Annotated in this window: 111 protein-coding genes and 16 pseudogenes (1 of these 127 running past the window's edge); 84 read left to right on the top strand and 43 right to left on the bottom strand. The window is 35.0% G+C overall.

Annotated features, from left to right (window positions below; translation table 11 throughout):
- A protein-coding gene (locus tag LC087_RS03760; protein WP_226539658.1) for a universal stress protein crosses the window boundary here: on the bottom strand, positions 1 to 255 show its 5' portion. Its footprint begins 171 nt before the window's first position; the window shows 255 of its 426 coding nt (coding positions 1-255); it begins with the start codon at positions 253 to 255; its stop codon lies off the left edge, out of view.
- Between the two features lie 105 nt (positions 256 to 360).
- On the bottom strand, positions 361 to 543 hold the full coding sequence (locus LC087_RS03765; protein WP_226539657.1) for a hypothetical protein: 183 nt from the start codon (positions 541 to 543) through the stop codon (positions 361 to 363).
- 202 nt (positions 544 to 745) lie between these two features.
- Here LC087_RS03765 and LC087_RS03770 point away from each other — a divergent pair, with 202 nt between their 5' ends.
- The 13 genes and pseudogenes from LC087_RS03770 to LC087_RS03830 all read left to right on the top strand — a co-directional run bounded on the left by LC087_RS03770 (position 746) and on the right by LC087_RS03830 (position 12678).
- Positions 746 to 883, top strand: a complete 138-nt coding sequence (locus tag LC087_RS03770) for a YjcZ family sporulation protein (RefSeq protein ID WP_226539655.1) — start codon at positions 746 to 748, stop codon at positions 881 to 883.
- Positions 884 to 1049: 166 nt separating this feature from the next.
- Complete coding sequence (locus tag LC087_RS03775; protein ID WP_371932649.1) at positions 1050 to 2408, top strand: aspartate aminotransferase family protein; 1359 nt, start codon at positions 1050 to 1052, stop codon at positions 2406 to 2408.
- 10 nt (positions 2409 to 2418) lie between these two features.
- Positions 2419 to 3105: a CoA transferase subunit A gene (locus LC087_RS03780; RefSeq protein ID WP_226539651.1), complete on the top strand. Its 687-nt coding sequence runs from the start codon at positions 2419 to 2421 to the stop codon at positions 3103 to 3105.
- A complete protein-coding gene (locus tag LC087_RS03785; protein WP_226539649.1) occupies positions 3090 to 3755 on the top strand; it encodes a 3-oxoacid CoA-transferase subunit B in 666 nt (221 codons plus the stop codon). The genes LC087_RS03780 and LC087_RS03785 overlap by 16 nt, the downstream gene beginning before the upstream one ends.
- A gap of 17 nt (positions 3756 to 3772) precedes the next feature.
- On the top strand, positions 3773 to 5050 hold the full coding sequence (locus LC087_RS03790) for a peptidase (protein ID WP_306020054.1): 1278 nt from the start codon (positions 3773 to 3775) through the stop codon (positions 5048 to 5050).
- Positions 5051 to 5071: 21 nt separating this feature from the next.
- Positions 5072 to 6496, top strand: a complete 1425-nt coding sequence (locus tag LC087_RS03795) for an aldehyde dehydrogenase family protein (RefSeq protein WP_226539645.1) — start codon at positions 5072 to 5074, stop codon at positions 6494 to 6496.
- A 35-nt stretch (positions 6497 to 6531) separates the two neighbouring features.
- Entirely contained in the window at positions 6532 to 7389 is an 858-nt protein-coding gene (gene ablB, locus LC087_RS03800) for a putative beta-lysine N-acetyltransferase (RefSeq protein ID WP_226539643.1), read from the top strand.
- 163 nt (positions 7390 to 7552) lie between these two features.
- Positions 7553 to 8980, top strand: a pseudogene (locus tag LC087_RS03805) (sigma-54 interaction domain-containing protein).
- A 60-nt stretch (positions 8981 to 9040) separates the two neighbouring features.
- Positions 9041 to 10441 (top strand): lysine 2,3-aminomutase, encoded by a 1401-nt coding sequence (gene ablA, locus LC087_RS03810; RefSeq protein ID WP_226539639.1) that lies wholly within the window; start codon positions 9041 to 9043, stop codon positions 10439 to 10441.
- Positions 10438 to 10719 (top strand): YokU family protein, encoded by a 282-nt coding sequence (locus LC087_RS03815; RefSeq protein WP_226539637.1) that lies wholly within the window; start codon positions 10438 to 10440, stop codon positions 10717 to 10719. Before ablA ends, LC087_RS03815 begins: the two co-directional genes overlap by 4 nt.
- A gap of 463 nt (positions 10720 to 11182) precedes the next feature.
- Positions 11183 to 11398 (top strand): YozE family protein, encoded by a 216-nt coding sequence (locus LC087_RS03820; protein ID WP_226539635.1) that lies wholly within the window; start codon positions 11183 to 11185, stop codon positions 11396 to 11398.
- Between the two features lie 182 nt (positions 11399 to 11580).
- Positions 11581 to 12267: a hypothetical protein gene (locus tag LC087_RS03825; RefSeq protein WP_226539633.1), complete on the top strand. Its 687-nt coding sequence runs from the start codon at positions 11581 to 11583 to the stop codon at positions 12265 to 12267.
- Positions 12268 to 12513: 246 nt separating this feature from the next.
- Positions 12514 to 12678 (top strand): YozD family protein, encoded by a 165-nt coding sequence (locus LC087_RS03830; protein ID WP_226539631.1) that lies wholly within the window; start codon positions 12514 to 12516, stop codon positions 12676 to 12678.
- 18 nt (positions 12679 to 12696) lie between these two features.
- On the opposite strand, the gene LC087_RS03835 is transcribed toward LC087_RS03830, so the two are convergent.
- Positions 12697 to 13332 carry a DUF2515 family protein gene (locus LC087_RS03835; RefSeq protein ID WP_371932676.1) on the bottom strand — a complete coding sequence of 212 codons (636 nt, stop codon included), beginning with the start codon at positions 13330 to 13332 and terminating at the stop codon, positions 12697 to 12699.
- A complete protein-coding gene (locus LC087_RS03840; RefSeq protein ID WP_306020060.1) occupies positions 13271 to 13762 on the bottom strand; it encodes a DUF2515 family protein in 492 nt (163 codons plus the stop codon). Before LC087_RS03840 ends, LC087_RS03835 begins: the two co-directional genes overlap by 62 nt.
- A 128-nt stretch (positions 13763 to 13890) precedes the next feature.
- Between LC087_RS03840 and LC087_RS03845 the strand changes: the two genes are divergently transcribed.
- From LC087_RS03845 to LC087_RS03860, 4 genes are all read left to right on the top strand, one after another.
- Positions 13891 to 14070: a hypothetical protein gene (locus tag LC087_RS03845; RefSeq protein ID WP_226539627.1), complete on the top strand. Its 180-nt coding sequence runs from the start codon at positions 13891 to 13893 to the stop codon at positions 14068 to 14070.
- Positions 14071 to 14096: 26 nt separating this feature from the next.
- Positions 14097 to 14876: a serine/threonine protein kinase gene (locus tag LC087_RS03850; RefSeq protein ID WP_226539624.1), complete on the top strand. Its 780-nt coding sequence runs from the start codon at positions 14097 to 14099 to the stop codon at positions 14874 to 14876.
- Positions 14863 to 15633 (top strand): sporulation protein, encoded by a 771-nt coding sequence (locus LC087_RS03855; protein WP_226539623.1) that lies wholly within the window; start codon positions 14863 to 14865, stop codon positions 15631 to 15633. The genes LC087_RS03850 and LC087_RS03855 overlap by 14 nt, the downstream gene beginning before the upstream one ends.
- A gap of 167 nt (positions 15634 to 15800) precedes the next feature.
- A complete protein-coding gene (locus LC087_RS03860; RefSeq protein ID WP_226539799.1) occupies positions 15801 to 16106 on the top strand; it encodes a YodL domain-containing protein in 306 nt (101 codons plus the stop codon).
- Position 16107: 1 nt separating this feature from the next.
- Here the strand turns inward: LC087_RS03860 and LC087_RS03865 are convergent, their stop codons facing one another.
- Positions 16108 to 16260: a hypothetical protein gene (locus LC087_RS03865; protein WP_226539622.1), complete on the bottom strand. Its 153-nt coding sequence runs from the start codon at positions 16258 to 16260 to the stop codon at positions 16108 to 16110.
- A 166-nt stretch (positions 16261 to 16426) separates the two neighbouring features.
- On the opposite strand from LC087_RS03865, the pseudogene LC087_RS03870 reads away from it, so the two are divergent.
- Positions 16427 to 17237, top strand: a pseudogene (locus LC087_RS03870) (M15 family metallopeptidase).
- Positions 17238 to 17538: 301 nt separating this feature from the next.
- Here the strand turns inward: LC087_RS03870 and LC087_RS03875 are convergent.
- The 3 genes from LC087_RS03875 to LC087_RS03885 all read right to left on the bottom strand — a co-directional run bounded on the left by LC087_RS03875 (position 17539) and on the right by LC087_RS03885 (position 19020).
- The gene (locus LC087_RS03875) at positions 17539 to 17814 is read right to left on the bottom strand and encodes a hypothetical protein (protein WP_226539620.1); all 276 of its coding nucleotides are present in this window, start codon (positions 17812 to 17814) and stop codon (positions 17539 to 17541) included.
- Between the two features lie 167 nt (positions 17815 to 17981).
- Positions 17982 to 18227 carry a hypothetical protein gene (locus LC087_RS03880; protein WP_226539619.1) on the bottom strand — a complete coding sequence of 82 codons (246 nt, stop codon included), beginning with the start codon at positions 18225 to 18227 and terminating at the stop codon, positions 17982 to 17984.
- Positions 18228 to 18315: 88 nt separating this feature from the next.
- A complete protein-coding gene (locus LC087_RS03885; protein WP_226539618.1) occupies positions 18316 to 19020 on the bottom strand; it encodes a class I SAM-dependent methyltransferase in 705 nt (234 codons plus the stop codon).
- Positions 19021 to 19449: 429 nt separating this feature from the next.
- Between LC087_RS03885 and LC087_RS03895 the strand changes: the two are divergent.
- Positions 19450 to 20815 (top strand): annotated as a pseudogene (locus tag LC087_RS03895) (S41 family peptidase).
- 96 nt (positions 20816 to 20911) lie between these two features.
- On the opposite strand, the gene LC087_RS03900 reads toward LC087_RS03895, so the two are convergent.
- Positions 20912 to 21532 (bottom strand): nitroreductase family protein, encoded by a 621-nt coding sequence (locus tag LC087_RS03900; protein WP_226539615.1) that lies wholly within the window; start codon positions 21530 to 21532, stop codon positions 20912 to 20914.
- Between the two features lie 129 nt (positions 21533 to 21661).
- Between LC087_RS03900 and LC087_RS03905 the strand changes: the two genes are divergently transcribed.
- The gene (locus tag LC087_RS03905) at positions 21662 to 22000 is read left to right on the top strand and encodes a winged helix-turn-helix transcriptional regulator (protein WP_264189850.1); all 339 of its coding nucleotides are present in this window, start codon (positions 21662 to 21664) and stop codon (positions 21998 to 22000) included.
- A gap of 573 nt (positions 22001 to 22573) precedes the next feature.
- Here the strand turns inward: LC087_RS03905 and LC087_RS03915 are convergent.
- Complete coding sequence (locus tag LC087_RS03915; protein ID WP_226539612.1) at positions 22574 to 23050, bottom strand: spore gernimation protein GerT; 477 nt, start codon at positions 23048 to 23050, stop codon at positions 22574 to 22576.
- A 201-nt stretch (positions 23051 to 23251) separates the two neighbouring features.
- Here LC087_RS03915 and rarD point away from each other — a divergent pair, with 201 nt between their 5' ends.
- The 13 genes and pseudogenes from rarD to LC087_RS03980 all read left to right on the top strand — a co-directional run bounded on the left by rarD (position 23252) and on the right by LC087_RS03980 (position 38729).
- Positions 23252 to 24166 (top strand): EamA family transporter RarD, encoded by a 915-nt coding sequence (rarD, locus tag LC087_RS03920; protein WP_226539611.1) that lies wholly within the window; start codon positions 23252 to 23254, stop codon positions 24164 to 24166.
- Positions 24167 to 24264: 98 nt separating this feature from the next.
- Positions 24265 to 24387, top strand: coding sequence for a hypothetical protein (locus LC087_RS03925; RefSeq protein WP_306020071.1), 123 nt, complete (start codon positions 24265 to 24267; stop codon positions 24385 to 24387).
- A 195-nt stretch (positions 24388 to 24582) separates the two neighbouring features.
- On the top strand, positions 24583 to 24927 hold the full coding sequence (locus LC087_RS03930; protein WP_226539609.1) for a YojF family protein: 345 nt from the start codon (positions 24583 to 24585) through the stop codon (positions 24925 to 24927).
- A 17-nt stretch (positions 24928 to 24944) separates the two neighbouring features.
- Positions 24945 to 25601: a bacillithiol biosynthesis deacetylase BshB2 gene (gene bshB2 / locus LC087_RS03935; protein WP_226539608.1), complete on the top strand. Its 657-nt coding sequence runs from the start codon at positions 24945 to 24947 to the stop codon at positions 25599 to 25601.
- Between the two features lie 668 nt (positions 25602 to 26269).
- Complete coding sequence (locus LC087_RS03940) at positions 26270 to 27490, top strand: C40 family peptidase (RefSeq protein ID WP_226539607.1); 1221 nt, start codon at positions 26270 to 26272, stop codon at positions 27488 to 27490.
- A gap of 89 nt (positions 27491 to 27579) precedes the next feature.
- On the top strand, positions 27580 to 28137 hold the full coding sequence (locus LC087_RS03945; RefSeq protein WP_226539606.1) for a superoxide dismutase family protein: 558 nt from the start codon (positions 27580 to 27582) through the stop codon (positions 28135 to 28137).
- 137 nt (positions 28138 to 28274) lie between these two features.
- Positions 28275 to 29159: an AAA family ATPase gene (locus LC087_RS03950; protein ID WP_226539605.1), complete on the top strand. Its 885-nt coding sequence runs from the start codon at positions 28275 to 28277 to the stop codon at positions 29157 to 29159.
- Positions 29160 to 29167: 8 nt separating this feature from the next.
- Positions 29168 to 31072: a vWA domain-containing protein gene (locus tag LC087_RS03955; RefSeq protein WP_226539604.1), complete on the top strand. Its 1905-nt coding sequence runs from the start codon at positions 29168 to 29170 to the stop codon at positions 31070 to 31072.
- Positions 31073 to 31484: 412 nt separating this feature from the next.
- Positions 31485 to 34314, top strand: a pseudogene (gene sucA / locus LC087_RS03960) (2-oxoglutarate dehydrogenase E1 component).
- Positions 34315 to 34332: 18 nt separating this feature from the next.
- Complete coding sequence (odhB, locus tag LC087_RS03965) at positions 34333 to 35580, top strand: 2-oxoglutarate dehydrogenase complex dihydrolipoyllysine-residue succinyltransferase (protein ID WP_226539600.1); 1248 nt, start codon at positions 34333 to 34335, stop codon at positions 35578 to 35580.
- Between the two features lie 72 nt (positions 35581 to 35652).
- Entirely contained in the window at positions 35653 to 35865 is a 213-nt protein-coding gene (locus LC087_RS03970) for a DUF6501 family protein (protein WP_226539598.1), read from the top strand.
- Between the two features lie 33 nt (positions 35866 to 35898).
- Positions 35899 to 37332, top strand: a complete 1434-nt coding sequence (locus LC087_RS03975) for an NAD(P)H-hydrate dehydratase (RefSeq protein ID WP_226539596.1) — start codon at positions 35899 to 35901, stop codon at positions 37330 to 37332.
- Positions 37333 to 37367: 35 nt separating this feature from the next.
- Positions 37368 to 38729: a sodium-dependent transporter gene (locus LC087_RS03980; protein ID WP_226539595.1), complete on the top strand. Its 1362-nt coding sequence runs from the start codon at positions 37368 to 37370 to the stop codon at positions 38727 to 38729.
- 47 nt (positions 38730 to 38776) lie between these two features.
- Here the strand turns inward: LC087_RS03980 and LC087_RS03985 are convergent.
- Together LC087_RS03985 and LC087_RS03990 are read right to left on the bottom strand one after the other, a co-directional pair.
- Positions 38777 to 39413 (bottom strand): annotated as a pseudogene (locus LC087_RS03985) (superoxide dismutase); the annotation flags it as partial.
- Between the two features lie 342 nt (positions 39414 to 39755).
- Positions 39756 to 40619 carry a glycerophosphodiester phosphodiesterase gene (locus LC087_RS03990; protein ID WP_226539593.1) on the bottom strand — a complete coding sequence of 288 codons (864 nt, stop codon included), beginning with the start codon at positions 40617 to 40619 and terminating at the stop codon, positions 39756 to 39758.
- A 188-nt stretch (positions 40620 to 40807) separates the two neighbouring features.
- Here LC087_RS03990 and LC087_RS03995 point away from each other — a divergent pair, with 188 nt between their 5' ends.
- The 4 genes from LC087_RS03995 to LC087_RS04010 all read left to right on the top strand — a co-directional run bounded on the left by LC087_RS03995 (position 40808) and on the right by LC087_RS04010 (position 42534).
- The gene (locus LC087_RS03995) at positions 40808 to 41050 is read left to right on the top strand and encodes a spore coat associated protein CotJA (RefSeq protein ID WP_226539592.1); all 243 of its coding nucleotides are present in this window, start codon (positions 40808 to 40810) and stop codon (positions 41048 to 41050) included.
- Between the two features lie 9 nt (positions 41051 to 41059).
- On the top strand, positions 41060 to 41320 hold the full coding sequence (locus LC087_RS04000; protein WP_226539795.1) for a spore coat protein CotJB: 261 nt from the start codon (positions 41060 to 41062) through the stop codon (positions 41318 to 41320).
- 45 nt (positions 41321 to 41365) lie between these two features.
- On the top strand, positions 41366 to 41935 hold the full coding sequence (locus LC087_RS04005; RefSeq protein WP_226539591.1) for a manganese catalase family protein: 570 nt from the start codon (positions 41366 to 41368) through the stop codon (positions 41933 to 41935).
- 233 nt (positions 41936 to 42168) lie between these two features.
- Positions 42169 to 42534: a replication termination protein gene (locus LC087_RS04010; protein WP_226539590.1), complete on the top strand. Its 366-nt coding sequence runs from the start codon at positions 42169 to 42171 to the stop codon at positions 42532 to 42534.
- A 547-nt stretch (positions 42535 to 43081) separates the two neighbouring features.
- Here LC087_RS04010 and LC087_RS04015 read toward each other — a convergent pair.
- Entirely contained in the window at positions 43082 to 43312 is a 231-nt protein-coding gene (locus LC087_RS04015; RefSeq protein WP_226539589.1) for a hypothetical protein, read from the bottom strand.
- Between the two features lie 26 nt (positions 43313 to 43338).
- Entirely contained in the window at positions 43339 to 43569 is a 231-nt protein-coding gene (locus tag LC087_RS04020; protein WP_226539588.1) for a hypothetical protein, read from the bottom strand.
- A gap of 71 nt (positions 43570 to 43640) precedes the next feature.
- Here LC087_RS04020 and LC087_RS04025 point away from each other — a divergent pair, with 71 nt between their 5' ends.
- Both LC087_RS04025 and LC087_RS04030 read left to right on the top strand, forming a co-directional pair.
- Entirely contained in the window at positions 43641 to 44093 is a 453-nt protein-coding gene (locus LC087_RS04025; protein WP_226539587.1) for an Hsp20/alpha crystallin family protein, read from the top strand.
- Positions 44094 to 44111: 18 nt separating this feature from the next.
- A complete protein-coding gene (locus LC087_RS04030; protein ID WP_226539586.1) occupies positions 44112 to 44477 on the top strand; it encodes an exonuclease/endonuclease/phosphatase family protein in 366 nt (121 codons plus the stop codon).
- Here the strand turns inward: LC087_RS04030 and LC087_RS04035 are convergent.
- From LC087_RS04035 to LC087_RS04055, 5 genes and pseudogenes are all read right to left on the bottom strand, one after another.
- Positions 44449 to 44691 (bottom strand): hypothetical protein, encoded by a 243-nt coding sequence (locus LC087_RS04035; RefSeq protein ID WP_226539585.1) that lies wholly within the window; start codon positions 44689 to 44691, stop codon positions 44449 to 44451. The two genes, LC087_RS04030 and LC087_RS04035, sit on opposite strands and share 29 nt — an antisense overlap.
- Positions 44692 to 44808: 117 nt before the next feature.
- On the bottom strand, positions 44809 to 44940 hold the full coding sequence (locus LC087_RS04040; RefSeq protein WP_226539584.1) for a YjcZ family sporulation protein: 132 nt from the start codon (positions 44938 to 44940) through the stop codon (positions 44809 to 44811).
- A gap of 141 nt (positions 44941 to 45081) precedes the next feature.
- Positions 45082 to 45186: a YjcZ family sporulation protein gene (locus tag LC087_RS04045; protein WP_226539583.1), complete on the bottom strand. Its 105-nt coding sequence runs from the start codon at positions 45184 to 45186 to the stop codon at positions 45082 to 45084.
- 197 nt (positions 45187 to 45383) lie between these two features.
- A pseudogene (adhP, locus tag LC087_RS04050) lies at positions 45384 to 46398 on the bottom strand (alcohol dehydrogenase AdhP).
- Positions 46399 to 46718: 320 nt separating this feature from the next.
- Positions 46719 to 48335, bottom strand: coding sequence for an ABC-F family ATP-binding cassette domain-containing protein (locus LC087_RS04055; RefSeq protein WP_226539580.1), 1617 nt, complete (start codon positions 48333 to 48335; stop codon positions 46719 to 46721).
- 188 nt (positions 48336 to 48523) lie between these two features.
- Here LC087_RS04055 and LC087_RS04060 point away from each other — a divergent pair, with 188 nt between their 5' ends.
- Positions 48524 to 49387, top strand: coding sequence for a CvfB family protein (locus tag LC087_RS04060; RefSeq protein ID WP_226539579.1), 864 nt, complete (start codon positions 48524 to 48526; stop codon positions 49385 to 49387).
- 52 nt (positions 49388 to 49439) lie between these two features.
- On the opposite strand, the gene msrA is transcribed toward LC087_RS04060, so the two are convergent.
- Entirely contained in the window at positions 49440 to 49958 is a 519-nt protein-coding gene (msrA, locus tag LC087_RS04065; protein WP_226539578.1) for a peptide-methionine (S)-S-oxide reductase MsrA, read from the bottom strand.
- Positions 49959 to 50242: 284 nt separating this feature from the next.
- On the opposite strand from msrA, the gene LC087_RS04070 reads away from it, so the two are divergent.
- From LC087_RS04070 to LC087_RS04080, 3 genes and pseudogenes are all read left to right on the top strand, one after another.
- Positions 50243 to 50440 (top strand): cold-shock protein, encoded by a 198-nt coding sequence (locus LC087_RS04070; protein WP_226539577.1) that lies wholly within the window; start codon positions 50243 to 50245, stop codon positions 50438 to 50440.
- A gap of 296 nt (positions 50441 to 50736) precedes the next feature.
- Positions 50737 to 52077, top strand: a complete 1341-nt coding sequence (locus LC087_RS04075) for an aspartate aminotransferase family protein (protein WP_226539576.1) — start codon at positions 50737 to 50739, stop codon at positions 52075 to 52077.
- Between the two features lie 317 nt (positions 52078 to 52394).
- Positions 52395 to 52676, top strand: a pseudogene (locus tag LC087_RS04080) (3D domain-containing protein); the annotation flags it as partial.
- A 718-nt stretch (positions 52677 to 53394) separates the two neighbouring features.
- On the opposite strand, the gene LC087_RS04085 reads toward LC087_RS04080, so the two are convergent.
- Both LC087_RS04085 and LC087_RS04090 read right to left on the bottom strand, forming a co-directional pair.
- Complete coding sequence (locus tag LC087_RS04085) at positions 53395 to 53700, bottom strand: hypothetical protein (RefSeq protein ID WP_226539575.1); 306 nt, start codon at positions 53698 to 53700, stop codon at positions 53395 to 53397.
- Positions 53701 to 53861: 161 nt separating this feature from the next.
- Positions 53862 to 54419 (bottom strand): thioredoxin family protein, encoded by a 558-nt coding sequence (locus LC087_RS04090; protein ID WP_226539574.1) that lies wholly within the window; start codon positions 54417 to 54419, stop codon positions 53862 to 53864.
- Between the two features lie 352 nt (positions 54420 to 54771).
- On the opposite strand from LC087_RS04090, the gene LC087_RS04095 reads away from it, so the two are divergent.
- A complete protein-coding gene (locus tag LC087_RS04095) occupies positions 54772 to 56979 on the top strand; it encodes a DEAD/DEAH box helicase (RefSeq protein WP_371932650.1) in 2208 nt (735 codons plus the stop codon).
- Positions 56980 to 57181: 202 nt separating this feature from the next.
- Here the strand turns inward: LC087_RS04095 and LC087_RS04100 are convergent, their stop codons facing one another.
- Positions 57182 to 57670: a methylated-DNA--[protein]-cysteine S-methyltransferase gene (locus LC087_RS04100; protein WP_226539571.1), complete on the bottom strand. Its 489-nt coding sequence runs from the start codon at positions 57668 to 57670 to the stop codon at positions 57182 to 57184.
- Positions 57663 to 58571: a DNA-3-methyladenine glycosylase family protein gene (locus LC087_RS04105; protein ID WP_226539570.1), complete on the bottom strand. Its 909-nt coding sequence runs from the start codon at positions 58569 to 58571 to the stop codon at positions 57663 to 57665. The genes LC087_RS04100 and LC087_RS04105 overlap by 8 nt, the downstream gene beginning before the upstream one ends.
- Before the next feature lie 312 nt (positions 58572 to 58883).
- Between LC087_RS04105 and LC087_RS04110 the strand changes: the two are divergent.
- Positions 58884 to 59186 (top strand): annotated as a pseudogene (locus LC087_RS04110) (HAD family hydrolase); the annotation flags it as partial.
- A gap of 42 nt (positions 59187 to 59228) precedes the next feature.
- Here the strand turns inward: LC087_RS04110 and LC087_RS04115 are convergent.
- Positions 59229 to 60167, bottom strand: coding sequence for an alpha/beta fold hydrolase (locus tag LC087_RS04115; protein ID WP_226539569.1), 939 nt, complete (start codon positions 60165 to 60167; stop codon positions 59229 to 59231).
- Between the two features lie 64 nt (positions 60168 to 60231).
- Positions 60232 to 60780 (bottom strand): TraB/GumN family protein, encoded by a 549-nt coding sequence (locus LC087_RS04120; protein WP_226539568.1) that lies wholly within the window; start codon positions 60778 to 60780, stop codon positions 60232 to 60234.
- 240 nt (positions 60781 to 61020) lie between these two features.
- Between LC087_RS04120 and LC087_RS04125 the strand changes: the two genes are divergently transcribed.
- On the top strand, positions 61021 to 61971 hold the full coding sequence (locus tag LC087_RS04125; RefSeq protein ID WP_226539567.1) for a tyrosine-type recombinase/integrase: 951 nt from the start codon (positions 61021 to 61023) through the stop codon (positions 61969 to 61971).
- 402 nt (positions 61972 to 62373) lie between these two features.
- Positions 62374 to 64390: pseudogene (locus LC087_RS04130) on the top strand (heavy metal translocating P-type ATPase).
- 125 nt (positions 64391 to 64515) lie between these two features.
- Here the strand turns inward: LC087_RS04130 and LC087_RS04135 are convergent.
- From LC087_RS04135 to LC087_RS04145, 3 genes are all read right to left on the bottom strand, one after another.
- The gene (locus tag LC087_RS04135; RefSeq protein WP_226539566.1) at positions 64516 to 65115 is read right to left on the bottom strand and encodes a response regulator transcription factor; all 600 of its coding nucleotides are present in this window, start codon (positions 65113 to 65115) and stop codon (positions 64516 to 64518) included.
- A 3-nt stretch (positions 65116 to 65118) separates the two neighbouring features.
- Complete coding sequence (locus LC087_RS04140) at positions 65119 to 66228, bottom strand: sensor histidine kinase (RefSeq protein WP_226539565.1); 1110 nt, start codon at positions 66226 to 66228, stop codon at positions 65119 to 65121.
- Between the two features lie 97 nt (positions 66229 to 66325).
- A complete protein-coding gene (locus LC087_RS04145; protein ID WP_226539563.1) occupies positions 66326 to 67354 on the bottom strand; it encodes a Delta(5) desaturase DesA in 1029 nt (342 codons plus the stop codon).
- Positions 67355 to 67714: 360 nt separating this feature from the next.
- Here LC087_RS04145 and LC087_RS04150 point away from each other — a divergent pair, with 360 nt between their 5' ends.
- From LC087_RS04150 to LC087_RS04165, 4 genes are all read left to right on the top strand, one after another.
- The gene (locus tag LC087_RS04150; protein ID WP_226539560.1) at positions 67715 to 68509 is read left to right on the top strand and encodes an HAD family hydrolase; all 795 of its coding nucleotides are present in this window, start codon (positions 67715 to 67717) and stop codon (positions 68507 to 68509) included.
- Between the two features lie 75 nt (positions 68510 to 68584).
- Positions 68585 to 69274, top strand: a complete 690-nt coding sequence (locus LC087_RS04155; RefSeq protein WP_306020090.1) for an FAD-dependent oxidoreductase — start codon at positions 68585 to 68587, stop codon at positions 69272 to 69274.
- A gap of 25 nt (positions 69275 to 69299) precedes the next feature.
- Positions 69300 to 69668: an FAD-dependent oxidoreductase gene (locus tag LC087_RS04160; protein WP_306020763.1), complete on the top strand. Its 369-nt coding sequence runs from the start codon at positions 69300 to 69302 to the stop codon at positions 69666 to 69668.
- A complete protein-coding gene (locus tag LC087_RS04165) occupies positions 69662 to 69883 on the top strand; it encodes a hypothetical protein (protein WP_306020092.1) in 222 nt (73 codons plus the stop codon). The genes LC087_RS04160 and LC087_RS04165 overlap by 7 nt, the downstream gene beginning before the upstream one ends.
- A 72-nt stretch (positions 69884 to 69955) precedes the next feature.
- On the opposite strand, the gene LC087_RS04170 is transcribed toward LC087_RS04165, so the two are convergent.
- Entirely contained in the window at positions 69956 to 70378 is a 423-nt protein-coding gene (locus LC087_RS04170; RefSeq protein ID WP_306020094.1) for a hypothetical protein, read from the bottom strand.
- A gap of 164 nt (positions 70379 to 70542) precedes the next feature.
- On the opposite strand from LC087_RS04170, the gene LC087_RS04175 reads away from it, so the two are divergent.
- The 4 genes and pseudogenes from LC087_RS04175 (at position 70543) to LC087_RS04190 (ending at position 74571) form a co-directional block, all read left to right on the top strand.
- Positions 70543 to 71313, top strand: coding sequence for a sirohydrochlorin chelatase (locus tag LC087_RS04175; RefSeq protein WP_226539554.1), 771 nt, complete (start codon positions 70543 to 70545; stop codon positions 71311 to 71313).
- A gap of 54 nt (positions 71314 to 71367) precedes the next feature.
- Positions 71368 to 73169 (top strand): annotated as a pseudogene (gene pepF / locus LC087_RS04180) (oligoendopeptidase F).
- A 99-nt stretch (positions 73170 to 73268) separates the two neighbouring features.
- The gene (locus LC087_RS04185) at positions 73269 to 73709 is read left to right on the top strand and encodes an SRPBCC family protein (RefSeq protein ID WP_226539552.1); all 441 of its coding nucleotides are present in this window, start codon (positions 73269 to 73271) and stop codon (positions 73707 to 73709) included.
- 115 nt (positions 73710 to 73824) lie between these two features.
- Positions 73825 to 74571 (top strand): CAP domain-containing protein, encoded by a 747-nt coding sequence (locus tag LC087_RS04190; protein WP_226539551.1) that lies wholly within the window; start codon positions 73825 to 73827, stop codon positions 74569 to 74571.
- Positions 74572 to 74708: 137 nt separating this feature from the next.
- Here the strand turns inward: LC087_RS04190 and LC087_RS04195 are convergent, their stop codons facing one another.
- Complete coding sequence (locus LC087_RS04195) at positions 74709 to 75758, bottom strand: iron-containing alcohol dehydrogenase family protein (protein WP_226539550.1); 1050 nt, start codon at positions 75756 to 75758, stop codon at positions 74709 to 74711.
- Complete coding sequence (locus tag LC087_RS04200) at positions 75755 to 76408, bottom strand: MtnX-like HAD-IB family phosphatase (RefSeq protein WP_226539549.1); 654 nt, start codon at positions 76406 to 76408, stop codon at positions 75755 to 75757. The genes LC087_RS04195 and LC087_RS04200 overlap by 4 nt, the downstream gene beginning before the upstream one ends.
- Before the next feature lie 189 nt (positions 76409 to 76597).
- On the opposite strand from LC087_RS04200, the pseudogene LC087_RS04205 reads away from it, so the two are divergent.
- A pseudogene (locus LC087_RS04205) lies at positions 76598 to 77187 on the top strand (NAD(P)H-dependent oxidoreductase).
- 250 nt (positions 77188 to 77437) lie between these two features.
- Positions 77438 to 77950 (top strand): DUF6143 family protein, encoded by a 513-nt coding sequence (locus LC087_RS04210; RefSeq protein ID WP_226539548.1) that lies wholly within the window; start codon positions 77438 to 77440, stop codon positions 77948 to 77950.
- A gap of 179 nt (positions 77951 to 78129) precedes the next feature.
- Here LC087_RS04210 and LC087_RS04215 read toward each other — a convergent pair whose 3' ends face one another.
- Positions 78130 to 79596 carry an esterase/lipase family protein gene (locus LC087_RS04215; RefSeq protein ID WP_306020099.1) on the bottom strand — a complete coding sequence of 489 codons (1467 nt, stop codon included), beginning with the start codon at positions 79594 to 79596 and terminating at the stop codon, positions 78130 to 78132.
- A gap of 187 nt (positions 79597 to 79783) precedes the next feature.
- On the opposite strand from LC087_RS04215, the gene LC087_RS04220 reads away from it, so the two are divergent.
- The 4 genes from LC087_RS04220 (at position 79784) to LC087_RS04235 (ending at position 87012) form a co-directional block, all read left to right on the top strand.
- Positions 79784 to 81250, top strand: coding sequence for an NAD(P)/FAD-dependent oxidoreductase (locus LC087_RS04220; protein WP_226539544.1), 1467 nt, complete (start codon positions 79784 to 79786; stop codon positions 81248 to 81250).
- 844 nt (positions 81251 to 82094) lie between these two features.
- Positions 82095 to 85124 (top strand): GNAT family N-acetyltransferase, encoded by a 3030-nt coding sequence (locus tag LC087_RS04225; RefSeq protein ID WP_226539542.1) that lies wholly within the window; start codon positions 82095 to 82097, stop codon positions 85122 to 85124.
- 4 nt (positions 85125 to 85128) lie between these two features.
- Positions 85129 to 85986, top strand: coding sequence for an amidohydrolase family protein (locus LC087_RS04230; RefSeq protein WP_226539540.1), 858 nt, complete (start codon positions 85129 to 85131; stop codon positions 85984 to 85986).
- Between the two features lie 156 nt (positions 85987 to 86142).
- The gene (locus LC087_RS04235) at positions 86143 to 87012 is read left to right on the top strand and encodes an NAD-dependent epimerase/dehydratase family protein (RefSeq protein ID WP_226539537.1); all 870 of its coding nucleotides are present in this window, start codon (positions 86143 to 86145) and stop codon (positions 87010 to 87012) included.
- 122 nt (positions 87013 to 87134) lie between these two features.
- Here the strand turns inward: LC087_RS04235 and LC087_RS04240 are convergent, their stop codons facing one another.
- Positions 87135 to 87995: a DegV family protein gene (locus tag LC087_RS04240; RefSeq protein WP_226539535.1), complete on the bottom strand. Its 861-nt coding sequence runs from the start codon at positions 87993 to 87995 to the stop codon at positions 87135 to 87137.
- A 273-nt stretch (positions 87996 to 88268) separates the two neighbouring features.
- On the opposite strand from LC087_RS04240, the pseudogene LC087_RS04245 reads away from it, so the two are divergent.
- The 5 genes and pseudogenes from LC087_RS04245 (at position 88269) to LC087_RS04265 (ending at position 93105) form a co-directional block, all read left to right on the top strand.
- Positions 88269 to 89379, top strand: a pseudogene (locus tag LC087_RS04245) (TIGR04053 family radical SAM/SPASM domain-containing protein).
- A 125-nt stretch (positions 89380 to 89504) separates the two neighbouring features.
- Positions 89505 to 90329, top strand: coding sequence for a hypothetical protein (locus LC087_RS04250; protein ID WP_306020103.1), 825 nt, complete (start codon positions 89505 to 89507; stop codon positions 90327 to 90329).
- A 112-nt stretch (positions 90330 to 90441) separates the two neighbouring features.
- Positions 90442 to 90684 carry a class I SAM-dependent methyltransferase gene (locus LC087_RS04255; RefSeq protein ID WP_371932677.1) on the top strand — a complete coding sequence of 81 codons (243 nt, stop codon included), beginning with the start codon at positions 90442 to 90444 and terminating at the stop codon, positions 90682 to 90684.
- Positions 90677 to 92650, top strand: coding sequence for an SAM-dependent methyltransferase (locus tag LC087_RS04260; RefSeq protein ID WP_306020107.1), 1974 nt, complete (start codon positions 90677 to 90679; stop codon positions 92648 to 92650). The genes LC087_RS04255 and LC087_RS04260 overlap by 8 nt, the downstream gene beginning before the upstream one ends.
- A 92-nt stretch (positions 92651 to 92742) precedes the next feature.
- The gene (locus tag LC087_RS04265; RefSeq protein ID WP_226539529.1) at positions 92743 to 93105 is read left to right on the top strand and encodes a hypothetical protein; all 363 of its coding nucleotides are present in this window, start codon (positions 92743 to 92745) and stop codon (positions 93103 to 93105) included.
- Positions 93106 to 93733: 628 nt separating this feature from the next.
- Here the strand turns inward: LC087_RS04265 and LC087_RS04270 are convergent.
- Together LC087_RS04270 and LC087_RS04275 are read right to left on the bottom strand one after the other, a co-directional pair.
- A complete protein-coding gene (locus tag LC087_RS04270) occupies positions 93734 to 94285 on the bottom strand; it encodes a hypothetical protein (protein ID WP_226539527.1) in 552 nt (183 codons plus the stop codon).
- A gap of 501 nt (positions 94286 to 94786) precedes the next feature.
- Positions 94787 to 94945, bottom strand: a complete 159-nt coding sequence (locus LC087_RS04275; RefSeq protein ID WP_226539525.1) for a hypothetical protein — start codon at positions 94943 to 94945, stop codon at positions 94787 to 94789.
- Positions 94946 to 95220: 275 nt separating this feature from the next.
- Here LC087_RS04275 and LC087_RS04280 point away from each other — a divergent pair, with 275 nt between their 5' ends.
- Genes LC087_RS04280 through LC087_RS04295 form a run of 4 tightly spaced genes read left to right on the top strand, consistent with a single transcriptional unit; the run spans position 95221 to position 99908 of the window.
- Positions 95221 to 95535, top strand: coding sequence for a hypothetical protein (locus LC087_RS04280; protein WP_306020111.1), 315 nt, complete (start codon positions 95221 to 95223; stop codon positions 95533 to 95535).
- Positions 95519 to 98851 carry an AAA family ATPase gene (locus LC087_RS04285; RefSeq protein ID WP_306020113.1) on the top strand — a complete coding sequence of 1111 codons (3333 nt, stop codon included), beginning with the start codon at positions 95519 to 95521 and terminating at the stop codon, positions 98849 to 98851. Before LC087_RS04280 ends, LC087_RS04285 begins: the two co-directional genes overlap by 17 nt.
- On the top strand, positions 98844 to 99269 hold the full coding sequence (locus LC087_RS04290; RefSeq protein WP_226539523.1) for a hypothetical protein: 426 nt from the start codon (positions 98844 to 98846) through the stop codon (positions 99267 to 99269). Before LC087_RS04285 ends, LC087_RS04290 begins: the two co-directional genes overlap by 8 nt.
- Positions 99270 to 99284: 15 nt before the next feature.
- The gene (locus tag LC087_RS04295; protein WP_226539522.1) at positions 99285 to 99908 is read left to right on the top strand and encodes a hypothetical protein; all 624 of its coding nucleotides are present in this window, start codon (positions 99285 to 99287) and stop codon (positions 99906 to 99908) included.
- Positions 99909 to 99944: 36 nt separating this feature from the next.
- Here LC087_RS04295 and LC087_RS04300 read toward each other — a convergent pair whose 3' ends face one another.
- Positions 99945 to 100316 carry a nuclear transport factor 2-like protein gene (locus LC087_RS04300; protein WP_226539521.1) on the bottom strand — a complete coding sequence of 124 codons (372 nt, stop codon included), beginning with the start codon at positions 100314 to 100316 and terminating at the stop codon, positions 99945 to 99947.
- A gap of 187 nt (positions 100317 to 100503) precedes the next feature.
- Here LC087_RS04300 and LC087_RS04305 point away from each other — a divergent pair, with 187 nt between their 5' ends.
- On the top strand, positions 100504 to 101658 hold the full coding sequence (locus LC087_RS04305; RefSeq protein ID WP_226539520.1) for a thiolase family protein: 1155 nt from the start codon (positions 100504 to 100506) through the stop codon (positions 101656 to 101658).
- A 249-nt stretch (positions 101659 to 101907) separates the two neighbouring features.
- Here the strand turns inward: LC087_RS04305 and LC087_RS04310 are convergent, their stop codons facing one another.
- Positions 101908 to 102528 carry a DUF421 domain-containing protein gene (locus LC087_RS04310; protein ID WP_226539519.1) on the bottom strand — a complete coding sequence of 207 codons (621 nt, stop codon included), beginning with the start codon at positions 102526 to 102528 and terminating at the stop codon, positions 101908 to 101910.
- A 267-nt stretch (positions 102529 to 102795) separates the two neighbouring features.
- On the opposite strand from LC087_RS04310, the pseudogene LC087_RS04315 reads away from it, so the two are divergent.
- The 4 genes and pseudogenes from LC087_RS04315 to LC087_RS04330 form a co-directional block, all read left to right on the top strand.
- Positions 102796 to 102972, top strand: a pseudogene (locus tag LC087_RS04315) (Tn3 family transposase); the annotation flags it as partial.
- Between the two features lie 188 nt (positions 102973 to 103160).
- Positions 103161 to 103718: a TetR/AcrR family transcriptional regulator gene (locus tag LC087_RS04320; protein WP_226539518.1), complete on the top strand. Its 558-nt coding sequence runs from the start codon at positions 103161 to 103163 to the stop codon at positions 103716 to 103718.
- A gap of 58 nt (positions 103719 to 103776) precedes the next feature.
- Positions 103777 to 104103: pseudogene (locus tag LC087_RS04325) on the top strand (NAD(P)H-dependent oxidoreductase); the annotation flags it as partial.
- Between the two features lie 99 nt (positions 104104 to 104202).
- Complete coding sequence (locus tag LC087_RS04330; RefSeq protein ID WP_226539516.1) at positions 104203 to 104403, top strand: hypothetical protein; 201 nt, start codon at positions 104203 to 104205, stop codon at positions 104401 to 104403.
- A gap of 276 nt (positions 104404 to 104679) precedes the next feature.
- Here LC087_RS04330 and LC087_RS19580 read toward each other — a convergent pair whose 3' ends face one another.
- Both LC087_RS19580 and LC087_RS19585 read right to left on the bottom strand, forming a co-directional pair.
- Complete coding sequence (locus LC087_RS19580; protein ID WP_371932678.1) at positions 104680 to 105183, bottom strand: ABC transporter permease; 504 nt, start codon at positions 105181 to 105183, stop codon at positions 104680 to 104682.
- The gene (locus tag LC087_RS19585; protein WP_371932679.1) at positions 105165 to 105404 is read right to left on the bottom strand and encodes an ABC transporter permease; all 240 of its coding nucleotides are present in this window, start codon (positions 105402 to 105404) and stop codon (positions 105165 to 105167) included. The genes LC087_RS19580 and LC087_RS19585 overlap by 19 nt, the downstream gene beginning before the upstream one ends.
- A gap of 80 nt (positions 105405 to 105484) precedes the next feature.
- On the opposite strand from LC087_RS19585, the pseudogene LC087_RS04335 reads away from it, so the two are divergent.
- Positions 105485 to 106638 (top strand): annotated as a pseudogene (locus tag LC087_RS04335) (IS3 family transposase).
- Between the two features lie 166 nt (positions 106639 to 106804).
- Here LC087_RS04335 and LC087_RS04340 read toward each other — a convergent pair.
- A complete protein-coding gene (locus tag LC087_RS04340) occupies positions 106805 to 107326 on the bottom strand; it encodes an ABC transporter permease (RefSeq protein ID WP_226543287.1) in 522 nt (173 codons plus the stop codon).
- A 17-nt stretch (positions 107327 to 107343) separates the two neighbouring features.
- A pseudogene (locus LC087_RS04345) lies at positions 107344 to 107967 on the bottom strand (ABC transporter ATP-binding protein); the annotation flags it as partial.
- 120 nt (positions 107968 to 108087) lie between these two features.
- Between LC087_RS04345 and LC087_RS04350 the strand changes: the two are divergent.
- The 8 genes from LC087_RS04350 to LC087_RS04385 all read left to right on the top strand — a co-directional run bounded on the left by LC087_RS04350 (position 108088) and on the right by LC087_RS04385 (position 114321).
- Entirely contained in the window at positions 108088 to 108222 is a 135-nt protein-coding gene (locus LC087_RS04350; protein WP_264190034.1) for a hypothetical protein, read from the top strand.
- Between the two features lie 174 nt (positions 108223 to 108396).
- The gene (locus tag LC087_RS04355) at positions 108397 to 109740 is read left to right on the top strand and encodes an alpha/beta hydrolase family protein (protein ID WP_226543306.1); all 1344 of its coding nucleotides are present in this window, start codon (positions 108397 to 108399) and stop codon (positions 109738 to 109740) included.
- A 43-nt stretch (positions 109741 to 109783) separates the two neighbouring features.
- Positions 109784 to 110476, top strand: coding sequence for a response regulator transcription factor (locus LC087_RS04360; protein WP_226543289.1), 693 nt, complete (start codon positions 109784 to 109786; stop codon positions 110474 to 110476).
- Positions 110469 to 111392 (top strand): sensor histidine kinase, encoded by a 924-nt coding sequence (locus tag LC087_RS04365; protein WP_226543291.1) that lies wholly within the window; start codon positions 110469 to 110471, stop codon positions 111390 to 111392. The genes LC087_RS04360 and LC087_RS04365 overlap by 8 nt, the downstream gene beginning before the upstream one ends.
- 19 nt (positions 111393 to 111411) lie before the next feature.
- Entirely contained in the window at positions 111412 to 112359 is a 948-nt protein-coding gene (locus LC087_RS04370) for an ABC transporter ATP-binding protein (protein ID WP_226543293.1), read from the top strand.
- Between the two features lie 37 nt (positions 112360 to 112396).
- The gene (locus LC087_RS04375; protein WP_226543296.1) at positions 112397 to 113041 is read left to right on the top strand and encodes an ABC transporter permease subunit; all 645 of its coding nucleotides are present in this window, start codon (positions 112397 to 112399) and stop codon (positions 113039 to 113041) included.
- Positions 113034 to 113399, top strand: a complete 366-nt coding sequence (locus LC087_RS04380; RefSeq protein ID WP_306020123.1) for a hypothetical protein — start codon at positions 113034 to 113036, stop codon at positions 113397 to 113399. Before LC087_RS04375 ends, LC087_RS04380 begins: the two co-directional genes overlap by 8 nt.
- A 532-nt stretch (positions 113400 to 113931) precedes the next feature.
- Positions 113932 to 114321: a RidA family protein gene (locus LC087_RS04385; protein WP_226543300.1), complete on the top strand. Its 390-nt coding sequence runs from the start codon at positions 113932 to 113934 to the stop codon at positions 114319 to 114321.
- Between the two features lie 491 nt (positions 114322 to 114812).
- Here the strand turns inward: LC087_RS04385 and LC087_RS04390 are convergent, their stop codons facing one another.
- Positions 114813 to 115235 carry a hypothetical protein gene (locus LC087_RS04390; RefSeq protein WP_226543302.1) on the bottom strand — a complete coding sequence of 141 codons (423 nt, stop codon included), beginning with the start codon at positions 115233 to 115235 and terminating at the stop codon, positions 114813 to 114815.
- Between the last annotated feature and the right edge of the window lie 108 nt (positions 115236 to 115343).

Genomic DNA, 115343 nt, shown 5'->3' on the forward strand with positions numbered 1-115343 from the left:
TTCTAGCTTGTATGTAATAGAATGCTGTTCAAATAGAGAGAAAACATCTCGAAATGAAGTGATACATTCTTCATATAGTAGATCAGAGATGTGAAAATCATACTGTGCTATTTTTGATCGGGTTGGTGCTTTTTGAAATACATGAATGATATTTATTTGCTCCAAGTTTAGCTTTTTGATTAGATCAGCAGCATGTTCGGCAGCACGTTTTGAATGCTCCGATCCATCGATAGATAATAATAGTTTTGAAAACAAGTTTAACACCTTCTAACATACAGTTTTAAGAGAAGTTTAGATTCTAGTATTTTAACATAAAAAACCAAAGTTTTCATAAAATAAATAGATAAAAAAGTTCAAATCTTAAAAAGATTTGAACTCAACGATATTTTTAATAGTCTTCTTTTCAATTTTAAGTGAGTGTTTAAAAGAAAATAACTTGGTGATTACATGAAACATTGATTTCTTGTTATCATTAGACTTTTCCTTGTCAGTAGGTTCTGACCATTTATTCATGGCCATTCGTCGGTATTGATAATCCATCATCGTTATCACCCCATAATGGAAGCGTTTTCTTAATTGCATTATACAATTTTTATGCTCATTTGTCACAGGAACTATTGGAAAGCCGTAAAAGTTCAGAAATGAAGTATTTTATTTAAAATAGGCTAACGCACATACATGTCAGCCTATTGGTACATAGGCTATCATTGTAAATGTAAATATTTTATGAGGAGTGAGGAAGAAAATGTACTACAATAATTGTTGTGATTATGCTTATCCTGCTTATGGCTCTGGGTACTGTGAAGGAAGTGGATCAGGCTTCGTGCTTATCCTAGTTTTGTTTATTTTACTTGTTATAATTAGTACGGCTTTCGTAAGTTAAAACAGCTATTCAAAAAATGTACCTACATGTATAGGTGCATTTTTTTGTTGAGTTAATATGAAAGCGCTTTTTATAATATCGAAATTTTCCTTCGTATTTTCCGCAAGAATCAGCTTATCCATACATATATATATGTTACATAATGGAATGGAGGAAAGGGGGAGGAATGGTGTACTTTTCTCATTTAATCAAACCGTTAATCAATGAAAGATATTTAACGATTAGTTATGGAAAGGGAATTTATTTATTTGATGAAAATGGAAAATCTTATATGGATGGGTCTTCAGGTGCAGTCACTTGTAGCATTGGTCATGGAGTACAAGAAGTCATTGATGCAATGAATGAACAAGCACAGAAAGTCTCTTTTGTTTACAGGTCGCAATTTTCAAATGAACCGGCTGAAAAATTAGCAGCAAAGTTATCGAATTGGACGGAAGACCGATTTCCTTGGTCTTTTTTTGTCAACAGCGGATCTGAAGCAACTGAAACAGCAATGAAAATTGCCCTTCAATATTGGCAAGAAGTTGGTAAACCAGCCAAAACCAAAGTTTTATCAAGGTGGATGAGCTACCATGGGATAACGATGGGGTCGTTGTCCTTATCTGGTCATACAGATCGACGTTATCGCTTTGTACCCTTACTTGATGCAAATCCAGTTGTTTCTCCTCCTTATTGTTATCGATGTCCCTTTCATAAAACGTATCCAACTTGTAACATTCTCTGTGCAGTGGAGTTAGAAAGAGCGATTAAACGAGTTGGAGAAGAGCATATAGCTGCATTTATTGCTGAGCCTGTTATAGGAGCAGCAGGCGGGGCGATTGTTCCCCCAACAGGTTATTATAAAACGATAAGAGAAATTTGTGATAAACATAATATATTGTTTATTGCCGATGAAGTAATGACAGGTATCGGTCGAACAGGGAAAAAATTTGCGATTGAGCACTGGGGTGTTTGTCCAGATTTAATGGCTGTAGGAAAGGGGCTTAGTGGAGGATATGCTCCTATTGCCGCCACTTTAGTCAGTTCGAAAGTCATGTTTCCTATTTTAAAAGGGAGTGGATCGATTATGAGTGGTCATACGTACAGTGCGAATCCACAATCGTCTGCCACAGCCCTAGCTGTTTTGAAGTATATCGAAGACCACCATTTAGTCAAACAATCTGAACATAGAGGAGAATTGTTAAATATTGAATTAGAAAAGTTACAACGATCTCATCCAATCATTGGTGATGTTAGAGGTGTTGGATTGCTTTATGGTGTGGAATTTGTTTCAGATACTATTAATAAACTTCCCTTTCATAAAGAATTAAATTTGACGCAAAAGGTTGTAAAAAAGGCTCAAGAGAAAGGTCTACTCGTCTATCCATCTGCCTCAGGATTAGAGGGAGACAGTGGTGATGCAATATTAATTGCTCCACCGTTTATTATTTCAGAACAACAGTTAAAACAGCTTGTCCAAATACTCGATCAAACATTATCAGATATTGAAGAAGAAATTCAATTAACCGAAATTCTCTCTTCTTAGGAGTGATGAAATGGGTTGGAGGAAGTATACGAGTATAGGAGATATAGGGGAAAAGTTGAATGACGGAATGACGATTATGGTTGGAGGATTTGGAGGAGTAGGGAATCCTCCAACACTCGTCCAATATTTAGTTGATCAACAAATCGAAGAAATAACTCTGATTTGTAACGATGCCGCTTTTCCTTTGATTGGGGTTGGTAAACTTGTTTGTAATAGGCAAGTGAAAAAATTAATTGTTTCGCATATTGGTTCAAATCCTGTTGCAGGAGAGCAAATGACCAACGGTGAAATAGAGGTTGAGTTTTCTCCACAAGGGACGTTAGCTGAAAGGATTCGGGCAGCAGGTATGGGATTGAAAGGAGTGGTTACGAATATTGGCATTGATAATGAGTGGGTAAATAAAGAGAAGAGAACATTGGATATTAATGGTGGTCTCTATTTATTGGAAGAGGCTCTTCATGCAGATGTGGCTTTAATATATGCTAAAAAAGCAGATGAATTTGGAAACTTAATTTTTGATAAGACTGCCCGTAATATGAACCCATTAATGGCGATGGCAGCCGAGTTTACGATTGCAGAAGTAGATGAGCTTGTACCTATAGGTGAGTTAGAACCCGAAGAAATTATTACACCGGGTGTGTTTGTGGATGCGATTGTTAAGAGTGAAGGGGTGAACTGGTCATGGGTTTGGGAATGATGGAGAGAAAAAAGATGGCAAGAAGGGCAGCGAAAGAAATCGAAGATGGCATGATTGTTAACCTAGGGATTGGCATTCCTTCCTTAGTTCCTAATTACATCCCTGATGGTTACAGCGTCATGATTCAAGCGGAAAATGGTTTGCTTGGAATCGGTTGTTCACCTAAAACAGGATTTGAAAATGAAAACTTATGTAATGCTGCAGGTTATCCGGTTACCACTGTGAAAGGCGCTTCTTATTTTGACAGTGCTGTTTCATTTGGGATGATTCGCAAAGGATTAATTGACATCACTATTTTAGGTTCCTTGCAAGTAAGTGAAAAAGGGGATATTGCCAATTGGATAGTGCCAGGAAAAAGAGTCCCAGGGATGGGAGGTGCAATGGAATTAGCACAAAAAGCAAAAAAAGTTATTATTGTCATGGAACATGTAAACAAATATGGTGAACCGAAAATCGTAAACGAGTGTCTGTATCCTTTAACGGCAAAAAAAAGTGCGGATCTCATAATTACGGAGGTTGCGGTATTTCAAGTAGATTCAAACAAGGGATTGACGTTACTAGAGAAAAAGAAAGAGATGTCTGTTGAAGAAATAAGAAAAAGAACAGCATGCAGCTTTTTTGTCTCGGAAAATTTGAAATTGGTGAACTAAAGGAGGGAGATGTTTTCATGAATGAAATAAAAAATAAAATAACTCGCTTAATTGATCAACAACGAAAAGGATATATCGAATTATTACAAAAGGTCATCCGTGAAAAGAGTGTCATGGGCTATGAAGACTCTGCACAGGCGATTATTTTGGAGAAGTGCCGAGAATTGAATTTAACCATTGATTTATGGGAACCTGAAATAAATAAATTAAAAATGTATCCTGATTTCTTTTCAACGAGAACTTCATTTTTGAATAGTTATAATCTTGTTGCAGTCAAAAAAGGAACAGGTGGAGGTAGGTCAATTATCCTGAATGGTCATATTGACGTCGTTCCAGAAGGAGAATTAGACCAATGGAGCGAAGACCCTTATACAGGGGTCATTAAAGATGGGAAAGTTTACGGCAGAGGCTCTACCGATATGAAGGGAGGAAATATTGCTCTCCTTGCTGCGATTGAAGCCGTAACGGAAATGAATATTCCATTAAAAGGAGACATCATCTTTCAAAGTGTGATTGATGAAGAGTGCGGAGGAGCGGGAACGCTAGCGGCCGTAGAAAGGGGTTATCAGGCTGACGGAGCGATTATTCCAGAACCAACGGATATGAAATGCTTTATTAAACAGCAAGGATCCATGTGGTATAGATTAGAGGTAGATGGAAAGTCTGCTCATGGTGGAACGAGGTATCAAGGTATAAGCGCTATCGAGAAAATGATGTTTGTTCTTGAAGAGATAAAGAAACTTGAAATTTATCGCAACAATCAGATTACGGATCCTCTTTATAAAAATACACCCATTCCTGTTCCAATTAACGTGGGGATGATTAAAGGAGGAAATTGGCCTTCCTCTGTACCAGATGCTATTCAAATTGAAGGAAGGTGTGGCATCGCTCCTCATGAGACGAAAGAACAAGTGCAAGGTCAATTTCAACAATGGATGGATCAGTTAGGAGAAAAAGATTCTTGGTTTAAAGAACACCCAGCAAAATTAGAGTGGTTCGGAGCAAGCTGGCTTCCTAACCAACTTTCTGATTCTCACCCTCTATTTACAACGCTTGAACGAGCTCATACAGAGACATTAAACAAAGAACTAGTGGTTGAGGCTTCTCCGTGGGGAACCGATGGCGGTATGTTAGCTCATGTTGGAAATGTACCTACCATTGTTTTTGGACCAGGAAAAACAGAATTAGCTCATTTCCCAAATGAATATATTGAAATCGACAAGGTTTTTGAAGTAGCTAAAGTGATTGCCCATTTCTTAATTGACTGGTGTGAAATGGACGAAATTAAGTATTGAATTAACTAGGAGGTTTTCAACATGAAACAACATTTATGGATCAATGGACAAGAAGTAGAAGCTAAGGAATATCAACCGTTATATTCTCCCTATAAAAATAAACAAATTATAGAAGTCGCCGTTGCTCAAAAAGAAAATATTATCACAGCTATTGATGTAGCTTATCAGTCGAGAGGAAGGATGAAGGACCTATCTTCCTACGAAAGAGCCAATATTCTGCAATATGTTGCGAACGAATTGGAAGAACGTAAAGAAGAAGCGGCAAAAATAATTACAAAGGAATCAGCAAAGCCTATCCGAATCGCTCTTGGTGAAGTGGAAAGAACGATTGAAACGTATACTTTTGCTGCAGAAGAAGCGAAGCGATTTTATGGGGAAACCATCCCGTTAGATAGTGCTAAGCAAGGAGCTAATCGAACGGCTTATACGATTCAAGAGCCTTTAGGAGTGGTCGCTGCCATTACTCCTTTTAATTTTCCAATGAATCTCGTTGCTCACAAATTAGGTCCAAGTATTGCCAGTGGCAACACGGTTGTTTTAAAACCAGCCACCCAAACCCCTTTAAGCGCTTTTTTCATTGCTGAATTATTTGACAATGCTGGGTTACCAAAAGGAGCTTTAAATATCATAACTTCATCAGGGAAAGAATTTGGCGATGTTATTACAGAAGATGATCGAATAAAGGCGATTACTTTTACAGGAAGCCCTTCTGTTGGGAAAACACTTAAGAAAAAGGCTGGTTTAAGGAAAACGCTAATGGAGTTAGGATCGAATTCAGCAATCATTATTGATGAATCAGCCCTAATTGATAAAATTATTGATCGCATCGTTCAAGGATCTTTCTCCTTTTCAGGTCAAGTGTGTATATCTGTTCAACGAATCTTTGTGCATGAAAAGATAATTCATTCGTTTATAGAAAAAATGGTCGAAAAAACAAAAGAACTTAAACTCGGAGACCCTTTATTGATGGAGACCGAGATAAGTTCGATGATTTCAAAAGAAGATGTCAAACGAACAAAGGAATGGATAGACGAAGCGGTTCAACATGGGGCTAATGTTCTTACGGGTGGCTTTGAAAAAGACGATAACATGATGGAGCCGACGATCATTTATAATGCACCTAATCATGTGAAGATTAGTTGTGAAGAAGCATTTGCTCCCATTGTGGTAATCAATTCCTTCGATCATTTATCAGACGCGATTGATCACGTAAACGATTCTAAATATGGTCTGCAAGCAGGAATTTTTACAGAAAAACTTGCTCACGCCTTTCAGGCAGTAAGAGAGCTTGAAGTAGGAGGGGTTCTAGTCAACGATATCCCAACTTTTCGAGTAGATCATATGCCATACGGAGGGGTGAAAGAAAGTGGAATTGGAAGGGAAGGAATCCGTTATGCCATTGAGGAATTGACTGAGAAAAAGCTTGTGATTTTCAACCATAACTAAGGGATTTTTCAATTAAAAATAAAAAGGAGGCGAAAATGATTAAAAAACAAGCGGAAAAAAAGATGCTTTCATCAAACTCTTATGGGGCCATGGTTACGTTCGATTTTTTTAACGAAAGGCTAAAGGTGGATGATTATTTCGGAGATTGTAATCGTTTAGCATTAGATTTACTGAAAAGTGCAAAGGAAGAGAAACTGAATAAAATCATTGTCAAAACAAAGCAGAAACATTTACCGATTTGGAAAAAACATTTCTTTCATATAGAAGGGGTGATTTCAAACTATTTCCATGGGGTTGATGCTTATTTTGTTTGTCATTACCTTGATGAAAATCGAATGACTTCCACTAGTCAATTTCAACAAGAACAGTTGTTAAAAGAAATAAATGAAAAAAGTATAATGGATGCTAGTCCACTATTAGATCCCTCGTTTCATTTAAGAGAAGCGAATGAAGATGACATCAATTCGTTGGTCTCACTTTATCAAACTGTTTTTAAGGTGTATCCTACCCCTCTTTCAAATAAACAGTATTTATTGGAGTCTATGAGAAATGGAACTTTCTATTATATTGTAGAGAAGGACAATCAAATTGTAAGCGCTGCATCCGCTGAGGTCAACGAACAATACCATAATGCAGAAATAACCGATTGTGCAACATTAGCTCATTATCGAAAACATCGTCTTATGCGGTACATTTTAATAAACATTGAGAAGGAATTGATGGATAAGAACATTTTTTGTTCCTATTCTATAGCAAGGGCCTCATCTTTTGGAATGAATGCTGTTCTAAAACAATTAGGGTATCAATTTGGAGGGGTTCTTTATAATAACTGTTTTATTTATGAGGATATCGAAAATATGAGTATTTGGTATAAGGATTTGTCATCATTATGACGCTGAATTTAATGAAAAATGACTTTTTATTAACGTACAAAGGGTTCCCGAAGTCGGACTAAATCGCATAGAAGTTTTGCGTGATAAAGCCGACTTTCCTCCTTCCTATGAAGGTGTTTCAGTAAGCTAACATGAGGATGGGGAAAAATTCACATCAATACTAATGGTGACAATTTTTCGGCACTTATATCTAGGGGGCTTTGGATCGTTGTGTTCAAACTATATAACTACAACTCTATTATATAATATATTAGATACCATAGATGAAGGTATTCATGCAGTGAACGAACATGGCGTGACGACCTTTTATAACTATAAAGCAGCTAAACATGATGGCTTACAAGTAAAAGAAGTCGTTGGAAAGCATGTTTTAGATATTTATCCTTCGTTAACCGAGCAATCTAGTACATTGTTAAAGGTGATTAAAACAAAGAAGCCGATTTTTCACCTTCCACAAATGTATGTCAATAAAAATGGAGAGAAAATTGAAACGTTAAATACGACCTTACCTTTAATGGAAGGTGAAAAGCTAATTGGTGCTGTTGAAATTGCAAAGGATTATTCACGGTTAAAAATACTTTCTGATAGGTTGCTAGATTTACAGCAGAGAAAAGCCAAAAATCCGGCAGTTCGTTCCATCAACGAGGCAAAATTCACATTTGATCATATTAAGACGAATAATGATGAAATGATAAGAATGATTCGACTAGCAAAGAATGTTTCAACCTCTACATCAACCGTTTTGATATATGGTGAAACAGGCTCGGGAAAAGAGTTGTTTGTTCAGTCCATTCATAATTATTCGAACTATAAAGATGGTCCTTTTATTGCTCAAAATTGTGCAGCTCTTCCTGAAACCCTCTTAGAGAGTATCTTGTTTGGTTCCGTCAAAGGAAGTTATACTGGTGCGATTGATAGACCCGGCCTTTTTGAATTACTCATGGAGGTACACTTTTTTTAGATGAACTACAATCCATGCCGTTATCATTACAAGCAAAGCTTCTGCGCGTAATTGATGATGGCTATATTCGCAGGATTGGTAGTAATAAGCCTGTGAAGGTGGATGTCCGTGTCATTACGGCAATGAATGAACTTCCTTTTGAATGTGTAAAAAAAAGGTTATTAAGGGAGGACCTCTATTATCGATTGGCGGTCTTTACCATTGAAATTCCGCCATTACGAAATAGAAAAGGTGATATTCCTTTATTAATGGAAACGTTTATTCAAGAGTACAATCGGCTTTTTAACCGACATATAAAAACAATTACCGAGGAAGGTTTAAATTTACTTTTTACTCACCAGTGGCCTGGAAATGTTCGTGAATTAAAGCATGTTATTGAGTATGCGATGAATATCGTTGATACAGATCAGATTGATGAACATCACTTTCCTCCATACTTACTCAATTTTAAAAAAAAATGAGCCATTAGAGCAAACAAAAGTAGACCTTAAAATGAAAGTGAATCAATATGAAATAAACTTAATAAAAGAAGCGCTAGTTCAAACAAATGGAAACATATTAAAAGCTGCTAAGCTATTAAATGTTCCCCGGCAAACATTGCAATATAAGATGAAGAAATTTAAAATATAATCCCATTTCATATAGTTGGCATGAATTTTGCTGGTTATAAAGATAAAGGAGGTTTTATAAATGAAACAAACTTTATATAAGCCAGAACGTCATTGGAGCGAAATTGAGTTATGGAAGGATGTCACAGATGATCAGTGGAACGATTGGATTTGGCAATTAACAAATACAATCCGTTCACTTGAAGATTTAAAAAAGGTTGTTAATTTAACTCCTGAGGAAGAAGAAGGAGTTAAAATATCTATTAAAACGATTCCATTAAACATTACTCCTTATTATGCTTGGTTAATGAACCAAGATGATCCTAGGTGTCCTATAAGAATGCAATCTGTTCCGGTTTCACAAGAAATCATGAAAACAAAATATGATATGGAAGATCCTCTGCACGAAGATGAAGATTCTCCTGTACCAGGACTGACTCATCGTTATCCTGATCGTGTCTTATTCCTCGTGACTAATCAATGCTCGATGTATTGCCGTTATTGTACAAGAAGACGTTTTTCAGGGCAAATTGGTATGGGTGTTCCAAAGAAACAACTAGATGGTGCCATTCAATATATTAAAGAGCATGAAGAGGTTCGAGATGTGCTCATTTCTGGAGGAGACGGTTTACTCATCAATGACAAAATTTTAGAATACGTCTTGAAAAATTTACGAGACATTCCCCATGTAGAAATCATCCGAATAGGCACAAGAGCTCCTGTTGTTTTTCCTCAAAGAATAACAGAGAATCTATGTAATATCTTAAAGAAATACCACCCAGTTTGGTTAAATACACATTTTAATACGTCAATCGAAATAACAGAGGAGTCTAAAAAGGCATGTGAAATGCTAGCAGATGCAGGAGTACCGTTAGGAAATCAGGCAGTAATTTTAGCGGGTATTAATGACAGCGTACCTATCATGAAAAAGCTTATGCATGATTTAGTGAAAATTCGTGTTCGCCCGTATTATATTTATCAATGTGATTTATCAGAGGGAATTGGTCATTTTAGAGCGCCTGTTTCTAAAGGGTTAGAGATTATTGAAGGATTGCGAGGGCACACTTCAGGATATGCAGTACCTACATTCGTCGTAGATGCACCTGGGGGAGGAGGAAAAATATCGGTACAACCTAACTATATCATTTCCCAAAGTGCGAGCAAGGTAGTTCTTAGAAATTATGAGGGGGTAATTACCTCTTATCCAGAACCAGAATCGTATATTCCAGGGCTTGCTGACGACTATTTTAAAAAGGTTTATCCTGATGTCGAAAAAAAAGCATCGAATACGGGGGTAGCAGGATTAATGAACGATCAGCAAGCTAGTTTAACTCCTGAAGGAATGAAACGATTGCAAAGGAGAGAGCAATACTCTGAGGATCCAGATCATGAATCTTTAAAAGATCGTCGTGACAAACGAGATGAATTGATTGATAAAAAGTACCAATCTCAAATGAAAAAATATCAGGAGACAAATTCATGACTGTTTGCGTATGGTGTGAAAGCAAGCAAGCTTTTGAAGGTCATAATCGTGTTTTTTGGGAGCTGCCCGACGGTTCAAGAGCGATCCAGATAAATGGAACGCCGTGTATTAGTTGTCCCGTATGTGGCATGGAATATCAAACTGAAGAAATGGTAGATAAGATAGAAGAGCAACTTTTTTTAATTGACACAAAGGAATTATCATCCAATATAAGCTTTGACGAGCTTATGAACCAAGAACGTTTACTCAAAAAAAACTATTTTGATTTTCGTTCGTAAACAATACTTCTTATTGATTAAGAGAGCTTGCAGAAAAATTTCTGCAAGCTTTTTGAGGTGTTTGGAAAATTGATTAGGGGATAAACTATTGGAATTAAAGGTTTCTGAGGTCTTTGTACATATCCATTATTCACATGATAAACACCTTTTGCATTCTAATTTCTTCAACCTTCATAAATGTTTTGTTATGATTAGAGCATGTTTTATTGTAGAAGTTGTTCAAAAAGACCTATGATGGCCTGGATGGCCTATCATCATCGTTAGCCACAGGACATGACTGTTCTTAGTAGATCTTCAGAAATAGTCAAACTCTTTGTGAAGGTAAAGAACTTCTTCACGTTATATTCGACTTATGATCGCTCTAGTGTGAATAAAGGACTTCAGCTGTTTTATTCAGCGTCCTTTTTCCCTACTTTTTGAACACGCACTTTTATGGAAATAATAAGTGAAGGAAGTGTCTTTCTTGAAGTCTTTTTACCATTTTTTAATGAAGTTTCGTCATGAAGGAGCAAGTGATGAAATTAGTAATTTTGCAAATAATGTTTACCGGGATCATAGCTTTCCAAAAAGTTCAACTCATTACGACGAACTGAGTCGTTACCTTGAATTAAACGGAGATTACTTACCTAACATGACCATTTTTGATTCAGTTTGGGAAAAATACTTAATAGAAAAATAGGGATAAATTTATATTTATAATCGTTAGCACTCTTATTCGGCATTAGATATTTACTGCACTTTTATGATGAGTATTTGAGTCATTCCCCCGTTTTTAAAGAACTAGGATAACTGCCCAATCCGATTGTCTTCCCTTTGCATATATTAATTTAAACAAATTGAAACATCAAAGGGGGGAGAAAAATGACTCAAAAACGTAAACCAAAGTTTAAAATTGGAGATGTAGTAGTCATCACCATGTATGGTACTGTAGGAACTGTGACGAAGTATCATCATTTAGATCAATTTGTTTTGTATGAAGTCAACCATGGAGATATTCTTTATTTCGAAAATACTCTGAAACTATACTCAGAATATGAAGGAAGCGTTTATGAATCTGAGCAATTAGAGGTCGTTTATAATTATGGAATTGGAGATTTAGTTCATTTAACAGAATATGAAGAAGAACTCTTTAAAATAATCGGATTTAGGACGGAAATATGGCGTTATAAAGAAGATTCATGGGAAGAAGTCATTTATGAACTTGTCCGAATAAGAGATGGTGAGTGGCTGGAAGCAAGCGAAGAAGAAATGGCAATGGTTATGAGTCAGCACCAGGCGGAAGTATTTTTACAACATATTCAGCTCCATCACTTTATTAATTCTGACTCTTTGCAATCAGACACTTCGACTATTACTTTATATATGGTTTCTCAAGAGGAACAATTAGACCCGCATCCACAAAATAAAAAAGAAATGGTGAATGCGCTGTTAGACTTATATAATGACTATAAGTCACTTTATGAATGGTTTGGAGACCAAGAATATCAGGATATGATGAACTATATCCTTGAACATATGGAAGATGAGGATTTTTGGTCAAACACATAGAATTTTTTGATTATTTAATACTAGATTGATTTTACCCAAGTTCGTTTAGCTTTATCTTCTTCTATATATTTTTCACTACTATTATTATCTTGGTTTTTTATGCCATTTTTTAAAGTGCGCGTATTAATTATATGGTAAATATTATGCATTTATCACTTTGAATTCTTTTTATTTTTAGGAAGAGACAGAAATAACGCATATATCTTTCATTCTATACATAATAGATGTAAAAAGGAGGGCGATTATATGGGGGAGTTAGAAATCACAATTGATACAGAAGAAATAGCCCATTACTTATTCAATCAACTTGTTCAAAGAGGGTATGCTCCACAGCAAGAAGAAGTTGATGAAGTAGCAGATGTATTATTTGATTATTTGATTGAAAAATGTGTGATTGATGAAGAGATTTAGCTTCTCCATGTTATTGTTTCATAAATCTTTTGCCTTTTTATAAATTGAGCTTTGCAAGAAATTGAGGACTTTTGTTTGATATGTTGATGAAATTATTTTTAATGAAAGATCCATACGTTTTGCAACTGGGAGTGTGAAAAGCACTTCTTTTTTGATGGATGTGTCGTCTGTATACCACTCTTTTTTATGGAGAAAGGTATGAACAACAGGTTTCCATGCTTTTTGAAGAGTTGGGTGGTTCTTATTTAATTTTGGCCAGTAGTCAGAACGAGAACCTGTATGTTCTTTATTTATGCAAAACTGATAAGCGCCTTTAAATGATTTCCTAGAAAAAAGGAGTTGATAAATGATCTTGCCCAAAGAAATTCGGTTATCAACTTGATCAAAAAATTGAACAGGATATCCAATTATTCGATAAGTAAAAAGTCTGCTTTTTTTATATGGAATTATGATTTTAGTAAGTCCTAAATGATCTTGAATAAGGAAAGCAATATTTTCAAGGACTCTCTTTTGAAAGACAGAGTTACGAATAATATTTTGTTCAATTAGTTGTTGCTCGTTTATAATTAAACCAACTGTTAAAAGTTGGCTGTTATGATAAGTCCAATAGTGCTCCCAAATGGTGTTTACGAAGGGGAGAACAAGATAACTGATTTAATAAAAAGAATAAGGGGCGTTTTATACGTTTGCTTTCCTCATATAGGAGTAATTGAGGATAAGCATCTTGAAAGATCCAGCTATTTGCAGCTTCAAGAAATGAAAAGAAATGTTCTTGCTGCCGATTTGTTAATATATTTTCAATCCATTTTGTTTTGAGGTCGCACATGGCATAACCTCCATTCCGAGAGACAAGGTGAGCTAAAAAAGACCAATGAATTTCTTTATGATTGTTATAAAAGTCGAAATAAGCGGATGTTCGCGACAAGTTATCTTTGTTTTTTTGTAGTGTTTTCTTTTTTATATTGATCAAGAGTTTTTTTTCATAAGTAGTGATAATCTCGGGAATCATCTTTTTTTGTTTTTTTAGTAAACTCAGAAGATGCTCTTGTTCTCTTAAAGAAAGGTAGGATTTGTTTGAAGCCATAATAACCTCCTTAAATGTAGTGTTGACGTTTTCCTGACATTTTTAAAATATATGATAATAATAAGTGAAACTTATTTCGATTTGCTTCGTATTATAAAATAACTCACGTTTGAAAGGAGTAAAAAAATATGTTTAAAAAAATGATTAAATCGGCTATTAAGCATAAATTATATTCACATCATTATAGTAGTAGTGATTATCGAAAAAGAAAATATTTTGGGGCTCACCATCCCCCCGCTAAATATGGTCACCATCATTACAAAAGAAGAAAACGAAGCAGCTTTTTTTCTAGCTTCTATAGTAGCTAATGGTCATTGAAAAAGTTTATAATGTTTTGGAACGACCTCAGAAAGCAGGAACGATGATTAAACATTATGAAATAAAACAATGCATTGGGATGGGGAGCTACGGAATAGCTTATCAAGCATTTGACCATGAGAAAAATAGGTTGGTTTGTTTGAAAGAAACAAGACGTTTCCGTCGAGATGTTCAAAAAGTACACCGTTCATTTACGCGAGAATGTGAAATGTTACAAATGATTGATGTTGACAGCTTTCCGAAAGTTTATGATTTCTTTTTAGATAAAGAAAGATCGTACCTTGTTTTACAATTAATGAATGGAAAAACATTTGAACATATGATCTTTAATGAAAAAGTGCTCATTGAGGAACAACAAGCTTTCTATTATTTACTCCAAGTATCAAAGGTTGTTCAAATCTTTCATAACCAAGGTATTGTACATCGTGATTTAAGAATCCCTAATATTTTGTGGGATGGGTCAAATGTAAGAATAATTGACTTTGGATTAGCAAGATATAACTATGAAAAAGATCATCGAATAAACACATATTCAGAAGATAAAAAGCTGATGAGACAGATTTCCTATAGAAGTGATTTGTTTGCATTAGGTCATTTCGTCTTATTTCTTCTCTATTCTTCTTATGTCCCAACTTCTAAAAAACAAAAAAGTTGGGAAGAAGAGCTGGATATATCAGGTGATTCCCGTTATATTATACGTAAGCTGTTACTACTTGATGAACCTTTTGAACATATAAGTGAATTAATTTCCACACTAGTAAATTTGGACAGGGGGAGTAGAAATGTCTTTTTTTAATAAAATGTTAGCTACGATTGGAATCGGATCTGCAAAGGTGGATACGAAATTGAAGAAAGGAACCCTTGCACAAGGAGAAAAGATCGAAGGAGTTGTTGAAATAACTGGAGGTAGTATCGAACAGCAAATAGACGAGATCTATTTGACTTTGATAACAAACTACATAAAAGAGGTTGATGATAAAAAGTTTACAGAACATGCTGTTATTTCAAAAGTGAAGATTAATGAGCCATTTGTAATAACAGCCAATGAAACGAAATCCATTCCTTTTTCTTTTATGTTACCTTATGATACGCCAATTACCATTGGTAAAACGCGGGTATGGATTAATACTGGATTAGATATTAAGGGTGCCGTAGATCCATCTGATAAGGACTATGTAAAGGTCGTTCCCAATCCATTAATGAATGCTGTTTTAAACAGTATTGAAGAGATTGGATTCAGTCTTCGTGAGATTGAAAATGAAGTCGCTTCCTATCGATTAAGAAAACGTCTACCTTTTGTTCAAGAATTTGAATTTTATCCAACTAGAGGTGAATTTAGAGGTAGACTAGATGAGTTAGAGGTAGTATTTTTTCAGAAAAATGATAGAGAGATAGATATTTTAATGGAAATTGATCGTAAAGCACGAGGTCTTGCAGGTTTATTGTCAGAAGCCTTAGAGACGGATGAAACCCATATCAAGCTCACAGTAACGAGTAATGATTTAGACTTTTTAACAGAAAAGATATCACAAATCATTAGGAGTTATAGTTGATTTTTTATATAGAATCCTTGAAACGATAAAGAAAATCGGTTTGGGGATTTTTTTGTTGAAAAAGATTAATGTTTAAAGAGGATAACTAAAGGAAAGTGCGTATTTTAAATATAAGTAAAATTTATCGAACTTTTTGAATAAAACGTAAAAGGGGGGAGAAATTGTTCATGATTTTTCTGTCCAAGGTTCAGGTGACGTTATATGATCTTACAATATTTCAGACAGAGGAATTTGGTAAAGATAAAGGGTATCAACAAGTGTATCGGTTAAAATTAGAAGGGAAAAACCATTTGGATGTATTAAATAAAGTATTTCAAAAGTTTAATGTACCTGATAGAATGCCAAGCGATTTTAATGCAAGATATATAGGGACAGGGGACATCATTTTAATAGACGAAGCAAGGGGAGGGAAACATTATTATAAATTGTTTCCCGGTGGATGGAGAAAGATAAATCGCATACACGTTAGGTGACCTAATAATCCCTTAAATGGTTTCCAGGTCCACTTTTCCTTTTTTGAGCATTATCTTCTTTTTCATAATTGGTGTGCTCTGTCTCAATAGCGCTTTCTGAAACGTGATTATTTTTTTTAGGTTCATTAATTCGATTACGATGCTTCTTTCCCATAATAAAACCTCCAAAATTTTTTTGTTCTTCTATTAATAGTATGACTGTGTGTTAGCTATTTTATTACATAAAATAGCTAACACACTCTCTAGTAGAGAGGATATTTTCTTTAAAAGGCAAAAGTGATACAATACTGCTTGTACTTAAAAGTAAAGGTGGAACAAGCATGAAAAAAGATAAACTGTTTATAACAATCCTTCTATTAACAATCTTTCTAAGTGGTTGCCAATTGTTAGATGAAAATCGTCTTTCTTTTTCAGATAATAACGCTAGTTCAGACCAGAAGGAAAGCGAGGAGGAAAAGCAAGCTGAAGACGAAGAGATCGATTCTCGTTTTTTATTAGAGTCTCAGTTTTTTAATGAAATTGAAATCGTTGATGGAGATGAAGTGATACAAAATCCAGAAAACCATCTTTCATTAGTTAATAAGGATTTTTTCCTTCCAAATACGTACAAGCCTAATGATTTAAAGTCACCTGATATTCGCTTTTCATTTAGTGAAGATGTTGAGAAAAGGTATTTGCGCGAAGCGGCAGCTGATGCTTTAGAGGAGATGTTTAAGCAGGCGGAAGAAGAAGGAATATACTTATTTGCTGCTTCTGGGTATCGCTCGTATGATTATCAAAGTGGCCTGTTTTCAAATAAGACTGCCCAAGTAGGTGAGGAAGAAGCTTGCGCAAGTAGTGGCGAGACCGGGTCAAAGTGAACATCAAACCGGTTTAGCAATAGATGTTACAAGTGAAAGTGTTTCGTATCAATTAATCGAAGAGTTTGGTGATACAAAAGAAGGGAGGTGGGTAGCAAATAATTCCCATCTATACGGGTTTATCATTCGCTATCCTCAAGGGAAAGAATCCATTACTCAATATCAATACGAACCTTGGCACCTAAGGTATGTTGGGACAGATGTTTCAACCACTATTTATGAAGAGGGATTGACTTTGGAAGAATACTTTAATTTGGTTAAAAAAATATAGACGATAAAAAGGGCGCCCGAATTATGGAATGCCCTTTTTTACAGATTTGTGCGTTATTTATTATTTCGTAAGAAAACAGACGTATCCACTTTTCTTATAGAGTAAGAAAGTATATAAATAGGTCCTTATTTGGATGGTGCTTTTATTTTTGTCTAGCTCCAGCGCCCAGCGACTGGTGATGCTTCGCCCTCCTCTCTACGATAAGTCAACATCGAAGCCTGCGGCTATTCGTGTTTCCTTTATCTCATGCGGGGGTCTATAAGCACCTGCGTCGCTAGACGGGCGCTTGCGCTTTTCTTAATTACCAAAAGAATGCTCCAACTAATGCAACACCTAGTATAAAGCCTAAAGCGATTCCATAAGCAGGAAAGAAAGGGTACGGTCTCGGACCATAAGGTGGATAAGGTCTCCTGTAATAACCAAATCCAAAACCACGTGGTGGTGGTCCAGACGGTTGTAGAAATACTTGATCACGAGTTACACGATTAATTCGGCCAGTATGAATATTTCCTTGCCTATCACGAATTCTTACTTGTTTACCACGGTATTGACAGCATAAGTCATAGTATCCAGACATGATTTTCCCTCCTTTTTGTCTTCTTAATAAACTATGTGTAATTTTTTTATCCGCTTGTACGAATGTCACGGATAGGATATTATTAATGAATTCTTAGCCTATTTTTATGTTGGTATGTAACAACAAACACCGTGGACAAGAATCCACGGTGTTATAATGTTTCTATGTCACCAAAAAAATAATCCTGCTAATGCAACACCTGCAATCAAACCAAGGCCAATTCCATAAGCAGGGAAATAGGGATAACCGTAGTACCCATAACCATACCCTCTTGCACGACCAGACGGCTGGATAAACACTTGGTTTGGTGTGACGTTTACGATTCTACCCGTATGGACACGACCACACTTCTCAGTAATTCGGACGTGTCTACCTCTATATCTGTTACAAACATCATGGTAGTACCTAGACATGACATAACCTCCTTTAATCTTCTCATAAATAGGTTATGTCCTATAATCATAATTGGATTGTACGAATATCACGGTTTTTCCTATTGAATTATTTTTGACAAATAAATAGACGATAGCCTAGCTTAGATTGAAACTTATCTGTCAATAGTAGATGCTTATTTAATGTTTCATATGAATGGCTATCCCCAATTCCTAATTCGACATCTGAAAAAGCATCTTCAAAGGAGAGTTCGATTTCTTCGCCATTTTCATTTACTAACACTTCGTAACCACTATTTTTCAATAGCGTAACCCACTCTTCATTTCTGTAAAATTCATTAAAACCGTAGAAAGCCACTAATTCATCTTTTTCATCTTTAGTTAAGGTTTGTTTAACCGTTAATTCAATAGCAATTAACCATCCTTTAGGCTTAAGTACTCGACTTAGCTCATTCAAGGATGACTTTAAAGGAGTAAAAGTAAGTACAGACTCTATTAAAAGACAGTCAAAGCTTTCGTCCTGAAATGACAAATTAGTAATATCTTCACATAGAAATGTAGCATCAGAATCCTGCTGTTTTTTTAGGAGGTTGGCCTTTTCAATCATTTTTGGATGATGATCAACCCCCACAACTTCCATACCTAAGTTACTCAATAAAATGGATGATGCACCTGTCCCACAGCCAATATCTAATATTTTATCTGCAATTGATAAGGGAACCTGCTCAATAGCGTATTTTGTAAGTGCAATTCCACCAGGATGAGCACTGTGAACAGCAAGGTTTGCTAACATATTAATATAGTCATTGGACATCTTCAATTCATTCCTTTTTAAAGAATAATGGAAAATTTAAAATATACCAGTCGAATCAGTTTGTTGGCTTTTTCAGACGAACGATGTGAAAGTAGAGTGGTACTTCGCTTAATTAGTTTTTAGTTTATTCAACAAAGCCTAAAATGGTTCAACATGAATAACTGTGTCCTTTTATGTTTTTTTAAAAAATGTTTCTAATGTAGGTGTTGGACCATTGTAAAGAATCAAAAAGTTCTTCAATATTTACAAGTGTCGTGGTATTGATGTCAAAAACTATCATTTCTCTTTTGGGACTTTAATTTAGTTGAAGGATCGGATAAGTGAATAGTTGACGGAGTGGTCATCCTCAAGCATAATTATAGGATGAAGAAGGTGGTGTTAGTTTGTACATAAAAAAAACGGTATTTTATTTTGGTTCTGTTGTTGACAATGGTAATTAGTGCAGGAACATTGTTTGGGTTTATGATGTTTCGATCTGCAGCAAATGAGCCCGAAACAAATGTGGAACAGGATGATCAGTTTGACAAGCTGTTTGAAGCCTACGATCGGTTAGAAAAAAAATTATTTTCAAGATCTTGATGATAATAAGTTAATTGATGGGGCTATAACAGGGATGGTTGATTCCTTAGACGATCCGTATTCTACATATATGAATCAAGAAGAAACTGAAAAGTTTGATGAATCGATATCTTCGAGTTTCGAAGGTATTGGTGCACAAGTAGAAGAACAAAATGGTCAAATAATGGTCGTTTCACCGATAAAGGGGTCTCCTGCAGAAGAGGCTGGCCTTAAATCAAGAGATGTTATCCTAGAAGTAGATGGAGAATCTATTGAGGGAATGTCGGTAAGCGAAGCGGTTTTAATCATTCGAGGTGAAAAAGGGACAGAGGTTGAATTGCTTATTGACCGTGACGGAGTTGGAGAGTTGACCATACCTATTATTCGTGACACAATCCCAATTGAAACAGTATATTCGGAAATTTTGAACAATAATATTGGTAAGGTTCAAATAACCCAGTTTTCTGCAAAAACAGCTTCTGAGTTAATTGAGGTACTTAAAGAATTCGACGAAAAAGAAGTAAAAGGGATTGTTGTTGATGTTAGGCAAAATCCAGGTGGATTACTCGACCGAGCTGTGACAATTAGCAATCTATTTGTTGATAAAGGTGAAACGATCCTAAAGGTGGAAAACCGTAATGGATCAGTGGAGACAATCTTAGCAGAGAATGAAAAAATGATCGACGTTCCTGTTGTGTTAATGATTGATGGAGGATCTGCTAGTGCTTCTGAAATATTAGCAGGGGCGTTAAATGGTTCTGCTAATATCCCTCTTGTAGGAGAAAAAACATTTGGAAAAGGTACGGTTCAAACAGAACAGAAGTTTGATGATGGATCAGCTCTAAAGTTGACAACAGCAAAATGGCTGACTGCTTCTGGAGAATGGATTCATGAAAAGGGAATTGAACCACAACATCAAGTTTCGTTGCCAGACTATGCTTCTTTACCTTACATAGATCCAGATGAATCGTATAAACAAGGAGATTCAAGTCCTGAAGTAAAAGTGGTAGAAGAGATTATGACGGCCCTAGATGAAACCGATGCAAACGTCGATGGTTTTTTCGATAATGAATTATATAAAGACATCCAAGAGTTTCAACAAGAAAATGGCTTAAAAAGAACAGGTGTTGTAACAGGTGAAACTACCAAAAAACTTATTGAGCAAGTCAGTCAGCTCATAAAAGATAATGACACACAGTTACAAAAAGCGATTGAAGTTTTAGAGGAACAGATGTAAGAAATATTGTAGACGTATTGAATAGATGAAAAAGGTTAGTCGTAAATCGACTAACCTTTTTTGGATAAATTTTTAATCTGTGCGCTTTTGCTTTTATTACTTCCAGGTAGTTACTTTTTCTACTTCAAGGCGGGTGCTTTGGTGAGAAGGTTTTAACGCTTTTCCAACCGAGATTAACATAACAGGTACAAAACGATCAGAGATGTTAAATTCACTCATAAGCTTTTCTGGATCAAAACCTCCGATTGCACAAGTATCCCATCCTCTTGCTTTAGCTGAAAGCATCAACTGCATAGCTGCTAGAGAAGCATTACTCATCGCAGCATCTCTAGGGTATTGTTCGCGAAGGTAAGCTCCATTAATTTGTTTTGATAAATTGTCTATAATCTCTTTTTCAACATATCCAGCTTTTACAAGTGGAGTATATACGCTATCAATGTTTTTGTTTGCTTCTAAATCACCTAGGATGGCAATTACTGCAGAAGAATCAACAATTTGCTCTTGGTTAAAGGCAATCGGTAGTAAGTTCTTTTTCGCTTCATCAGAATGAAAGACCATGAAGTTCCAATGTTGTAAGTTCCACGCTGATGGAGCTTTGGTTGCATCATCAAGAATATTGGTCAATTCACTTTTCTCTATCTCTATCGTTGGATCATAATTTCTGATAGAAGTTCGTTCATTAATTACTGCAAAAAAGTCTTGTACTGTTTTTTCCATTATTAAAAATCCCTCCAAGTTGTATTTATAATTAAATCATTATATAATAGTGAATATAAATCACTTACATTTTGTAAGTTACTCTTTTTTTTATATTTTGTCAAGAAAAAAGAACTGGAGTTGGGGATATTGGCGAATGATAATAAAGTAATTTGTCCTACAATAGAGTGTGCATTTAGCCTGTTAGGGAAAAGATGGGTAGGTTTAATTATTCATGTCTTATTAGAGGAACCTAAACGGTTTAAAGACCTAACTACTATTATTCCAACAATAAGTCAAAAAATGCTTGCTGACAGGTTAAAGGAGTTAGAAAGTCATGGTATAGTAGTTCGAAAAGTATATCCGGAAACGCCAGTGAAAATCGAATACGAGCTTACTGAAAGGGGCAAAGCGTTAAAACCAGTAATGAAGGAAATTAAGCTTTGGTCTAATAAATATATGTTAAATAGCGATGGTGTGGAAGATTAAACAACTGTATTTTTCATAGAGTAAGAAGTATATAAATAGGTCCTTATTTAGCTTGCTGTTTTAATTTTTGTCTAGCTCCATCGCCCAGCAACTCCGACGCACACGATGTGCTAGCGTCAACGTTAGTCACAGGATGTGACTGTACTTAGTTGACGTTCCTTTGCCCCTTCGTTGCTAAACGGGCGCTTGCGCTTTTCTTAATAAAAAGTCAGCGGATGCCCAATCCTTTTTTCATTCAGTGAATACATTATTACTGTAAGTGAAAAGAGGAGTGAGGAAAATGCATAATCGAACACCTGGACCAGTATTTCCGCCAAGTCCATATTATAACCAGCGGTTTTTCATTGCCCCCTTTTTTGGCGGTCTTTTAGGTGGATTTGCTGGTAGTGCATTATATCCTAGGCCGCGACCATATCCACCACCGTACCCACCACCATATCCGCCCCCGTACCCACCGCCGCCTAGGCCAAGACCAAGACCCCCATATTATTAGTACGGAGTAAGGGTCAAAAGAGCTGGCTCATTATGAGGAGAGCTAGCTCTTTTCATTATTAATTAGATAGATGCAGTTTTTTAATCTTGTGGAGCGATTTCGATCTCTGTATAATCAATATCATCTCGTTTAATAAAGCGAATTTCGATGTGGTTTTCTTCTCGACTTACTTTCGTTCCTTTTCGTCTTACTGCACTTGGCAATATTTGTGTTGTTGTTTCTCCTTCGTCTGGATAATTATGAAGGATGAGTTCATAGCTCGAATGTTGAATTTTCAAATGGTTTGCTCGTTCTACATTTAAAGGAACTTTAACATAAATATGATCCTTCATATTAAAGATTTCAATTTTTGAAGAGCGAGTCTGCGAATTGTTAACAATTGGATTAAACGTACCAGAGTTAAATGGAAATTGGTCAGAAAACTGATTCTCTCCAAAAACTTTTTTCATTATTTGTTGTACATAATTTTCCACATCATTAGGATCCATATTATTAAGCATATCCGTAAAGTTATTCTTTCCCTCAAAGGGGAAAAATTGATCCCATGGATTTTTCATTTTATCAACATCCTTTTGTTTATTTTCTAGCTCCCATTTTGAACAGGAGCTTTAGGTTATATGTTTTCATGTGCTCTTGCTGTTGATTTCTTTAAATAAACTTAAGGAGATAAGAATGTTAACTGTCTGCCCGAAAAGTTCATTTAGTTGTAATCGATACTATGCGCCATTATAATATTTGAAAATGAGCGGAGGTTTTTTATGAATGGAAAAGGTGTGACGACTGCTTTTTTTGCTTATGTCTTTTGGGGGTTTTTACCTGTATATTGGAAACTTCTTGACGGCGTTGTTTCAGAAGAAATATTAGCCCATCGAATTATTTGGTCCTTTGTGTTTGTTATGCTTTTAATATCGTTAACGAGCGGCTATTCATCGCTTAAACACACAATACGGCAATTACGATCAAATGGTAGAATGACTTTGTTATTGCTCTTATCATCTATATTTATTAGTTTAAATTGGTTTGTATACATATGGGCTGTAAATCATAATCAAGTTTTAGCCACTAGTTTAGGCTATTACATTAATCCTCTCATAAGTGTAGGATTAGGGTTTCTTTTTTTGAGAGAAAGGATGACGAAAGTCCAATCGTTTGCAGTTGGAGTGGCTGCAGTTGGAGTTGGCTTCTTCACTGTGTCATATGGGGAGGTTCCTTGGGTATCCTTATTACTAGCATTATCTTTTGGTTTTTATGCTTTAACAAAAAAATTGACGAAATTATCAACGCTGCAGGGGTTATTACTTGAAACGTTTTTTGTAGTTCCTATTGCCATTGTATATGAAGGTTACTCGATTGTTTATCAACAAAGCTCATTTTATCCCATTTCCTTAAATGATACACTGCTTTTAATAGGAGGAGGAATTGTAACGGCTATCCCATTGCTGCTTTTTTCTAAAGGAGCACAAACGATCCCTTTATATATGATTGGTATTTTACAATACACAGCTCCTACAATTGCTTTCTTACTAGGCATTTTTGTTTACAACGAACCGTTCACAAAGATTGAGCTTGTGACTTTTTCTTTAATATGGATAGCAGTGGTAGTATTCTTGACTAGTCAATTTAGAGAGATTCGAAAAGTGAAGCTTACAAAAGAGGTTGTTCAAAAAGTATGAGTGAAATCATACAAAGGATTGACAGTTTTTAGCGATATATTTGGAATGTGAACGAAGCTTGCGGTTGTTATCAACTAAATTGAGTAGGGGAATAGTGGATGGATGTAACATCAGTTTATAAAAAATTTTGGAATTCTAGATTTGCTGAGAATGAAATAAATACAACAAAAGTGGATGAAATGATTATTCAAGAAATACAAGATGAATTTACACACCCCTAGGCTGAGGAAGAACAAACATGAAAAGATGGTTCAAATTACAAAAAAAATCATTCATTCCTCTTTAACAGAAAATGAAAAAATAGTCTTGTTAAAGAAGTATATAGAGTTGCATGAACAACTAAAATGAAATTGGTTCCGATAAGGATATTTAAAATCTATTTTATGGTTGCTTATTTACTCGAAAGGAGTTTATTTATGGAACAAATTCAATCTGAAGAGCTTCAAACAAAGATTAGCACCTATATAAACAAAGAAGTTTATGTTCATTTAGAAACGACGACTGGTGCTTATCATAATCATCAAAATGAAGAGAATATGACTGTAGTTGCTTTTATTCGAAATGTGAAGGTTTTCGTACAACATGTAAAAGTAAAAGGGTCAGGTCCATATAGAGTAGGACTAAAAATGAATGATGGGTGGGTCTATGCAGAAGGGTTAACTCATTGGACGATCGAAAAAAATCAATTGCTAATGGCTGGATTAGATAAAGAAGGCCGTCTTGCGATTGGATTGCAATTAAGCGAAACACCGTTTGAATAAAGAGAGGAGGATCATTTATGAAGGAGAATGTACTTGTCATTTTACCCCATCCTGATGATGAAGCGTTTGGTGTTGCAGGGTTTATTACAAAGAAAAGGAAAAAAGGAGTTCCTGTAACGTATGCTTGTTTAACTTTAGGAGAAATGGGCCGTAACTTCGGGAAACCTCCTAAAGCAAATAGAGAAACGTTGAAAGATCTTCGGAAAGAAGAGCTTTTAAAGGTTGCAAAAATCTTAGATCTTACAGAACTGAAAATGCTTGGTTATCGTGACAAAACCATCGAATTTGAGGATGAAGATCGACTCGTTAATGACTTGAAAACCATTATCCAACAAGTGAACCCTACGTTGGTGATAACATTTTACCCGCAGTTTGCAATTCATCCTGATCACGATGCCACTGGTGAAGCAGTGGTAAAAGCGGTAAAGCAATTACCTAGAGAGAATCGTCCATTACTGTATGGAATTGCCATTACAAGAGATACATTTGACAAGCTTGGCTATCCTGATGTTGTAATTGATACAAATGAGGAGCTTGATGTTAAAATTGCTGCTCTAAAAGCCCATCAATCACAAACTGAGACTTTTTTAAAGCCTTATATGGAGAAGATGAAAAATGGAAAGATTCCTCGTTGGTTCAGAGAAGAAGCCTTTTATGTGATTGATGTAGAATAAGTAAAATCGTACAGAATGACCACTAATTTGAGTATTTGTATTTCAGATTGGTGGTTATTTCTATTCTTTTCTTAATTTCCTTTTAAGATAATTCAGTTTAGTGCCCTTTTCCTCGAAACATATCATAATAAATAAAACCTAGGCAGGATACTCCAAGTAGAGTGAAGAAATATTTAAAAAACACATCCATTTATCAATTCCTCCTTATATTCCTACATGTAGTCTTACCCTTTAACAAATATTTCATGTACTTTTTAAAGAGAAAGAGAATGTTTCGTGTTTCCTTTATCTCATACGGCGACGCACATGATGTGCTAGCGTCAATGTTAGCTCGCGCGTCGTGGCTGTAATTAGTTGACGTTCATTACCCTACGTCGCAAAACGTGCGCCTTAATCTTTTCTTGTTTACATTCATTTGTCCTCATGATATGCTAATCTTCGTGTGCTTTGCCCGATCGGTGGTAATACTAGAAAAAAAATAATAGTTATATAGGTCTAAAGTATTATATAAATCCCATGAATTTTGACGATCTATATATAAGTAGTAAAAAGTATACATATAAAACTAGGTTATTTGATTGATTGAAATAGAAAAAACTAGAGTTATGTAATTAAATTGATCTAAAGTGTTTTAGATTTTACTATGCCTTTTTGAGGGGGAAACGTATATGAATAAAAAAATTGTAAGTATGACTGCTACAGCTGTGTTAGGTTCGACTTTAATTACATCCGTTGCATCTGCAAGTACGGTGAAAGTTCAAGCAGGTGATACGCTATGGGAATTATCAAAAAAATATAATACTTCGGTTAATAAAATTAAATCTACTAATGGTCTATCTACAGATACTATCTATGTTGGACAAATTTTAACGATACCAGGAGCAACGACTAATGAAAATAGTTCTTCTTCCAAGCGATCAAAAACTCAATCTACTCAAAAAGAAAAAATTCACAAAGTAGAAAAAGGAGATTCGTTGTGGAAAATTGCAGTCAAATATAGCATTTCTATTCCAGATTTAAAAGAGATAAATAGTTTGTCAAGTGATATTATTTATCCAGGTCAAAAGCTCACGATCACAAAATCGAATAAGACAAAACAAGATCAAAGCAATACTTCTTCTGCACAGACTAACAAAACATCTTCCACTACAACATCTAGCTATACAGTGAAGTCTGGGGACTCTTTATGGTTGATTGCGAAAACTCATAATATTTCCGTTTCCCAGTTAAAAACAATTAATGGTTTAGAAAATGACAATATTTATCCAGGTCAAAAACTAACAGTCACTCAATCATCGAATAAGATTGATCAAAGTCAACCATTGAATTCTACCTCGAAAATATCGTTTAAAACTTATACTGTTAAAGCGGGAGATTCTTTATGGAAAATCGCTAATGACCATCTTGTCTCGATTGCTGAAATTAAAGTATGGAATAATTTGTCTTCTAATACACTTCAAATAGGACAAACATTAAAATTAAATGATGATAACAATAATGCTTCGGGTTCGGATAATAGTAATCAGTCTATTGACATAGAGAAAATGATTGAAGAAGCAAATAAACTCATTGGTATACCTTATAAGTGGGGAGGAAATACAACCTCTGGATTCGATTGTAGCGGTTTTGTTTACTATGTCCTTAATAAGGTGACATCAATTTCAAGGTTGAGTTCTGCAGGCTACTGGTCTTCCATGAAGTCGATTGATTCACCAGAAAGAGGGGATATCGTCTTCTTTAATACGAGTGGTTCTGGTGTGTCCCATATGGGAATCTATCTCGGAGACAATGAATTCATTCATTCAGGTAGTTCAACAGGGGTTACCATATCTAGTTTAACAAGTTCATACTGGAAAAATTGTTATTTAGGTGCGAAACGTTTCTATTAAAAGATGCTTGTTTGTTTTCTCTTTCTCATAATTGATTAATTTTCTTTTCGATAGGAAAGGATGTTATCAATGTAAGAAAGGAGAAGAAAATGAAAAGACCTTTAGTAGCTCTACTCATTTGTAGTTTTGTAATCGTTGGCTGTCAGCAAGAGCAATTATCTGAAGAAAGTATCCCTGTTGGTGAAGCTCTAAATGATAATTTATCTATTCCTCTTATTAATCAAGCGGAAGAAAAAATTGGAGTTGCCTCATTGAATCAAGTGAAGGACAAGTTATATGTGCGGATTATTTCTAATGGACTAACTGCAGGTGAACATGGAGTGCACTTTCATGAAACGGGTTTATGTGAAGCGCCAAGTTTTATATCAGCAGGTGGGCACTTTAACCCTGAAGAAGCAAGTCATGGTTTTCATAATGGAAAGGATGTTCATGCAGGAGATTTACCAAATATCTTTGTTCAACAAGATGGGACCGTGGATATGACAGTTTCTACTACTGGAGTCACTCTAATGGCCAAACACGATCATTCACTACTTGATCGAGATGGAAGCTCCATTATTATTCATGAAAACAGTGATGATTATAAAACAGACCCTAGTGGAAATTCAGGAGATCGTTTTGCATGTGGCGTCATTTCTGGCCAATGATTAAAGACAATTAAAATGCATGTAGGAAAGGCATAACCACAAATTAATGGTTGTGCTTTTTGTTTTGAGAATAGAAATCTTTTTAGTAAGATGTGAAAGTAAGAAGTGGATTTTTAACTAGAAGGGAAAAGTGCAACATGAATGACGTAAAACTACCAGAAATAATTAAAAAATGGGTACAACAAAAAAGAGTTCTCTCCTATTCCAATGAGGATAAGCTATTAATAGGGGAAAGTGGCTATACGTCATTTGATGAACATGTTTTTCATGATCTCATTATTAGTCTCTCTTTAAAGAAAAATGTTTTGTTAAAGGGTCCTACGGGTTCAGGGAAAACAAAACTTGCGGAATCGATTTCTTCTTTCTTATCCCAACCGATGCATAGTGTTAATTGTTCTGTTGATCTGGATGCGGAAGCGTTGCTTGGATATAAAACGGTACGTTCTGAAAAGGGTGAGACTGTAATTGAATTTGTAGAAGGTCCCGTTGTCCAAGCGATGAAAAAAGGACAACTTTTATATATTGACGAAATCAACATGGCGAAACCAGAAACGCTACCGATATTAAATGGCGTATTGGATTATCGAAAGAGAATAACAAATCCTTTTACGAGTGAGGTTATACAGGCGAAAGAGGGGTTTGCTGTCATTGCGGCTATCAATGAAGGCTATGTTGGAACGCTACCACTTAATGAAGCATTAAAAAATCGCTTCGTGGTGTTTGATATCCCATATATTCAAGGGGAACAATTGAAACATGTATTGCTTAGTGAAACGAAACTAACAAATGGGAAGATAATTGATCAATTTGTTATGTTATCAAATGACCTGCTTACTTTAGTTAAGCAAGGGGTATTGTCCGAAGAAGCAGCTTCGATTAGAGCTCTTATCGATACTTGTGATCTAGCTGTTTATATGCCTGCAAAAAGAGCGATTGAAAGAGGAATAATTGAAAAGCTAGAAGATGAAATCGAAAAAGAGTCTGTTAGAAACTTAGCAGAAACTCTTTTTGATAGAGGGTGATTCATCTAATGAAACCTATCCAATTCAATGATCAAAAGATTGATTCCTCTCTTTGGATGCAATTAGATCATTTAGTTAAAGCGCTAAGTAAAGATGATGAGTTGAAAGCAGAATTTCTTGTCCATTCTTATTTGGATCCAATTCGTAAGAAGGTGTATATTAGTCACTTTTGGGATCATCGACCTGTCGATGACATGGTTTTCGGTTTTAAAACGGATGTCTATTTAAGAAGTTTGGGTAATTATTTCTTTACTGATTATGCTATCATTCAAAGGTTATTAGAAAAAGATTTGCTATTTTCTCAGTTTTCAAAGCAGTTATTCTCACTCATGGAAGATTTAAGGATAGAGGATTTAATAAGAGCCGAACGCCCTGGAACGAAGACGGCTTTTGAGAGAAGAAAAATTATGTATAGGCAACACTTTCAGACTCAGTTAGTGGCGAATTTAGAACGTGGGTATTATGCAGATGCGCTCTTTTCACAAATGTATTTGCAACTAATTTCATCTTCTCCAGTGTTATTATGGCCAAAACTAACATCATCACTTGATCGATTGGTTCCATTTTTTAAAGGAGAACTTATTAAGGTCTTTGATTCAAAATCGACGAAAGACGTCTATGAAATCGTTAATAACATTGATCGTTCATTAGAAAGTAACCTTGAAGACGATATGATTAATCAATATTTTCATTTACCTCATTTTAAAAAAGATGAACTAACTATTTCAGATTTGAAAAGAAAATCGAATTTAAACAACGATGATGAAGATATTATTGAAGATCAGCAAAATAAAGATCAATTTGATGAAGAAATGCCTACATGGCACCGAGAAACAAAGGAACAGCAAGACAACTTTCTTCATTTTGAATTAGAACAAGGAACAAAGACGAATTTGACTGCGGATACTGGTCGTGAAGGAGATGATGGTGATCAAGCCTTTGGAATGGTTCAAGGTGGGCAACAAAAATCCGATCGAAAGGATTTTACTCCACAAGAACTTGTCCGTGACGAAAAGTATAAAGATAAAAGTCAATCTAACGTTAAATATGGACGAGAAAATCGGCATGCAAAAAAAGTTAATATAGAATCAAAACCGGTCACGATCGATCAGTATGCACAATATCGACAAGTAGCTGGAGATGTCGCTCCTTATGTTAAAAAGTTAAAGACGATGATGAGAAAAATACTAGAACAGAAACAAAATTCTCCTTCGAATCATCTTCATTATGGACGGCTTTCTAAACAGCTAGTACGTTTGTATACCGATGAGGATTACAGAGTTTTTTATAAAAAGAAGGTTCCTTCCGTGAAAATTGATGCGGTTTTTAGTTTATTAGTAGATTGTTCTGCTTCGATGTTTGATAAAATGGAGGAGACAAAGAGAGGGATTTCCTTATTTCATGAAGCACTAAAAGCAGTTGATGTTCCTCATCAAATAACTGGATTTTGGGAAGATACTGCAAACTCAACAAAAGACTATCAACCAAACTATTTCCAAACTGTTATCTCTTTTGATCAATTTTCTGCAAAAAATAGTGGTGCAAAGATTATGCAACTAGAACCACAAGAAGATAACAGAGATGGATTTGCGATTAGGTGTATGGCTGAACAGTTAGTTACAAGAAACGAAGCGCAAAAATTTATGCTAGTGTTTTCTGATGGTGAGCCAGCCGCCATGAGTTATGATCAAAACGGAATAGTTGATACCCATCAAGCTGTTTTAGAAGCAAAACGAAATGATATCGATGTAATAAACATTTTTATGAAAGAAGGACCTATTGAGGAAAGCCAACAAAAGGTTATTTCTGATATGTATGGGCAACGCGCTATTTTCGTTGAGGAAATGAAACGACTTCCAGATGTGTTGTTCCCTCTATTGAAAAAGCTTCTTAACAAGAGTTTTCAAAGATAGCGAACTATAGTGAAGTGTGTCTAATTAGCCTCACTTCACTGGTTTTTCAAAAAGTATGTTAAACGGGCGCTTACGCTTTTCTATTGTCTAGCTCCAGCACCCAACGACTCGTAAGTTTTTCGACGCACAGGAGGTGCTAGCATCATCGTTGCCCACAGGACGTGGGCGCTTTTAGATGATGTTCATATATTTGTTGTCGTCGTTAAACGGGCGCTTACGCTTTTCTAGTAACGTTAATTTTTAGTTATTAACTATTGGTTTTCGTTATAAATAAGTGTTAAAATGGTCATGGAAGCGTTTTAATATTAGCTTTACATAATAAAAAGATAAAGGGGATTTTCACCTATTTTTAAGGATAGAATGGATATTATTCTATCTTTGGAAATAAAGAACTACTTGGGGGGTTTATGTTATGGCACATAATAATGATGTGAAAACGCCATGGAATCAGTTTCACGGTCCGAATTTAGGCTACGTTATGGATATGTATGATGAATATATTCAAGACCCAAATTCCGTTGACCCTGATTTGAAGGAAATGTTTGATCGATGGGGAGAGCCGGAATTTTATCAAAAAGGCTCTGAAAAGAGTGGACAAAAGCCAGTTTCTATCACTCTAGAAAATATTAAAAAAGTTGCTGCGGCTGTTCAGCTAGCAGAGGATATACGTACCTATGGACATTTAAATGCATCTATTTATCCAATGAATTTGCGGGAAAAGAAGGACTCTTTTTTAGATGCATCTGATTATGGAATTACAAATAACTTTTTGAAGGAAATTCCAGCAAGTATTTTATGTTCGTATGCTCCATCAACAGTTAAAAACGGATACGATGCTATTCAATATTTACGTGATATCTATTCTCAATCAATTGCTTTTGAATTTTCTCACGTTCAAGATTACCAAGAGAAAAAATGGTTAAAATCGATGGTGGAATCAAGAGGAATTTTCAGAACATTAACAAATAAGAAACAAAAAGATTTATTAAAAAGACTTCAAGAAGTCGATCGGTTTGAAAAATATCTTCACCGTACATTTGTTGGTCAGAAGCGTTTTTCTATTGAAGGGCTCGATGTAATGGTGCCAATGCTAGATGAACTGATCTCGGAATCAGTTCAAGCTGGAACGAGAACCGTTAATATTGGTATGGCGCATCGCGGTCGATTGAATGTGTTAGCACATGTATTAGAAAAGCCGTATGAATTAATTTTCTCTGAGTTTCAGCATTCACCAAATAAAGAGCTTGTACCATCAGAGGGTTCGATTGGAATCAATTACGGCTGGAGTGGCGATGTTAAATATCACTTAGGTGCAGACAAACAAATTAAGGATGAAAATTTCACTCATGTAAGATTAACTTTAGCGAACAATCCGAGTCATCTTGAATTTGTCGATCCGGTGGTTGAAGGATATACGAGGGCTGCGCAAGAAGATCGTTCTGGAACAGGATTTCCTACTCAGGACGAAGCGAAGTCGATGGCCATTCTTATTCATGGAGATGCTGCCTTCCCAGGGGAAGGTATCGTTGCAGAAACGTTAAATTTAAGTAGACTCAAAGGTTATAAAACGGGTGGGACTATCCATATTATTGCTAATAACATGATTGGCTTTACAACTGTTAGTGAAGATTCGAGATCTACTAAGTATGCAAGTGATGTTGCAAAAGGATATGAAATTCCGATCCTTCATGTTAATGCGGATGATCCTGAGGCTTGTTTAGCTGCGACCTATATTGCTCATGAATACCGAAAAGAATTCAAAAAAGATTTTATCATTGATTTAATCGGTTATCGACGCTATGGGCATAATGAAATGGACGAGCCTGTGGCAACACAACCTAAATTATATAAAAAGATTAAAAGTCATCAAGTAGCATGTGAAATCTTTGCTAATAAATTGATTGAACAAGGAATTATTGATAAAGAAGGGGAAAGCCAATTTCTTGAACAAATTGAACAGAAGTTAAAGCAATCATACGATAAGGTTCCTAAAAAACAAGATGATGAAGTTGAAGATATTCGAATTCCCGAAGTGGTTGAGAAAGGATTCCCTGTTGTCGATACTTCCGTATCAATTGGAACGTTGGAGAAAATTAATCATGATTATATTAAGTGGCCAGAAGGATTCAATGTCTTTTCAAAAGTGAAAAGAATTTTAGAAAAAAGGGCTGATCTTTTTGATAAAGAAGGAAAGGTTGATTGGGCTTTAGCAGAAATGTTTGCTTTTGCTTCTATCCTTCAAGACGGAACGCCAATTCGATTAACAGGTCAAGATTCTGAAAGGGGAACGTTTGCTCAAAGGCATTTAATGCTTCATGATCAAGAGGATGGTCGAAAGCTTGCTCCTCTGCATTGGTTACCTGATTCTAAAGCATCCTTTGCTGTTCATAATAGTCCATTATCAGAAACGTCTGTTCTTGGATTCGAGTACGGTTATGATGTTTTTTCTCCTGAAACACTGGTCATATGGGAGGCACAATACGGAGATTTTGCTAATGTTGCACAAGTAATTTTTGATCAGTTTATTTCTGCAGGACGTGCAAAATGGGGGCAAAAATCAGGTCTTGTTATGCTGTTGCCTCACGGTTACGAAGGACAAGGTCCGGAGCATTCAAGTGCTCGTTTGGAGCGTTATTTACAGATGGCAGGAGAAAACAACTGGACAGTTGCGAATGTTACAACTGCGAGCTCAATACTTCCACTTGTTACGCAGGCAGGCTGCCATGCTTTTAAAAGACGAAATTAGGCCTTTAATTGTGATGACGCCAAAGAGCTTATTACGGAATTCAAACACGGTTTCTCATGTTGATCAATTAACAAATGAAAAGTTTAAACCAATTATGGAACTTGAAAGCAATAGTGAAGCAAAAGAGGTAACAAGACTTGTTTTATCTAGTGGTAAAATTTCGATTGACGTTTATGACAAAGCAAAAGAAAAAGAAAAAGACGATCTTTCATGGATCAGATTTGTCCGTCTAGAGCAAATATATCCATTTAACGATCTAGAGATAAAGAAAATACTTGAAAAGTACTCAAATATAAAAGAAATAATTTGGCTACAAGAGGAACCGCAGAATATGGGACCTTGGTCATTTATTGAACCACAATTAAAAGAGCTTGCTCCTGAGGGGGTTGAAGTTCGTTACATTGGGAAGAAACGTCGTTCTAGTCCTTCTGAAGGGGACCCTAATATTTATAAAATGTTACAAGCGCGTATCATCGAAGAGGCCTTAACGAGATAAACAAAGGGGGAAATGAATATGGCTGACATAAAAGTTCCAGAACTTGCTGAATCTATTACAGAAGGTACAATTTCAGAATGGTTGAAAAAACCAGGAGATAAGGTTGAAAAAGGGGAATATATTTTAGAGCTTGAAACAGATAAAGTGAATGTCGAAATTACAGCAGAGGATTCCGGTGTAATTTCTGAAATTTTTAAGGAAGCTGGCGATGTTGTTAACGTCGGTGACGTTATTGGTAAAATTGATGAATCAGGATCAGGAGCTACTTCTGAAGAAGAGCCTCAAAAAGATGATTCCAAAGAAGAACAAAAACCTTTGAAAGAGGAAGAGAAGCAAGAGAAACTTTCACATGATGAAAAAAATGAACATCAAAGACCAATTGCTTCGCCTGCTGCCAGAAAACTTGCTCGTGAAAAAGGAATTGATTTAAACCTAGTTTCTTCTAGAGATCCACTAGGAAGAATTAGAACACAAGATATTGAAGCAGAAGTCAATAAAAAAGCTCAAGCTTCAAAACAAGATCAAACTAAGCAAGAGAAACCGCAAGACAAAACAGAATTCGCAAAACCAGTTGAACGAATAAAAATGTCTCGTCGCAGACAGACAATTGCAAATCGCCTCGTTGAAGTGCAACATACTGCCGCGATGTTAACAACTTTTAACGAAGTGGATATGACTTCTGTCATGAACTTACGTAAACGTCGAAAAGACAATTTTTATGAGCAGCATGACGTCAAACTTGGGTTTATGTCTTTCTTTACGAAAGCGGTCGTTGCAGCTTTGAAGAAATATCCTTTATTAAATGCTGAAATACAAGGCGATGAAATTGTTAAGAAAGAATTTTATGATATTGGAATCGCGGTTTCTGCACCTGAAGGGTTAGTTGTTCCTGTTGTGCGTGACGCAGATCGAAAAACATTTGCTGGAATCGAATCAGATATCAATCATTTAGCAGTGAAGGCTCGTGAAAATAAGCTTTCATTAAAAGAGCTTCAAGGTGGAACCTTTACGATAACGAACGGTGGAGTGTTTGGCTCATTGCTTTCAACACCGATATTAAATGCACCTCAAGTTGGAATACTAGGAATGCATAAAATCCAACTTCGACCTGTTGCCATTGATGAAGAAAAAATGGAGAACAGGCCAATGATGTATATTGCTCTATCTTATGATCATCGAATCGTAGATGGGCGTGAAGCCGTCGGCTTTTTAGCAACTATTAAAGAACTGCTTGAAGATCCAGAAAATTTACTGTTAGAAGGGTAAAAGTTTTAAATATGCAGCCATCAGTGTAGAGTTCTCTACGCTGATGGAATTTTTTAATTAAGGAGTCATTAGATGAACCATAATAGTTGGAAAGATCAAACCATTAAGCAAGTGAAATGTATCCATACAAACGCAAAAAAATATAAAGTGTCATCTGTATTAACACCTGGAAGAGTGTATGAAGTAAAAAATGAAACGGAAGAGTTTATCTTTGTTGAAGACAACAGTGGGAAAATTGGAGGATTCTACAAGGAGTACTTTGAAAATGTGAAAAAGACTGTTTAACACAGTCTTTTTCTGCTTTAAGGGGTGATTATATTGAAAAATATACATGTTTATCGTAAAGAGGAAATAAAAGAGGTTGACCAAGTAGCTGAGAAGAAAGGACATGACCCGTATACACTTATGGAAGTCGCTGGTAAAAGTATTTTTGACCAGTTGGTGCCACTACTTAATTGTGAACAAAACATTCTCGTCTTATGTGGAAGAGGAAATAACGGTGGTGACGGTCTAGTCATCGCTAGACTTCTTCAAAATTCGGGATATAAAGTTTCGGTTACGTTTCCATTAGGTGAAACAAATAGTGAAACAGTTGAAAAGCATCTCTCATACTATCATGAGCTATCCTATCAAACATGCTCTTTTGAATATCAAAAAACGGATGTTATTATTGATTCTCTGTTAGGAATCGGGACAAGAAATCCTTTATCAAAAGAAGTCATCGATCTTATAGAATGGGTCAATAACCAATCTGCACTCGTTATTTCAATCGATCTTCCTTCAGGTATAGAAGCAAATAGTGGATATGTTGAACATGCGATTAAAGCTGATCGAACATTTTCCCTACATGGAGCAAAATATGCCCAGTTTTTATTACCTTCTGGACTATATTTTGGGGATAGTGAAGTCATTGATATTGGTTTACCACAAACCTCGAAGGTAAAAATATGGAACCGTAATGATTTCATGCGAACATTTGAAGAAAGAGAACAAGTTGATGCTCATAAAGGAACATTTGGAACCGGTTATTTAATTGCTGGAAGCGATGATATGCCTGGAAGTGCCGTATTAGCAAGTATGGGAGCATTAAAGGGAGGGATTGGTAAGCTTATTATTGGGACGACAATAAAAGTGGCTCAAACGATTAGTCAACATTTATTAGAAGCAACCTATCAAATGGATCCATACGAAAAGAGTTTACCAAAGAAAATATCCGCTATTGCTATTGGATCAGGTTTACCTTACAATCAACAATTAGATACTTTTATTAACAAAACAATCCAACATTCGACCGTTCCGATCATTCTTGATGCTGGAGCGTTGCAACATCGATCGTATAAAAGTCCGAATATATTGATTATTACCCCTCATCCAGGTGAAATGGCCCGGATAGTTAATTGTTCAATTGACTATGTTCAAAACAACCGGATTGTTGTTGCTCAAACTGTTGCAAAACAAGAAAATATAATTGTCGTTTTAAAAGGGCACTATACTGTGGTTGCCTTTCCAGATGGAGATGTTTTTATTAATTCCACTGGAAACGCTGCTTTAGCAAAAGGGGGCTCAGGAGATGTGCTAGTAGGGTTGATGATGGCATTATTATCAAATCAGAGTAGGATCAAAGAGGCGGTAGTGAATGCTGTGTACATACATGGCTTAGCAGCTGATTTATGGGTGGGAAAATATTCTGCTCATACTCTTTTAGCGTCAGATTTGACTGAGTTGTTTTCGGTCGCAATGTCCAAGGATTAAAAGTATCGAAAGAATAGTAGAGATGAGGTAAGTAGATGCAAAAACAAGTAGAACAGTGGTCGTCCAATTTATCTTTCGTTTTAGCTGCGGCAGGGTCAGCAATAGGGCTCGGAGCCATTTGGAAATTTCCTTATATGGTTGGAACAAATGGTGGAGGAATGTTTCTACTATTATTTATTTTTTTTACCCTTTTGATTGGTTTACCATTATTAATGAGTGAATTTGTCATTGGAAGAGGTACGCAATTAGATGCAGTGGAGTCTTATAAACAGCTTGCTCCTAATACTTATTGGCACTATGTAGGTAGACTTGGGATCATAACTTCGATTATATTACTATCTTTCTATAGTGTTGTAGGTGGTTGGATTACCATCTATTTGTATAAAGCTTTAACGGGTCAGCTTGCTGGGCTTTCTGAGAAGGAGTACGGTGCTTTATTTGGAGAAACCATTAGTAATCCGAGCACGGCTATTATTGGACAATTGTTATTTTTAGCCATGACCATTTTGGTCGTATCAAGAGGTATCCAAAAAGGAATTGAGCGTGCGAGTAAAATTATGATGCCGGCTTTATTCATTATTTTTATCATTTTGATCATTCGCTCGGTTACTTTAGATGGTGCATGGGAGGGCTTAGTCTATTTTTTGAAGCCTAATTTGTCTGCTATAACGGCGGAATCAATTCTTTATGCGATGGGACAGTCGTTCTTTGCTTTAAGTGTCGGGGTATCTGTCATGGTGACCTATAGTTCCTATTTATCAAAAGAAGAAAACTTACCTAAGTCAGCAGGTTCCATTGTTTTATTGAATATTCTCGTATCTTTTTTAGCAGGTATTGCGATTTTTCCAGCCGTATTTTCGTTTGGATTAAACCCCGGAGAAGGTCCTGTTTTATTATTTAACGTGCTTCCAACCGTATTTAGTCAAATGCCGTTTGGAATGATCTTTTTTACTGTATTTTTAATCTTATTTTTATTTGCTACATTAACCTCAGCTTTTTCTTTATTAGAGATTGTCGTGGCTTCTATTGCAAAAAACAATTTAATCAAAAGGAAAAAAGTTGCATGGATTAGTGGATTAGCTATTTTTATACTTGGGATTCCATCGGCTTTGTCTTTCGGAGTTTTGAATGACCTTATTTTTTTTGGTGAAAAAACATTTTTTGACGTTGCCGATTTCTTAGTTAGTAATACCCTTCTTCCACTTGGCTCACTTCTAATCGCAATTTTTGTATCTAGGATATTGAAAAGGGAAGAGTTGTTTAAAGAGTTTTCTCAAGGATCAAAAATGAAACGTAGCGTGTTTTCCATATGGTATTTCTTAATTCGCTATTTCATTCCTCTCGCAATCATTATCGTGTTTTTAAATGTACTAGGTTTATTTGATTTGTTTTTATAAGTAAAAATGAAAGGAGCCATCATTTAAATGGTTCCTTTAGTATTATTCTAATAGGGGGTCCATTTTAGCTTCTTTGCTTGTTGAAATCGGTTTGAAACTTCGTCCCAATTGACGATGTTCCACCAATTATCAACATATTCTCCGCGATCGTTTTTGTATTTTAAATAATAGGCATGCTCCCATACATCTAAAGGGAGTAGGGGAATGATATCCCATTGTGTTAAGTTTTGATGCTTTTCTGCTTGTAAAATTTCTAACCGTTGTGATCTTGGAGACCATACTAAAATGGTCCATCCACTTCCTTCTATAGCTTTGGCTGCATCCTGCAGCAGAAAATTGCTGCTTAAATTGTTCAAAGCTCCCAAAAGAATGATTAATCTCGTTTAATAGTTCCCCAGATGGTATACCGCCTCCAGACGGTGACATGATAGTCCAAAAAATGGTATGCAAGTAATGACCAGAGCCATGAAACGCAAGTTCTCTTTCCCATCGTTTAATTTCGGTAAAGTCTTCTTTTTCTCTTGCTTCTTTAAGTGCTTTCTCTGCTTTATTTAGTCCATTTACATAACTTAAATGGTGTTTATCATGATGCAAAGTCATGGTCTCTTGATCAATATAGGGCTCTAATGCATTATACGAATAAGGGAGGGGAAGGAGAATGTGCTCTCCAATTGGGACTGGTCTTCTTGATTGAATAAGCCTTTTTGCCCACTCATGTAAATTTAGTGCTGACTCGTATAAATAAGATTTATCCTTCGAACGAGTAGTGACAGATTCATATAGTTGATCATACTGCTTTCTCCAGTCGTCATCTTTTATCCTTTTTTCTTTCATCAAACTGTCCATGTCTATAAGCCATTTTCGTAAGGATGTTGAATAGGCTTCTTCATTCATATGTTTATCGCTCCATTTCTGGCCACAATATTAAACTTAAGATTACTATATTCAATGGACAGTGGATGAGTTACGACTTACACGATGTTCCTTTTATTATACGTCGTTAACCGTACACCTTCGCTATTCTTATTACTCGTTAATAATCTCTTCAAGCCGATCCGGATAGTTAGAGAACATTCCCGTTACGCCCCATTCCAGCACTTTTCTCATGTCGTTTTGCGTATTGACTGTATAAGGATGGACCTCCAACCCAAGTCTTCGAGCTGTTTGAACATAAGACGAATCAATGTTTTGATAGTTTGGGCCTACACCTGTCGCATAATGTCTAATTAACTTCAATTCCCATTCGGCAAGTGAACCATTGAAATTGAAGGATAATAATTGGATCCTCGGTATATCAGAATTTAATTCGCAAATCTTTAGTAAACTATGAGGGTTAAAGGATTGAATAATGACATGTTTATTTTTTATTTTTTCATGAGTTAATAGATCATAGCGGTTAAGGATTTCTATTAAGGTTTTTTCATTGTCTTCATTTAAATCAAACCCCTTCGTTTCGATATAATATTTCTTTTCTACTCCAAAATGTTCAATGATTTCTTCTAAGGTAGGGACTTCTAATCTTTGATAATTATCTTTTGCAAGATGAGGATATGTTTCATTAAACCATGAACCCGCATCAAGTTGCTTTATTTGTTCAAGTGTGTGATTTTTGACGAACCCATTGCCATTTGTAGTTCGATCTAGTGTTGAATCGTGAATGGCAATTAAATGACCATCTTTTGTGACATGTAGATCGATTTCAATATAATCGGCTCCCATTTCATCTGCAAGTTGATAGGCTGTGATCGTATGTTCTGGAGCGTATCCAGAAGCTCCTCGATGAGCGATATTGATAATATCATTTCCATGAGCCCATTCTGGTATTGAAAATAGTAAGATTAGAGTTATAATCATGACGAATTTTAGTTGATTAGTGAAGTTGCTTTTCATTTTTAATACAACCCTTTCTACTTTTTAATATGGACCTATCATAATTAGACACAAATAGACTATATTCCTCTCAATTAGATGTTAATAAAATGTAAACATTGTAAAGTGACATAAATAAAATCTATAGTCATAAGACAAATTCAAATGATCATATTCTATATAGTAATAAATGGAGAGAGAGTGATTGAATGAATAAGAGTCCATTTTCTCAAGTGAAAGCTTACCATCCTTACCGTGGGTTGTATGACCCATGTCCGCCAATTGAAGTGAAATATTACTCGACACCACCTAATCTTTATTTAGGTTTCCAGCCGGCAAACTTACCCCAATATGCACCATTAGAAGCTTTATATAAAGGGACTTTGTGGCCAATATTTTATGATGAATATCCAATGAAGATTGAAGATAACTCCCCACCAAAAGGAGAGTGAAAAAAGATGATGAAACCTTATCCTGAGGAATATTATAAAAATTTAGAAGAAATTCAAGCGATTGATTTTGTCCTAGTTGATTTAACCTTATATTTAGATACACACCCGAAAGATCTTCAAGCTGTTGAACAATTTAACCAGTACGCTAATTATAGTAAACAACTTAAACAACAATTTGAGACACTTTATGGCCCGCTTCAACAATATGGAAATAGTTATTCTGATCGGAATTGGTTTTGGGGTACAGCTCCTTGGCCTTGGCAAGTATGAATATTTCTTGTTTTGTTTGTAGAAAAGAGAGGTGGGGTATGATTCATGTGGTTTTACGAAAAAAAACTTCAATATCCTGTGAAAGTGAGCAGTTGTAATCCGAGACTTGCTAAATTTTTAATTGAACAGTATGGTGGTGCAGATGGAGAGTTAGCAGCCGCCTTACGTTATTTAAATCAACGATATACTATACCTGATAAAGTAGTAGGTTTATTAACAGACATTGGAACAGAAGAATTTGCCCATTTAGAAATGATTGCTACAATGGTGTATAAGTTAACAAAGGATGCTAGTCCTGAACAATTAAAAGAGGCTGGACTTGGAGCTCACTTTGTTATTCATGACAGAGCTTTGTTTTATGCGAATGCTGATGGAGTCCCGTTTTCGGCAACATATGTGCAAGCAAAAGGAGACCCGATCGCTGATTTATATGAAGATATTGCAGCAGAAGAGAAGGCACGTGCGACGTATCAATGGATTATTGATATGTCGGATGATCCAGATTTAAATGATGCCTTAAGTTTCTTACGGGAAAGGGAGATCATTCATTCACAGCGTTTTAGGGAAGCAGTAGAGATCTTAAAAGAAGAACGAGATAAGCAGAAAGTGTTTTGAACTAGAGTGTAATGCTCTAGTTATTTTTATTTTACAAAGTATTCATGCTCAATAATCATATTAAACTATGTTCTAAATAATTAAACTGTAATTGTAAAAATAAACTTTTCAAGAATATACTTAATTTTGGAGGGATTATTGATATTTATTCCAAAAAGTGTTTTAATTAAATTATGTTCTAAATAAACAATACTATAATAAAGAAAATACATAAGAAGGGGAGAGGACCATGCATGAGGGAAAAAAGGACAAGCAGTGGTTTTTTAGTCAAACAACGAGCCTTTTTAAAGCTATACTTGATTACTATGACTGAGCAAGAAAGATTGTACGGATTAAAGTTATTGGAGCACCTAAGAGAAGAATTTAAACCTTATGGATTTAGACCAAATCATTCTGAACTATATAAAGCGCTACATGACTTGATGAATGATGACATATTAAAACAAGTGAAACGTAAGAAAGAGGGAGCAGAGCTACAAGAAGTTGTTTTTTATACATTTGTAAATTATGAAAAAGGAAAAAGATATAAAAAACAATTAAAAGTTGAACTCGAACGTTGTAGAGGCTTAATTGATAAAGCAATTAAGGACAATTTTTAGGGATAGTAAGAAATTCGATATCCATTTCGAAAATAGGCTTCTTCGCTACTTACAGTGTAAAGTAAGTGCTTAAATCTAAACATCTGAAATCAACTCAATTAATAAAAAGGTGTATTCTTCCTTACAGAGCTGGTTTTTCAACTTGTAACAGGTGGAGAATACTGAGCAAGCAATTGAACTCATTCCCTTGTCCGCCTTTGAAAATACTATATGATCATTCTAAATGGCGAAGAGCCGAAAATTGAAAGGAGATAAACTATAATAAGATATGAGTTTATCTCTTTATCTTTATCACAAAGATTTAAAAATTGGCCAACTTCTAAGGTGCTTCCTACAAAGAATCATGGAAGCAATGACAGTTAGTAGACAATGCGTTTCATCGCTAAACAATCGCTTCCGCTTTTTTTATTGTCTAACTTCAGCGCCTACCTACTCGTAAGTTTTCCGACGCACAGGAAGTGCTAGCATTATCGTTGTCCACAGGATGTGACTGTTCTTAGTTGACGTACCTTTACTTTGCGTCGCTAAACAGTCGCTTCCGCTTTTCTTATATAAAACTATTTTTTACAGCGTTAGAGTCAACAACATCTGGATCTGCAACAAAGTTAATGGGGATATAAACAGGGGAAAGGTCACCGGAAGTCTCACCGAATCCTTGGGTTCTCTTGGAAGAGTTGAATTTATCAGCTTGAATGCTTGGTCCTAGATTAATACTACTCTGTTCATCCACTAAGTTTACTTTAAAGCCGATAATATTTAAAATCATTGGACTGAACATTGATTGATCACTCCTTTATTGTATATTTAAAAGAAGGAAGGAGAGTCCACTTCGTCTCGATCATCGACTTTACTTTGAGTACCGATAAACGGTGCGTGATCAGCTAAGTTCTCACCGAAACCCTGGTTTTTTTTTGTTGAGTTTTGAAAATTAGACTGACTAGTTTGCCCGATATTCAAACAAGAAGCATTTTCGATGACATTTATTTTAATCATACAAATATTAATAGTAATAACAGGTGATTGTGCTTCTTTCATTTTGCTCCCCCTGACGTAATTTCGATGTCCTTATGATATGGTATATGTTGATAAAGAGGGTGGTATGAATAATGGATAATGAAAAGCTAATGCAATGGTTAAATCTAGCTAAAAATGTTTATGGATCAGAATTTTGGGAAACTTTGTTTGATGAAGATTTTAATCGCTCTATGCTAAAAAATTCTTACGTTAATCATTCTATTCATCAAGGTATACAATCGTTTCCGTCATACGACGTGATTGAGGAGGATTCATATGTTAATATTTTAATTGACCTACCAGGATTTGATAGGAATGATATTGATTTAACGGCACATAAAACAATGCTTGTTGTTAAAGGGTCAAGGAAATCAAATGATTTACAATTTTATCATAAAGGACGTTTTTATGGTGATTTTGAAAAAAATATTCGTTTGCCTAAGCCTTTAAAAGAGAATCATATGCAAGCAAAAATGATTAATGGTGTATTGTATATCGCATATGCAGTAGAAGAAGAACAAGGTGAAACGATACCAATCGATTAAAAAAGTGGTGTTTAATGTATGAATTGGTTAAATTTTTTTTCGCTGAAACAACCACAGCAGGAGAAGTCGACGAAAGATTTAGAAAATAAAATCGATCATTTAACTGAAAAAATAGAAGAACTCAAACAAAAACAATCTGTTATAGTCGAACAAATAAATGTTGATAAGATCATAATTGAAAAGTATGAACAAAGCAATAATTTTGGACAACTTGGCATTAAACAACTAGAAGGAAAGTTAAATATTGGAGCGACATATTCTTATGATAAAGATGAACTTAAAAAGAGTGAAAAAGAAGAGCAACCCAAGGAACAGGCAAACCAAAAACAGTCAAAAGGAAAAAAACAAACCAATCCTAAAGTCCGTATGAGGAGTCGTAAATAGCCTTATTTACATGTTTCGTAAGGAAAAATAAATAGCGAAATTGGTCAAATGAATCAATTTCATCAACCATAACCTTGTCAAAAAAGATCTCTAAATCTTCAATTTCTGAATGTAAAAACATCTTTGAATATTCTATTTTATATTTCCATTCTGTATATTTATTTTCATATCCGAGGGATAAAAAAGTATTCTTTAATTCTTCATTCGTTATCAATTAAGCTCATCCTCAGTATAGTGGTCTAAATTTATTATTTCCGTGAATAGTATGTTTAAACATTAAGATGAAAGAGAAGGTTGAAAACACCCTTCTCTTTTTTGTGAGATATAATTTCTATCCGTTTAAAATTGCTGCTCCGATGATGACTAGTAAAATGAACAAAACTAAGATTAAAGCATAACCACCGTAACCACAACCTCCATAGGTTGGTCCGCAAGAACCATAACCGTATCTATTATAACCCATGATTTCTTCACCACCTTTGTAATCATAAATTCAAAGAATTTTTAAGTTACTTTTTAAAATTAGGAATCTATAAATTTTAAGAAGGAGGCAGTTATTATATAAATTTAGCTTCCTTCTCATATACTTTATATTGTTAGGATCTTAGTAGTAACCTCCACCAAAGCCACCACAGCATGCACAGCCAACAATGACTAAAAGGACAAATACGACAACTATAAATGCAAATCCTGAACCGTATTCACTCATTTGTAACACCTCCTTTGTCACTATTATTTATATGTTTAGGCTAGCTTGTCTTGATTGGACAATCGCCCTAGAAAAAGGTAGGCGTTCGTGGAGTTTTTCAAAAGAGATTGTCCTTTTTTTGGTATCAAAATATAATACATATTAACAAACCCCCTAATCATTTCGATTAAGGGGTTTTATTTTTTATCTATTTTTAATTAATTTTCAAGTTTTAAAACGACTCGCCCGTTAATGTCTCCTTGAAGCATTCGATCGAATACTTCATTGATTTTATTTAAGGGCTGAGTCTCGATGATTGTTTTTACTTTACCATCAGCTGCAAACTGAAGAGCTTCCTGTAAATCTTTTCGTGTTCCTACAATTGATCCAACGACTTTTACTCCGTTTAAGACTGTGTCGAAGATAGGAAGTGGCATCTCTTCAGGTGGTAAGCCTACTAAAACACAAGTTCCACCTCTTCGAATAGAGCTATAGGCAGATTCAAATGCTGGTTTAGAAACTGCGGTAACAACAGTTGCATGAACACCACCTGTTTTTTGTTTTATCAATGGAGCTGGTTCTTCCTCGTTAGGATTAACAACTAAATCTGCACCTAGCTTTTTTGCCAGTTCAAGTTTATCTTTTCCTAAATCAACAGCGACTACTTTAAGTCCCATTGCCTTAGCATATTGAACAGCTACGTGACCTAAACCACCAACTCCGTAAATCGCTACCCATTCTCCTGGTTTAGCACCTGTAACTTTTAACGCTTTATATGTGGTTACACCTGCACAAAATATAGGGGCTGCTTCTTCATAGGATAAATTTTCTGGGACCTTAACAACATAATGCAGCAGCCTTGCAATAGTCAGCATATCCACCATCGACAGAATATCCGGCATTTTCTTGGCTTTCACATAATGTTTCTTGTCCACTCAAGCAATATTCACAATGTCCACAAGCAGAATAAAGCCAAGGAACACCCACACGATCTCCAATTTTTAAATGTGTAACTCCTTCTCCAATCTCTTCAATGACCCCTACACCTTCATGGCCAGGGATAAGAGGAAGAGTTGGTTTTACAGGCCAATCTCCATGAGCTGCATGTAAGTCAGTGTGACAAACTCCACATGCTTTTATATGTACAAGAACCTCACCAATACCAATGGACGGTTTTTCAACTTCTTTAACGGTTAATTCTTTTTTAAATTCATCAACAACAGCTGCTTTCATTCTTTAGTCCTCCCACTAGTTTTAAAAATGAATGTACGAACAAATATATGAAATAAAGCACTTACACAGCATAATCATACAAAATATAACTAAATGAGTCTGTGATTGAAATCACAAAAAACAAAACACTAACGTCACACCAGTTCTAAAAGAACCCTGTTCTAAATAATAAGTTTTTAAAAATTTCTAAATGAAGCATGAGCGAAAAATGTATTTTTTTACTAAGGGGGGATAAACGTTAAAGAGAATCTATTTACAAGGGGAGAGTTATGAGAGACCTGAAAAAGGACATCTCGAAAATATCGAGGTGCCCTTTTAAACTAATATAGTGAAGAAACTTTTTCTTGAAGTTCTTTGTTTTCTAAATACTCATCATAAGTGGTTTGTTTATCAACCATTCCTTTAGGAGTAAATTCAATGATTCGATTAGCAATTGTTTCAATAAATTGATGGTCATGTGAGGTGAATAACATGGCACCTTTAAAGCTAGTAAGACCGTTATTTAATGCTGTAATTGATTCTAAATCTAAATGGTTTGTTGGATCGTCAAATAATAATACGTTGGAACCACTTAGCATCATTTTTGACAGCATACAACGAACTTTTTCTCCTCCTGAAAGAACGCTAGCTTTTTTAAGAACTTCTTCACCAGAAAAGAGCATTCTACCTAGAAATCCTCTTAAGAAGCTTTCACTTTGATCATTTGGTGAGTATTGCCTTAACCAGTCAACAAGATTCATTTCATTGCGATCGAAGAAAGGACTGTTATCCTTTGGAAAGTGCGATTGAGATGTAGTCACACCCCATTTATACGAACCACTGTCTGGTTCAATTTCACCAGATAATATCTTGAAAAGAGTGGTATATCCAACTTCATTGTCTCCGACGAAAGCAATTTTGTCTTGTTTGTTCATTGTAAAGCTGACATTGTTTAATACTTTAACTCCATCGATTGTTTTTGTTAAACCTTCAACCATTAATACATCATTGCCAATTTCACGCTCTGGTGTAAAGCTTACGAACGGATAACGTCTTGAAGAAGGTCTAATATCATCCAATGTAATTTTATCGAGTAGCTTTTTCCGTGAAGTTGCCTGTTTTGACTTGGAGGCATTTGCACTAAACCTAGCGATAAACGTTTGGAGTTCTTTAATTTTTTCTTCTTTTTTCTTATTTTGGTCCTGCATCATTTTTTGAGCAAGTTGACTTGATTCATACCAAAAGTCATAGTTTCCTACGTAAACTTGGATTTTGCCAAAGTCTAAATCGGCGATATGAGTACAAACCTTATTTAAGAAATGACGGTCATGAGAGACAACAATAACTGTGTTTTCAAAGTTAATTAAAAATTCTTCTAACCACTGAATGGCTTTAATATCTAAGTTGTTCGTAGGCTCGTCCAAAAGGAGAACATCTGGTTTACCAAATAAGGCTTGAGCTAATAGAACCTTTACTTTTTCACTTCCTGTAATGTCCGCCATTTTCTTGGTATGCAGTTCTTCTGAGATTCCAAGACCTTTTAGAAGGATCGCTGCTTCAGATTCGGCTTCCCAGCCGTTCATTTCAGCAAATTCTCCTTCTAATTCGGCAGCTTTGATACCGTCTTCATCAGAAAAATCTGGTTTCATATAAATAGCATCTTTTTCTTGCATGACTTCATAAAGTCGTTTATACCCCATAATGACAGTCTTCAACACTTCGAATTCTTCATATTCATAATGGTTTTGTTTTAAAACAGCTAATCGTTCTCCAGGGGATAAGTGAACATCTCCTGTCTGTGCTTCAATTTCTCCTGATAAGATCTTTAAAAATGTGGATTTTCCTGCTCCGTTTGCACCAATTAACCCGTAGCAATTACCAGGTGTGAACTTAATATTTACATCTTCAAAAAGTTTGCGATCAGCAAATCGTAAACTAACATTTTGTACATTAATCATATTTGATTGATATCCTCCAATTCACAATTTCTATGAAATTATATCATTTCCTTTATTGGAATGCGATAATTGGGTATAATAAAATGAAGTTTATATTTTAGGTACTTATATTATGTAAGTATTTCTGAGGATTTGCGTGAGGAAAAAACGAATTAACAACATGTTTTTACATATAGAGGAGAAATCAAATGCAAACAATTGAAACAGGTAAGACAGCAACATTAAAAGTAGAACGAGAGGTTCCTTTTGGCTATTTTTTAACCAATGAGGAACAAGACGTATTGTTACATGAATCAGAAATAACGGAACCGATTGAAATTGGTCAAGAAATTGACGTTTTTATTTATGTTGATAAACAAGATCGTTTAACAGCTTCAATGAAGATTCCTCAAGTACAAATTGATCAATATGATTGGGCTAGCGTTGTAGAGGTCAGAAGAGGGTTAGGTGTTTTTGTTGATATTGGCATTAATAAAGATATTCTCGTTTCTGAAAGGGACTTACCCGAATTAAAACACTTATGGCCTCAAGAAGGAGATCAGTTGTATATTTGTCTGCGTTCAAATCAGGAAGGAAGGCTTTCCGGAAGATTAGCTACAGAAACGATTATACAAGAGCTAGCTTCTCGTGCTCCTGAATCGTTGATGAATAAACAAATCAAGGGACGAACATATCGAGTGCTGAGAGTGGGAAGTTTTGTGTTCACAGAAATTGGTTTCCGCTGCTTTATCCATCATTCAGAGCAACTAAAAGAACCTAGACTCGGTCAGATGATTGAGGGAAGAGTCATAGACGTTAAAGAAGATGGATCATTAAATGTTTCATTAATTCCCCGAAGTCATGAAAAAATGGACAAGGACTCAGAGACTATATTACGTTACTTGCATTCAAAAAATGGTTCCATGCCGTTTAGTGATAAAAGCGATCCTATTGATATAAAGGAGCAGTTCCAAATGAGTAAAGGCTCATTCAAACGGGCGTTGGGTAAGTTAATGAAAGAAGGAATCATTTATCAAGAGCAAGGGTGGACTCATAAAAAGGAGAACGATTAAGTCGTTTTAAAAGACCTTACCAATGCGGAGAGGTCTTTTAGCTGTCTTTATGTTACTGCCATTGATTCTTTATAAATTTGTCTCTACCAGATTTTTTTCGATCTTCTTTATAACCTTTAGGGTTCTTTTTATAAAACTGTTGATGTTCTTCTTCCGCTTCATAAAAAGTAGAGGCTTCTATAATTTTTGTTTGAATTGGTTTCGTGAATTTTAAGCTTACTTGTTCTTTGCTTCTTTCAGCAAGAATTCGTTGCTTTTCATCATGAAAGAAAATAGCCGTCAAATATTGAGAGCCGCGATCATGAAATTGTCCACCATCATCTGTAGGGTCAATTTGTATCCAATATAACTCTAATAGCTTTTCATATTTGAATAATGAAGGGTCATAGGCAATTTGCACAACTTCATAGTGACCTGTTTGCCCTGTTTTCACTTGCTCATATGTAGGGTTAACTAGCGATCCACCCATATATCCTGAAACAACTCCTTTAATCCCAGGTAATTGATCAAATGGTTGTACCATACACCAAAAACACCCACCTGCAAAAGTGGCAAGCTTAAATTGATTCATTGTTCGTTCTCCTATCAAAAATATTCTTAATGTAGAGTATAAATTGAAGAATGACTTCTTACAAATAGAAAGGTTCGTAATTGTTTTTATGAGTATTTGTTTTGGAATCAAAATAAGGATAATTTACCTGTAGTAAACTTGAAAAGTAAGGTGATTTGTGATATCTTAATGGTGCTAGTTTTTGTTCGGTAAATTTTTAGGTTTGAAATGTTTCGCCTTTGATTACGAAGAACAAGAATAGTAATACACCCGTGCACGTGTTGTGCGCAACAGGAGGAAGAAAGATGTTAACTGGTAAAGTAAAATGGTTCAACTCTGAAAAAGGTTTCGGTTTTATCGAAGTTGAAGGTCAAGATGACGTTTTTGTTCATTATTCTGCTATTCAAGGCGAAGGTTTCAAAACATTAGAAGAAGGTCAAGAAGTGAGCTTTGAAGTAGTTGAAGGTCCTCGTGGTCCTCAAGCTTCTAACCTTCAAAAATAAAAATTTAGATGTATGAAAGACTCCATTTAAAGGGGTCTTTTTTTGTTCAAAATAACTGTTTAAACAACAAATTTTAATCTTGAAGAAATCTAGAGGTGTTCCACAAATATCATTTTTTAAGTGTTATTAAATTCTAGCTCTTTTCAGTAATGAAGAGTATACATTTTTTTATTCTTTCTTTCCGTTCCCCTTACATAACCTCTTTATCATTTCTAAATCCTTTTTTTCATACAATTAGATAACAACCTTTTGAGTGACTAAAAGGTAGGAAACTATACAGAGGGAGGATCTTAGTTATGAGTGAAATACAAAAGAAAGATGAAAGATACGTTTGGCATTCTATGAAACCTTATTCTCCTGAAAAAACCATGGTGGTTGAAAAATCTTCTGGCTCCTGGATTGTTGATACGGAAGGGAATAAATATCTTGATGCAATGGCTGGACTATGGTGTGTAAATATAGGTTATGGAAGAGAGGAGTTGGCGCGGTCAGCATATGAACAGCTTGTTGATATGCCTTATTATCCCTTAAGTCAAAGTCATTTACCTGCCATAAAATTGAGTGAGAAACTAAACCAATACTTAGATGACGATTATATCATCTATTTTTCTAATTCAGGTTCAGAGGCCAACGAGGTTGCTTTTAAAATTGCCAGACAATACTATCAACAAATTGGAGAATATAGTAGATATAAATTTATATCTAGATATAGATCTTACCACGGAAACACAATGGGAGCTTTATCAGCTACAGGGCAAGCACAAAGAAAATATCGATACGAACCATTAACGAATGGATTTATTCATGTACCACCTCCGGATACGTATCGAGATGAAGAGGCTCAAGTTCAAGATCCTCTTCAATTATCTTCAGTAAAAGCCATTGATCAAACGATGACATGGGAATTAAGCGAGACAATTGCTGGAGTGATTATGGAACCGATTATTACAGGCGGAGGGATTTTGGTTCCTCCTGAAGGCTATTTAAAGGCAGTGAAAGAGACATGTGAAAAACATGGAGCGTTGTTGATTGTTGATGAGGTTATTTGCGGATTTGGAAGAACAGGAAAGATGTTTGGGTATAAGCATGGAAACATAAAACCAGATATTATTACTATGGCAAAAGGAATCACCAGTGGATATTTACCTTTAGCAGCAACAGCAGTGAGAAAGGACATCTATAATGCTTTTAAAGGGAAAGAAATGTACGATTGTTTTAGGCATATTAATACTTTTGGAGGAAATCCTGCTGCATGTGCTTTAGCTTTTAAAAATATTGAAATATTAGAGCAAGAATCATTGGTTCAAGAGTCTGCTCGCAAAGGACAAAAGCTACTAGAAGCACTTAAAAAAGAACTGAAGGATGTACAATATGTAGGAGATATAAGAGGAAAGGGTCTGTTAATTGGTATTGAACTTGTTGAGGATAAGATAACAAAAAAACCTTTACCTGTTCATTTTGTCAATGAAATAATAGAAGGATGTAAAAAAGATGGAGTATTAATTGCGAAAAATGGCTTAACAGTAGCTGGTTATAATAATGTTATTGTGCTTTCACCACCATTGAGTATAGAAGACCATGATTTAACATTAATATTGGAAACAGTTAGTGAAAACGTGAAAAAATTAGATCGGTAACCATATAAAAATCCGAATGTTACAGTCTTGTAACTTGCTGGTAGTCGAATTGTTTTAGAAGTGACATAACTATATGATATCCTCGCACTTGTTAGTAAAAAGAAACTAACAAGAGGAGGAATTTACTCATGAAAAAATTTACGTTAATAATGACGATGTTTTTATTAATTCCAGTTCAGCAAGCATTCGCTAAAACTTTACCTATAGATGTTTTTTTCGAAAACGAAGATACAGAACTAGTGAATCCAATTGAAGAATTAAAAAACTCACGAGAAGACCATCCATTAAGAAACGCTGATACAACTAATGAAAAAGAATTAAAGGTAGAAGCAACAGCTTATACAGCTAATTGCAAAGGCTGTTCTGGAATTACAGCAACAGGTGATAATTTAATAGAAAATCCAAATATGAAGGTAATTGCGGTAGACCCTGATGTCATTCCCCTTGGTTCAAAAGTATACGTAGAAGGATATGGAGAAGCGATTGCTAGTGATACAGGTGGAGCAATAGAAGGGAACCGTATTGATATCTTTATCCCATCTAAAGAGGCGGCTTTAGCATTTGGAAGAAAGGATTTAACAGTGACAATTTTAGAATAGAGTGTGAACTACTCACCACTTAGCTAACGTTAGAAGTGGGAGCTTCTCAACTCCACGACGAAAGTAACCTTTCATCTCCTTGAGCGTTACTTCGGACTGAACCAGCCCTAGATGTCTAACGAATGGAGTTCTTTCTATACCTTGATTATTTTACGAGTGGAAGGAAAGCTTGGTTTTCGCAGTTATTTGTCCACTCAACCATATACAATCACTTATCAAAGAACGAATCATAGGAATATTATAACACATTTTGTCTATCGCCAACCGAAATTCATCTCCACCTTATCAATGAGCTTCGCCCTTAACGTTCTTGAAGATGGAGACTTCTTTCGGAAATCGTTAAAAAAGTCCTGAAAAAATTGGAGTCGAATAACTTTGTTGTCTCACTATTACAAGCTCCGACGCCTGTGATCTTTTGAGCAATCGCCTCATTCTTCTCGGTTCTTTTTTCGCTTTTTGAACACGCACTATTAATATAGAGAGGTGTGTTAGTAGAAATATAAAGTTAATAAAAAATCAAAATAGACGGGATAAGTTGATATAGTAAGCAAGAGATGAACGTGTAGATAGTAAATTTCATCAGATGAAATAAGGGTAATAAGATTTGTAACAAAGAAGGAATATCATTGAGGCTTTTGTTGGCTTCTAATGTTTTTATTATTAAACAATATTAGGAGTATGTCCATTCTTAAGAGGGATATATTATAGCAAATAAAAGCTATCTTAAACGGCTTAACTCCATGTCATGTTCACCAACTTTTTGACTTAAGTATTTTTGATTCTCATCCATTCGATCTATTTTAGAATTTACTTCATCGAACTTATCATCCATTTTACTTTCAATCTGTTCAAACCGTTTGTTTGTTTGTTGTTTAAAATCAGCTAAATCCACTTTAATGTTTACTATGTCTACTTTCATATCCGTTATGTCTTCCTTCATGTTCGTTATGTCGTGTTTCATAGTAGTAATATCTTCCTGAGTTTTTGCGATCATTTCAATGATCATATTTAGTTTTTTCTCCATTTGCTTTCCTCCTTATATTTAATTATGAATCATTATATCATTTATTTGAGCAAAAACGACAAATAATTTGATTTTTGAATTTTACTGTATTGAAAGAAGAGTTCAAAATTTACCTAAAAGAACATAGACCGTTATTTCAACGGATCTATGCTCTAACAAGTTTAGTTTTTCCATTTAATGTTGCAACCTAAGCTAGGTTTTTGATCACTTGAGATTGGTTCATTCACTAACAAAGCATCAAGAGCCTTTCTAATTGACTCGCCCGTAACAGGTTTGTTATTTCCTGGTCTAGAATCATCTAACTGCCCTCGGTAAACAGCTACCATATTTTTGTCGAAAATATAGAAATCAGGTGTACAAGCTGCATCATACGCTTTCGCTACTTCTTGTGTTTCATCATAAAGGTAAGGGAAGGGGTAGTTTAATTCTTCCGCTTTTTTCTTCATGTTCTCAGGTGAGTCGTCAGGGTATTGGCTTACATCGTTTGAATTAATTGCAATAAAAGAAACCCCTTTTGTGATATAATCATTTGCTAGTTTAACTAATTCCTCTTGTACGTGGATGACAAAAGGACAATGATTGCAAATGAACATAATAACAGTTGCTTTATCTGACTTCACATCTTCTAATGAGGTTTTTCCACCTGTAGTCGGATTAAATAATTCAAAATTAGGGGCTTTATTACCTAACGGAAACATATTCGATTCTGTTCTTGCCATCTTATTCATCCTCTCCTTATATTTTCATTAAAAGTATAACGAAAAATAAGACTGAAGAGAAATAATCCAGTTTTAGAGGTTGTTCAAAAAGTCATGAAAAATTGCTGTCGAATAACTTTGTTGTCTCGCTATTCCAACCTCCGACGCCAGGATTGGCTAGCACGAGCGTTGTCCCTAGGATGGGGACGTCTTTAGCTCGTGATCCTTCAGTTTGTACACTGTGGTGCTCATAGCTTCGTGGCCTCGTTCTTCTCGGCCCTTTTCCCCCTACTTTTTGAACACGCACTTTTAAAATCTTTATTTTGTTGGTACACTTTCAAATAGGATAATGAATAGTAAAGGATTTTAAATGATGTTAAATATGATAAAAGATTGGCAAACAGCCATTAACATAGAAATTGCTCAATTGAAAAAATATGGACATACAAAATATCGAATCACAAATGGACAGCTAATTAAGTCCGGTGAAATATTTACTTATTATTTTCAAACAACTGCAACGGTGAACATTCCAGTAAAAACGTTTATTACTTTATGTATAGATGAGGTGGAAGAAAAAGCACAACTTTTATCTTCAGAAGGAATAGGTCTCGTGATTGAATCTCCACGATCATTTGGTGAATTTATTCATGAGGGCTATATATCCCATGACCCATGGGAATTATTAGAGGAACTAAATGTTCGACTAGACGAGATAAAAAAGAGTAAGCGTAAACGTTCAAGGGTGAACAGGTTAATGAATCCTTCAGTCAATCTGAGACATCCGATTGAACAAATAAAAGGAAACGTTCATGAATTAGTTTTGCGTTCAAAATATAATCCTATTACCTTTGTATGGGGACCACCTGGAACGGGGAAAACGTATACATTAGCAAGGGTAGCCGCAAACAAATATATAAAAAATAAAAAAGTGTTAATATTATCGCAAAGCAATCAAGCTGTTGACGTATTAATCAATGAAGTAGCTCTGTTTTTATTAAAGAAAGATAAGTTTTTAGAAGGTCATGTCATACGGTATGGTACGAATATGAGTGGGGTTTTATTGAAGGAAGTAACAATTGATCATTTACTCCATAAATCACACCCTTCAATTATTGTAGAAAAAACCAAACTTTCAGAGGAACGAAAGCTTTTAAAGCAAGATTTAACGACATCATTTAGTCAGCGTGATACTCACGATCTGTTAACAATAGAAGAAAAGCTTACTAAACTAACTGAAAAAATCAGACGAAAAGAAGAACATTTAATAAAAGACGCTAAAGTCATCGCCACTACATTGGCAAAAGCAGCCACTGATCCTCTCATTTATGAGCAAACCTTTGATTTAGTGATCGTGGATGAAGCAAGTATGGCTTACGTTCCGCAAATCGCTTTTGCTTCTTCACTTGGAAAAAGAATGATTGTGTGTGGGGATTTTAAGCAGTTACCACCAATTGCAGCTACTAGACATCCATTAGTAGAAAAGTGGTTAAAAGAAGATGTTTTTCATAGGTGTGGAGTGGTCGGAGAAAAACTTCACCCTCAATTGTTTCTATTAAGAGAGCAACGAAGAATGCATCCTGCTATTTCGGCATTTACAAATAAATATATTTATGAATCACGAGTGGTCGATCATCCATGTACAACGCAACGGGTTGAATTAAGTATGAAGAAACCTTTTCAACATCACGCTTCGATTTTGTTGAGTTCTATAGGAAGTGGATCATACTGCCTAACAGATAATTCTTCTGGATCTAGAATTAACATATGGAATCTCCTCCTTTCTTTCCAAGTGATTCAAGAGGCTTACGTAAATGGTTTTCGTTCGATTGGATACGTAACACCATATAGAGCTCAAGCTTCTTTAATGAATGGTTTGTTGAAAGAAATTTTTCTTGAACAATCGATTGAAGCAAATATTGTTGCAGCAACCGTTCATCGTTTTCAAGGAAGTGAACGCGATGTGATGGTTTTTGATTCGGTTGATAGCTATCCTCAAGGAAGAGCAGGTTATTTGCTAACAGGTCCCAATAGTGAGCGCTTACTAAATGTAGCGATGACCAGAACAAGAGGAAAGTTTGTTCATGTTTGTGATCAAAATTTTTTTAAAGCTCGAACTAAACGAGGCAAGAAGATTAACCAGCTGATTGAGCACCAACAAACGTTTGACCGAGTTGTTAATCATCAAGAGATAGGACATTGGATCAAACATCATCATGATCATATTCAATGGAAACACGCACTTAATAAAGAAGCAGTCATAAAAGACTTAACAAAGGTAAAAAAACAAATTGTGATAGGGTATGAGGGTGAGGCTCTTTCTAGGGAATGGACTAACATTTTAACCAAATATCAGGACAAGTTAACCATTTACTTTAAATCTGAAATAAAGAATCTTAAACCTACTCAACTTTTTGAAGAAATTGCTCCGTTTTCTTTCATTAATATTGATAACAAAATACTCTGGATTGGTCAGCCATTTGATAAAACTAAATGTATTGAACCACCTTTTGTAGCGATCCGTATTGAAGCACCTAGTTTTATTCAACAGTTTATGGGGATGCTAGGTTGTTCGTTTTAAATATTTCACTTATTGAAAAAGGATTTAAGGAGAATTTTTCTTAGTTAATATAGCTCGCTAGCTTCTTCTTATTTCTAAGTCTTTTTTTTAAAAAATGATTCGTAATGCCAAGTGTTCATTCAATTGAAAAAGGGGGACTCCATTTAAGGATAAATGGTTTATTCTTTCTTGATTCTCAGAAGGAACAAACCATTTTTTGTAATTATAACTTTTTCTTTAATTGATTTCTTTCATGGTTTAACAGCCATTCTTTTCTCCACAATCCTCCAGCATAACCTGTAAGTTTGCCATTTGCTCCAATGATTCGATGGCAAGGAACGATAATACTAAGTTGGTTTTTACTATTAGCAGTGCCTACAGCTCGGACCGCTTTTTCATTCCCAATCACTGCGGCAATGTCTTTATAGGAAGAAGTTTTTGCATATGGAATCGAGGTTAATGCGTTCCAAACTTCTTTTTGAAAGGTGGTTCCTGTAGCCAAGGATGGGATGTTAAATTCCATTCTTTGACCATTAAAATATTCATCTAGTTGCTTATAGCATTCTTTTATGACATTAGGTGTTTCCCCATTGATTTTATTTTGAATTTCCGTTTTGTCAGAAAATAAAATTGAAAAGATGACCTCATTGGATCCACCTATTTCAATCATTCCAATAGGTGATTTGTAATCAACCATATACTGTTTACACATATAATGACCTCCATAAATAAAAAGTGGCATAGGCTTCCCATCCTTGCCAGCGAGCCGCAAATTCCTTTATTTCGCTAATACTTGGCTTTTGATCAAGATTCAAAACAGATTTTAGCGCATTGTGTAATCCAACGTCTGAAATTGGAAATGCATTCAAATGGTGCAAACTTTTCATCATTACGTAATCTGCTGTCCAGGCCCCAACACCTCTTATTTTCGTTAACCTCTCTTTTGTTTGATCATAATCTCCTATATCTATTAACTCTTCCTTTGATAATTCCCCGCTTGTCATCTGTTTTGCTATTCCGATGATATACTCCGCTTTACGAGTGGAAAATTGAAGAGATGTTAAATCATCTATTCGCAAGGTTGAAATCCTGTCATACGAAGGAAAAAGCCAAAAAGGATGCCCTTCATCAGTTAAACTTTCTCCAAATTGCTCAACTAATCGTTTCTTTAACGTATAAGCAAAGGTTAAATTAATTTGCTGTCCAATGATTGCCCAAGAAAGTGCTTCAAATAAATCTGGAATACCAATAATCCGTAGTCCTTTATAATTAGGTGCTACCTTTGATAGGACCGGGTCTGTATTGGCCATTTGATAAAAGGGATCTAGGTCTGTATTAAAGTCAAACCAGTCCCATATATAGCTTGCAACTTTCTTACGGACAGATATCGACGGTTGATGTATGGGGAAATCAACTCTTACTCCTTGTTTACAAGCTTTTATCTTCAATAAAAGCAGATCTTCTTCTATTTTAAGTAACTTATATAAACATCCATCTATTATTTGATGTAACACTTCTTGATTAGATCTGTTTAAAAAAAACAAACACTCATCAAAATTAAAGTCGTTTGATGGATAAATTTCAATATACGTTTGTTCGTCTTTCCATGTCATCGGAGAACCTCCTAACCCGAAGACTCATTAAAAATAGTTTATCAAAAAATGAATGTGGTTTCTTCTTTATTCTTGCTTTTCTATTTTGTCAATAATAGCAAACGAGGTGAAAAGGTAGGGTGTGTTGTTGTAAGAGTTGTGATAAACTAGGACTATTAACAAATAAAGGGGAAAAATCAGGAGTAGACTATTAGAGTATAAAGATGGTGAGTTTGCCTAGTTAGAATGGGGTGAATGAAATATGCAATACATATCCATTATCAATATGAAGATTGCTGATCATGAAGTACCAAATCTCAGGGAACAAGTCATAGACAAAGAGTGAAAATCATGAATACCCATCTAAATCACTATTTTGAAACAATCCTAATATCTGAGGAAGTAGGGACTCGTAAACCAGATAAACAGATATTTGAATTTGCATTGAATATGTTAAATATAAAACCGGAAGATGCATTTTTTGTTGGAGATGACATCATAAAGGATATTGGTGGTTGCCAATCAGTTGATATAAAGGGCATATGGTTTAATCCTTATAAAATGAAAAATAACACTGCAATAAAACCATATGCCGAGATCGATTCTTTAGGAAAATTATTTAATTATCTTATCTAGAATTGAAAATTTCAACAAATAGTTGTTAACAAACTATCTCTCTTATTTTTCCAACCATTTTAAAATTGCTTGGTTTGTTTCTTCTGGTTTTTCTTGTTGAATCCAATGACCGCAATCTAGATTTACTACTTCAACATTGGGAACGAACTCTGCTAGATTACCAGACTTCGCCACTATGTCTCGATCACCATAGATCATGAGTGTAGGTTGTTGAATTATAGGATCCACATCTGATAATAAATGCCAATTTCGATCAAAGTTTCTGTACCAGTTTATACTTCCCGTGAAACCGGATGATTCGAAGGAAGAGATAAAAACAGCCATTTCGCTTTCACTCATTAAGGGTTCACCCAATGGTGTGTATACTTTGGCGAGATTGACCAAGTTTACCCCCATCCCTGGCTTAGGCGCTCTGATTGGTGTATTCTTCCTGTACATATTACGAAGAAACTGGGATGTATTTTCTTCGAATATAGTATCTGCTTCGCCCGGATTTCGATTGAAGTTGACAATATAGTGGTCAGGTCCTAGCATTTCTTCCATGACCTCTACCCAAGGTTTTTCCCCTCTAGCAAGGTAAGGTACACTTAAGTTGATCACTTTATTTACTCGACTTGGATGTAATAAGGTCAGTCCCCAAACGACAATAGCACCCCAATCATGCCCAACAAAAATGGCATCTTCGTATCCGTAGTGATCTAGAAGTGCCACTAAATCAGCCGCCAAGTGTTCAATATCATAATCAGTAACTTCACTCGGTTTGGATGAATTGCCATAACCTCGTTGATTTGGGGCGATGACATGATAGCCTGCTTCGACAAGGACGGGTACCTGATGGCGCCAAGAAAAGGCATGTTCTGGCCAACCATGACAGAGCACGATAGGATTTCCTCTATTTTGTTGACCTGCTTCGAAAACTTCGAGTTCCACATCATTGACTGAAATAAGGGTAGGTTTAGGAAAAGCAATTTCATGAATCATCATATTTCCTCCTTGTTTTATTTTTCTAATCTATTACATTACAAAGTATTTAACCTTTTTTAACCTAGTAAAGACTTTGTAAATTTGAAATCGTTCTTAAGGGGCTCCCAATCTGTATATAGTGAGGAATTGAAATTTCTGATACTTGCATATCAAATCCAGCTATATGAATGGGTTCTTCTGAGTTCTTAAGTTCATCAATGTAGTTGAGTAGATTTAATACGTTGTCGGTATGCCATTGTGGTATAAGGCTATTCTTCATTGCTGTTCTAGGTCCAACCTCATCTAGTTTTTCATTTGTGATCCCAACCTCTGCTAATCCACTTTCAAACGCAACCACATTGTAATCCATTTCCTCATGCAAAAACTTTATTAATCTACTTTTTATTAAGCTGTATTCAGAAACGCCATGTGAACTCTCACCGAGCATGACTACTCTTTTATCTTTTAACACTTCCTTTACAAAATGCAAATCACTATAATCTGAACTTTGTAAATCAATGGATTTAATCTCATTTGCAGTTTCATTGTGATCTACTTTTTCTTCGATTTTACAACTTGATAAAACGAGAGGGAGAGCGAGTAAGATAATGGCGATTTTAATTCGATTCATGAAATTCCTCCATATGTAATATGGTTTACATACAATATATCACATTTAATATAAAAAGACCCTGTTTATATACAGAATATTTAGTGAAAAGACTATGATTATAAATGAATAATAGATCAAGTTATAAAATATAAATCTTCCTATATTACTCTATATGTTTTACCGCGCATAATATCTCTTATGTGCGGTAAAATGAATTTTATAGTATACTAGATAAAACAGAAAGGACGGTTGTTTTCGTTGATAAATAAGGAACAATTACAAGAATGGTATGCTGATGAACTATTAATTTTTGAAACGGAAATGGATAATAGAGATTATTCCCATTTTACTATTGAAAATTATAAAAGAGATTTATATATTTTTCTTAATCATATAACCAAGACAAAGAATGAAAAGGTAAATTTAGACGAAGTGAAAAAAATCCATATAACCTTGTTCATGAATTATTTAAAAGCGAAACGGGGGAACAGTGCAACGACAAGAAATAGAAGATTAACCTCTATTCGTTCGTTTTATCAATGTTTACTCGACTATGAACTAGTGAATGAGAATCCGGCTTTAACAGTGACTGCAGCAAAACAACCAATTGGAAAGCTTCCTTCTTACTTAGAAAAAGGAGAATTGAAAGCTTTTTTTCATGAGGTAGCAGAAGTCTCTCAACCGATGTATGTCAAGCGTAATAAAGTAATGTTAGGGCTGATGGCGTTCGCTGGGTTGCGTGTAACTGAAATTCATCACCTGAACTGTTCTTCCATTTATTATGAAAAACGAGGAATAGTTGTACACGGAAAAGGAAACAAGAATCGTTACATACCATTGCCCGATCAGCTTTACGATGAACTAACCGTTTATATAGAAAAGGAGCGATTATTCCCAATGAAAGGGGAGGAGGATGCTTTATTTATTTCAAGAAAAGGAAAGAGAATTTCTAGAAGGCGAGTACAGGAAATTACAGAAAGAATCTCTAGAAGTCTAAAAGAAAAACAGTTTCTTAAGAATAAAGATATTTCAAGTCATAAACTTCGTCATTCTTTCGCGACCCACTTAGTCCGCGATGGAAAGGATATAAGAACCGTTCAAGAATTATTAGGACATACGAACTTAAATACAACACAACAATACACTCATGTATCAGATCAACAAAAACAGAAAGCAATGGAAATGGAATTAAAGGATTTTTTTGAATAAACAATAATAATATTATGGTAACTAGAAAAACTTTTTTAAGGTGAGTGAAGTTAAGTTCTTATGTACGGAGAAATTAAACTAAATGTACTTTATGGGAATACGGGCAATATTATAAGAAGTCTATATTTTTTGAATTACATTGATTCTTCACCATTACGACGGAGTGTGTAAAAGAATTATTTCGAGGTGAAAGTTATCATATATTACGAAAAGCTGTATCTTTCGCTTATTATGGTTATAAAAATGAAAACGCTTAAAATCTCTGGAGTGAATGCAGTCGGATACTCTCCAATTGCATTTTTTTATTACAATGCCAGTTTTTATTTAATATGTTGGCTTAAAGAGAAACAAAGAAACTAGTCTCAGATGCTATGAAAAATATTTTTCCAGTAGCATGGAAACATATCAACTTCTCATGAAGATTATGAGCATCATCAGAATGATCAGAGAAACGATGTAGATCATGCATGAAGGACATGGTGATCATGGAAGTCATGATCACGGTACTATGGTAGAAGAGTTCAAAAAAAGGTTCTTCATTTCCTTAGTTGTTACCATGCCTATACTGCTTTTATCCCCAATGATTCAAAATTTTCTAGGGGTGGAATGGAGATTTCAGTTTGATCAATACATCTTGTTTGGCTTAGCTACCTTTGTGTTCTTCTATGGTGGATGGCCATTTTTAATAGGTGCTAAGGATGAGCTGACGCAGAAAAATCCGGGTATGATGACATTGATTGGTCTTTCTATATTTGTTGCGTATGGGTATAGTTCTTTGGTTGTGTTTGGTTTATCAGGACGGAACTTCTTCTGGGAACTCGCTACCCTAATTGATATTATGCTCCTTGGACACTTGATCGAAATGAAGTCCGTAATAGGTGCATCGAATGCTCTGGAAGAGTTAATAAAGTTATTACCGAACGAATCTCACAAGGTAGATGAGGATGGAAATATAGAGGATGTGCAGGTTTCGGATTTAAGTGTGGGGGATAAAGTACTCATAAAACCAGGAGAAAAAATTCCGGTAGATGGCGATATCATAGAAGGAAAAACAACGATTGATGAATCGATGTTGACTGGTGAGTCTGTCCCTGTTGAGAAAGGAGAAGAAGCAATTGGTGGTTCTGTGAACCAGGAAGGATCCATTACGATAGAAGTGAAAAAGACTGGTGACGAAACCTATTTATCGCAGGTCGTTGGTTTGGTGAAAGAAGCTCAAGAATCTAAGTCTAAAACCCAGGATATTTCTAATCGAGCTGCTAAGTGGCTCTTTTATATAGCCTTAGCAAGTGGAGTCACTACTTTTGTAGTCTGGCTTACACTTGGAAGTCCAATCGACGTTGCTCTGGAAAGGATGGTAACGGTAATGGTCATCACCTGTCCACATGCTCTTGGACTTGCAGCACCATTAGTCGTAGCTGTTTCTACATCCATATCAGCAAAGAAAGGTCTATTAATACAAAATCGGGCAAATTTCGAAGGAGCTAGGAATTTGGATGCTGTAGTTTTTGACAAAACTGGGACTCTTACAAAAGGAAAATTTGGCGTAACCAACATTATTGCCGAACATCCGTATGATGAGGAAGAGGTTCTCCTTTTGGCAACTTCTTTAGAGCAGAATTCAGAACATCCTCTTGCGAAAGGGATCGTTGATAAAGCAAAAGAGCAAGGAATTGATTTTAAACGTGTTGAGGAATTCGAATCTATGACTGGTAAAAGGGTTGAGAGGAACTGTTGATGAAAAAGAAATAAACGTAGTAAGTCCTAGATATGTAGATAAGTATGGATATGAGTATGATAAGACATCCTTTCAGTCCTTTTCGGAAGAAGGAAAGACCGTTGTCTTTGTTATAGTTGAACAAAATTTGATTGGTATGATTGCTCTAGCAGATATTGTTCGGGAAGAAGCAAAAGAGGTAATCGATTCTCTAAGAGGGAAAGGAATTCACTCTATTATGTTAACAGGAGACAACCAGAAGGTGGCTGATTGGGTTGGGAAACAACTAGGCATTGAAGAGATATATGCTGAAGTACTACCGGATCAAAAAGCTGATCAAATAAAAGAGATTAAGGGGAAAGGCTGGAAAGTTGCCATGACAGGGGACGGAGTGAATGATGCACCTGCTCTTGCAACTGCTGATTTAGGTATAGCTATTGGGACGGGTACCGACGTAGCGATGGAATCAGCTGACATTGTCCTAGTAAAGAATAATCCAAAAGATGTCGCATCCATTATAGAGCTTTCTAATAAAACATACAAGAAAATGATACAGAACCTATGGTGGGCAGCAGGATACAATATCTTTGCACTTCCTTTAGCAGCAGGTGTGCTTGCCCCTATTGGCCGGCAGTTGGTGCTGGATTGATGAGCTTAAGCACTGTAGTTGTTGCTATCAATGCGAAATTATTAAAATCCTAATACACAAATGTTGTTTAAAAAACAATCCTATGATTTGAGCACTTTTCTTCCAGATTAATATAATAATATTATGTAAACAAAGGTCGTTGAATCTTTGTTTAATAGTAGGGAAAAGGATGGTTTTCTTATTTAAACCATCCTTTTTCTTTTGAATGGGTAATCGCTTCAATTCGGTTGCTCACTTCAAGTTTATCTAATATGGTCGAGATATAATTTCGAACGGTCCCAGACTTGATTTTTAACTGGGCAGCAATATCTTTTGTATTTTTACCTTCAGCTACAAGTTCTAATACTTCTTTTTCTCTATCTGTCAATGGGTTTTCCTCTTGATATACACCGTCGATTAATTCAGGTGCATACATTCTTTTCCCCTCCATAATGCTACGAATGGAGTTAGCGAGTTCATCACTTGGACTGTCCTTTAATAAATATCCTTTTACACCCGCTTTTACAGCACGCTGAAAATAGCCCGTTCTGGCAAAGGTAGTTAAAATAATGACCTTGCAGTCATATTTTTGAAGTTCTTCCGCTGCTTCAAGACCACTTTTTTCAGGCATTTCAATATCCATTATACAAATATCAGGATTATGTTTATGAACAAGGGAAATGGCTTCTTGACCATTACACGCCTTACCAACAACGGTCATATCATCTTCTAAATCAAGAAGTGAACCTAGAGCACCTAACAACATTCGCTGATCTTCTGCAATCACAATTCGAATCATCACTTAAACCTCCTTCTTTATATCTTTTATGACATTTGGCACAGACATCAACACGGTTGTGCCATCGTTTACATTAATCGTTAACTCTCCATTTACAAATTCTAAACGTTCTTCTATCCCTAATAAGCCACTACCTCTAACAAGATCTTCACCTTTATTCATGCCAATCCCGTTATCTTGTATAGTAATGATGACTTTGTTTTCCACTTGGTCAATTATAATTGAACAGGATGAGGATTGACTATGTCTAACAACATTTGTAACAGCTTCTTTTAAACACATACTTAAAATATTTTGTATAAAAAGTGATATATTTGATAAATTGGTCTTTTCAATAATTTTATACTCAATTTGAGCAGCTTTAAGAATTTGTTTAACATGGATCAATTCTTCTTTGAGTTTGATTCCCCTCATGTTGGATACCATGATTCGAACCTCATTAAGTGCTGTTCTCGCTGTTTGTTGCACGTCTCTAAGTTCATTGCGAGCTTGCTCTCGGTCTTTTTCAATTAATTTATTTGCTAAGTCACTTTTTAATCTTATAAGGGAAAGTTTTTGACCTAATGTATCATGAAGGTCTCGGGCGATTCTTTGACGTTCTTCCTGAATGAGTAAGTGGGCAATTTTTTTATTTGCATCTTCAAGTTGCTCTTCCAGTACGTCTTGTTTTTTTTTGTTATAAATATTGAAAGGGAGAAGAATGACGCTTATTCCAACAATGACAATAAAAGGTAATTGGTTAAAAAATAATTCGTTCTTTATGATAATATTATAATTAATGGAAAATCCAGTCGCTATAATATGAATAATATAAATGATGATAAAAGCAAGACGATTTTTTATATGTCCGTTATAATAGGCAATAAAAAAAGAAAAGTAAATAAACTGATACAAAATAGACATTAATAAAGAAATGCCTATTAAGACACTCGTCCATAAGTAGATGGGCCAATTCTTTGAAACAAAAGCCAGTCGATAGGAAACAAAAAACAGGATCGTTAATATCGTTCCTACTACAATATCTACGGTAGAAAAAAAGTAGTAAAACGGTAGGATACTAAGCATAGACCAAATATATGGAGCAATTCCTGAATCTTTACGAAACCATTTCATATTTTTACCTCTTCTAAGAAAATAGGTGCGGTATTAGTAGTTTATCATATCAATGATATGCTATTACTTTCAGAAAGGATTATAACATTGTTTCTTTTTAAGGTTTAACATATTTGGCTTTCCCTCTATTCATCGAATATTCTTTTAAGGCTTTAAACCCGACAAATTTTTTTTGTTGTTCATCCCATAACCGAAACTTAAGCGATTCCAAGCTAGTAGCAAGGGTTATGGTTGGAACGTTTTGCAATTCGGCTGTATTGTTATGCACTTCCTCTAATTTGTAATTAGGAACACGTGGACTTAAATGATGAATATGGTGAAAACCTATATTCCCTGTGAGCCATTGTAAAAATTTCGGAAGTTTGTAATAAGAACTACCTTCTACTGCTGCTTTAACATATTCCCAATTCTCATCCTCTTCGAAATAAGAATCTTCAAATGTATGTTGGACATAAAAAAGCCAAATACCAAATGCACCTGAAATAAGGAAGATCGTACCTTGAATGATCAATAATGCTTTCCATCCAATTGTAAAGCAAAGAAGAAGAATAAATGAAACAATTAAAATGTTTGTTATATACGTATTCATACGTTCTTTTTGTTTTGCTTTTTTTCTGTTAAAGCGATTTTTGATTAAAAAGACATAGATCGGACCTAATCCAAACATGACAAGTGGATTGCGATAAAACCGATAAGCCATTTTTGTCTTTAAGGGAGCCTCGATATACTCATCCACTGTTAAAAGCCAAATATCACCTGTCCCACGTTTATCTAAGTTGGAACTTGTGGCATGGTGAATAGAATGTTCATACTTCCATTGGCTAAAAGGAAACAAAGTCATTACTCCTGTTATCGTACCAAGAATTTTGTTAGCACGTGGACTTCTGAAAAAGGAGGCATGGCAACAATCATGAAAGATAATAAATATTCTTACTAAAAACCCAGCTGCAATAGCAGCAATAAGAAAGGTTAATACATAAGAAAACGATAAACTTTGATAGGCAAGAAACCATAATGTTAAAAAAGGGACAAATGTATTGATGATTTGCCATATGCTGTTTTTTCTATCAGAATTTTCAAAAGGGGAAACCTGTTTTCTTAAATTCTTTTGTTTTTGTTTATTCATACATTCTCAAAACCCTTCGTCTTAGTTACTTGTCATGATATACAAACGACTTGAGTCTATAAAGATATAGGTGTCATAGCGTATATATGACAAATGTCATATTGAGGTTGTCCAATATCTAAATGTTAAATTTTCCTGAAGAAAAATGATTTATTCTTAATAAAAAATCGTCATTCTTACACTCTCATTTTTTTTAGCTGTAAACGAATAATATTATGCGATACTTTTTACAAAACAGGTGACAAAAATTTTTTCATTTTGCAGGTATCTCAATTCTTTATGTCTAAAACTATACTAGATTACCTTGTTTTTAGTTAAAAACTAAATAATTGATAATGAATAGAAATGGGAGATATACAGATGATTAAAGCGATTTTTTTTGACTTAGATGATACATTACTTTGGGATGAGCGAAGTGTTTCCGAAGCATTTGCAAAAACATGCCAGTTTGCGCAAACAAAATATCCATTAGACCCTTATACACTAGAAAAAGCTGTTAGAAAAACTGCAAGAAAGCTATACTCTTCTTATGATACTTATGAGTTCACAAAAATGATTGGGATTAATCCATTTGAAGGGCTGTGGGGAGATTTTACTCATGACCATAAAGATTTTCAGAAAATGAATGAGATTATTCCGAAATATCGAGAAGAAACCTGGACAAAGGGACTAGCTCTACTTGGAATCGATGATTCAGATCTAGGGGCGACTTTAGCTGAACAATTTCGTATAGAGAGGAAAAAACATCCCTTTGTCTATAGTGAAACGTTTCAAGTTTTAGATCACTTAAAGGAAGAATATAAACTACTTCTCTTAACAAATGGTGCACCAGATTTACAAATGAAAAAACTAGAGTTAACACCTGAGTTATCACCATATTTTGACCACATTGTCATTTCAGGTGATTTTGGAAAAGGGAAACCAGATCCTAGCATTTTTGAATATGCCCTTAACCTACTATCTATTAATAAAAAAGAAGCAATAATGGTAGGAGATAACTTAATGACAGACATACTAGGAGCATATCGTGTAGGGATCAAAACCGTCTGGATAAACAGAAATAACAAAATAAAAAATGAAGTAGTGCCTGATTATGAAATCAGCAGATTGGAAGAGATCTTTCCTTTAGTACAAGAGTTGAATAAAATGTATTAAAAAGGGTAGAAAATTATGGTAGGGTATAGTAAAGTATTATTGTGAAAACATTCACAAAATAAAAGGAGGACTAAAATGAAAGCTGATGTAACAATTATAGGCGGAGGACCTGCTGGAGTAGAAGCTGCCTTATCAGCAGCTGAATGGAGCAAAAATGTCATTTTAGTTAGTAATCATCCCATTGGTGAACTAAAGTCAGCCTATACAAATATGATTTTAAACCATGAAAAGGATATCCTTAAGTACCAAACATTTTGGAATCCACTTTTTGAACAACGAAAGAAAGAGTGGGAAATTTCTCTTTCTGCTAAATTAATAGAAAAAGGAATACATATTGTTAAAGGAACAGCAGAATTTATAGACCAAGAGACCATTCGTGTTTTCTCAGATGACGAACACCTTATTCAAAGTAATAAAGTGATTGTTGCAACTGGATCACATCCGGTTTTTCCAAATAAAATGCAGCCAGATGGAAACCGTATCTTTTCCTATCAAAATATATATAAACTAACCTTTATTCCATCTACCATGCTAGTAGTCGGAGATGGACCAATCGGATATGAAATGGTGAATTTTTTCTCGAATTTAGGTATAAAAGTAACCTGGTTATTTCCACAACAGCCTTTTGAACTTTACCATGAGAATATTCAAAACTATTTATTAGACTTTTACATTGATAAAGGAGTAAACATAATAAAAGGGCCATATGTTACAAGTGTCGTAAGCAAGGGGGGAGCATGTTGTAGCAAAAAGAGAAGATGGTAGTGACTATAAAGCAGAAGCTGCCTTTATCACTCTTGGATTTGAACCAAATGTGAAAAACTTAAGTGTAGAAAAGTGTGGCCTTACGTTAAATGAATTTAACTCCATAGACTGTGATGAATATGGTATGACTACTTGTCCTTCTATTTATATCGTAGGAGATGCACAAATGCCTTTTGCAGCTGTTTTTGCTAAAGCAAAAGCAAAGGTAGCTGCCCTTCATGCGTTAGGGCAAAAGGTTAATCCAATAGATGATCGTAACATTCCGTTATCCTTTCATGAAAACCCACAAGTTTCGACAGTCGGTAACATGAATGGATTTAAAACAGTCACGATAGACTACACGGAAGATAATTTTAAAGCATACATCGATGACCGTAAAAAAAAGGCATGTTAACACTTTCTATAGATGAGAATGGTGTGATCGCTGGTGGTATTTGTATAGGAGAACAAGCGAAGGATATTATCTCTATGATTGCTCTATTAATTAAAATGGAAGCAGATATCTATAAAGTTGAAGATTTTGTCCCTGCCTATCCTTCTTCTATGGGATTACCTTTCGCAGCAATCAGAAAAGCAGTGAAGAGATATCATAAGCTTGAAAACGTGTAAAAAGGTAGCATGAATCTACCTTTTTACATGATCCCAAGAAGTTTTCCAATCATATTCCCCATGTTAGGTGGTCTACCGGGTGGAAATCCGCCATAACCACCATGTCCCCCCGGGTCCAGGTGGGAATCCACCCATTCCAGGAAACCCTCCTGGACCATAAGGGTTTCCACCCATACCTTGGTTTCCTCCAGGTCCGAACGGAAATCCACCATACCCTTGATTTCCACCCATTCCATATGGGAATCCACCATATCCTTGGTTTCCTCCAGGTCCGAACGGAAATCCACCATACCCTTGGTTTCCCCCAGGCCCGAATGGATTTCCACCCATACCTTGATTTCCTCCATAAGGATTGCCTCCAAAACCGCTATTTCCAAAATAATTACTCATAGTCATTAAACCTTTCACTAAACCACCAATTCTTTGAGGTTGATGTTCAAATCTATATGATTGAACAGGAGGGTAGTAGCCACGCTGATAAGTAGGCATTGGCATAATCGTTTCACCCTTTCATTGATTATTAGGTAAGTGTCCTTATCAGCATATGTTCAAGATTCTATAAGGTTCATATACCTCTCTGGATGCTGAAAACTGCATAACTCTCCCTTTTATGGTACGCTAAAGAAACTAGTTTAATTGAATGAAATGAGGGGATGTAATTGGAAAAAGTCGGAGTTCTCATTATCAGCCATGGATCCAGGGATGTAGAGTGGGTAAATAATGTTAATCACGCTGTCAACAAGTTGGGAAAATCTTATGAAATTCCGATTGTTTCCTCATACTTAGAAGTGGTCAAAGATCGAACGATTCAGCAAGGGATTGACCAATTAGAGCAAAAAGGAGTCACACAAATGATTGTTATCCCCCTTTTTGTATCATCAGGAAGCACTCATATTGATGAAATGAAGTTTGCATTTGGATTAAAAAAATTTCCAGACTGTCAAACGAATATAAAACCTTTTCGTATAAATTCAAGTGTACAGATGAGCTCCCCTTTAAATGACGATCCAATTGTGATTGAGATGATTTTAAATAAACTTCAGGCGTTATCAATTGAACCTAAAAATGAGCGTGTGTTAATTATTGCTCATGGAAGTGACAAAAGTGGATTTCATGAAAAATGGATCGCTATCTTGCAGAGTATTGCTCTAAAGATAAAAAAGGAGGGAGATTTTTCTGATGTTGATTATGCAATGCTTCTTCCAGATCAGTCGATCAAAAAGTTAACGGATTGGGAGATGAATTTTCCGGAAGAACCTGTCATTGTCTTTCCCTTTTTCTTAAGTAAAGGCTATTTTACAAAAACGGAAATACCTAATCGTTTAAAAGATTTTTCATATCGTTATAATGGGGAAACGATCTTGCCACATTCATTGATTGAAAAATGGCTTAAAAAACAAATTCATCTATACATAAATAAGATAGTCTAATAAGGTTCAATGAGCGAATAAATGAGTATAATAAGATAAAATATGTGAAAGGGGATCATTTATTTGAATTACAAAAACCGAGAAGAAGTACCAACAGAAGAAAAATGGAATCTAAAAGATATATATGAATCGGAATCCTTATGGAAAGCAGATTTTGAAAAAGTTGAAAAATCGATTGAAAAGATTAAATCATATGACGGAAATATAAAAGATGCCCAGTCTCTTTTTGACTACTTAAAGCTTGATGAAGAAATCGGCTATAGTTATAAGAAGTTGTATGTTTATACTATGCTGCAAAAAGATTTAGATACAAGAGAGACTTCCTCACAAGCCATGATGGACCAAGCCAGTCAGCTCGGTCAAAAATTAACTGCTGCTCGCTCATTTTTTATGCCATTCTTGTTAAGTTTAGAAGAAGAGGAGCTAAAGTCGTATATAGAGTGCATAGAAGGTCTCCGCTATTTTGAAGATGATTTACTGGATTCTTTCCGATATAAACAACATGTGTTAAATAAGGAACAAGAAGAGATTTTATCACAAATGGGTGAAGCTCTTTCAGCCCCACAAAAAATTTTCGGTATGATCAATAATGCTGATATAAGGTTTGGAATAGTTAAAGATGATGAAGGAAATGAAGTAGAGCTGACACGTGGAATGTTCTCTAAAATTATGAAAAAGCAAGATCGACAAAAGCGAAAAGAAGCGTACGAAGCATACTATCAACCTTATTTACAAAATAGTAATACCATCGCAACAACACTATCAGCAGCTATTCGTAACAATGTCCAGCTGTCAAAAATGCGTCACTATCCTTCTGCAATTGAACGGTCCTTATTTGCAGATAGAGTACCTGTGTCTGTATATGACAACTTAATTCACGAAACAAGAAATCACCTCGAACCAATGGAAAAATACTTATCCGTTCGCAAAAAGGTGTTAAACGTTGATGAGCTTCGTCCTTATGATCTGTCTGTCCCATTAATAAAAGATGCAGATGTTGACATTTCCTATGAAGATGCTTATAAACAAATGCTTGAAAGCTTAGCACCTTTAGGAGAGGAATATGTATCCACATTAGCATCATTTAAAGATAAATGTTATATCGACGTAAGAGAGACAAAAGGAAAAAGGTCTGGTGCATATAACTTAGGTTTATACGGAGTTCATCCTTTTATACTACTCAATCATCGTGATGACTTAGATAGTTTATTTACGTTAACACATGAGTGCGGACATGCGATGCACTCGTATTATACTCTAAATACCAACCCTTAATCTCTTCTGGCTATTCCATTTTTGTTGCAGAAGTCGCTTCAACCGTAAATGAAGTGTTGTTAATTCGTAATTTATTGAAAAAGACTACAGATCAAGAGGTTAAGAAGCATTTATTGAATCATTTTATCGACAGCTTCAAAGGAACCATGTATACACAAGTAATGTTTGCACAATTTGAAAAAGAAACACATGAAAGAGCGGAAAAGGAGCAGCCATTAAATAAAGATGTGTTTAGTGAAGTTTATGAACGTCTTTATCAAAATTATAATGGTGACCAAGTGGTTAGAGGGGAAGAACTTAAAGTTGGTTGGTCACGAATCCCCCATTTTTATCGTCCGTTTTATGTGTATAAATATGCTACAGGATATGCGGCTGCGATTGATATTGCGGATCGATTGTTAGCTGGTGATCCTCATACACAAAAAACGTATTTGGAATTTTTGAAAAAAGGAAGCTCGAAGTATCCTTTAGAGCTTTTAGCTGAAACAGGGGTTGATTTAACTTCACGAAAGCCGATTCAAAACGCTCTAAATGTTTTTTCAGGGATTCTGGATGATTTCGAACAAATAATGATTCATTAATTTGTTGACCTGTCTCTAAAGGCAGGTCTTATATTGTAACCATCATAAACCATTTTAAAATTCATATACTGTAGTAAATGGTTTAATGGAGTTGAGAAAATGGCGAGAAGTTTTTTTGTAGAGAAAGTTCATGTTAATTATAAGGAAATGTGGAATTACATACAGGACATGAATAATTGGGCACCACTAGTTCCAGGGTATCAAATACATAAAATTTTTAATGAAAAAAGGTCTATCTGGCATTTTAAAATGGATTTAGGGTTTATGAAGCCGTTAGTGAAAATGGAAGTGAACATTACTGAATGGAAGGAACCTTCTAAAGTATCCTTCGATTTAAAAGGTCTTAATCAGCCATTTGAAGGGTCAGGTTTTTTTGAAGCTAAAACAAAACGAAGTATCACAACTGAGATTAAAGGGAGTTTAACCATTGAAGCAAAAGGAGCACTTGCTACGATTATTAATCGGACGTTACAGTCGAAAGTTGATGAAATCACAAAGCAATTGACAAGTGGGGTAGCAAGAGAAATAGATAATTTATAATTTTTATTAATTTAGTTTACATAATAATATTATCAACAAGTAAGAACAGGTTAACTTTGTCAGTAATAGTTTCTTTCTTTTCGCACATGTTATGGGTGAAGGAGGAGATGAAATTTTGTTAAGGAAACTTTTCTCAATCACCATAACAATGGGAGCGATCGTTGCTATTGTAGGATGTAATAATACAGACAATACGACAGGAAATCAAATGAATGAAACTGATAATATGTCGTCTGAAGTTCAAGAAATGAGTCACGGAAAAGTGACGTTTGATCAAAATTCATTTAGTACGTCCATACCTAGCGATAAGATCCCTAATAGTAAAATTATTGGTAAGGGGATTTATAAGTTTTATTACAACCAACAGGGTGGGGGGGAGAAAGCAGCACCAACACCAAAAGAAGCACCAAGTCAGCCTGAAGGAGAGACTGGTGATCAAGAAACTGAAACACCAAATACGGATACGAATGAAGAGACAGCTACATTATCAGATGAAGTTCAACAAGTCATTGATTTAACAAACGAAGAAAGAAGAAAAAATGGTCTATCTGATCTTAAAGCGGATCAAGAATTAAGTGCTGTGGCAAAAGCAAAGTCAGATGATATGCAAGCTAACAATTATTTCTCTCATACGAGTCCTAATCATGGAACACCATTCGAGATGATGAGAAGTTATGGCATTGATTTTAATACGGCAGGTGAAAACATCGCTCAAGGGCAACCAACGGCAGCTGACGTAGTGGAAGATTGGATGAATAGTGAAGGACATCGTAAAAACATTCTTAATGGAGACTATACCCATATTGGAGTGGGATATAACTCTAATGGTCACTACTGGACGCAAATGTTTGTAGGAAGATAATTAGGCTGGTTGCTAGAGGTAAATCAAAAGAAGGACCTACCATCGATTGTTGAGTCGTCGAATTACTCTTAGTTGGGTGTAGGTCCCTCTTGAATTAAATTATATGGACATTGACTAATAATTAATAGAAGTAATTGTTACCAATTAAAAATTTCCTCTAATATAGGATCAGTTTGGAGGAAATCGATAGCTTTTTTTTGATACTTTTCTTCATGTAAGTATGTATAGCGATTTGGTTTAATCGATGGAGCCATTTCAATGGCTGTTTTGTATTCTTTTTGATTTAGTTTTAATGTTTTTACGTATTCAAAAAAGCCAGTTCTTGAAAAAACTTTATTCATTCGTTCTGCCCTATGTTCTTGAACATTTGCAATTATGTATGTTGCGATACCTACTTGAATTCCATGCATTTGTGGAGCAACTGATATTTTATCTAGCGCATGCGAGATTAAATGTTCTGAACCACTAATAGGAGCACTATTCCCACTTATCACCGTTGAAACACCGCCCATCGTTAAAGAACTAACAAGCTCTTTTAATAATATAGGGTTTTTTATATCAGTCATGGGTGTACGAATAAAGCTGTTTACGGCTTTTTTACTAAGCATCGCTGAAAAAGCGTTGACTGTACTTACTCCGTGTATCTCTTCAAACTCCCAATCATATAAAGCAGTTATGTTCGACATTAAATCACCGATTCCTGCTAAAATAAACCTTTCAGGAGCAGTTTGAATAATTCCCAAATCAGCAATAATGCCATAAGGAACTTTCGCAGGAACTGTTGTTTTCTTCCCTCCTACTTTTAAAGAGCAGTTTCCACTAGCAAAACCATCATTAGAAGCCGAAGTGGGAACACTCATAAACGGGGTTCTTCTTGAAAACGCCATATATTTACCATAATCAATAATCGTTCCGCCACCCATAGATAGAATGACATCGTATGTATTTAATGAAAAAGTCAATTTAATTAAATCATCTATACTTAACTCATCATTTAACAAAAGAGTATTTAAAGAAATCGACTGAAAAGAGTGTTCAATTTTATTTTTATAATGGTCAAAGCAAAATTGGTCGAACAAAATTAAAGCGCTAGAGAAATGATGCTTCAATAAAATGTTTTCTAATTCATAAATAATATCCCGTTTAATTTCTAAAACTGCGGGAATAGGAATATTTGTCACAGTCATACGGATAACCACCCTTGTTTCTGCAAGTGGTCTTGGATATTTTCAAATGAACTGACAGGGACATAGTTAACTTCCTGTTCTTGTAAAATAGTTTGTAGCGCATCTTTCGCAAAAGTGACATCAGCTACTTTTGCGGGATGAGAATCCGGTTCACTATCACCCGCAAAAAACACTTGTTGATAGTCTTTTTTCAGCATTGAGATGACTTTAGATTTATCAATCCCGTATCGAGGAGAGTAAAATTCATGGTTTTTATCAATCTTCATATGAATATTTTTAGCATCATAGTACCCTTCATTTGAAAATACTTTCACATTTTCAAGATTGTATTTCTTTAATATATGGTGAATATAATAGTCCGTACCCGCACTTAAAATATAAAAGTCTCCACCATGTTTTTGCACCTCACGAACAAAAGCTGGAACCTTTTCATCTATAGGTATTTGCAAAATGTCCTCAATAATTTGTTCTTCTTCTTGACCAATCGAACGAAAAACAGTTGTTAAAAAGTCGATATCTTGCAATTTTCCATCCTTCCACTCGTGAAAAAGTTCTTTACCTTCAGGAAAATATTTTTCAATAACAACCCAATAAAAATCTTTTTTTGAAATTGTTCCATCAAAGTCCGAAACAAAAGCCCATTTTTTCATATAGAAATCCCTCCGAATTCTTCTTTTTTGCAACTTTCCTTGTCGGATGTTACCCCTTCAGTATTGTATCATTTCCTAAACCCTCTACACTATGACAATACAGAGGAAAAGTTCTACTAATTTTTTCACAAATCTTCTGAAAGTAAGTTATCATTAACATATTCTATTAATAATAAAAGAGGTGGAAAAGTGAAGGTTCTGATTATTTATGCACATCCAAATCACCAAAGTCTTAACTATACTTTTTTACAAAAAATTATCGAGGGGAGTAAGAATAATGAACATATTAAGGATATGAAAGTTTTAGATTTATATAAAGATGGCTTTGATCCAGTCCTTATTTTCAATGAAGAAAAACGAAGAAGAGACATGCATATAGATCCTGATTTGCAGAAATATAGAGAAATGATCTTATGGGCTGATAAGATGGTCTTTGTTTATCCGATTTGGTGGGGACGGCCTCCTGCTATTCTTTTAGGTTTTTTTGATCGTGTTTTTGCATCAAATTTTGCCTACAAGTTCAAAGGAGATAAAGGGCTAGCAGAAGGACTTTTAAAAGGAAAATCGGCTGTTTTTGTTTCAACGATGAAGGGACCTTCCTTTTATTTAGCCCTATTCATTAATAATGCTCATAAAGCCTTAATGAAAAAAGCGATCATGAGTTATGTCGGAGTAAAAAAGTTATTTTTTTCCAGTTTGGTAGTATGGAGAGCCCTAAAGGTAATCAGCAGAAAAAATTAAATAAAGTCTATGAGTACTTTAGAACATTAAAATCTTAGAGAAACTGTTTCAACTGTAAGTTTTATATGATTGAACATTCATTATCGGTTAATAACTGTTTATATTTCAATCTAAAATTACTGTCCGGATTTCCACTTTTGCCTCAAACATATTAGACACGCCTTTCATAAAATATATTAAATTCGATTTTATGCTCAATAGTGAATTCACGTTTGTATTTAATAAATACACGATGATTTTATTTTAAATCGAATTTGAGTTAAAAAATGAATAGAAAGGAGGCTTGTCATGTTAAAACCAGTTGTAAATGTGGAAAATACTTCTTTTCAAGCTTCGAAGGGAAAAATGTTTATTGGTACAACTGACACTTTAAAATTTGGACCTGACACTTCTGCATGGGCAAGACTTTATAATCCGATAGATTCTACTGTAAATTTATTTATAAACACGTATTTTATATCCAATTTATCTGAAGTAACTATTTTTAAAGAGACGTACCTTAATGCCCTTCCTCCAGGTGAGAGAATCGTCTCAAATAGCATATCGAACACAAATTTAGGATCAAGAAGGACTCCCCAAGGTATTATAGAATTTAATCCTTCTGTTATAGGAGAACCTAGTGGGGGCGTAAAAGTCACTACTTCACCCGTAACTTCTTTAGGAAGATTAGCAGTAGGTGAACTCATGGGGCAGCTTATTATTGTTCCTGGAACATCGTTTCTCGTATTTTTTAAAAGTGAATCTATGGCAGAAGCAACATTTGATATTATATGGTTTGAGAGTAAAGAGATTATTTGTTAAATAAAGTCCAACTCAAATAGTTAGTAGGGTTGATTTATTAAAGGGACTAGTCCAAAAGTTTTTTTAAAAAACGGATCTTGTTATAATCAAAAGCCAAGAGTGATATGAAATTAACTCTCGGCTTTTAGTTTTAAGTAATTTTTTATTCAAATTGACTTTCTAGACAGAGGCTATCTTGTTTATTCGTACATTTTTCCTTCTGAATCAATATAGTATGTTTTAAAGACAGAGCGTTGAAAGGGATTTCCCTTATCTGTCTGACCTTCAATATCCAGTTCGATGTAATACATGCCTTCACCTTGATTTACGATAGGGACTTCATTTTTTTCTGAAACTGTTTGATTAACGATTATAGATGACAATCGTTGATTTTGAGAGCAGTGGTCAATACATAATTTGCAAAATTGAGAACTTATCGGAATTGAACAATTGAAACAAAAGGTTGATTGTTTTTTATTAATCCTAAATGTTAAATCACTTAAGAAAAATACGTGCATAAAAAAACCTTCTTGTAAGCTTTGAAATGCTTTTACTTGCCACATGCCGGTTTCAGGGTGATTAATAGATATGAAGAAATTGAAAGAATTTGTGAAGAAAGATTGTTCATTTTTTGATACGGAAAAGTGGCTGAAAATGTGCCCTGATGGACTAATGAGAGATAATGTTGTGCTTTCCTTACTTCCAATCCAATTTAAATGGAATTTTCTAGTTGTATCATCAATATAAAATGTTTCCACATGTTGGTTTTGAAACATACCTCCACGAAATAAAACAGATTTCTTCTCTTGTATCATTGGATTTGGTATGATGTTTTTCGGTTTTCTATCATTAAAATAAGATGATAATTCCTCGAAAACCTTTTCTCCCTGCTTTATAGAATAGTGGTCCCAATTGCCAACTGCTACTTGTGTTGCATAAGGAAGTTGAGAACTTTTGACTGTCACAGCTCCATCATTTTCTCCATATTGACTCAAATACAACCCTCCCCAAAAAAGCTTACTCGTCATTTTTCCACGGTCATTTCCTATTAGGGTAAAATAATCATTTTTTTTAATTATTTCTTTTTTATCAGTTAAGTGACGAAAATAACGCATGTAGCTAGTTTGAAGGCAATAGGTCGCCTCATTCTTCATTCCAACAAGGTTAGCTAACCATTGTGCCCATTTACTATAAGCAAGATCAGCAAGCTCAGAACCATAGTTAGGGGTGGCTAACATAAATACGCTTTTTACATAAGGAGATGAATCAAAGTGCACAAGCGCTGCCTGAGCATCAATTCCCCCTTTACTATGCCCAATAACAATTAGTTCTTTTTCAAAAAAATTATAGATTTGTTTTAAAGAATTTGCTAGCTCTTCACCGTTAACCCACATATTTTTTTTAGGATAAAGTTGCACATAAGCGGATAGGTAGCCTTTTTTCCATACAAGTTCGTCCATTTCATTATTAGTTATCCAATCTTCTGCGTCTCCTTCAAGCCCATGAACAAAAACCAAAGGGTAGTGCTCTATTAATTCCTCCTTGGGAAATTTCCCTTGAAACCAATTATGTTTGTTATTTCTACGATTGATCGATTGTTTTTGCTTGATATATAAATATAAGGCGGAAGTAGAAATGAGCAATAATACAAACATTAAGAGTTTCATACGACACTCCTTTTTGAGTAATTATACTAAAAAACATGTGATGTTGACAAAATCATAAAAACGAATATTTTTTATAATAAATTAAATAATGTTCGTTTTTTTATTTGACAAACTCACAAACTCTTGTTATATTTACCATTGAGTTTCATAAAAGGCGTATTATTAAGTGCTCTCTAGGGGGATTATTATGAACAATCACTATGATGTCATTATTGTTGGTGCTGGACCAGCAGGAATTTTTACCTGCTATGAAATAACAAAAAAATCACCACATTTAAAGGTGTTATTAATTGATAAAGGCCATGATTTATATAAAAGAAATTGTCCCATATTACAAAGGAAGATTGAAAAGTGTCCGCCTCCTGTAGGGAAAAAGAACTTTTCAGGCTGTCTGCCGGCCTGTTCAATTACAAATGGTTTTGGAGGTGCTGGAGCCTATTCAGACGGAAAATTTAATATAACAAGTGAATTTGGTGGCTGGATGACCGATTACTTACCAGCGAGCGAAGTAGTAGAACTCATTAAATATGCCGATCAAATTAATCTTGATCATGGTGCAACAACTTCAATAACTGATCCGTTAACAGATGAAGTAAAAGAAATTGAACGACGGGGATACGCAGTTGGATTGAAATTGTTAAGAGCGCAAGTGAGGCATCTAGGAACTGAACAAAACTTGCAAATCCTACAATCAATCTATGAATTTTTGAAAGAAAAAATCACTATGATGTTCAAAACAGAAGTGAGAAATCTGATTGTCGAAAGAACAACTAGTGGACAGGTCGCAAAAGGAGTCATAGTAAAAGAAGATGAGGTTATTTATGCAGATAAGGTTGTGATCGCTCCTGGCCGTGATGGCTCCAAGTGGTTGTCTGATCTACTCAAAAAACAAAAACTTTCCTTATTGAATAATCAAGTAGATATTGGAGTAAGAGTCGAAACCTCTGATATTGTTATGGAGGAAATTAACAAACACCTTTATGAAGGGAAATTTGTTTTTAACACATCTGTAGGGACAAAGGTGCGAACTTTTTGTAGTAACCCTTCTGGACATGTAGTGGTTGAAAATCATTCAGGGATAATGTTAGCGAATGGTCATGCCTATAAAGATCCAAAGTTAGGAAGCGAAAACACAAACTTTGCCTTATTGGTTTCACACCAATTCTCTGACCCATTTGATTCACTAAATGAATATGCACATGAAGTATCAAAGCTAGCGAATCACCTATCTAACGGAGGTTTAATCGTTCAGAAGTATGGAGACATTTTGAAAGGTCGCCGCTCAACAATTAAACGTATAAAAGAAGGATTTATTGAGCCGACATTAAAGGAAGCTGTTCCGGGAGATCTCGGATTAGTTCTTCCTTATAATACGATGAAAAGTTTAATTGAAATGACAGAAGCACTCAATCATGTTTCACCTGGTCTTGCAAGTGAACATACCTTATTTTATGGAGTCGAAGCGAAGTTTTATTCAGCTAGACCAAAGTTAAACGAGCACTTTGAGAGTGAAATAACTGGATTGTATGCAGCGGGAGACGGAGCAGGAATCACAAGAGGATTAGCTCAAGCAAGTGCATGTGGAGTTTTGGTGGGAAGGGATATAGTTGAAAAACTATCAGAAAAACGAACCAAAATAGAAGTTTTATCCTAATTTTTGAAAGGTCATCTGTTACTTAGCCAGATGACCTATTTTGCAGAGTTAGAAAGTATAAAAATCTGTCCTTATTTGGATGGTGCTTTTATTTTTGTCTAGCGTCCAGCGACGGGTAGCGCTTTCGACGCACAGGAGGTGCTAGCGCAGGTGTTAGCTCTCGCGACGTGGCTGTACTTAGCCTACGTTCCATAGAGCACACCGCCTCGTTCTTGTCTAGTTCTATCGCCTAGCCACTCGAGGTCATAAGATAAGATTTCATGAATGGTAATGCTAGCTTATGCTTGTCGTGGATGATCAAGGCGATGACACTTTTCTACTTCTCGGCTCTTTTTCCCCTACTTTTTGAACACGCACTAAAACTAAGATTTTCTTGACTCAACTACTCTATAGCCATTTAGTGAGATTAAATATACCTGTTTTCCCATCCACTAGTTTGAATACTAATAGAAACCTCAAGAGGTAAGTTAGCTTTAGTGGGGACAAATACAGTATTATTATAAATTGGTAAATAATTCCCTCCTCCATTAAATCCTCAAAAAGAACTGGTAGAGCTCCCTAATTCAGAACTAACTCCATTAACGATTGATTGATAATCCTTTAGAAAATAAGTCTTTTATTTTTTAAATAATCATTCTAAATGGAAAAGAGCCATATTTACAAATCGAAAAAATTGGAATAAGATTGTTATGGTATAGAAATTAAAGGTAATATTCTTACCTTTTCTATACAATAAAATAAAGGAGGAGATTCATATGATTATAAAAAATGGACAGAAAATGACGAAAGAGGATAGACGAGACAAGGACTAGATATAGACAAAAAATAAGGGGATAGAATAATCATGGAAAAAATCTTGAAACCAATTAAAATTGTAGAATATAGCGAAAACTTAGCGGATGCAGTTGCGGATATGTGGAATAACAGTAACGAAGGGTGGGGAGGTTCAACTAACCAAACCACTGCTGAAGAAGTAAGAATAGCAGAAGCAAACTCTAGTAATTTAAAACTTTTTTTAGCGTTAGAAGAAGATAAGGTCGTAGGTTATTGTTCTCTGTCTGAATACCGTGAAGATAGTGGGTCATTATACATTCCATTATTAAATGTCAGACCCGATTATCACGGTAGAAAGATCGGGAAAATGTTAGTGTTACATGCGGTAAATGAGACAATTCAAAGAGGATGGCCGCGTGTAGACCTGTACACATGGCCAGGAAATACAAAAGCAGTCCCTTTGTATAAAAGGTGCGGGTTCTTTTGGGAAGATCGAGACGATACGACCCACTTAATGAATTTTATTCCGTCTGTCATGCAGACAGAAGTCGTGCAACCATATTTTAATAAGGTAGATTGGTATAATGCTAGTCAAAGAGAGATCCAAGTTGTGCCAGATGGACTCGAAGAAGGTAGTTACACGTATTTTGAATATCGCTGGTTTGATGAAAGTGCAGGCAGTTTACGAATGCAATTTGAGAAGTCAGGAAGAGGCTTGCGATTGATTGAAACAGATGATTACATAATAGAGGCGAAAATTGCTAACTTCGAACTTATATGTAATGGGAAGTATGCTGTTCAGTTTCACATTAAAAATAAATCAACACAGCCACTCTCTTTTAAATTAAAAGGAAAAGACGTTGATAACATCCACTTTCCAATAAATGAAAATATTATGATTGAAGATGAAAAATTAATTGAACGAAGTTTTCAACTAAGAGTCTTTGTTGAAGAGCAAAGTCCTTGGCGCACACATCCGAGCGTTCAAACTGACATTTGGATTAATGGCATGAAAGCAACCTTTGGAGTTGGGATAAAACCCATTTTGCCATCTGCAATTAAAGCAAAAGCTTCAGCTTCCTATATAGGAGAAGAAACTGAATTTTATTTAGATATCGAAAACCAATCACATAAAAATCAAACGTTTTCGTTCACTTTACCTACTTCCGATGTCGTGCAAATTCACGAACCATCCATTTCAATCCAATTAGCTGGTAAAGAGAGAACATCCCTCCCTATTAGCATGACGTTAACTCAGTATGGGTTTTACTCTCCTGAACTAAGCATCGATGTTGTCGATCAGGAAGGGAACTCACAAACATTCAATAAAAAAATTGGGATTGGATTTCCTGGAATTGGCGGTCAGTTTTTTGGTGAATGTGATGAATATTGGCATATGTATAATGGTCTAAATCATGCAGTATATCGAAAATTTAATAATGAATTCATTGTTGGGAGAAAAGTATCGAACAACCATCCAACAAGAATAATGTCTCCTAAATTAGGAAAACCGTATTCTGATGAATTTTCAAAGGCAAAGCCTGTACAAGTAGAAACGATCATAAAAGGGAGTACCACAATTCTTAAGGTCCACCTTTTATCACTTAAATATTTGAATATTTTATTAACTCAAGTATTCAAGCTCTATGCGGAAGGATTTGTAGAAAGCTATTTCGAAGTCAAAAACAAAGGAAAAGAAAACATAAACGACCTATTCGTACAGCAACCAGTTTTCCATAAATTAGATCAGACAATTCTTTCATATAATAATGAGATTGTTCAGCAAGATCAGTCCCAAAGTTGGTATGACGAGTGGATAACGGAAAAAGTGACAGAAAATTGGTTATTCTCTCAAAGTGCTCCTTATCCTGTCGGCTTTTGTTGGGCAAAAGACACAAAGATGCAGTTTAATAATTGGTATTTTTATTTTGAGCATAACATAGAGGAGTTGGATGGGGAAGAAATATTAAAAACATCCCCTTTCTTTATGACCCTTGGAGCTATGCAAACGTGGCAAGAGCTACGTCAATTTGCCTTGAAGCAGGAAAAGGATGATGTAAGCTCAGCCGTGTTCGAAGTTTTATGTAATAATGGGAACCCAGTAATTGCAGGAGAAAAATGGACAGTTGAAGCGATCCAAAAGAAAAGTATCACTTCAGAGCGAAAGCTAGAAGTATTATTAGAAGGAAAGGAATGGTATGGAAATGATAAGCTCACCATCCCGATTGAAAAGCAAGGTCAACTCATCTTCCCTTTAATTTCCGGACGTGAAAATCATAATCACTTTAAAAAACAAGAGATGTTGATGAAACCAAGGAATGATTCTGTATCTATTCATAAAGATGCTGTTTATACGGTTAGTAACGGGACAATGGTACTCAAAGCATCTAATGAATTTTACCCATGTTTATTTTCGCTGAAAAAAGATGGGGTAGAATGGTTTGACCATTCCTTTCCATTGTTAACCGCAAAAGCATGGTGGAATCCTTGGTCAGGTGGATTATTTAGTTCATTTTCAGATATTAGTTTTCGTTCTTTACAGAAAGAGTCATCTAGAATGTCAGAGGCAAAAGTAAAAGATTCATGGGGAAATGTTTGGTCGGGCATTAAAATGACCACTTCATTTGAAAAGAATGAACACTATAAAGGGTTAATGGTTGATCAATATTTCCTTTTATTAAGCGGTGTTCCTGTCCTCGCTCACATGAGTAGAATTCACCAACATACAGGTCGTTTTCTTCAAAAGAATTGGGGATCGTTTTTATCATTAAAACCTTGTAAAAAATTAGATGACTGTTACTTAGAGCATGATGATAAGGTAATATATGCGGGTAATACTGAAATTGAGACAAAAATAAGTAAACGGCATGTTTTTTCCTGTAATAATGTAAATGATGCACTAACTGTTATTGGGCGTCATGAAGAACATCATGCCTATTTAAACAAAGAGATTATGGCGCAATGGATGGATCAAGAAATAAAGATGAAAGATGGGGACTGTATTATGACAAAACCGCTATTTCTTGTAATATCCGATCAAAATTTATTGAAGACATCCTTTAAAAATCTAGATGGATTAACGTTTCAAGATGAGGTATGAAGAGATGAAAATCATTGACGCACATATCCATTTCTCTTCAATTAATAGTTTTAAAAAGACGGGCGACAACTACTCAAAAGTTGATTATAGTGAGGATGGTTTATTGAAAGAATTTGAAAAAACGAACGTAGTTTTAGGGATTGCAATGGGGGTGACAGAAACAAACCAACAAGGGTTTCCATCAAACGATGCCCAAACACCGATGGGGATTGATTTAAATGCACCTATTCCAAAGAACATCGTATATTGTCCAGGTGTGAATCCTTATACATTATCTCAAGAATCATTAAAAATTCTTGAGAAAGAAGTTCAAAAAGACAATGTTGTAGGAATCAAAATCTATTTAGGATATTATCCTTTTTATGCTTATGATGATGTCTATAAGCCTGTATATGAAATCGCTGCAAAATACGGTCTTCCAGTAGTCTTTCATACTGGAGATACATACTCTGAGAGAGGATTACTAAAGTATTCACATCCTCTAACATTGGACGAGGTCGCAGTCTTCAATCGAGATGTGTCCTTTGTGATGGCTCATTTAGGAGACCCTTGGGTTCTTGATGGGGCAGAGGTTGTCTATAAAAACGCCAATATGTATGCGGATTTATCAGGATGGGTAGTCGGGACAAAAGAAACAATAGATGCTCACTTGCAGACGAATTTTTTTGATCATATTAAACACGCCATTACGTTTTGCGATCATTATGACAAGCTTTTGTTTGGAACAGATTGGCCGCTTGTTCCTATTCAAGCGTATGTAGATTTAATTAAACGGTTTGTACCAGAACAATATCATGAAGACGTTTTTTACAATAACGCTTGCAAAGTGTTCCCAAAAATTAAACCAATTATTGGTGACTAATTCTATACCTTAAAAAGGTTTGAACCTCTCCTATAAAGAGGGGATCAAGCCTTTTTTACGATGAACATATGAGCAAAAAACTTACAATCGCTCACTTTCCCATGGTAAAGTAAGGATGAAAGTAACTATTTCTTTACGAAAGGGGCTAACTATTTAATGAAAATCTTAGTTTTAGGAGGCACGCGTTTTTTTGGGAAAAGACTAGTAGATCTATTAATAGAAGAAGGTCATGACGTCACGATTGTAACGAGGGGAATAACAGCTGATTCATTTGGAAAAATGGTACAGCGAATGAAAGTCGACAGAGAAGATAAAATTCAACTTAAACAGGCCATTGGCGACCAAAAATGGGATGTCGTTTACGATAATATCTGCTATTCTCCTCAAACGGCTTTAGAAGCATGTGAGCTGTTTAAAGGGAAAGTTAGTCATTACATTTTCACTTCTTCCTTGTCTGTTTACCATAGTCAAAAAGAAAAGTTAACAGAACAAGACTTCAATCCTTATACATATCCCATTGAACAAGGACCTAAAGAAAACTTTTCATATAGTGAAGGAAAGCGATTAGCTGAGGCTGTTTTTTATCAGCAGGCTGAATTTCCTGTTAGTGCGGTTCGTTTTCCGATTGTTCTTGGTACAGATGATTATACGAAAAGGTTACACTTCCATATTGACCACGTAAAAGAGGACTTACCAATTGGTGTTCCGAATAAAGATGCCGTTATGTCTTATATTCAATCTGATGAAGCCGCTCAATTTTTACAATGGCTTAGTAAAAGTAGAATTGAAGGACCCATTAATGCATGCTCAAATGGAGAGCTTTCATTAAAAGAGATATTAACTTTAATTGAAAGAGAAGTAGGAAAAACGGCAATCATACAAGATGAAACCAATAAGCAGAACCAATCTCCTTTTGGTGCAAAAGAAAATAATGTGATGGCAAACGACAAGGCGAAAGAGGCTGGGTTTGAGTTTAACGATTTACATGAATGGTTTCCTAGGCTTGTAGGAGAACTAGCCGAATAGAAGAAGAGAGAATCAACACCCATACAAAAGATAGCCTCTAAAGGATAAAAAAAAAATAGCTGTCATAAAGGTTTTTAGACAGCTATTTTCGAATTTATATTGAAACTGCATATAAGCTTCTCTTATTTTTCTCTCCAAAAGACTCCAATTGTCCCTTTTCCAGAATGAGTTCCTAATGATGGGCTTAACATACTAATTCTTGTTTTTATATTTGGATATTTTTCTTTCAGTGTCTTTTTCCATTCAAGAGCTCTCTGTTCACAGGCACTATGGGCAATATAAATATCACTAGCAATCGTGCCATTTTGAATCTTTTCAAAAATAGTTTCTAACACTTTTTTTTCAGCTTTTCTCATCGTTCTCACTTTTTGTTTCAATAACATTAAGCCATCTTCAACAGATATTATCGGTTTAATATTTAATAAATTCCCTAAAAAAAACTGACGATTAGACAATCGCCCACTTTTTCGAAACTGCTCTAGATTTCCAATCAATAACAATGCTTTCATTTTATCTGCCATTTTCGATAAGGTGTCGGCAATTCCAGAACTATTTAAGCCACTTTCTTGTAACTTAATCCCTTGCATAAGTAAGTCATACATACCACCTACACCCGTTTTAGAATCAATGGCAAGTAAAGGGAAGCCAACTATTTCAGCTGCTTGAACGGACGTATTATAAGTTCCACTTAGTTTACTAGATATATGAACAGCTATGCCAATTTCGTATTCATCTTTTAAACTCTCATAAAAAGAAACGAACTCTCCTAAGGAAGGTTGGCTAGTTGATAGATCACTAGAACCATCTATTGACTCATAAAATTGTTCAGCCGAAATGTCAACGCCATCTTTATATACATTTCCGTCATGAATAATCGTGACCGGGATAATATGAATATTCATTTTTTCTGCTACTTCTTTTGGTATACAGGCTACGCTATCTGTAATCCAAGCAATTGGTTGTTTATGTGAAATAGGAAACACACCCTTTTTATAGTTATAGACTGAGAAGTTAATGAAAAATTTTATCAAATGTATTATAGTATAAAACTTTCAAGATAGGTATGAGAAGAAAAGGAAATTGCTTCTTTAAATATATTTGATCATGGCATTATATTCGAATAAATCTGCATATCAAAAAGCAGCGAAGAAAAAATAGATGAACAGAAAATAAAATTGAAGCATACTGATTGTGATTCATTTCACATGAATACTCTCCCGTTTCATTTAAAATGTTCAATCAGGGAGGGGAAAACTGTGAGAAATTTTAACCAAGATCCATTCATCGTGATATGGGAGTTAACACGAGCATGTCAGCTTAAATGTTTACATTGTCGTGCTGAAGCACAGTATAAAAAAGATCCAAATGAATTGACCTTTGAAGAAGGGGAAAAACCTAATTGATCAAATTGATCAAATGAATCAACCACTCCTCGTTTTTACGGGTGGAGACCCTTTAATGAGAGATGATGTTTTTGAATTGGCTGATTATGCTATTAAAAAAGGGATACGAGTGTCCATGACGTCAAGTGCAACCACTCTTGTCACGAGAGAAGCAGTTAAAAAGGCAAAAGATGTAGGTGTTTCAAGGTGGGCATTTAGTCTAGATGGACCGACTGCTAAAGTACATGATCACTTCAGAGGTGTGGATGGTCCGTTTGAGTTAACGATGGATGTGATTAACTATTTACACGAATTTGATTTACCTCTGCAAATTAATACCGTTATCTCGAAATATAATATGGATGTTCTCGAAGAAATGGCACAATTAGTAGGGGATTTGAAGTGTGTTCTTTGGAGCGTTTTCTTTTTAGTCCCAACTGGGAGAGGGCAGCAGTCAGACATGATCTCGCCACTTCAACATGAACAAGTCTTTAAATGGTTGTATAAAAAAAGCAAACAAGTTCCATTTGATATTAAAACGACTGCCGGACAACATTATCGACGGGTGGTTCTACAGCAAAAAATGAAGGAGGAGCATACGAAAAGTATTTTATACGATCATGTGTTAAATAAGGGATTAACAGGACAAGTAGATGGGTTAGGAAGAGCGCCAAAAGGTGTCAATGATGGAAACGGCTGTTTATTTATTTCACATACTGGAGATGTTTATCCAAGTGGTTTATTACCATTAAAAACAGGCAATGTAAAAGAAACGCCATTAGCGTCAATTTATCGAGAATCCCCCGTTTTTCAAGGGTTAAGAGACCCAGACCGATATTCAGGAAAATGTGGCGTTTGCGAGTATCATTACATATGTGGTGGCTCAAGATCTCGAACTTATGCGATCACAGGTGATTACTTAGCAAGTGAGCCTTATTGTATCTATATTCCTAAAGCGATGAGACACGAGAAAGTGAATAGTTAAATAGGATCAATTTACCCTCTAGTTTTCAATAGCTGTGAGGGTTTTTTTGTTCGTAAAAGTCATATTGTTGCTTTGATGACCGTATGTTGATACTAATTGTCTGTTATCTAGGGAGGAGCAAACGAATGAAGGTGTATTACTCTTGTTTTGTTGATGTTCACCCAAAGTTTCAATATCAATGCTGGATTTGGATACATTCGTTATTAAAATTAGCAAAGATAGCTCCTGAATGTATATGGGTTCATTACAGAAAAGGGGTTGATGAACTATTTTTAGAAAAAATTGCTTCTTTTCGAATAAACACGAAAGAATTAGATTGCATGCATGAACAAAAGGAATTAACGAAAATAACACAGCTAGCAAATAAACGATTTGAAGAAGCTGATGTCATTGTCTTAATGGATACGGATATGATCATGACAACAAGTATTCATGATAAAATTGATTGTCATTTTATTAGTGGGAAAGTTGTTGATTTTCCTAATCCAAAGATTTCTATCTTGGATGAACTGTTCATTCAAGCAGAGTTAAGTAACTCGTTGGGTGTGATTAAAGCAGATTTTAGTCAGGAAATCACTTATAAAGGTTATTTAAATCGTGGACTCTATATCATACCTAAAAAATTCATTTCAACTATTTTTAAAGGATGGAACAAATGGGCATTATGGCTAGTGGAAAACAAAGCATTATTAAAAAAAGACCACAACTTTTTGTTTGAGCAAGTAAGCTTTTGTCTGACTATCCATGAAAACAATCTTCCTGTTAATCATCTCTCCAGTATTTATAATTATCCCTTAGATCATCATTCTTCTAAAATAGGATCCCCTATCATTATTCGCTACCATAAAACTCTAGATCAACCTAAATTACTTCCCATTCCACCAAATGCTAATCAATCCTATAAAAACTGTTTAAAGAAAGTAAATGAGATGATCGGGGGGTCAATTTGACAATAGTACCTTCTGGAATTATCGTTATCGAGCAAATCCAGACCTTGGTTCAGGTATTGGCAGTAGAGGAGAAAACCTTCAAATAAAAAGAAACTATTTAAGAAAACTAGACATAGAGAAGGGGAGCGTTTTAGATGTCGGCTGCGGCGACCTTCAAGTTATGAAAGACTTTAATATCCAATCTTATTTAGGGATAGACTCAAGTGAAGAAGCTTTGTCTCTGGCTAAACAGAAAAAACCTGAATGGACGTTTATAAAAGCAGGAAGCATCCCTGTTCATCAAATAACGCCTAGAGATGTGGTCATTTGTTTTGACGTATTAATTCATCAAAAAAGAAGAGAGGATTTTGGTTGACCTTATTCACTTTATCATCAAAAAAACGAAAAAGAGGCTTCTTGTTTCTGGTTACACGGTTAAAGAACTTCATCATGAAACCAATCATATGCTTCAATTCCATCAGCCTCTACCAGAAGCGATCAAACAACATAAAAAATTCGAAAGTGTGATGAGATTGTTTAAAATAAATGATACAGACTATTATGCTTGCGATGTAAAACTAGATCGAACGTACTGGAAAGAAAAACTGACGAATATTTTTTTAGAGCAGGTTCCTATCTTAAAAGGTAAGAAGATTTATCTCCATATTGGAACTCCTAAGACAGGAACAAGTTCTTTACAAGAGATGCTATTTCAGCATAGAGAGCAACTAGGAAAACACGGAATTATTTATCCCCGTTTTGAAAGCGATTTTAAGCACCAACACTTAGTTGATTTAATGAAAAGAAGTGATTGGCTTGGGTTTGTGAATTTTTTCGAAAAAATCTCTAATCAGATAAATAATTGTAAAACGGTTGTTCTTTCTAGTGAAGATTTTTATCATCATACAGCTGAATTTAGCGATATATCAATGCTTTTTTGGCAAGTGGTAGACCATGTTGCCGAATTAACCGTCATTGCATATGTAAGAAATCAGATCGATTATTTAGAGTCTTTTTATCGTCAATATATTATTAACCCTAAAGATGGATCAAGTTTATTTGGAAGAGATTTTACTCTCGATGATTTTATAGAGCTAGAAAAGGTTAAAAGAAATTTAAATTATGAACAAAGTTTCAGTAGATGGGCAAAAGTTATAAAAAGGGGGCAATTACGATTAAGACCCTATTCTACAAATGTATGTGAAGACTTTTTAAATGTTTTGAAAGTAAAAACAGAAGGTATTGAAATAAACATAAGAAGGAGTTCTCGTTTACCTACTCATGCGATAGAAATAGTCAGAAGAGCGAATGCCTATTTAAATAGCACCTCACAAATAAAACTTGTCGAAGAGGTAAGGAAAACTCAGAGTAACTATCCGTATGAATGGAAAGAAGAACTGTTGAAAAATTGTAGTCGCTTCTTAGATAAACGTTCATTAGTCAAATTAACAGAAGATGTGAATGGTGTTGCTAATCACTTTAGGAAATCTAATTTTATGACAGATAATGTTAACAACAGGATTGTTCAAGATTATTTTGATGGGAATGAGCGATTGATTAAAAAGTGGCCAAAACTTGCTTCTGTTCTAAGAGAGCCATACTTAACAATGGTCGAAGCTTCATCAGGGGCTCCTAATGATATGTCAAATGAAGCCATTAAAGAAGCGATGGTTCTTGTAGAGTATCCTAAAGAATTTATTCAAGTCGTAAATAAATCCAGAGAATTATTTGGATGGTACACAAAGCATTTTCCAAGGATTTTCGAATATCCTTGGCTATTAACTAAATTATCTGGAAACATAAACGGAAAGAAAATCGCTGAAATAGGATCAGGACTTTCACCAATGCCCCTTTTATTTGCAGAAGGGGGTGCGATGGTCACCACAATTGATAATCATGAAGTGATACGAAAAAGCAATCAACTAAAAAATGCAAACGAATGGGGTTTTTTTGATTATAGCCTAGTAAATCAAAATATTCGTTCATTAAATGAAACGATGACCATTCATACCTTCGCTCCAGATTTTTTTGATTACTGGTATTCAATTAGTGTAGTTGAACATGTACCAGCAAAAATAAGAAGAGATCTTTTAGAGATGATAAGCGACACGTTAAAAGATAATGGAAAACTATACTTGACAGTGGATTTACAAAAAAACTCAAGGGATTTATGGAACTTGTCAGAAGGAAAGGTCGTTGAAGAAAATAGAATTCACGGTACTTTTGAAGACATTGAGAACGAACTTACACAGTTTGGCTTTTCAATATTAGAAAAACGAATTATTCATACACCTAATAGTGAAAGAGTGGATATAGGATTAATTGAAGCAAGGTTGAAATAGAAGAAATAACCCTAAATCTTGCTAAAAAAACAAACAATATTTAGGGAGAACCCAAACTGAAAATCTGACACAATAGCCTTGAGGTGATCAGTATGAAATTTAAAAACGGATGCTATTTAGTGTATGGATTTGCTCCAGAAGGAACGAATGCAATAAAAGCGAACCAGCAACTTAACAAATGGATAGCTCATCAAAAATTAGGAAAGATCATTTATCATGACCACTTTGCTAATCGTCCATTAGGTGGGATTGCGATTTTTGAATTACATTCACAAACAGAACTAGATAATCTTTATCAAGACCTCTTGAAATTGGAATCTGACCTCTTTGGATGGACAGTAAATATTCATCGCTTAACCCACAGTAACTCAACTGAACGTTTTGTTTTTCAAACTCAGTATACGTTAAATCAATATAGAGGAGTGAAAATGAATTATCATTTTGACACTCCGTAACGAAAAAAAGACTATTATAATCACTATTAAAAAGTGATATAATAGTCTTTTTTTTAGCTATTGTATACTATATTCAAAAGCAATAAAAACAAGAGGATGGTCTGACAAAGGATCACCCAAATTCGTTAGCAGGTACACTGTAATCTATAGCGTTTTTTTAATGTTACTTTATCTCCGCTCCTAAATGAATTTTTTTATACGTTCATCAGACTCATCGTCAACATCTGGGAAGATGCCACTATTGTATAATTGAATCCACACATCAGAGAAGCCTGGTTCTATAAAAATACCAACTCCTTTTTCTTGATAATATCTACTATTAAAATCACCTAAAACGTTGACAACTTCACCCTATGACCAATCTTCAACTTTGTCTAGTAGTTGGTTAAATCAAAAGTTGAGATGACCCAAATAAAAAAGACTAAAGACAATAACCATTTTCTCATTCTTTCTATGTTTTATTTATTTTCAAGTTTGAGCACAGTGGATTTTAACTTTTAGACAAACAAATTTAATTAAGATAAAAGGTTTACACTTTATATAAAATGGAGGGAAAGCCAACTAGTATGGCGATTTTCAGACGATGTTCATTTCTTTATATAACAAGATTTAGGTAAAATAGCAGCTCCTATACTTGCCTGTCCATTTGCACTCTTAATAGTAATGTAATGACTAAACGGCTAATAATCCCAATAATTAAAAAGCAAGAAAAATCAATGATTCTTGCAAAGGGTTTTAAATAAGAAAATGCATCAATGTTTACTAACAATAATGAATAATATCCAAAGATAAACAACACCGAAAATAACACGTACTCTATTATAAAACTTCTCCAAGAAGAAGTGTGCTGGTATACAAGCATAGCGAAAAGAGGTCCAATGGTAAAATCACTCCCAAAAAAATTTGGATAAAAGGGTAAAACAGATATGGTTGTTGTCCAAAACCCAAAGAACCAACCAATGGAATCATACACAACAAAACTAACTGCTATAAAAGATCCGTAAAGCATTATTTCAATGAATCGCTTCTTATCAACATTGATAAAGAAAACAACATAAGAAATAACTAAAAGGAAAATAATTAAAAGCCATTGCCATGAAAATAATTCTTGATTTATCCACTTCGACAATATTTCTTTATTTAATTGATCCATTTTTTGAAGCAATTCATCATTAATCATCGGCAAATCCTCCGTAATATGCTATATACCCTTATTGTTTTCAATATTAAAATTTGTATACAACATGATGTTAGTTTGGATGATTGCAAATTGATTTAGGAATGAAACTTTATGTTCAGTTTGAATCAAGAAATCGATATGACTAAACAAGAGATACAAACAGAAAAACGATCGGAAACCTTTCGAAAATTCGATCAAATAATTAATTTTGCTCTAATCGTTTTAAAATATATATCTTATAGTGCGTGTTTAAAAAGTCCGGAAAAAGGACGCTGAATAGAAAAGTTGAAGCTCTTTGCTCACACCCGACAAGCTTGAAGGAACTTCTTCCCTTTTACTCCCATCAGTTTAATCCAAAACCTCAACTATCTCCTTTAGCATCGGATTCTACTCTTCCACTTGCATTGGAACAGCGGATCCAGGATGAATAGATCTTTGCCGCTTTAAATAGACCTATTTTCAAGTATTTTAGAATGTTTTCATGAACAGTAAACTCTGCTTTCAATAAGCCAGTGTGTTTTGGATGGGCATCTTCTTTCCTCTTTCCAACTTCATAATCTTGCTCCATTTTTTTCGTAACGTTTCTTCCATTTGATCAATTAATATTGCTCCATTTTCCGGAATCGCTTCAAGTTTAGACGGTTTAATATTTAGTGTCATGATTTATTTCTCCTTTTATTTGTAGAGTAATAATGCTTTTTATCTTACTATAATTCTAAATCCAATTAACAATTATGTCATATTAAATTACACACAATTATTTATATATATTAATCTATTGGGTATGTTTTAAAATGTTTCTCATGAGTTAAGATGAATGGTATTTATTTTTTATCTCTACGATATTTTAAAAATGCAAAATGTTATAATATGTGCAGTGGTATTTTTGTAAGAAAATTATATTTATAAAGTAATTAATAGAAAGAGTGGTAAACATGTCTTTTAATAAATGGTTAAGGGTGATTATTCCTGAAATTCAACTCATTGACTATGCTAAACAAAACGGGGTTGTAAGAAAGAATACTAAACATCCATTATCCACCTCTACAATACGACCATTAGGGCAAAAACAACAGGTAGCAACTAGTCCATCTTGTTCTGCTAACACGGGGACACAAGCGAACGCAATGAGTAACTCGTCTTGTTCCTCTAAAAGTGCTCTATCAGCAAGCCCATTATCAACAGGAAGTATAAAAGAAGCTGTTCATGATATAAAAAAAGAGTGTCCATCAAATGAGAACCAAAACTGATACGCAGGATGTAGATCATATATTTAGGAAAATAAGCCATTCTTTAAATACATCAATACATGATCAAGAAGACTTTATTAATGAATTAGTTTTAGCGTATAAACGAGCTTATTTAAACCAAAAAAAAGGTGTTCTACAAGATACAATTTTGCTAGCTGGTTCAGAAGGAAATGGAAAAGTATATAGCCTTTCCTTATTGATTAAAGAGCTTTATCAAAACAGGATTATCCCTTATGGAAAAGTGATTGAGATTGATCTTTCATCTTATAACGAACGTGAAATTAATACGAACTTTATGGCGGATTGTTCAGCAGCTTTTGAATTTGGAATTGGCACGGTTTGTTTTAAAGGGATTAACTATGCTAATAATCAAATTGTAAAATATATTACAAACCTTGTAAGTAAGGGTTATTTCCGAACGGAAGCTGGCGTCTTAATAGATGCAGAAGACTATTTTATTGTCTTTTGCCAAGATGAAGACGTTCTGACAAAAGAGGAAGCAATGAAAAAAGTACCGGAGCAATTGAAGTCTTACATAAATACTACGATTATCATTCAACCGTTATCGGAAGAGTCACTGGCTAAAGTTACTAGACGACTTTTATCGAAAATGAACAAAGAACTCCAATTAAAAGTAGATGTATCCATCTCCTTTAACGATGATGTCGTACAATACCTTTGTGCATATGCTCTTAAAGAAAAGACATATAGTACGGCGCTTCATCGTTTTATTGAAAATGATCTATTTAAAGCGTTAGTTGGTTTACGAGCAAGAAAGGAAATTCGTTCAGGAAATATGGTTCATCTTTTTATTGAAAATGATTCAATTGCCATACAGGCTAACAATATTCATCTTCCAGTATTAAAGCTTGCAACGAAAGAGAGCGAGTCTTTAGAAACTCTATTAGAACAATTACATCAATTAATCGGTTTAGAATCCGTCAAGTCATTTGTAGATGAATTGATTGATACGGCTAAAATTCAAAAAATGCGCAAAGATAAAGGTCAAAAGGATGTTCCTTTAACCTTACATATGGTTTTCTCAGGAAACCCTGGGACAGGTAAAACAACCATTGCAAGATTAATAAGTAAACTCCTGAAAGAAATCGGAATTTTATCAAAAGGACAATTAGTAGAAACAGCGAGGCAAGACTTAGTTGGTGAATATGTAGGCTCAACCGCGCCAAAAACAAACGCAAAAATTCATGAAGCAATAGGTGGGGTCTTGTTTATTGATGAAGCCTATACTTTGGCCCGTGATAAAAATGATTCTTTTGGACGTGAAGCGATTGATACCCTTGTGAAAGGAATGGAAGACTACCGGGATGATTTAGTCGTCATTTTAGCAGGCTATACGAATGAAATGGGAGGTTTCTTAAAAGTCAATCCAGGTTTAACCTCACGTTTTCCTTTTCAAGTTGAGTTTCCAGATTACACACCTCAAGAAATGGTTCAAATTTGTACATTAATAGCAGGACAACGCGACTATAAGATTGATGAGGACATAGAGCCAGAGCTTGTCGATTTATTTGAGAAAAAACAAATCCCAGGACGAAACGATAGCGGAAACGGAAGGCTCGTTAGAAATATATTAGATGAAGCTATAAGAAAACAATCTGCTCGATTAGTTGAACAAGCAGAAGAAGATGTCGATTTAAATTTACTTTTAAAAGAGGATTTCGGCATCGTGGAGGAAAGACCGTTTCAACTTGAACAAGAACTAAATCAAATTATTGGTTTAGATCATGTAAAAACGTTTATTCGCACGCTTGAAAAACAGATCCTGGTTAATAAAAGGCGAAAAGATGCTGGTATTGAAGTGAAAATAGAGCAAAATATTAATATGATATTTACGGGCAATCCTGGAACGGGAAAGACGACGATCGCACGTTTTGTTGCTCAAATGTTAAAAGAACTTGGTGTCATTAAACAAGGGCACTTAGTAGAGGTCGGTAGAACAGAACTTGTTTCAGGTTATGCTGGACAAACGGCTGAGAAAACAAAAGAAGTTGTCGAATCTGCTCTTGGTGGAGTCCTTTTTATTGATGAAGCTTATTCTTTAGTGAATAAAAGTTGTGGGGGAGCTGGGGAAGAAGCCATTAATGAGATTGTAAGGTTAGTAGAAATTCATAAAGATAACATTGTAGTTATTCTGGCTGGGTACTCATTAGAAATGGAAGACTTCTTAAAAGTAAATCCAGGCTTAGCTTCTCGTTTTCCATTGAAAATTGAGTTTCCAGATTACTCTGCGGGAGAGATGCTGCAAATAACAGAATTAATGGTTCAATCTCGAGGATTTACGATTTCTAAGGATATTTTACAACCATTAAAAGAACTTTTTGAGACGAAACAAATCGCTGGTAGAAAAGATATTGGAAATGGTCGTCTCGTTCGAAATATGCTTGAAGAAGCCATTAGAAATCAGGCAGTACGAATCGCCGATCAATTGGATATATCAGATGAAGAACTAACATTGTTAACAAAAACTGATTTCAATCTGAAAGAAGAAGTGAAACAAACGGCATTTGAAGAACTAGATAGAATTATTGGATTAACGAATGTAAAAGAGTTTGTCAAAAGCTTATCTGCTCAAATTGAAATGAACAATCGGAGAAAATTACTAGGTTTACCTGATATGGCAGGCCAAAGCTTGCATATGGTGTTCAAGGGGAACCCTGGAACGGGGAAAACAACTGTGGCACGTATTTTAGCTAAAAGATTAAAAGAGCTTAACGTGATTAAAACGGATAGGCTTGTGGAAACAGACCGCTCATCATTGGTTGCTGGTTTTGTTGGACAAACAGCGATAAAAACAAAAGAAGTGATTGAGAGTGCTTTAGGTGGTGTTCTCTTTATTGATGAAGCATACAGTCTATCCAGTGATTCATTTGGTAAAGAAGCGATTGATACACTCGTAAAAGCAATGGAAGATCATAAAGAAGAACTTGTCGTCATTGTTGCGGGTTATGATGAAGATATGGAGCAATTTTTAAGTATAAATCCAGGATTACGTTCACGCTTTCCGCATATCTTGACCTTTAATGATTATTCGCCTGAAGAGTTATTACAAATAAGTTGCCTTATATTTAAAAATAAAGGTTATCAAACATCTGAATCAGCTGAAAAAACATTACTAAAGTTATTTGAGGAATCTACTGCTAACGGAAATGGACGTTATTCGAGGAACATTTGTGAAAAAGCAATTCGTGAACATGCCATGCACTACGCCAAAAATATCGATGCCACATATGAAGAACTAACGACCATTGATGCCGTTCACATTTCCAACTCGAAAGGAGAGAGTGCACATGTTTAGGATGATCCTTTTTGTTCCTTTTCTATTACTCTATATTTTGTTCTTTTTAGTGCTTTTATTTAGTCCATTTATGTCTTTAGCAGATATTATAGCGGTAATTGAACATGAAGCACCTAAAGAAAATTACTATTTTGCCCTGTTATTTGTCATCAGCCTGATTTTATATCTATCAATGCGAGTCTCTCTCTTTCGAAAGATTTATTTGAAGATGCCTGTTTTATGGCCACTTAGTCAAATGGTCTTTATTATGCTTGTCGGGTTATCATTTGGATTGTTTTTTATGAACCTATGGGCAGAAAATGCGATTATTTCAAAAACGATCGCAATTAGTTTAACAGTTATCAGCATTTTGCTTGTACGCGTATTTATGTCTTATTGGTATAAGAAATATCCGATTAGTGTCAAAATGTTCAAATAGGAAGGAGTGATCTCAATGAGAAATCAAAAAGAAAAACAACAAAGTGAATTAAATAAAATGGATGATATAGAGACAATAAATAACAAAGTTAATCATGATTCTGAAGAGATACCTCTAGATGAAAATGAAGAAGAGACACTCTTTTTAGGAGAAAGTAAGTTTCGAACAGGATTCGGTTTGTTATCCATTGTATTTCTTGTTATCACGATATTAACAACAACGACATTAACAGAAGAAGAAGCACTTGCAGAGATTAAGAATCGAAGCAGTGAATCTATTACGTCTAGCTTTAAATTAACGGCAGAGACAAAAGTACAATTGGAGTCGCAAGATTTTGAGGTTACTGATTTTGAAGGAAATGGCACAGCTAGAATGCTCATTTGGGATTTCACCGGTCATTCAGGAAATGAAGTTCAAATATTAGTAGATGGTCAAGTAATTAGAGATGTCCATATTTTAAATGATAATGTCGCTGCTTATTCCGTACCCGTCCCTAGTGTAGTGACGATTCGAGGGCTGGATAGCACAACTGAAACACCCATTCAATATGCAGTCAAATTCCCAGATAGAAAGCAAACACTGTTTAACGTAGTGCCTATAGAAGGGACGAATCAGTACACGCTAGTACCGAGGTTTTAAGTGGATTCAGGGAGAGAGAAGAAGAAATCTCTCTCCCTACTTCATACCATAAGGCACATATTGATTGAAATCCATCTGATATTCTTTTATTTCTTTTATTAAATTCTCCTCATATTTGACTATACTCACTCCATAAAAATGGTACTTTCCTCCTTTCGAGCGACATTTAAACTCCCATTCATATATTCCAACATCCAAAGTTGAATCATAAAACTCAGAGGAAATTCCCCAGTACTCAATTTGGTCTCCATTTTCAATCCAATCTGTTAGCCAACTATGAACTTGTCCTTTGTTATTGTAAATGGGGCCAAAACATTCCATTACTACACATTGTTCATGCAGACTGTGAAGTACTTGGTCAATATTGTTGGTCTGCCAACCTTTGTATTCGTGCGATTCAAATTTCATGAGCTAATCAAAAAGAATAAATTCCCTAAAAAGATTCAAGTTTTAATGAAATGTATAACCATATATGTTTAATATATACTCAAAAAAAGTATATCTTGGTGAAGTAAGCCATTATAATAGAAATATAAGATTTTATTTTCATATTTTGTAAAGACATTGGAGAAATTAATAGAAGGGGAGAGGTACTATGCGCGAAGTTGTCATTGTGGAAGGGGTTAGAACACCCGTCGGGAAGAGAAATGGTTTGTTAAAAGATATACGTCCTGATGATCTTGCGGCAAAGGTGTTAAAAGAAGTTGTAGTACGATCTGGGATAGATGCAGGTATTGTTGATGATGTTATTTTAGGTTGCGTTACTCAGTCAGGAGAACAAGCTGGGGACATTGCGAGAATAGCTTCTTTAATAGCAGGGTTTCCAATAGCTGTCCCTGGAACAACGATTGACCGACAATGTGGTTCAAGTCAGCAGGCCGTTCATTTCGCAGCCCAAGCCATTTTGGCAGGAGACATGGATGTTGTCATTGCTGGAGGGGTAGAAAGTATGTCAAGAGTACCAATAGGATCAAACTATCAAAATGCTGTTCCTTTCAGCTCAAAATTAAAAGAACGTTATGAGATCATCCATCAAGGACTGTCAGCAGAAAGAATTGCAGAGAAATATGAAATTACTCGTAGAGAGCTAGACGATTATTCGGCTGAAAGTCATCGACGCGCTTTAAAAGCTCAATCAAAAGGTTATTTTAAAAATGAAATCATGCCACTTGAAGTCACACTCGAAAACGAACAAACAATAGTAATAACTGAAGATTCCGGTCCAAGAGAAGGAACATCACCAGAAGTCCTTGCAGGGTTAAAAACGGTTTTTAAAGATGATGGTGTCATTCATGCTGGTAACTCAAGTCAAATCAGTGATGGCGCTGCCGTTCTTTTGTTAATGAGCCGTGAAAAAGCCGAAGAATTGGGATTAAAATCTCGATTTAAAGTACATACAAGAGTCGTTGTCGGATCGGATCCAACGATGATGCTAACAGGACCTATTCCAGCTACAGAAAAAGTATTGAGAAAAGCGGGATTAACCATTGAGGATATCGATGTTTTTGAAGTCAATGAAGCATTTGCACCTGTTCCGATGGCTTGGATAAAAGAAACAGGAGCTGATCCAAAAAAATTAAATCCTAATGGGGGAGCGATCGCCTTAGGACATCCACTTGGGGCGAGTGGGGCTCGCCTTATGATTACGATGATGAATGAGTTAGAAAGGTCTGGAGGACGTTTTGGTCTGCAGACGATGTGTGAAGGACATGGAATGGCCAACGCCACAATTATTGAACGTATAAGTTGAATGAAGTTCAACAAAAAGCACTGATCAATTTGGTCAGTGCTTTTTGATAAGGAGTTACCTTCTGTAAATGTTCACGATGTGCTCTACCTTTCTAGATTGTAACCACATCTGGTAGGTTCCCCCATTTAAAATATAAATATGTATATAATTGGGGTGTTTAATTAAATAAATTCAGTTTAGCTAATTCTTTGACGAGTGTATCGTAATTTTAAAACCAACTTTTGTTTGATTAAAGATCCAATAAAAACACTACTGTAAACGATCAGGTGGTTCAATATTGTGTTGTTTTTTTGCTATCTCAGAAAAAATATCTTGACTCGTTGATTCTTCAGAAGTAGATCTTTTCTTTGTAGTTGGAGTTAATCCTTGAGTTATTTTTTGTAGTTTCTGTTCCAATAATTGAATGTCTCTTTTGGTAGCCGGCTGGTACTCTAATTTTAACTCAACACCAACCTGTCCATTTGGTTCCAGTGTGGCCCATTTGACGTTATCAATAGCTGTTACGTTTTGTTGACGTAATTTCATCTCTAATTGATCAACTGTAAAGCGCATTTTTTTCAAGTTCTTTTCATTGATATTTCCATTCTCAATGATAATTTTAGATTTTCCCGTAATGAATTGTTCCATTTTATCTGATTTTACTTGAACATATTCCATGACGATGAGCGTAATAACAAGCATGGTTCCTACGGAAAGTGTAGTCCAAATATTCTTCCCGGCAAGAGGTTGGATTAGTAAAGACCCTATTCCAATCATAATGACAGTCTGTGCAAGTGTCATTTGGGAGATGGATTTCCTCCCAGCTATCCTTAATAATAATGTTCCCCCCACAACTATTAATATTGATTTCCATATCCAATCGAGATCCATATAAAACCATCTCCATTCCACTTATTGTGCCATTATATTTTTATCCAAATTATTCAATTTCATTAATAAATACCTGCTACCAAAAATAATACATTGCTAATAATCAGCATCCATAATACAAGAGGACTATTGATTTTCATTAAGCATTCACCCCACTTCATTTTTAATTTTTTTGTTAGTTTGTAGGATATATTTGTATTTATTCTTTAATGTTGTTTTGAATTATTAGTGATATTTATAAATATATAAATATTAACATTTACATAACGAGAAAGTGAAGTATCAGCTTATCTTTTTTTAGAGAAGTGAGGGTCCTATTCTCGCCAAAATAAAATAGAAGAAGCATTGCGAGAAATGGGTGCAATCTTTATTTTAGACTATATATCTAATGAGAAATTACGCAGTCGTGTTCAAAGAGAGTTAAATAAGAGAGAAGCCATGAATGTCGAGGAAAATCCCTTACATACATAAAAAACAACATATATAAGGAAATAGATTTGAAAAATATAGGAGAACTTTTGTCTCTCCAGTATCTCTTATGATAAATAAAAGAGAATCACATTCAGTTAGGAGCTACTCAAATATAATTCATATTACTTTACATTTATCAATTAGTACTATATAGTACTAATATGAACACAAATAAAACGAACAAACAACATGTAATTGAAGTAGCAGCTAATTTGTTTTTTTTAAGGGGTTATCACTTAACAAGCATGGATGAAGTAGTCAAAGAAAGCGGGGTTTCAAAGTCAAATATATATTATCACTATAAAACGAAAGAAGAGCTTGCCATTGGAGTTTTAAAATGGAGAATTTCCTTTCTTGATCAAAGTATTTATGAAATAGAATCAAATCAAGAATCGAACGTTCAAGAAAAAATTAGGTCCCTTTATCAACTGTTTAAAGATAAAAATGGAAAAGAAGGAGGTTGCCCCTTTATCACGTTATATTTACAAGCTGCTCAGCAGTCTAGTGTAATCAATCATACCGTTAAAGAATTCTTCGAAAATCTTTTTCCCAGCATTGAAAACATCATAACTAATGGAAAAGAAATGAAAAAAAGAGAAAATCAAAAGTTAGCTAGTTTTGTCTTATCTTCTCTAGAAGGTGCTTTACTTTTATCAGAGATTACATCTAATACACAGCATCTAGATTATTCATTGGAACAAGTTTTAAAATCAATCTAAATTTTTTTGCTTATAATTAGTACTATTCAGTACTAATATGAAAAGGAGTGGTTTTATAATGAATCATTTAATTATCTATGCTCACCCAAGTAACGAAAGCTTTTGTCATGCCATTAAAAAAACTTCTAAGAATACACTTACAGCTCAAGGTCATGATGTAAAGGTTCGAAATCTTTATGAGTTAAACTTCAATCCTGTTTTAAGTCCAGAAGATTTGAATTCATTTAAAAGTGGGGGAGAGCTTCCTACTGATATTCAACAAGAACAGGAGCATATTAGGTGGGCCGATGTGATTATGTTTATTTATCCGATCTGGTGGACGGGATTACCTGCTATCATAAAAGGGTATATTGATCGCTCCTTCTCGTATGGATTTGCCTACGCACCAGATGGAGGCAGAAGAGACTCTAGTTATTTATAAGGAGTGATTCAGTGAAAGAAATTGATTTGGAATATATGGTTCTTGGTGAGGGGAAACTATCTGGTGTTTGAATTAGGTATTGGTGACTCCTTCTATTATTGGTGGTCCTTTATTCAAAAACTGAAAAATAATTTTACAATCATGCTGTACCATAGAGCTGAATATGGAACTAACTTACGCGAATATGGATTTGAAGCAGCTGCTAGTTCATTGAACGAAGCGAAATTGATTGAGGAGCAACTGAGTTCAAGCGCTTATACGTAAATACCTACCTATTCAGCAGGAGAATTCGATAAGGTTCTCAGCTTGAATAGTCATATTACTTTCAATAGACTTGTGTGACTATATTGTAGGCGTAGTTAACGTTGTCTACTCATTGTTAGTACTTACAGTTTGCCAATTAGTACTTCAAAAACATAAATTGCTTCATCCTTCTTAATGGTAGGGTAAAGTATCGTTACGGATTACAGAAGAATGAGGAAATTCAAGGAAAAATAGTTCCTCGGTTAATCTGCTCAAGTACCTGTTGATTGAATCAGGCTATTCTTTAATAGCGCTACTTGAGACATTGACTCTCTTTGATACAAAGAAATTTACAAAGAGATAAACAAATAAAATGCCAATTGAAAGATAGTATATATTAGCTGTAGAAGTATGAATGAACCGACCGATATATAGGATAAAAAATTGTACATATAATATAACCAAAACAAACTTTAAGAAAGATTTATTCATTTGGGATTTAGAAATAGGATAAAGTAATACACTTTGTTTAATTTCATGTTGTAGAGGAATAATTTGAAATCCAGTGGCAAATATAATTAGAAGAGTAAAAATCCAACCACTTGTTGGAATTGCAAAATTAACAAATATTCCAATCACAGTGAGTCTTAAATAAAGATAGAAGTAATCATTATAGCGTACAAATAAGTGTGAGTATAAATATAAGAATGTACTACTCTGACTATATGAGATGCACCTTTTGACAATCATAGTGAGAATACGCCTATTACGAAAAGAATGTTTCAGATGAGGGACATCGATGAATTATTAATAAATTTATAGTTTCTTAATAAGGCACTTTCTTCTTCAGATATTAGCCAGTCCCAATTCACGGTTCTTTTTTTTCCTATAAAAAAAATTAAAAAGGAGTAACATAAACTCATTAGGATAAGCTCAAATATCCAGTCACTTTTAAACACAAAATAACACATTAAATATGTTGAAAAAACCCTAATTAACCTATGGAAAACGAATTGTAGGATGCTAGTATAGTTTCATGGACACACCTTAGTTAAGCTTTCTAATTATTGACTATAATAAAAAACGAAAGGATGTGTCCTTGATGGGTAACCAAGGTGTTAATAAAAAATTCAATGAAGACTTCAAAAAAACGGTGGTTAATCTTTATCATTCTGGCAACTCAGTAAGCAATCTAAGTAGCGAATATGGCGTGTCTGAAGTAACGATTTATAAATGGATTAAACGATTCTCTCCAATCGATTTAGAAGATGGTTCGACCGTTACGACGGACGATTTAATCCAATTAAAAAAACAAATGCGCCGCCTTCAGGAGGAGAATGAAATATTAAAAAAGGCTATGGCCATATTCGCGAAAAAGTAAGTAAAACTGAGTTAGCCGCTACGATTGAAAAGTATAAAGATCAACACCCTATACAAGCACTGTGTGAAGTCTTAGATATTCCAAGAAGTACGTATTATCAATCACTACATGAAACAGAGTCTAATCGTGATCGTGAGAACAAGGAACTAACCAAAGAAATGATAGAAATTCATACAGATAGTAAAAAACGGTACGGAGCACCCAAAATTCATATGGAACTCGAAAAGAAAGGATTTTCCGTGAGTCTAAAAAGAGTTCAAAGGCTAATGAAAAAAGTTGGAATCCGCTCCATTATACAAAGGAAATATCGCCCTTATACTAGTCAGCACCAAGTAACAGAACAAGGAAACTTATTAAACCGAGACTTTACCACCACAACGATTAATGAAAAATGGGTGGGAGATATTACGTATATCCATACGATTAAAGATGGTTGGGCTACTTAGCTTCAGTGATGGATTTACATTCTAAGAAAATCATAGGTTATGCCTTTTCAAAAACGATGACGACAGACCTAGTGATAAAAGCACTGAATCATGCGTATGAAACGCAATCTCCTAAAAAGGAGGCTCATCTTTCATTCGGATTTAGGCTCTCAATATACAAGTGAAGAATTTGCAGAATCCATCCGTTCCAAGGGGATCAAACATTCATTTAGCCGTAAAGGTTGCCCATATGATAATGCTTGTATTGAATCATTTCACGCCATTTTGAAAAAAGAAGAAGTCCATCAAGTTAAATACCTGAACTATCAATCGGCTAACATGGCTTTATTTCAATATATTGAAGGCTGGTACAATCGAAAAAGAATCCATGGAAGTATCGGGTATCGAACTCCACAAGAAGTAGAAGACAGCATTCGGGCATGCGCATAGCGACTCTCTAACATGTGTGAATCAAGCTTTATAGGGAGTAGCGGGCATGATAGCCTCCTTTGGCGATGCCGATGTCGGAGCATCTGGTTTCTCGGCAACAGAATCATGCCCGCGGAGGGACCCTGTCAAGCGTCAAAATAAAACAAGTTTTCTTCGAGCATAGGTATTAAAGTGAACTAACTTTTTTGTGTCCGAAAATTTGACTCAGATCCAGTACTTGGTTCTCTAACCATTGTTCAGTCCACTTCATTAGAATATTATAAAATGCAATTCCTAATATAAAAATAAATATAAGAAGATTTATATTAGTTGTTTGTAAAAATTGTGATATAAAGATGATAATTAGACTAAGCAATTTAATAGCATCAATAACAAAGCTATATACAAGTGAACTAATAAAATACGACTTTAAATTCCATTCTAATGGTAATAAAAAGACTATATCTGCCCTTTTAATAAATGTACGAACTTTTGTAGGTAATAAAATTAAAGTAATAATTAGTGATAAGATTACTTCAACAGGTATTTGAGGAGGTATCCATTGAAGAAATAAATTAAAATAATAAATAAAGACACCAGTAATGATCAGAAAAAAATAAATAATATTCGCACCAATGATTGAATAGTATCCGTACATCTTTCTATAAAATTCTTGAACCCTTGAAGTCCATAAAGTTTTTACATCCATTAATACACCCATACTTTATGTAAAATTATGATTGAATCACAGTATCGTTCCGCTGTAGCGAGAATATGTGTTGACATCAATATGGCAGCCCCGTTTGCTTTTGCCTTTTCCATCATTTCTAGCAATGAATTGATGGCAAGCGGATCCAATCCAACAAATGGTTCGTCAATGATATAGAGTGGAGGATCAATTAAAAACGCACACATAATCATCATTTTTTGCTTCATCCCTTTTGAAAAATGTGCTGGAAACCACTTTAATTTTTTCTCCATTCTAAATTCCTTTAATAAAGGTTGAAGCCGTTCTTCAAAAGTTTCTTTTGTTAATCCGTAGGCCATTGCTGTTAGTTCAAGATGCTCATATAATGTTAACTCGTCATATAGGATAGGAGTTTCAGGAATAAAACTAAACTGCGAACGATAAGCCTTTAAATCCTTCGGAAATGTTTTCCCGTTGATTGAAATAAAACCTTTATGCGCTTCCATTAATCCAATAATATGTTTAATGGTTGTACTTTTCCCTGCCCCATTTAATCCAATCAATCCAACAATTTGACCAGCATCGACTTCAAATGAAATATTCTTTAATACCGGATTCCGAGAATATCCACCTGCTAATTGATCTACTTTTAATAGAGTCATATTTGTGGAACTCCTTTTTCTTTTTATTTTATCAGAATTATATATTTTTTCCAAATTTCAGAATATTTATTTGGATAAAGAATGAAAAAATGACAATATAAATAGTGAGGATGGGGGGACTTGTCAAAACGAAAACCTTATTTAAAGTGTCCTAGACAACTATTTCTACTAATAGAACCTTTTACATTTAAAGGTGTTTATTATATAATGATTGGTTTTTGGTTATTAATGCTTCATGCCTGTACAGTTAAATGAACTATGGAACCCACGATTTTTTACTTTTACGAATGACAACGCTTAGTTACTAGCTAAGATTTTTGCATATACTTTATAAATAAGTAAGGTTTGAGTAACAAATGAGAAAGTCCTTCTTGTTACAATCTGAATTGTAAGATCAATTCAATAGCAGGAGAGAAGGATGTGGAAGAAATGAATATGTTAGAGACCTTTGTAGTCATATTGAATTTTGGCGTCTTAATGTGGGTGTTTACTAGTAGAATCATAAATCGATGGAAAGTCACAGCTTTAATAGTATCTTTCATGGTTACTTTTATTCACATGATGGTAGCTGCTAGGTGGCAAATGATCTTTATTTACTTTATACCTGTAGTGACTACTTTGTACATGGTTTATCGAAAGAACAAGTCAAACAAGCGAAAAAAATGGAATTTTCTTTTGGGGACTAGTCTCGTTATTATTTACGGACTTTTTTCAATTGTACTTCCATCAATATTACCTATGTTTACATTTCCTCATCCTACAGGGACCTATCAAGTTGGGACAACGACTTTTCATCTTCAAGATGAAAACCACGAACTGATGATGCAAGTGTGGTACCCATCAGATAAAGTAACCCATTATATTAATAGTCCTTATATTAGGGATGTACCTGAAGTAACTGCACAACTCTCCAATATGCTCGGTTTACCTAGCTTTACTTTAAAACATTTAGGTGATATTCCAACTCACTCTTACTTAGATGCGCCATTGTCCAAAGGTCAACCCTCTTATCCTGTCCTATTATTTTCTCATGGACTTGGCGGGGTACGTAACCAAAATACATTTCAAGTAGAAGAACTCGCAAGTCATGGGTATATTGTTGTTGGATTTGACCATCCTACGTATGCAGCGGCAACAGTTTTTTCGGATGGAGTCGTCATTAATAACCAACACCCTAGTTTACTAGAGGCTGGAACACAAGAACTAGATACTCATATGACTAATTGGGCATCAAATAGCACATTTGTGTTAGATCAACTTGAACAATTAAATGAAAGCTCTATATTTAAAAATACAATGGATTTAAACCAAATTGGTATGTTCGGGCATTCTTATGGAGGAGCTACGGCTACTTACATGCTTATTCACGATGAGAGGATCAAAGCAGCCATTAATATGGACGGTGGCACGTTCGGTTTAGAAGAATGGCCATCTAACTTAAAAAAACCGCTACTGCTCATGGCTGCTGACTCTTCATTGGATAAGGTGCCTTTTTATCAAGCGCTGGAAGAAACAACGGATAAAGAAGTATTAGAAAGGACAGGGCAAACAAAGGAGTGGCACAAAAACAAACTGGAAGAAGCTTTTACACGTAGAGAGCGAATGTTAGAAACAGGTGCTGAATCTATGGTGCTACCTAATACTTCTCATCTTAGCTTTTCCGATCTGCCTTTATATGCTCCTTTTCTTTTGACACCAGAGGGCAATCCAAAAGAAGGATATAAAATCATCAATGAAGCTTGTCTTCTTTTCTTTGATAAACATCTTAAATGAGTTTATACTTTCCTTATATTTGATAAATAAGGAAGTTGATAAAATGGGGAAACGGATCTTACTTATTGAGGATGATTTGCATATTAGTAAGATGGTAGTGGATTTTTTAACAAAGGAAGGCTATATTGTCGTTTGTGCTTACGATGGGGAATTAGCTGTTGAAATGATGAAAAAGGATGCTTTCGATTTACTCATTTTAGACTTGATGCTACCTAATATGGATGGGATAGATTGTTTAAAAATCATTCGGATGGATAGTTTAGTCCCCATTATGATTCTCTCAGCTAAAGATTCTGACATAGATAAGGCACTAGGACTTGGTTTTGGAGCAGATGACTATTTGGCCAAACCTTTTTCGTTGACAGAGCTTTTAGCTCGGGTGAAAGCTTTAATACGTCGTGCTTCTTATAAGACTAAAGAAAACGTGGACTCTATAAAGTTAGATGGGATTGAGATTTTACCAAACTCCTATTCCGTTATTAAGAATAATCAAACAATCCAATTAACGTTAAAAGAATTTCAAATTTTGAATATGCTAGCGACCAATCGAAATAAGATTTTCACTAAAGAAGAGCTTTATCGACGTGTATGGAAGGAAGCTTATTATGAAGATGCTAACATAATTAATGTCCATATTAGCAGATTAAGAGAGAAGATTGAAGAGGATCCTTCTTCTCCTAAACATGTAAAAACCATTTGGGGCATTGGATATAGATGGGGAGACCCACATGATTGAATCTATCCTGATGACCATCATCCTGCTATTAATTATGTACATTTTTTATTCAAAAACTCGCCATTCCAAGGAATTGCGCGCAGTAGCAAAGAAACTAGACAATTTAATGGATCATCCTACTCCTATATTGTTTCACTCTACAAACAATTCTTCTTTACAAGTTCTACTTGTTGAAATAAACCGACTGCTTCGAAATAAACAGAAAAATAAGATAGCGTATAAACAAAAAGAAATGAGCATGAGAAAAATGTTAACCAACATATCACATGATTTACGAACACCACTTACAGTTGTACTAGGTCTCTCAGAATCTATACTTCACCGGCCAGACATGGACCTAAATGAAAGAACTAGGTCCTCCATAAAGCTTATTCATAACAAGTCAGAGGAAATTGTCCATCTGATCAATCGTTTTTTTGAATTAGTTCGTTTGGAATCGGATGATCAAGAGATTTCTTTAGAGAAGATAAACATTTCAGAAGTTTGTAAGAGGAGCGTTCTAACTTTCTATCAGCAAGTTGAATCTAGAGGATTAACCATGGCGTTAGAGTTATTGGATCAACCTGTATATGGTTTAGCAAATGAAGAAGCACTTATTAGAGTTTTGGAGAACTTAATGTCCAATGCCATTCGACATGGATACGAAGGGAAAGTCATTGGAATGACTCTGCGAGAGGAAAATCAATATGTCTCCATAGATGTTTGGGACCGGGGGAAAGGGATACAGGAACAGGAAAAAGAACGGGTATTTGAAAGGCTGCATATGGAAGACAAATTTGAAGCTTATCAGAAGAAGGGGAGTGGACTAGGTCTAAATATTGTTCATCAACTTGTGAAAAAAATGCAAGGAAACATACGGATTAACAGTGTCCCATATGAAAAAACAACCATCACTGTAAAGTTACTGCGAGTTTAGGGGAAATGAGGGTTAAAAAATGTCTTACATCGTAAAGACCAATAATCTCGGGAAAGTGATTAAAAAGAAATCAATCTTGACCGAAGTGAATCTACATGTCATACAAGGAGAAATTTATAGTCTAATAAGTCAAAATAAAGCGGGTATAACATCACTATTCAAATTACTAACGGGATTATGGAAACCTACGAGTGGGGAGGTTGAACTCTTTGGAGAGCGTATCAATCGAAATGCTTATTTATTCTTGCAGAAAGTTGGCAGTATGATTGATACGCCCATTTTCTACGAGAATAAAACAGGCTTTGAAAATTTAAAGATGCATTGTGAGTATAGGGGAGTCTATGACCAGCAGCATATTGCAGAAGCTATAGAGTTGTTTGACCTAAAAGGGATGGAGGATAAGCCAGTTCATACCTATCCATTTGGATTAAAACAGAAGCTAGGCATCATAAGAGCGATCACTTTAAAACCTGAATTATTAATAATCGATGAACCCATGAACGGTTTGGATCCTCTTGAAAAAAGAACTTTGCGTAATCTTATTAAATATGTGAACGATTATTATAATGCAACCGTCATTATTTCGAGTCACCATTTAGAAGAACTTGAACAAATAACAGATAAGGTTGGTGTAATTCAAAATGGAAGATTAATGAAAGAGGAAACAATGGATCATATTAGAACAACATTCTCAAAGTCTATTGACTTCTCTATAAGCGACTGTAAAAAAACAGCTTACTTGCTTGAGGAACAACTTCAAATCCTTCATTATCAAGTGCTTGCAAGTGGAATAATACGTATTTTTGATCCCTCAGTACCATCACACAAGATCGTGAATATGTTAGTGAAGAACAATATACAAGTTCATGAAGTTATACAAAATCAACACAGCTTAGAAAACTATATTTTCAATCTCAGCAAGGGAAGTGGAGAGTTTGCTTCAATGGATGGGAATAGACATCAATAAAACTCATTGGAAACTATATTTGCTTGGAGTTTGTTTAATGGTAATCGTTAATGTGAGTCTTATATTCATGCTATTACACGAAATTGATCCTAAAGAAATGCAAGAAGTGTATCCCAATTATCCAAATTACTTATTTGTTTATGGGTTCATTTTAACAATGGCAAGAATAAGTACGACCATTTTTTCAGCTGTTTTATTAGTGGAAATAATAATCAATGAATATAAATATAAGACCATCGTAATCTTGTTTCAACATCCATATCCACGATGGAAGTTACTTCTATCAAAAGTTCTTCTAATCGAACTACTTTCATTGGTTTTCTTTATAAGCACCTTAATTGTTTCTTTACTATTCTTCACCATGATCCAATCTTATGCTGCTATTATAAAAGAGCCCATAACTTCATTTTTATCATATAGACTTTTCTTAGAAGTCCTTTTTCATGGACTATTTACTTCTGTCATTGCCTTTATTCCCTTATTTTTTGGTATGATTCGTTATTCCGTGAAAATGACTTTAGCTACATCTTCAATTCTAGCATTTGGTTTGTATTTACCAATCAATGCACCAAACCATACGAATATATACGGTTCAAACCTCATTATTTTGTTATGTTTAACCTTTGTTGGAATGTTCGTTGTTTATCACTTTATTTATTACGGGAATAGGAGAGATGTTTAATAGTATGTTAAAAATTCATCCCAAATTCAGTTTTCTTATTGTTATATTTATAATAACAGGATGTTCACAAAATCAAACATCTGAAGCTGATTGGACCGCAGATTTTGTTGTCTGGAATGAAGATGTTTATGTAGTAACGGATGAATTTATAGAAGAAAAAGAAATAGGAGAGCAAATCGGAAAGATAACAAAATACTCTGATCAAGAAATGACAGCAAAAGAAGGACAAGTATTCTCAAATATATTTCCAAAGGGATCTGTTCTATATAGTATTAAGGGGATCGATACTACTAACTCCATAGCCGTTAAAAATGAAGGGAAATATATTAAATTGGTCTACAATGGGCGCTACGGCTAGAATAACTAATTTTTATCAAATGGAAGGAGGGATTAAAAAAAATGTAAAATCCCTTGTCAATTAAAAGCTAATTACTTCATAATTGGAAGGAACTTATTTCTACCAGTATAGTGACAGACCCTTTATTAAGAAAAGCGCAAGCGCCCGATTAGCAACGAAGGTGCAAAGGAACGTCAACTAAGTACAGTCACGTCCTGTGACTAACGTTGACGCTAGAACCTCCTGTTCATCGCCGTATGAGATAAAGGAAACACGAAAAGCCGAAGGCTTCGATGTTGACTTATCATAGAGAAATGGAACATCATCTAAAGACGTCCACGTCCTGTGGACAACGATGATGCTAGCACTTCCTGTGCGTCGAAAAACTTACGAGTTGCTGGGCAATGGAGCTAGACAAAAATAAAAGCACCATCCGAATAAGGACAGATTTTTATACTTTCTTACTCTGTAAAAAAGACAATTGTATGTTTTTATATAAAAAAATGAACAATTCGTTATAAACCAATACAAACTAGAGAGAGGAGAAATTAAAATGAATGAAAGAATGAAAATAATAACAGGTTCACCTTGGGAGTCTGTAGTTGGTTACAGTAGAGCAATTCGAGTTGGAGACCGTGTAGAAGTTGCAGGAACTACCGCGATGAAAGACGGCCAAGTATTTGGCGATGGAGATGTTTATGAGCAAACTCGTTATATTTTAACAACTATTGAAGAAGCTCTAAATAAACTCGGAGCAAATTTAACTGATGTTGTTAGAACGAGAATGTTTGTCACCGATATTTCTAAATGGGAAGAGATTGGCAAAGCACATGGAGAGTTTTTCAAAGACATTCAACCTGTAGCCACAATGGTTGAAGTGAATCGACTGATTGATCCGAGACTTCTAGTAGAAATCGAAGCAGAAGCGATAGTAAGTAAATAGAAATAATACATATTGCTCTTAAAGTAGAGGGGACTAAAAATGTGAAAGAGCCCTCCTCTATTTTCTTTCTAGTTTACATAATATATATTATCGGAAGTTATGTGGAAATATATCATTTTGTCTCAATAACCAAGATTACTTATGATAGTGAGACGATATTCAAAAAAAAGATCTGAATTATATTAGAAATAACTTGCCTTCTTTTTTATCGTCAATTATTCCTTTTTAGAAACGGCAATACTCATTTCCAAAGCGTGTTTTCGATTGAAAGCGACGTCTCTACATTCAATATCCGCTTGTAGGACATCAATTCGTAATTTTTTCTCAAAACCTCAAACTTCATTCTATCATATGCACAATTCTGAGCATTAAAAACAAACATATCTAGCACATTCCATAATCGACCTGATTCAGAATCCCCTCTCTCCTTCGCAGTTTGATCAGGCATGATAAGTTCTGACCTTACAGTGCTTCTCACAGCTGTGGGAAATTTAGTAATTTTCTTTTAATATATTTATCACACTCTCTACAAAAACATGTGTAATATCAATATCTGCTTTAACCTCAGCAGTTTGAACAACTGTTATGACTATATTTTTGAAAGAAATAATCATTAGATCTGTATTATTTTTAAGGTCTGAGTCTATTTGATCGTCTCCAACTGTAACTTCGCGCAGAATGGCATCTTCTCCAATATAATTATCTGTATAAGCTAAATGTACATTTATTAATGACTTTTTATCTGTACTTTCGAAAATGAGCACATCTTGTGTTGAGTCCTTATTTTTATTTTCTAGTGTTAGCCATTCTCTTTTGTCAAATGTCAGTTTTTTGTTAGTTATAGTGAGTGTCTCCCCTTTAGGGGTAGAACCAGCAACTGAACGATAAAGTGCAATCTGTCCAGAATATCCCAAAAAAGAACTCGATGTGTAAATAATATCAACAAAAACAATGGTCAAACGTATCAAAAATGGCTATCAAAGAGAATTGTGACAATAATATTTTGTTATATATTTTTGTTA

It is taken from the genome of Bacillus carboniphilus, assembly GCF_020524035.2.
In the GTDB taxonomy this organism is placed as follows: Bacteria; Bacillota; Bacilli; order Bacillales; family JAIVKR01; genus Bacillus_CC.

Coding starts and splice junctions, on each gene's coding strand:
- LC087_RS03765 (WP_226539657.1), bottom strand. CDS start 543: ATGATGGATTATCAATACCGACGAATGGCCATGAATAAATGGTCAGAA.
- LC087_RS03770 (WP_226539655.1), top strand. CDS start 746: ATGTACTACAATAATTGTTGTGATTATGCTTATCCTGCTTATGGCTCT.
- LC087_RS03775 (WP_371932649.1), top strand. CDS start 1,050: ATGGTGTACTTTTCTCATTTAATCAAACCGTTAATCAATGAAAGATAT.
- LC087_RS03780 (WP_226539651.1), top strand. CDS start 2,419: ATGGGTTGGAGGAAGTATACGAGTATAGGAGATATAGGGGAAAAGTTG.
- LC087_RS03785 (WP_226539649.1), top strand. CDS start 3,090: ATGGGTTTGGGAATGATGGAGAGAAAAAAGATGGCAAGAAGGGCAGCG.
- LC087_RS03790 (WP_306020054.1), top strand. CDS start 3,773: ATGAATGAAATAAAAAATAAAATAACTCGCTTAATTGATCAACAACGA.
- LC087_RS03795 (WP_226539645.1), top strand. CDS start 5,072: ATGAAACAACATTTATGGATCAATGGACAAGAAGTAGAAGCTAAGGAA.
- ablB (WP_226539643.1), top strand. CDS start 6,532: ATGATTAAAAAACAAGCGGAAAAAAAGATGCTTTCATCAAACTCTTAT.
- ablA (WP_226539639.1), top strand. CDS start 9,041: ATGAAACAAACTTTATATAAGCCAGAACGTCATTGGAGCGAAATTGAG.
- LC087_RS03815 (WP_226539637.1), top strand. CDS start 10,438: ATGACTGTTTGCGTATGGTGTGAAAGCAAGCAAGCTTTTGAAGGTCAT.
- LC087_RS03825 (WP_226539633.1), top strand. CDS start 11,581: ATGACTCAAAAACGTAAACCAAAGTTTAAAATTGGAGATGTAGTAGTC.
- LC087_RS03830 (WP_226539631.1), top strand. CDS start 12,514: ATGGGGGAGTTAGAAATCACAATTGATACAGAAGAAATAGCCCATTAC.
- LC087_RS03840 (WP_306020060.1), bottom strand. CDS start 13,762: ATGGCTTCAAACAAATCCTACCTTTCTTTAAGAGAACAAGAGCATCTT.
- LC087_RS03845 (WP_226539627.1), top strand. CDS start 13,891: ATGTTTAAAAAAATGATTAAATCGGCTATTAAGCATAAATTATATTCA.
- LC087_RS03855 (WP_226539623.1), top strand. CDS start 14,863: ATGTCTTTTTTTAATAAAATGTTAGCTACGATTGGAATCGGATCTGCA.
- LC087_RS03860 (WP_226539799.1), top strand. CDS start 15,801: ATGATTTTTCTGTCCAAGGTTCAGGTGACGTTATATGATCTTACAATA.
- LC087_RS03865 (WP_226539622.1), bottom strand. CDS start 16,260: ATGGGAAAGAAGCATCGTAATCGAATTAATGAACCTAAAAAAAATAAT.
- LC087_RS03875 (WP_226539620.1), bottom strand. CDS start 17,814: ATGTCTGGATACTATGACTTATGCTGTCAATACCGTGGTAAACAAGTA.
- LC087_RS03880 (WP_226539619.1), bottom strand. CDS start 18,227: ATGTCTAGGTACTACCATGATGTTTGTAACAGATATAGAGGTAGACAC.
- LC087_RS03885 (WP_226539618.1), bottom strand. CDS start 19,020: ATGTCCAATGACTATATTAATATGTTAGCAAACCTTGCTGTTCACAGT.
- LC087_RS03900 (WP_226539615.1), bottom strand. CDS start 21,532: ATGGAAAAAACAGTACAAGACTTTTTTGCAGTAATTAATGAACGAACT.
- LC087_RS03915 (WP_226539612.1), bottom strand. CDS start 23,050: ATGAAAAATCCATGGGATCAATTTTTCCCCTTTGAGGGAAAGAATAAC.
- rarD (WP_226539611.1), top strand. CDS start 23,252: ATGAATGGAAAAGGTGTGACGACTGCTTTTTTTGCTTATGTCTTTTGG.
- LC087_RS03925 (WP_306020071.1), top strand. CDS start 24,265: ATGGATGTAACATCAGTTTATAAAAAATTTTGGAATTCTAGATTTGCT.
- LC087_RS03930 (WP_226539609.1), top strand. CDS start 24,583: ATGGAACAAATTCAATCTGAAGAGCTTCAAACAAAGATTAGCACCTAT.
- bshB2 (WP_226539608.1), top strand. CDS start 24,945: ATGAAGGAGAATGTACTTGTCATTTTACCCCATCCTGATGATGAAGCG.
- LC087_RS03940 (WP_226539607.1), top strand. CDS start 26,270: ATGAATAAAAAAATTGTAAGTATGACTGCTACAGCTGTGTTAGGTTCG.
- LC087_RS03945 (WP_226539606.1), top strand. CDS start 27,580: ATGAAAAGACCTTTAGTAGCTCTACTCATTTGTAGTTTTGTAATCGTT.
- LC087_RS03950 (WP_226539605.1), top strand. CDS start 28,275: ATGAATGACGTAAAACTACCAGAAATAATTAAAAAATGGGTACAACAA.
- LC087_RS03955 (WP_226539604.1), top strand. CDS start 29,168: ATGAAACCTATCCAATTCAATGATCAAAAGATTGATTCCTCTCTTTGG.
- odhB (WP_226539600.1), top strand. CDS start 34,333: ATGGCTGACATAAAAGTTCCAGAACTTGCTGAATCTATTACAGAAGGT.
- LC087_RS03970 (WP_226539598.1), top strand. CDS start 35,653: ATGAACCATAATAGTTGGAAAGATCAAACCATTAAGCAAGTGAAATGT.
- LC087_RS03980 (WP_226539595.1), top strand. CDS start 37,368: ATGCAAAAACAAGTAGAACAGTGGTCGTCCAATTTATCTTTCGTTTTA.
- LC087_RS03990 (WP_226539593.1), bottom strand. CDS start 40,619: ATGAAAAGCAACTTCACTAATCAACTAAAATTCGTCATGATTATAACT.
- LC087_RS03995 (WP_226539592.1), top strand. CDS start 40,808: ATGAATAAGAGTCCATTTTCTCAAGTGAAAGCTTACCATCCTTACCGT.
- LC087_RS04000 (WP_226539795.1), top strand. CDS start 41,060: ATGAAACCTTATCCTGAGGAATATTATAAAAATTTAGAAGAAATTCAA.
- LC087_RS04005 (WP_226539591.1), top strand. CDS start 41,366: ATGTGGTTTTACGAAAAAAAACTTCAATATCCTGTGAAAGTGAGCAGT.
- LC087_RS04010 (WP_226539590.1), top strand. CDS start 42,169: ATGAGGGAAAAAAGGACAAGCAGTGGTTTTTTAGTCAAACAACGAGCC.
- LC087_RS04015 (WP_226539589.1), bottom strand. CDS start 43,312: ATGTTCAGTCCAATGATTTTAAATATTATCGGCTTTAAAGTAAACTTA.
- LC087_RS04020 (WP_226539588.1), bottom strand. CDS start 43,569: ATGAAAGAAGCACAATCACCTGTTATTACTATTAATATTTGTATGATT.
- LC087_RS04025 (WP_226539587.1), top strand. CDS start 43,641: ATGGATAATGAAAAGCTAATGCAATGGTTAAATCTAGCTAAAAATGTT.
- LC087_RS04030 (WP_226539586.1), top strand. CDS start 44,112: ATGAATTGGTTAAATTTTTTTTCGCTGAAACAACCACAGCAGGAGAAG.
- LC087_RS04040 (WP_226539584.1), bottom strand. CDS start 44,940: ATGGGTTATAATAGATACGGTTATGGTTCTTGCGGACCAACCTATGGA.
- LC087_RS04045 (WP_226539583.1), bottom strand. CDS start 45,186: ATGAGTGAATACGGTTCAGGATTTGCATTTATAGTTGTCGTATTTGTC.
- LC087_RS04055 (WP_226539580.1), bottom strand. CDS start 48,335: ATGATTAATGTACAAAATGTTAGTTTACGATTTGCTGATCGCAAACTT.
- LC087_RS04060 (WP_226539579.1), top strand. CDS start 48,524: ATGCAAACAATTGAAACAGGTAAGACAGCAACATTAAAAGTAGAACGA.
- msrA (WP_226539578.1), bottom strand. CDS start 49,958: ATGAATCAATTTAAGCTTGCCACTTTTGCAGGTGGGTGTTTTTGGTGT.
- LC087_RS04070 (WP_226539577.1), top strand. CDS start 50,243: ATGTTAACTGGTAAAGTAAAATGGTTCAACTCTGAAAAAGGTTTCGGT.
- LC087_RS04075 (WP_226539576.1), top strand. CDS start 50,737: ATGAGTGAAATACAAAAGAAAGATGAAAGATACGTTTGGCATTCTATG.
- LC087_RS04085 (WP_226539575.1), bottom strand. CDS start 53,700: ATGGAGAAAAAACTAAATATGATCATTGAAATGATCGCAAAAACTCAG.
- LC087_RS04090 (WP_226539574.1), bottom strand. CDS start 54,419: ATGGCAAGAACAGAATCGAATATGTTTCCGTTAGGTAATAAAGCCCCT.
- LC087_RS04095 (WP_371932650.1), top strand. CDS start 54,772: ATGTTAAATATGATAAAAGATTGGCAAACAGCCATTAACATAGAAATT.
- LC087_RS04100 (WP_226539571.1), bottom strand. CDS start 57,670: ATGTGTAAACAGTATATGGTTGATTACAAATCACCTATTGGAATGATT.
- LC087_RS04105 (WP_226539570.1), bottom strand. CDS start 58,571: ATGACATGGAAAGACGAACAAACGTATATTGAAATTTATCCATCAAAC.
- LC087_RS04115 (WP_226539569.1), bottom strand. CDS start 60,167: ATGATTCATGAAATTGCTTTTCCTAAACCTACCCTTATTTCAGTCAAT.
- LC087_RS04120 (WP_226539568.1), bottom strand. CDS start 60,780: ATGAATCGAATTAAAATCGCCATTATCTTACTCGCTCTCCCTCTCGTT.
- LC087_RS04135 (WP_226539566.1), bottom strand. CDS start 65,115: ATGATTCGAATTGTGATTGCAGAAGATCAGCGAATGTTGTTAGGTGCT.
- LC087_RS04140 (WP_226539565.1), bottom strand. CDS start 66,228: ATGAAATGGTTTCGTAAAGATTCAGGAATTGCTCCATATATTTGGTCT.
- LC087_RS04145 (WP_226539563.1), bottom strand. CDS start 67,354: ATGAATAAACAAAAACAAAAGAATTTAAGAAAACAGGTTTCCCCTTTT.
- LC087_RS04150 (WP_226539560.1), top strand. CDS start 67,715: ATGATTAAAGCGATTTTTTTTGACTTAGATGATACATTACTTTGGGAT.
- LC087_RS04155 (WP_306020090.1), top strand. CDS start 68,585: ATGAAAGCTGATGTAACAATTATAGGCGGAGGACCTGCTGGAGTAGAA.
- LC087_RS04165 (WP_306020092.1), top strand. CDS start 69,662: ATGTTAACACTTTCTATAGATGAGAATGGTGTGATCGCTGGTGGTATT.
- LC087_RS04170 (WP_306020094.1), bottom strand. CDS start 70,378: ATGCCAATGCCTACTTATCAGCGTGGCTACTACCCTCCTGTTCAATCA.
- LC087_RS04185 (WP_226539552.1), top strand. CDS start 73,269: ATGGCGAGAAGTTTTTTTGTAGAGAAAGTTCATGTTAATTATAAGGAA.
- LC087_RS04195 (WP_226539550.1), bottom strand. CDS start 75,758: ATGACTGTGACAAATATTCCTATTCCCGCAGTTTTAGAAATTAAACGG.
- LC087_RS04200 (WP_226539549.1), bottom strand. CDS start 76,408: ATGAAAAAATGGGCTTTTGTTTCGGACTTTGATGGAACAATTTCAAAA.
- LC087_RS04210 (WP_226539548.1), top strand. CDS start 77,438: ATGTTAAAACCAGTTGTAAATGTGGAAAATACTTCTTTTCAAGCTTCG.
- LC087_RS04215 (WP_306020099.1), bottom strand. CDS start 79,596: ATGAAACTCTTAATGTTTGTATTATTGCTCATTTCTACTTCCGCCTTA.
- LC087_RS04220 (WP_226539544.1), top strand. CDS start 79,784: ATGAACAATCACTATGATGTCATTATTGTTGGTGCTGGACCAGCAGGA.
- LC087_RS04225 (WP_226539542.1), top strand. CDS start 82,095: ATGGAAAAAATCTTGAAACCAATTAAAATTGTAGAATATAGCGAAAAC.
- LC087_RS04230 (WP_226539540.1), top strand. CDS start 85,129: ATGAAAATCATTGACGCACATATCCATTTCTCTTCAATTAATAGTTTT.
- LC087_RS04235 (WP_226539537.1), top strand. CDS start 86,143: ATGAAAATCTTAGTTTTAGGAGGCACGCGTTTTTTTGGGAAAAGACTA.
- LC087_RS04250 (WP_306020103.1), top strand. CDS start 89,505: ATGAAGGTGTATTACTCTTGTTTTGTTGATGTTCACCCAAAGTTTCAA.
- LC087_RS04265 (WP_226539529.1), top strand. CDS start 92,743: ATGAAATTTAAAAACGGATGCTATTTAGTGTATGGATTTGCTCCAGAA.
- LC087_RS04270 (WP_226539527.1), bottom strand. CDS start 94,285: ATGATTAATGATGAATTGCTTCAAAAAATGGATCAATTAAATAAAGAA.
- LC087_RS04275 (WP_226539525.1), bottom strand. CDS start 94,945: ATGACACTAAATATTAAACCGTCTAAACTTGAAGCGATTCCGGAAAAT.
- LC087_RS04280 (WP_306020111.1), top strand. CDS start 95,221: ATGTCTTTTAATAAATGGTTAAGGGTGATTATTCCTGAAATTCAACTC.
- LC087_RS04285 (WP_306020113.1), top strand. CDS start 95,519: ATGAGAACCAAAACTGATACGCAGGATGTAGATCATATATTTAGGAAA.
- LC087_RS04290 (WP_226539523.1), top strand. CDS start 98,844: ATGTTTAGGATGATCCTTTTTGTTCCTTTTCTATTACTCTATATTTTG.
- LC087_RS04295 (WP_226539522.1), top strand. CDS start 99,285: ATGAGAAATCAAAAAGAAAAACAACAAAGTGAATTAAATAAAATGGAT.
- LC087_RS04300 (WP_226539521.1), bottom strand. CDS start 100,316: ATGAAATTTGAATCGCACGAATACAAAGGTTGGCAGACCAACAATATT.
- LC087_RS04305 (WP_226539520.1), top strand. CDS start 100,504: ATGCGCGAAGTTGTCATTGTGGAAGGGGTTAGAACACCCGTCGGGAAG.
- LC087_RS04310 (WP_226539519.1), bottom strand. CDS start 102,528: ATGGATCTCGATTGGATATGGAAATCAATATTAATAGTTGTGGGGGGA.
- LC087_RS04320 (WP_226539518.1), top strand. CDS start 103,161: ATGAACACAAATAAAACGAACAAACAACATGTAATTGAAGTAGCAGCT.
- LC087_RS04340 (WP_226543287.1), bottom strand. CDS start 107,326: ATGGATGTAAAAACTTTATGGACTTCAAGGGTTCAAGAATTTTATAGA.
- LC087_RS04355 (WP_226543306.1), top strand. CDS start 108,397: ATGAATATGTTAGAGACCTTTGTAGTCATATTGAATTTTGGCGTCTTA.
- LC087_RS04360 (WP_226543289.1), top strand. CDS start 109,784: ATGGGGAAACGGATCTTACTTATTGAGGATGATTTGCATATTAGTAAG.
- LC087_RS04365 (WP_226543291.1), top strand. CDS start 110,469: ATGATTGAATCTATCCTGATGACCATCATCCTGCTATTAATTATGTAC.
- LC087_RS04370 (WP_226543293.1), top strand. CDS start 111,412: ATGTCTTACATCGTAAAGACCAATAATCTCGGGAAAGTGATTAAAAAG.
- LC087_RS04375 (WP_226543296.1), top strand. CDS start 112,397: ATGGTAATCGTTAATGTGAGTCTTATATTCATGCTATTACACGAAATT.
- LC087_RS04380 (WP_306020123.1), top strand. CDS start 113,034: ATGTTTAATAGTATGTTAAAAATTCATCCCAAATTCAGTTTTCTTATT.
- LC087_RS04385 (WP_226543300.1), top strand. CDS start 113,932: ATGAATGAAAGAATGAAAATAATAACAGGTTCACCTTGGGAGTCTGTA.